This window comes from uncultured Selenomonas sp., assembly GCA_905372355.1.
Classification (GTDB): domain Bacteria; phylum Bacillota; class Negativicutes; order Selenomonadales; family Selenomonadaceae; genus Selenomonas.
On the sequence record CAJPOT010000003.1, the window covers coordinates 1 to 115,343 of the forward strand.

Sequence of the window (115,343 nt, forward strand, 5' to 3'; positions counted from 1 at the left end):
GTTGTCCCCATCCTGTCGGCAGGTTGCCTACGTGTTACTCACCCGTTTGCCACTCAGTCTAAAAATCACCACTCAGGCCTCAGCCCTATGTTGGCACTTTTTAACGCGTGATGGCCACTTCGTGTCCATGACGCTACTCGCCCACTGACTAAGATCTCAGTGGTAATTTTTAGACTCCGTTCGACTTGCATGTGTTAAGCACGCCGCCAGCGTTCGTCCTGAGCCAGGATCAAACTCTCCGAAAAAAACTTGGTCTTTTTGCGCCATACTGCGTCACGGCTTCGCAACGTGTCCTCAGCGTACGCGAGTACGCTTCCGGGACGTTGCTTCGCCGTTCCTTGTCTGGCACAAAAATCCCTGCGTTTTTTCTCTGCATCCAACATGGTTTTATGTTGGACGCGGAGAAACTTGCATTCAGTTTGCAGAGAGCCGTTGATTGGCTCTTTTATCTTTGGATACGATTCTTTCGAACCGCATAAAGAAATTGTCGATTGCTTTTACAAATGTAGTTCACAATCGATGTTTCATCAAGATTCCTCTTGATGGACATCTGGCTTGAATCATATAGATGATTCATTTCTGCATTGTTTAGTTTTCAAGGAACACCGCCGAATTGCTTCGGCTGTTCGCCGCTCGCTCTTCACAGGCGACTCGACTATCTTACTCCATCCACGAGAGATTGTCAAGCACCTTTTTGAATTTTTTCGAGCTTCTTGCTGCCGTTCTGTGCGACAACGAATGCTATATTACATGAACACGCTGAAGATGTCAACATCTTTTTGAAAAATTTTCATTCCTTGTGCGTGCCAATGGATAAACATACGGCACAATCAGTCTTCATCAGTGAATTCGAGATGCTGCAAATGCGCGACATTATTCACATAATCAACCGTGAAGTGATTGCCGCCGTGCGTGAGGCGGCTGATCGCCGTATTCCCCTGTCGGATTCGCCAGACATATCGCAGCGGTATATGAAGGGCATACGCCAGAATCGTGCGCAAAAAGGCTCCGTGCGCTACGAGAACGACGTGCTCACCCGCATGAGCGGCAGTGATTTTCTCCAATTCTCGCGAGGCTCTTTTTTCTACATCCTCAAAGGTCTCCCCTCCAGGCGGCTTAAGCTCATCCGGTGCAAAGAAAATCTGCTTTCCAGCTTCTGGCCACTTAGCGCTGATTTGCTCGAAGGTAAGACCTTCCCACTCGCCAAAGTTCATTTCCCGCAAATTTTCCGTCTTCCTTACCTCGCAGCCAAAGCGTTCGGCAATAAACCCTGCCGTCGAAGCGGCACGCTGCAAGTCACTAGAATAGATGGCATCAATCTTCTCTGCGGGAAAATGCCTGGCGAGGCATTCAGCCTGTTTCACACCTTTTTCTGCCAAGGCAATATCAGAATGCCCTTGAAAACGACCGCCGGAATTCCACTCGGTCAATCCATGTCGAACAAGATAAATCTTTGTCATACTGCATCTCATTCCTTCCAAACTTCATGCATGGCTTCGAGCAATCGTTCATTGTCTGCACGAGAACGTACAGCGGCACGCAAGTACACCCCATCCAACCCCGAATAATTGCTGCAATCGCGCAGCAAGATTCCTCTCTCTCTCAAAACCATAATAAGCTGTTGTAAAAACACCTTTCCCTGCTGCAAATGGAAAAGAATAAAATTCACGGAGGGTGCAAAGACCTCAATCCCTGGCAATTTTGCCAGTTCCGCAGCAAGAAACTTTTTTTCCCTGCGGACAAAAGAGCGTGTCGCTTCATGGTAGACCGTGTCGGAAAGAGCAGCAACACCTGCCGCTTGAGCAAGGAAATTCACATTCCAAACATCTTTGCCGCTTTCCAACTGTCGGCAAAGATTCGGTTCAGCAATGCCGAAGCCCAGTCGTAATCCTGGCAGGGCAAAGAACTTCGTCATGGATTGGACGACGAAGAGATGCGGATATTCGTTCGTCAGATGGCGCGAAGTATATCCCTCTCCATCTTCACGAAAATCCAAGAAGGATTCATCCATCACGACGTATGTGCCTCGCTCCTCTGCTTTTTCCAGCAGCACACACAATTCTTTTCGCTCCCAGAGACGTCCCGTCGGATTGTTCGGACTGCAAAGCAGAATGACGTCTTCCTTCGAAAACTGCTGCACCGCCGCTTCCAAATCAAGAGAAAACCCATGCTTTTTCAACAGCGGAAGATATACGACCTTCACACCTGCGGCACGCGCCGCCCTTTCATATTCGCTGAAGGACGGGACGGGCAGGAGCAGGCGCTTCGGGCGCACGATATAGAAGAAGCAGTAAAAGAGTTCCGCTGCGCCGTTGCCGAGCACGATTTTTTTCTGCGGCACATCATAAAAAGAAGCGATCGCCGTCTTCAAGGCACGCGCCTCAGGATCAGGATAATTGACGATGCCATCAATATGGGAAAAAATGGCTTCCCGCACACGAGGTGACAGGCCGAGAGGATTGATATTTGCACTGAAATCCAGCCACGCTCCGCCAGTCGGGCATTTCTCATAGACATTGCCCCCATGTTCATATTTTTGCAGAACCTCGTCCTCCCTTCTCTCATGTAAGAACCGCGTACAATATCCACAAAGTGGACGTTTGCATGTATAGTTTTTCAAAGACAACAGAAACCCGATGTACTTTTCCTTCTACAACTGGTTCCCTTCTTCCTGCATGGAGCAGAAAGAAAGCCGAACGTCTTTATATTACACTAGCAGCTAACCGAAGAAAACACCAAAAAGCTCAAAAGCACAAGCGTTTCCGTCAATGTCGTAATCGCGCCATAGACATCTCCGGTCAAGCCGCCGAGATGACGCGTCGCATAGCTTGCAAAAAAAATCGTAAAGAGAAGTGCAGCAAATATGACCGCCGTCATGGAAAGAAGCCACGAGGACAGTCCCGCAGCGTCCAAAGGAATGATGCCGAAAAAACATGCTACGATGCCTGGAAAAAACACGAGGATAAGCGTATAAAAAAAAGCTCCGTAAAGGACTGACTTCGTGCCGCCATCTTTGAATGCCTTGCCCATGCCCACAGGACGTGCATAGGGAAAGGCGGAAATGGCGACGACCATCATCAGGCGTGAAACAATGGGCATGGCGAACAGAGCTGGAAAAAGCCATGCGCTTTGCAGCAGGTCAAGCAGGATCGACCAGTCGAGAATCATCAACAGGACGAAGGCAAAAACACCGTTCGCCCCCACGCGACTGTCCTTCATGATTTCCAACATGCGCTCGCGAGAGCGTCCCGAAAACAGTCCGTCCATCGTGTCCATGAAGCCGTCGCAATGAAGCCCGCCCGTCAGGAGAATCGGCAGTATCAGCAAGATTGACGCAACGACATGATGCGGCAAAAGGATGCCGTTTTGCGGCAAAAAACTCAACAGCAGTGCGGCAAAGGCCGCATAAAGGATGCCGAGCACCAAGCCGATCAGCGGAAAATAACGCACGCTGTCGGCAAAATCCTTCTCACACCAATCCTTTTGCTCCACGATCGAAATGCGCGTGAGAAACTGCAGACCGATGAAAAACGCACGCAAAAAAACACCCCCAGTGCTTCACGTCTACACTAAAAAAGCATCCCCCTCTGCTGCCAAAGAAGGAACCCGCCATACGTCAAGAGCAGAAAAAGAATCGTGACCGTATACATGAGGCGCACGGTCTTCTGTATGTCATCGGCTTCAATTTCACGCCGCGCCTCTCCCATATAGGCGCGAAAATGCGGCTCGCCGAAGTAATAGTTGTTGCCGCCCAAGCGTATGCCGAGTGCGCCCGCCGTAGGCGCTTCGGCGCACCCCCCGTTCGGGCTCGGGTGCTTCGCCGCATCGCGATGCAGCATGCGCCAAGCGCCGCGCCCGTCGAAGCCCAGGAAAAAGGCCGCGAGCACGAAAAGAACACCCGCAATGCGCGCGGGAATGTAATTGAGCACATCGTCGAGACGCGCCGCCACCCTGCCAAAGTACAAATACTTCGCGTTCTTGTAGCCGAGCATCGAATCCATAGTATTCGCCGCGCGATAGAGCACAGCGAACGGCAGCCCGCCGATCAGATAGAAAAAGAGCGGTGCAAGAACGCCGTCAACTGTGTTTTCCGCCACGGTCTCGATCGCGGCGCGCGACACTTCCGGCACGCTGAGCTTTTCCGTATCGCGCCCCACGATCCAGCCGACTTTTCTGCGCGCTTCCGGCAGATCGCCCGCCTTCAGGAGGGCGCGTATCTCCATGCCTGCCGCCGCAAGGCTCTTCGGCGAGATCATGAAGGCGAGCAGCAACGCTTCCAGCGCCATGCCCACATGCGGCAAGGGGATAAGCCCCAAAAGCCGCAGAATGCACCATGCAGCCTCGTAACAAACGACGAGCACAATGAGAGCGAGCATGCCGCCGCAGAGCAGTTTCTTCTCATTCGTATCTTCGGGACGATAAAAGCAATGCTCGAGCCAAGCGATAAGATTTCCCATCAATACGACGGGATGGAAGCGCGAACGCGGATCGCCGAGAATGCAGTCGATGAAGAACGCAAGGACAGCCGTCAGCATCCGACCTTCTCCCCCATGATTTCGCGCAGCTTATCCATATCGAGATGCGCACGCACGACGGCAGCAAGGCGATCATAGCTCTCCTCCTTCTCGCGGTAGCGATTGCGCATCACAGCGAGCGCAGGAAGCCCTTTCTTTTCGCGCAAGGCATTGAGAATCGCACGGCGCATTCCATCGTGATCGAAAAATCCATGGATGTATGTACCAAAGATGTTTTCTTCTTCATTTACCGTACCTTCCGCAGCGTCACAAACTTCGCCGCGTCTCTCTTTCACGCAGAGCGGATGACTGTCCCTATCGCACAGGAACTCCGTCGTTCCCATATGAATTTCATAGCCCTTGATATCATCGACAGAAATCCGCTTGCCAAGAAACGAAAAATCCCTAGCCGAAGCTACGACCTGCGAAGTCAACTTGTTTTCATGAAATGTCGTCTGCAGACCAAGAAGCCCCAGCCCATCCGTGCTGTCAAAAGAAGATTCCGTATGGTGCGGATCCAATATGCGCTTGCCAAGCATCTGGTAGCCGCCGCATATACCGATGACGGCCGTTCCCTTTTCGTGCGCCTCGCGAATCTTCGAGGCAAGTCCCGTTTTTTCGAGCCAACGCATGTCCTCCGACGTATTCTTGCTGCCCGGCAACAGAATCAAGTCGGGCGTACCAAGAGCCGCCGCTTCATGCACATAGCGTAGCGCCACGTCCGGCTCGCTTTCCAAACTGTCAAAATCCGTGAAGTTGGAAATCTTCGGCGTACGGATGACAGCAAGGTTGAGTTCCTTCTCTTCCGCCCTTTCTGCCTTATCCTCCAAGGATACGGAATCTTCGTCGTCAATGCCCATTTCCTCGATATGCGGGATGACGCCGAGCACAGGCTTGCCCGTCTTTTTCTCCAAAAATTCGACAGCAGGCGTAAAGAGCGAGATGTCGCCGCGAAACTTGTTGACGACAAGTCCCTTGATGAGCGCTCTTTCATCCTCTTCCAAAAGCTCCAAAGTGCCGACGAGCGAAGCGAGCGCACCGCCGCGATCGACATCGGCAATGAGCAGAACGGGCGCATTCAGATACTTCGCCACGCGCATGTTGACGATGTCGTTCGCCTTGAGATTGACCTCGGCAGGGCTTCCCGCGCCCTCGATGACGACGGTTTCGTACTCCGCATCGAGACGCGCCAACGCTTCTTTGACCGCCGAAAACGCTTTGAGCGAATAGCCTTGGTGGTACTCCTTCGCTGTCATATTGCCGACAGGCTTTCCCATGAGCACGACCTGCGAGCAGGAGTTTCCTGTCGGCTTCAGCAAGACGGGATTCATGTCGACAAACGGTTCAAGTCCCGCGGCTTCCGCCTGGGCGACCTGCGCACGCCCCATCTCCAAGCCATCTTTCGTGACATAGGAATTGAGCGCCATGTTCTGCGCTTTGAAGGGGACGACGCGCCGCCCCTCCTGCCGAAAGATGCGGCAGAGCGCCGTCGTCAGGATGCTCTTTCCAACATGCGAGCTTGTCCCCATCATCATGATGTAGTTCGCCAAAAGCCATTCCTCCTGTCAAGCGATGCAGTATGCTATTCCTGTAGTATATTTTACTAGGAAAGTCCAAGAGGCCAAGCCGAAGGCGCAGGCCGATTGGGCAACTTTCCTTAAGGGCGGCGCACAATGTCCACAAAGTGGACGTTTGTGCGTGTAGCTTACCACGACACTGCCAATTTCTTGAAATCGACGGCAATGCCGCAGGAAACGACGTACACCTCATCTGCGGCACGCGCTGTCAGCTGGTTGGCAATGCCCGTGATGTCGCGATACTCGCGTGCAAGATGATTTTCCGGCACGATGCCCGCGCCGACCTCGTTCGTCACGAAAATCGTCGTACCGTCCTGCTCCTTTGCAGCTTCGAGCAGGAGGCTGATTTTCTCACGTATAAGTTCATAATTTGCCGCAGAGTCGCGGACATTTTCCAAGGCGCACAGCAGATTGCTGATGTAGAGCGTCAGGCAGTCGAAGAGGATCATATCGTGCGCCCTTCCTGCCTCCTCAATGGCAAGATGCGCGTTCTCGGGCGCTTCCCATGTATGCCAGTCCTTGGGGCGCCGCTCACGGTGCAGTTTGACGCGAAATGCCATCTCCTCGTCATAGACGCCCGCCGTCGCAATGTAGGCAACCTTCTTTCCGAAACGCGCCGCGTACTGTTCGGCAAAACGGCTCTTGCCGCTTCGTGCACCGCCCGTGACGAGGACGATCTTACCCATGCATCTTCCTCCTCTCCCTGCTCGCTCGGCAAGCCTCAACGAAAGCCTCAGCCGCCTCAGGGCAGCCTGCAAAGTGCAGGTGCAGATAAGAGCCGAGAACCGCCCCCTTGGCATAGCCTGCCGCATAGTGCGCGCCGTTCCTCATGCGCGTAAAAATAAAGGCCCTCGCCGCATCCGCTTTTTCCCCCGGCAATTCCGTCGAGAAATGAAACTCGTGACCGTGCAGTTTCCTGCCTCGCGGTCCGAGAACCGTATCGCTGCAAAGCTCCGCCTCAACGTAGCCGACCATCTGCAGTTTGCGGTTCATCTGCACGACAGCAGGAACGATTCCCGTCATCGCATGTTCTTTTCCCTCGAAGTCCACGAGTTTTTCCATCAAGTACATATAGCCGCCGCATTCGGCATAAATGGGCACACCTGCTGCCGCCGCCTCAGCGAGAGAACGGCGCATCGACGCATTCGCCGTCAGTTCCTCGGCAAACATCTCAGGAAAGCCCCCGCCTAGGAGAACGCCCGCCGCCTCAGGCAGAGCCGTATCATGCAGCGGGCTGAAAAAGACGAGTTCCGCGCCAAAGGATTCCAACACATCAAGACTCTCGGGATAATAAAAGGAAAAGGCCTCATCGTGCGCGACGGCAAGGCGCACCTTGGACGGCTGTCGCTCTGCATTTTCCCTTGCAGAAAAAAGCAACTCCTCCGTCGAGGCCAATGGCGCGGCTGCTTCTGCAATCCTTCTGAGCGCCGCAAGATCGACCGAATGCGCCGCCGCCTCGCCCATCTTCTTTACAACATCGCGCTCTTCGTTCTCCTCGGCAGGCAGAAGGCCTAAGTGACGCTCCGGCATCTTCAGCGATTCGTCGCGTCGCATAGCCCCTAAGACAGGCATGTCAATCTTCGCCATCGCCTCGCGTATCATCGCCTCATGCGTATCCGAGCCCAGACGGTTCAGGAGAACGCCCGCGAGCTTGACCTCACGATCATAACTGCGGAAACCAAGTGCGATCGCCGCTGCCGATGCGCCCATCGACTTCGCATCGAGAACGAGCAGCACGGGCGCGTCGAGCAATTTGGCGATTTCTGCCGTGGAACTCACGCCCTTCCTGCCGCCGTCATAAAGCCCCATGACGCCTTCGATAACGGCAAGATCCGCACCTTTGGCCGTGCGTGCAAAAATCCCCTTGAGACGTTCAGCCGGCATAAGCCATGTGTCGAGATTGTGCGCGGGCAGCCCACTCGCAAGCGCGTGATAGCCGGGATCGATGTAGTCAGGGCCTACCTTGTACGACTGCACGCGCAGCCCCTGCGCACGCAGTGCGGCGAGGATGCCCGTCACGAGCGTCGTCTTGCCCGAGCCGCTCTGCGTCGCGGCGATGACAATGCGCGGTATCTTCTCTTCCATGGCAAAATCTCCTCAGCGCGTGTTGTCTATGAGATACATGACAGCATTGACGACGGACGCCGCGATCGGGCTGCCGCCCTTCGTGCCTTCCACCGTGATGTACGGCACTTTGTCGTTCTTCGCCAAAAGTTCCTTGGAATCTGCCGCCCCGACGAAGCCGACAGGGATGCCGACGATGGCCGCCGGACGTATGCCTTCCTCCTCGACCATGCGCAATACCTCGAAGAGCGCCGTCGGCGCATTGCCGATGGCAATGATCGCACCATCGAGAGCCTTGCCGAAGGAACGCATGGCAGCCATTGAGCGCGTGATGCCCTGCGCCTTTGCTTCGGCGGCAATCGTCTCATCTGCTACGAGGCAATGCACCTCACCGCCGAAGGATGCGAGTTTCTTCTTATTGATGCCCGTGCGCACCATCTCGACGTCCGTATAGATGTGCGCCCCTTTCTTGAGCGCCTGCTGCATCGCCTCGATTGCCTGCGGATGAACGCGGATCACTTTCGCATAGTCGACATCGCCCGACGCATGAATCATGCGCGAATACACCTTGATTTCCGCTTCGGAAAGTTTATACTCGGCCAGATACGGTGCGATGATCTCCATGCTGCGGTTCTCGATTTCCATCGGCTGTTTGATAAAATCCATGCTGTAACCTCACTTCTCTGCTTTATGAACAAACGCCAAGACCTCTTCAAAGGTCTGCGCCATATTGTCATAGGCGATGCGCGGCCGTTCGACGATGACGAGCGGCAGGCCGAGATTCATTGCCGCCGCAAATTTCGTATCGGCGCCGCCGACCGTGCCGCCGTTCTTCGTGACGACGACATCCGCCTCATACTTCTTGTAAAGCTCCTCGTTGAGCGCTTCGGAAAATGGTCCCTGCAAGGCGACGATATGGCTCGGGCGAAAGCCGAGCGCCGTACATTCCTCGATGACTTCGGGGGCGGGCAGGACGCGTGCCGTCAGCACACATTTTTTCAGTGCGGGCGCTTCTGTAAACGCCTTGAGGTTGTGACTGCCCGTCGTAAGAAAGATGTTCCGTCCCAAATCCGCCGCAACTTCCGCCGCTTCCTCGTAGTCTGCGACGTAATGCGCCTTTTCATAGTCGAGCGGCGCACTCTGTCTCTCATAGCGGATATACGGGATGCCGCACGCGCGGCAGGCGCGCATGGCATTTTCGGATATATTCGCCGCATAAGGATGGCTTGCATCGACGAAGACAGTGACGCCATGCTCGCGGCAATACTCCGCCAGTGCTGCTTCATCGAGCGGACGATCGCTGATGACGATGCCCGGATATCGCGACAAAAGCTCCTCACCGTAGCGGCTCACGACCGACGCCGTGACACTCTGCCCCTTTTCCAGCAGAAAACCCGCAAGCTCCCTGCCGTCCTGTGTGCCTGCTGCCACGAAGATCATACTTCGTAGCCCCGCGGCGTGATCATGTAGCCTTCCTTCACATAGGTGCGGCTATTGCCGATGATGACGAGCGAGAACATGTCGATCGTTTCCTTCGTGAAGTTTTCAAGCGTCGAAATCGTCTTGCTTTCCGCTTCACGCGCCGCATGATTCACAATGCCGACAGGCGTATCTGCCGCGCGGCAGGCAAGGAATATCTCGCGGATCTCCTCGATGTTCTGCACACGCTTCTTGCTCTTGGGATTGTAGAGCGCGACAACGAAATCAGCTTCCGCCGCCGCCTTGGCACGCTTCTTGATGAGTTCCCACGGCGTCAGCAGGTCGCTGAGACTGATGACGGCAAAGTCATGCATGAGCGGTGCGCCCAAGATCGAAGCCGCCGCATTGACCGCCGAGATGCCGGCGATGACACCGCCGAACTCGGGGCGATCGCTCGCTTCGCGCTGCAGGAGAAGTTCCAAGACGAGTCCCGCCATGCCGTAGACGCCGGAATCACCGCTCGAAACGACGACGGTATCTCTTCCCTTCGCCGCCGTTTCCACCGCCATGCGGCAGCGGTCGATCTCCTGCATCATGCCCGTGCCGATGACCTCGCGCTCACCGATGAGGTCTTTGATGAGCTTGATGTACGTCGTATAGCCTGCGACGACTGCCGCTTCCTCAATCGCCCGCTTCGCACGCGGCGTCATATCCTCCAAACTTCCGGGACCGATGCCCACCACTGTTATTTTTCCCATACAAGTGCCACCGTCACTTTCTCAAATTTCGTTTTGGCAAGGGCAAGTCGTCCTGCGGGGACGCTCGCGAGTGCTGCAGCTTCTGCGACGTTGCCGATGCCGATATTTTTCTTGACAAAAGGAGACTCAGAAAGCCCATAGGCGTCGATTGTCTCCTGCATCTTTTCGTTGGAATGGAAGCGAATATCGCGCTTGAGTTCCGCGCTCAAAGCAAGAAGTCCCGCCTCGTCCACCTTCACCTCTGTACTCGCGAGAAGCGATACATCTGCGATGTTGCGCCCGATCTTCGTGAGAGCCGCTTCCAATGCCGCCCGTATCTCCGACATCTCCGTGCCGCGTCTGCAGCCGATGCCGGCAACGAGACGGCGCGGCACGAGGCATATCACATCTTCTCGCCGCACACTTTCATCCGCCGTGATGAAGGCCGTCAAGCCTTCCTTCGGCGGAAGCTCCCGTCCGAACAGCGCCGTCAACCGCATATCGTCAAGCCGCTTCTTGTAAAAGCTCGCACGCGCGAGTTTCTCATCAATTACATAGCGAATCGCCTCACCGTCAAGCACGGCGCTGTTGAACCGCTTGATCTGCTCCTTCGGCGAGGGGCGCAGCGCAAGGCGCGCGGCGGCGACATCGACGGCAAGCTTCTTCTGCACGTCCGTTGCCGTCGTGATGACGGGATCTGCGCCAAGCGATGCCGCAAGCTCGCGCGTCAGCTCGTTCGCGCCGCCAATGTGACCCGAAAGCAGACTGATGACATGCTGTGCCTCCTCGTCGAGCACGAGAACGGCCGGATCTTCCAGCTTGCTCTTCAAAGAACCCGCAATCATGCGCACGGCAATTCCCGTTGCCATGATGAAAACAAGCGCATCATACTGACGAAACGCCGCCTCAACCTGCGGCGCGAGGCGCTTATAAACGCGTACTTCCGCCGGCATTTCCTGCCCTGCCTTGACGAAGATGTCGACGCTCACATCGAGTGATGCGCGAACGCGAAGAGCCGTCTTCGTGCCGCGCGGCGTCGCCGTAAAAACCGCGCATCTCATTTGCTTGCTTCGCGGAACATATGGCTGAACTCCGGCGCGTAGAGGCGCGAAAGCTCATAGTCCGCGCCGAGGCAGCGGCTGACGACGATCATCGCCGTGCGGTCGATGCCCTTGTCGGCAATTTCCGCCACGATGGTTTCCAATGTCGCGCGCACGATCTTCTGCTCGGGCCACGAGGCGCGCTGCACGATGGCGATCGGCGTATCAGGCGCGTAGCCGCCCTCGATAAGCTCCTTCACGACATCCGCGAGCATCGTGATGCTGAGGAAGATGCACATCGTCGCCTGATGTGCGGCAAGCGAGCGCAGCTTCTCCCGCTCGGGCACAGGCGTACGCCCCTCGTTGCGCGTGATGATGACCGTCTGAGAGATTCCGGGAAGCGTATACTCCTGCTTCAAAGCGGCAGCCGTCGCGAGGAAGGAGCTGACGCCCGGCACGACCTCAAAATCAATCCCCTTCTTCTTGAACGCATCCATCTGCTCTTGAATCGCACCGTAGATGCTCGGATCGCCCGTATGAAGGCGCACGACCATGAGATCTTTCGCCACCGCCTTCTCTATCGTCTCAATGACCTCGGGGAGCGTCATAGAGGCGGAATCGTGAATCTCCGCGCCTTCCTTGGCAAAGTCCAAAAGGGCGGGATTGACGAGCGAACCCGCATAGATGATGACGTCGGCCTTTTGCAGCAGCTTCTGCCCCTTGACCGTGATGAGCTCGGGATCGCCTGCGCCCGCGCCGACAATGTATACCTGCATGTTCTTCCTCCTGTTACACGTTTGCCTTATGGCAGGAAATGATGTAGACGGGGTTGATCGCCTCCGCCATATCGTAAGGACCGACCTTCTTCAGGCGATTGACCTGCACCTGGACGGTATCATAGAGATAGCCGCTCTTCTTTCGCATGTAGGCGAGTGAACTCGCGAGCGTCTGCACCGTGATGCAGTTGATGACGATGAAGCCGCCGGGTTTCAATCGTTTGTCGAGAAATTCAAGGATCTCTTCCAGATGGCTTCCCGTGCCACCGATGATCGCCGCATCAAGTCTTTCGGGCAAGCGCTCCAGTCCCGCCGGCGCCTCGCTCTCGATGATCGTGATGTTCTCGATGCCAAATTTCGCCGCATTCTGACGGATGAGTTCGACCGCTTCTTTTTTGCGCTCCACGGCGTAGACATGACCCGCCTTCGCCAAAAGCGCCGCCTCGATGGAAAGCGATCCCGTGCCGGCGCCAATATCACAAACGATATCATTTTTTCCGATCTTCGCCCCCGCCAATGTCAGGATGCGGATCTCCTTCTTCGTCATCGGCACTTTGCCGCGGATGAATTCTTCGTCTTCGATGCCTAAAAAATGTTTCATGCCTTCACCACCAAAACACCATGAGAGATTTCCGCTGCAGACGCCGCCTTAGCAAGTGTCGTATGAATGATTTCCTCATCTTCATAAGACAGCCGTGAGCATATATGAAGCTCTGCAGAAGACGGCCAGCCAAGCTCCATAAGGCGCTGTGCAATCGTGCGCGAATTGTTCGATCGATCCGTCAAAAGCCCGAGCAGGGCGCCCTCCTTGTAAGCAATCTCTTTCGCCTGCGGCACGCGCCCGTGGAAGGACGCAAGTCTCGCCTCATGCCAAGGCAGAGCAAGGCGCGCAAATGCTATCTGCAGGGAACTTACGCCGGGGATGACGACGAGCGCCTGTGGCGGGAACTCACGCCGCAGAGCATCGAGCAGCGAATAATAGCCTGGATCGCCTGAAACCATGACGACGACGTGCGTCTTTTGAATCTTCTCCCGAATGAACGAAAGGACGGCGTCTATATCGCCGCGAATCGTCATCGTCTCCTGCCCTTGCCTGGCGAAATCCGCCAGGGCGCGGCTGCCGCCGACGAGCACCTTCGCGCCCTCGATGGCAGCGCGTGCCGCCGGCAGGACAAAATCGGGATTGCCCGGTCCAATGCCTGCCACTACGATTCTATGCTCCAATGAAAATCCCTGCCTATCTCTCTTGCTGTATCATCCATGCCCAAGAGCTCCCCCTTAAGCGTCGTCATCGCCGTACCCACGCGCAGATCTTGGAATACGTACCGCTCGGCGCGAGCCGAAGCACGCGCGCAAAGAATGCCATAGACCCGCTCCAAACCGTATTCGGCAAAAAGCGGCAAGGCCTCTTCCGTCGTCGTCGCCGCAAGGATGCGGCGCACCGCTTCCTGCGGTAGGCCTTCCGCCGCCGCGTAGGCAGCGAGCGCTTCCAAACGGCCGTCCGCTATGCGGTTGTGTGTATAAAAGACACCTGCCGCAACCTTCGAGAGCTTGCCGATATGACCGAAGAGCAGCACGCGCTTGAGCTTTCTTTCCGCCGCACGCTCCAACATGAAACCGATGAAGTTGCTCGTCTGCACGACAGCCTCGCGCGGCAGGCCGAAGCGCACCGCCGCATTCTCGCCCATCTTGCCCGGCACGAAGATCTGCGTATCGAAGCCTGCTGCAAGAGCCACATCCATCTGCGGCACGAGAGAGTTTTTGAAGCCTTCCTCCGACATAGGACGCAGGACGCCCGTCGTGCCGATGACGGAAATGCCGCCGACGATGCCGAGGATCGGATTCAGCGTGCGTTTTGCAAGTTCCTCGCCTGCGGGAATCGAAATCGTGACGTCCGCACTGCCGTCCTTGCCGAGGATTTCCTCGATGACGTTGCGAATCAGCTGGCGAGGCCCCGGATTGATCGACGGCTCGCCCGGCGGCACGGAAAGCCCTGGCTTCGTGACCGTGCCAATGCCGCGCCCCGCATGGAAATGAACTCCGCTCCCCTCAGGGCGAACGACGACTTCCGTAAAGACGGAAACGCCATTCGTGATGTCTGGATCATCTCCTGAGAACTTCACGACCTCGGCGCGCGCTCCCGACGGCGTGCGGATGACTTCTTGAATCGGAATGTGAAGCGGCGTGCCGTCGAGCGCCATGATCGTCACTTTCTCGCAATACTCTCCGTCAAGAAACAGGAGCGCCGCCTTCGTCCCAGCCGCCGCACAGGCTCCTGTCGTGTAGCCGCTTCGCATCTCCTTCGCCATCGCACTCACTCCTCCACACTACAATGCTTTTATTGTACAAGGAAACTTCGAGAAGTCAAGCCCAAAAGGCACAGACCGTCCCCATAAAATCTAAGCCCCGGCACACAAGAAGTGCAACCGGGGCTTGAGGAAGCACAGATATTTCCCATACTTCTTTGATGCTTTTCCTATTGCAATATCCCCAGCTCGCGCAGCCGCTTGAAATCAATCGTTGTCTTGCGGTGCGGATGACGAGCGAGATACTGCTGCCGCTCAGGTTCCGCTGGATGGAAGCTTACGAGAGGCGCAGCTTTTGCATAGCAGTGACGCGTCAACTTCTTGTTGTGATTCGGGTCGTTGACCGTCACGTTCGCTTCTGTCGCGGCAGGAGGTCTGCCGCGATTCACGATGAAATTCATGTGATATTCGACGAGCGGCGCGTCCTCTGCATCGACGTAGTATACGCCGCTTTGGTACATCGGCCCTTTCGCCGCCCCCTGTCCATCCTTTTCATAGGGATTGACGACGGCGAAGAGGATGTCCAAAAGCTGCGATATATCTGTCTTCTTCGGGTTGTAGGCGATTTCCAGTCCCATGACAGCCTTGATCCAACCGCTTTTCACTGCATCATACGACGGCTCCTCACTCTGTGCATCAATATAGCCGGTACGCGTCGCGACGACGCCGGGCACATGATCGAAAACCGCCTGCAGCTCGTAGAAGCTGCCGCCAGAGACATATAGCCGTTTCGTATACAAGGATCATCCCTCCTCATGGGGATGCAGAAGATCGACATGGCGATCCGAAGCACGATGTATGTCGAAGACATGGATAAGCTCCGCCACACCCTGCGAGGGAGACACCGTCCCCTTGAGCACGGCATCGCGCACTTCCGGCATACGCCCCAGAATCACAGGATCATCAAAGAAGAGGTTGTGCAGGTGCTCGTCGATCATGCTGTTCATCCAGTCGAGCAGTTGACTTTCACGACGCTTCCGGAAAGCGCCATTCTCCTTCGTCGTGCTCTCAAAGATGCGAATGACATCCCAAAGCTCTTTCAATCCCGTCTTTTCCAAGGCAGAAACGAGGTAGGCATGCGTCTGCCAACCCGGCGTCGCGGGACGAATGTACTCGATCATACGCTCGTACTCGCCGCGTGCGACCTGAGCTTTCGTACGATTGTCTCCGTCTGCCTTGTTGATGACGATGGCGTCCGCCAGTTCCATGATGCCCTTCTTGATGCCTTGCAGCTCATCTCCTGCCCCCGTCAGAACGACGAGCAGGAAGAAGTCGACCATCGAGCGAACCGTCGTTTCCGACTGTCCGACGCCGACGGTTTCGATGAGGATGACATCATAACCGGCCGCCTCGCAAAGAAGCATTGTCTCACGACTCTTCCTCGCGACACCGCCCAAAGTGCCTCCGGCAGGCGACGGGCGAATGAATGCCTCTTCCCTGCGCGAAAGCGTGCCCATGCGCGTCTTGTCTCCAAGAATCGAGCCTTTCGTCACCGAGCTTGTCGGATCGACCGTCAGGACTGCGACGCGATGTCCCATGTCGCAGAGCATGTTGCCAAAAGCCTCGATCATCGTGCTCTTTCCCGCTCCCGGGACGCCTGTGATGCCGATGCGCAGAGCCTTCCCCGTATGGGGAAGGAGATCCTGCAGCACCCTCTGCGCCTTCGGGAAATGACGCGGGCTGTTGCTTTCGATGAGCGTGATGGCGCGCGAGAGGATCATGCGATCCCCCGCGGCCACGCCTTTCACATAGTCTTCCACATCAAGAATCATGCGATTCCTTCGGAAACCTGTCTTTCCAAGATCCGGGTTGATGTTGCCGACCGTCAGATCCTTGATGCCGTCAATGCCGCTCATGACGCTCGTGGCAAAATTCTTGTCCGCATTCTCCGGCACCCAGTCCGGCTTCGTGTTCGTGTATTTCGCCATGGTCGTTACCCCGCAGCCATTTCTTCCTTTGCACGTCCAATCAAGAGTTTCAGGAGTTTGACGCCCGCCTCGGGGATGTTCGTTCCCGGAGCGAAGATAGCGACCGCGCCGCTCTTGTAGAGGTGGTCATAGTCCTGCACGGGGATGACGCCGCCGATGCAGACCATGATGTCCTCGCGCCCAAGCTTCTTGAGTTCTTCCACAAGAGCCGGCAGGAGCGTGTTGTGACCGGCAGCCAGCGAGCTGAAGCCAACCATGTGAACATCGTTATCGACGGCATCCTGCGCCGTCTCATCCGGCGTCTGGAACAGAGGTCCGACATCGACGTCCCAGCCCATGTCAGCGAAGGAGGAGGCGATGACCTTCTGTCCGCGATCGTGACCGTCCTGACCCATCTTGGCGACAAAGATACGCGGCCGGCGACCCGTGAGCTTTTCAAAATCATCGGCAAGCGCACGCGCCTTGTCCAGCTCCGTCTTATCCGTAAACTCCGAAGAGTAGACGCCCGAAATCGTATGAATGACGGCCTGATAGCGACCCGAAACCTTTTCCACGGCATCCGAAATCTCGCCGAGCGAGCAGCGCACGCGCGCCGCTTCGACCGCGCATTCCAAGAGATTGCCGTTGTCGCGCGTCTCGGCGGCCTTCGTGATGGCTTCCAAGGCGGCGCGCACGTCGTCCTCGTTGCGGTTTGCACGCAGTTTTTCGAGGCGCTCGACCTGAGCCTGACGCACAGCGGTGTTGTCGATCGCGAGGATTTCCAGCGGATCTTCCTTCTCCAAGCGGTACTTGTTCAAGCCGACAATCGTCTCGTTGCCCGAATCGATTCTCGCCTGACGACGCGCTGCAGCCTCCTCGATGCGCATCTTCGGCAGACCCGTCGGAATCGCCTTCGCCATGCCGCCGAGGGATTCGACTTCCTGAATATGCGCCCAAGCGCGGCGAATGATCTCGTTCGTGAGGGCTTCGACGTAGTAGGAGCCACCCCACGGGTCGATGATCTTGCAGACGCTCGTCTCATCCTGAATGTAGAGCTGCGTATTGCGCGCGATGCGAGCCGAGAAGTCCGTCGGCAGAGCGATGGCCTCGTCGAGAGCGTTCGTGTGCAGCGACTGCGTGTGCCCGAGAGCCGCGCCCATCGCTTCCATCGCCGTGCGCGCGATGTTGTTGAACGGATCCTGCGCCGTAAGCGACCAGCCCGAAGTCTGCGAATGCGTGCGAAGCGCCATGGATTTGGGATTTTCCGCGCCGAACGACTTGACGATCTTCGCCCAGAGGACGCGCGCTGCACGCATCTTGGCGATTTCCATGAAGTAGTTCTTGCCGATTGCCCAGAAGAACGACAGGCGCTTTGCGAAGGCGTCGATCGGAAGTCCCGCCTTGATGCCCGTACGGATGTATTCGAGACCGTCGGCAAGCGTGTAGCCAAGCTCGATGTCTGCCGTCGCGCCAGCCTCCTGCATGTGGTAGCCCGAAATGGAAATGCTGTTGAACTTCGGCATATATTTCGTCGTGTACTCGAAGATATCGCCAATGATGCGCATCGACATATCCGGCGGATAGATGTACGTGTTGCGCACCATGAATTCTTTGAGGATGTCGTTCTGAATCGTACCCGCCATGATCTTCTTGTCAACGCCCTGCTCGACGCCTGACTGAATGAAGAAGGCGAGAATCGGCAGAACGGCGCCGTTCATCGTCATGGAAACCGACATCTGATCGAGCGGAATGCCCGAGAAGAGGATGTTCATGTCGAGCATCGAGCAAACTGAGACGCCCGCCTTGCCGACGTCGCCGATGACGCGCGGATTGTCGGCATCGTAGCCGCGATGCGTCGGCAGGTCGAAGGCGATGGAAAGACCCTTCTGACCGGCCGCAAGGTTTCTGCGGTAGAAAGCGTTCGATTCCTCCGCCGTCGAGAAGCCTGCGTACTGACGCACCGTCCACGGACGGAAAACGTACATCGTCGAGTACGGTCCTCTGAGGCACGGCGGGATGCCGCTCGCAAACTCCAAGTGGTTCATATGATCGTATTCATCGTGATTGTAGAAAGGCTTGATGGGAATTTTCTCCATCGTGCTCTCCATCAGCGAGTCATAGCTCATGCCCGTCGAAGCTTCCAAGCGTTTGCGCCAATCCGCCTCTTTATGAGCAGGCGCACCCTCAAGGTTGATTTTCGTGAAATCAGGGTTCTGTGCCATCACTGAATCATTCCTTTCTTCTTCTGCAGCATCTGCAGTGTCTTGTAGCAGTTGGCACGCACGGAAATGAAGTCATCCACGCCCGCTTCGCGATAAATTGGCTCCAAATCCTTCGGCGCAGCGCCCGCGAGGAAGATCGTAGCCGCAGGCAATGCCGCGCGCAGTTTCGGCGCAAGCTCGGGCACAATTTCCGGATACGTCGGATCTGTCGAGCAGATGACGACAGCATCGGCGCCCGACTCCTTCGCAGCGGCAGCCGCCTCATCCGTCGTCTTGAATCCGTCGTTCAACAGCACTTCAAAAGCGCCGACCTGCAGGAAGCTCGTCGAGAAATCGGCACGCGCCTTGTGCTGCGGAATGGGGCCCATATTCGCGAGGAAGATCTTCACGTTGTCGCCGTCATGACTGTCTCTGTACTCCTCGGTGATGCGGCGCAGCGTCTCGTAACGCTCGCTCCAGCGGTGCGCTTCAATTGCCGTGATCTTCTCAGCTGCCTCGCCCGTCTGCAGAGCCTCGCGAAGCTCCGCAATCGTCGCACCGGCCTTCGCCGCCTTGACAGCCGCTTCCGCTTTCTCGCCCTTGCCCGCATTCTTCAATGCCGTGAGGCACTCCTTTTTGAATGTCTCGTCCACATCGGCGAGATAGGCTTCGACATCCTTCTTGCGCTTTTCCAGAAGTTCCGCCACATCCTCTGTGCGCGGATCGAGCAGTTTCTCCGTCATATTCGGATACATATTGTTGCCGACGATGCGATCTCTGCGCAGTTCGAGCTTCTTGAAGCGATCTTCAAGCGTCTTTGCGACTTCCTCCTGCACATAGCCGACTTCGAGAGCCTTGACGATACCGCCCTTGCCCTCGATCGTCTGGAATTCTGCCCAAATCTTTTCCTGAATTTCTTTCGTCAGCGTCTCGACTGCCCAAGAGCCGCCCGCTGGATCAATCGGCTGCATAAGGCCGAATTCTTCCTGCAGCATGATCTGCACATTGCGCGCGATGCGGCGCGAGAACTCATCACCCTTGCGAATCGGCTCATCGAACGGAGCGTTCTCAAAGGAGTCAAGTCCGCCGACGACACCGGAGAAGATCTCCGTCGTGTTGCGCAGCATGTTGACGTAAGGATCGTAAACCGTCTTGAAAAACAGTGCGGGACGTGCATGTACGTGGATGCGCTGCGCCTCTTCTCCGCCGCCGAACGCCTTGACGATCTGCGCCCAAATCGGGCGAACCGCACGAAGCTTCGCAATCTGCAGGAAGAAGTTCGCGCCCATCGAGAAGCCGAACATCATCTGCCCTGCCGCCTCGTCGACCGTAAGTCCGCGCTCCATGAGGGCACGCAAGTACGCGACGCCGACGGCGAGCGTCGAGGCGACTTCCTGCACATCGTTGGCGCCGCCGCGCGAAACGGCATCGCTACGCACCATGATCGTCTTGAGATTCGGCGCATACTGTTTTGCCCAGAGAGCGGCCTCCGCCATCTCATCGTAGAGCTGGGGCAGCGAAGCGTAGTTCTCACCGCGCTGAATCAACTCGCCCAAGGGATCTGCTCCCACGAAGCCGCTGAGCTTCGCGAGGTCACCGCCGTCAGACTTGACGGACGCAGCGACGAGAGACAGCATCGGCAGGGACGACGCGCCCGCATAGATGTAGAGCGGATGCTGGTCGAGCTTCAAGCCGTTGAGCGTCGTGTGCATATCCTCAACCGTTGTGATATTGCAGCCTTCATCACCGATTTTTTCAGCATCCTTGGCATCCTTGTTGAGGAGCGTTGCCGAATCGAGGCGGATGTTGTAGATCGTCGAACCCTTGTCCACTTCGCGGTGCAAGAGTTCGTTGTTCTCCTCGGGCAGCGTCTCGTCGCACGACTGCGCGATGCCCCAAGGCTGTTCGATATAGCCGTTCGGACGCACACCGCGCAGGAAGTTGTCCATGCCGGGAAAGTCCGTCCTCGGCAGGATCTCGTCCGTCATCTTGTGGGTGTACATCGGCTCGAATGTGATGCCCTCGTACGTTTTCGTGAACATCTTTTTCTCGAAGGGCGCCCCCTTCAAGAGTGCGACGCATGCCTCTTTCCACTCGTCATACGTCGGCGGTTCGAATTCGTCGAGCGGCACATCGGGGAAACTCGTTTGCTGTTCGGCCTTCTTCAAGATGGCCTGCAGGTCAAGATTCTCGTCCTGACCCTTTGTCTCATTGCTCATATTTCCACAGCCTCCCTTGAAATAATACGGAATACAACAAAAAGCCGCCCTGCAGTCGAGGGCGGCTTCATCATTTTCGTGAACAGGCTTGCAGGAAATCTCTTCTGCACATCATGTCCGTGCAAAGTGCATTTTCCAATAAAAAATCCGGTGCAAATCTGCGCCGGAGAGCCTGCCGTGAAACGACAAAATCCCCTACCCATCGCTCGCAGGTACCAGCGCAAATCGCGCTGACGGTGATGTCAAAACAGGCAGTTCTCCTGGCTCAGATTCATCGTCCGATCATGCCTTCCCAGAGATTTCTCCAGTGGCCTTTTATGAAGGACTCCTCTTACAGTGGCGGGACCGCTCCGGCTTCTACCGAATTCCCTATTAAGTCTTGCGACGCCTGTCTCCAACAATATGTTGTTTTCATCTTTATATTAACTCTGTTTATTGGGGATTGTCAATACTCCCGAAGTCTTTTACAATAAAAATATGGTTTGATTCTGCATAGATTTTCTACGATTTTCTACGATTCTTCAAAATTGCACAAGGAGACACAGCATGATCAAAGTTCATGGATCCGTCATCATCGAGCAGGGCGTGACCTTCGCCATCGTCGTCGTCAAGCCCCACGTCACGCAGTACACGGCTCGCGCCGTATCGTTCCGCAATGAGATCGCCCCCTTCTTCCGCAACATGCCCATCGTACTGATGTCGCAGGACAAGGACGGCAATCCGCGCTACTATGGCAGAAAGGACATCGTCGATTTTCTAAAGACGGTCAAGGTCGAGCAGATTCCCTGGAAGACGTACCATATTTATTAAGAAACGCAATTGCCGCCAAAAAGCGCCCGCAAAGGCGCTTTTTGGCGGCAATCCATCAGATCATATTCTTGATATAGGCGTCATAAAGCGCCTTGAGTTCCTCGATCTTGTCATACATCTCCACCTGCAGACCCGACGCCACGGCGTAATCGCCTTCGTGCAAGGCCTTGATGAGAAGCGTGAACAGAGATTTTTCGTCGATGCTGTCCTTCGCGAGATACGAGCGAATGCCGTTGATCTTGTTCCAGTTGTAGGAATCCTGATCCGTCACGAAGGTCGCCTGCACTTCCTTTGCCTTGCGCACGATGTCGCGGTTCTCAGGAATGATGCGGCTGATGAGTTCCGTCTTCCAGCGCAGGAGAGCGCCCGCCTTGAACGCCTCGATGATCTGCGGACGCAGAGCGCCGCCCACCGTGATGGCGGCGACCTTCTCGGGATGATTCTCAAACCCCTGCATATTTTCCCAAACCGTCGCCGGCGGTGCGCCGAAGAGGCGATTTCTTTCCTTTTCGGTGTAATCCTCGAAGACGTCGACCTCGCTACGATAAGCGCGATCCTTTTCAAGATAAAAGCCTTCCTTCCCCGCTTCCTTGGAAAGTTCTGCCAGAAGTTCCTCCGTCGTATGGTGAATCGAGGTCTTCACACCGTCAAGCACTGCAGAATAGACCGCAGCCAAAACAAGGTATATATTGGAATACGGATTGCAGGCGCGCAGTTCGAAGCGCGTCGCATAGGGATTCGCCAAATCGCGAATCAATCCTGCAAGTATCGTGCGGTTGCGCGACGGAATCTCCGGCGTATAGCCGAGCGAAGTGACGATGCAGACGGGCGCTTCAAAGCCGGGCTTCAAGCGGTTGAGCGAATCGTTCGTCGCCGACACGAAGGGATTGATGACCTCATAATTCTTCAAGAGCCCCATGATCGCGCCATAACCGACGGCACTCAGGTAGTCCTTCGTCATATCCTGCGGCGTGAAGAGATTGTGCACCTTGCCGTCTTCCATGACGGCGGCGATGCAGAAATGCGTATGCTCGCCGTTGCCCGCAAGGCCGATCATCGGCTTCGCCTTGAAATTCACCTCAAGGCCGTTCTCACGGAAGACCTCGCGCACCATCGTGCGCACAATCAATTCATTGTCCGCCGCCTGCAGGGCGTCAGAAAAGCGCCAGTCGATCTCGATCTGCTCGCACACATGCGTCATCTTGCCCGACTCGTCAATCTGCGCCTTGAGACCACCGACCTCCTTGTGCCCCATCTCAACCTGCAGTCCGTAGCGATCGAGCAGCATGACCGCCTGCTCCAACGCCGTGCGCACAGCGCCGTGCGTACGCTGCCAATACTGCTCCTGCATGACCTGAGAAGCCGAAAGTTCCTCCACATTCGTCTCTTCGAGAGGCGTCTTGACCCAGAACTCCAACTCGGTAGCCGAAGTGAACTGGAAATCGACAATCTTCGAGCCGTCGATATGCTCAAGGCCCGAAACGTGCGGATGCTCCTTGAACATCTGCAAGAGTTCCTTTTTCAAGTAGACCAGGGTATCCTTCAAGATGGCACGCGAATCGACGCGCTTGCCGTCATGAATGAGGAAGGACGGAATGCGCAGCGTGCCGATGGGCTTGCCCGTTTCCTCATCGAAATGCTCAAGATTATAATCGATGAACCAGTTCGCTTCCGGATCGATCGGCATGTCGACCTTCGCGTTGTTCAAGATGGCAATGCCCGTCAGCACGACCGAAGAACCGTCCGTCTGCACCGCCGTACCATTGTAGAAATCATCCATATCCTTGAGGAAGATGCGCATCGGTATCTTTTCATCGGTATCATTGCCTGCGAGATCGATGCCGACGAGAGAAACAAACTTTATCTCCGGATGCGCCTCCAAGAGACGAACGATTTCTTTCTTCGAGGAATTTGCTGGAATCACATACAACAAGTCTTCCATTTCAACCATCCTTTTCCTTTCGTGGGCAGACATTTCATTCGCTGCAACGACAGCGGCACAAAAAAAACCGCACAGCAAAGCTTTCCCGTACATGCGCGGAAAACAAAGCTATACGGCAACGCTGCCAACATACTTATCCATGCGACTATCATAGCACCTCCTTCTCCTTCTGTCCAGCAAAATTCTGCCAAAAGCAGGAACTTTTTCCGCTGGCGTGGTATAATCGCTGAAAGACACCTCTCAAGGAAAGGCAGCATCCGCATGGCAAAAAAAGTTTTGCAAACCAGTCGATTCAAAATCTTCGGCATCGTGCAGGGCGTCGGATTTCGCCCCTTCGTCAGCCGCACGGCAAATGCGCTCGGCATCACGGGAGACGTCTGCAACAAGGGCTCCTATGTAGAAGTTCGTGCCCAAGGCACGAAGGACGCTCTGCAAGATTTTCGCAAGAAACTGGAAAAAGAGCCGCCCGAACGCGCAGTCATACTGAAAATCCTGCAAGATTCTATGGAAAAAGCCCCTTTGTTTCACGATTTCCAAATTATCGAAAGCGCCCATGAGAGCGGCGACGTATTTGTTTCACCCGACATCGCCGTCTGTCCCAAGTGTCAAACCGAACTTTTCGATAAAAGCGACCGCCGCTACCTCCATCCGTTCATCAACTGCACCTCTTGCGGTCCCAGGCTCACGATCCTCGACGCCATGCCCTACGACCGCGAGCGTACGAGCATGGGAGCGTTCCCCATGTGCCCGGCGTGCCGTTACGAATACACCCATGCCGAGACGCGCCGCTACGACGCGCAGCCCGTATGCTGCAACGACTGCGGACCGCACGTCTATCTCCTTGGCGGCGAAGAGCGCGACCATGCTGCAATCACACGCGCAAGGCATGTGCTGCAGGCGGGCGGCATTGTCGCCGTCAAGGGCATCGGCGGCTTTCACCTCGCTTGTGACGCAAGAAATGAGGCGGCCGTGCAGCGGCTGCGCGAGCACAAAAGCCGCCCGCAGAAGCCCTTCGCCGTCATGCTGCGCGGCCTCGACACCGTGCGGCGCGAGTGCCGCCTCAGCGACGCACAGAAAGCGCACCTCGACAATCACCAAAAACCCATCGTTCTGCTGGAAAAAAGCGGCAACGGAAAAATCGCTGCGAGCGTCGCACCCGCAATGCCCTCCCTCGGCGTCATGCTGCCCTACACGCCGTTGCATCTTCTGCTCTTTTCCTTGCCCGACGAACTCGCTGATTTCACAGATTGCCTCGTCATGACGAGCGGCAACCCTTCGGGAGCGCCGATCTGCCGTACGGACGAGGACGCACTCGACGCGCTTTCTTCCATCGCCGACCTCATCCTCTCGCACGACCGCGAGATTCGTCTGCGCGCCGATGACAGCGTCATGGATTTCTACGAAGGTGCGCCTTATATGATTCGACGCAGCCGCGGCTACGCACCGCTTCCCTTGATGCTCTCTGCCGATTTCCAAGGCTCGGTTCTCGGCATTGGCGGCGAACTCAAGAACACTTTCTGCCTTGCCAAGAATTCACTCTTCTACCCCTCGCCCTATCTCGGCGATATGAGCGATCTGCGCACCCTCCGAGCTCTGCGCCAAGCCCTGCCGCGCATGGAGCGTCTGCTCGCCATCACTCCCGTCGCCGTCGCCGCCGACCTTCATCCGCGCTACGAAACGAGCCGCTTCGCCGAAACCTTGGGACTTCCCATCTTCAAGGTGCAGCACCACCACGCGCATGTGCTCTCCGTCATGGTGGAGAACGATCACCTCTCCCCCGTCATCGGCGTGAGTTTCGACGGCACAGGCTACGGTACGGACGGAACGATCTGGGGCGGCGAAATCATGCTCGCTACAACGCGTGATTTTCAAAGGCTCGCCTCCCTTGCGCCCTTCTTCCATGCAGGCGGCGACCTCGCCGCGCGAGAAGGCTGGCGTCTTGCCGTTTCCTTGCTCCATCTTTACTGCGGCAGGGAGAATGCCCTCCTCCACAGCAAAAAACTCGGCCTTGCGACAGAAAAAGAAGCTGCCTCCGTCATCTTCCAACTGGAGAATGGCTTGCATACGACGATTTCGACGAGCGCGGGGCGGCTCTTCGATGCCGTCAGCGCCTTGCTCGGCATCCGCCGCATCTCCACCTATGAGGGAGAAGCCGCCGTATACCTGCAATTCGCAGCTGAGACCGCCGAAAAGGCTGGAAATTCTGCACAAGCGGACGCGCTGCTCGCACGCTGGAAAGCGGACGGCACGCTCCAAGCGACGCCGACAGAAAGCGCCATTATGATTACGGACGGTCGCTTCCTGCTGACCTCAAACGATTTATTCTGCCATCTGCTGCAATATCGCCTGCAAAATGTGTCAAGCGACCTCCTAGCACTCGCTTTTCATCGCGGACTTGCCGCCGCCATCCGCGACGCTTGCAAAAACGCGCGTGAAATGACAGGCTGCAGCACGGCGGCACTGACAGGCGGCGTATTTCAAAACACCCTGCTGTTGCGCCTGACACAAAACGCATTGGAAAAAGACGGGTTTCATGTCCTGCATCACAGCATCATCCCACCGAATGACGGCGGTATCGCCGTCGGACAGGCGCTCTTCGCCATGCAGTGCCTGAAGGACAAATAGAGCAGTCACGAATAGAAAGGAACTTTTCATGGGACTTAACGACACCCCCTCGGGCGAACGCCTGCACATCGGCTTTTTCGGCCGCCGCAATGCCGGGAAATCCAGCCTCATCAATGCCATCACGGGACAGGAAGTCGCCGTCGTCTCCCCCGAAAAGGGTACGACGACCGACCCTGTAACGAAAGCGATGGAACTTCTTCCGCTCGGCCCCGTCCTCCTCATTGACACGCCGGGCTTTGACGACACGGGCGACCTGGGCGAACTCAGAGTCAAGAGGACGCGCCGCATCTTGAACAAGACGGATATCGCCGTTCTCGTCCTCGATGCCGCTGAAGGCATGACAGCGGTCGACGAAGAACTGATGCAGATTTTTCGCGAGAAGGACATCCCCCATCTCATCGTCTGCAACAAATGCGAGGACGAAAAGCGTCCTTCCTCTGCCGGCAATGAAAGCATACTCCAAGTCAGCGCTATGAAAGACCTCGGCATAAACGAGCTGAAAGAACGCTTGAGCCAGATTGCGCCGCAAGAAAAACCTCGCGCTTTCGTGCGCGACCTGCTTGCCCCGCACGCTCTCGTCTTGCTCATCGCGCCCATGGACAAGGCGGCGCCGAAAGGCCGTCTCATCCTGCCGCAGCAGCAAGCGATTCGGGACATCTTGGAAGCAAGAGCCCTGCCTCTCGTCTGTCAGGAGACGGAGATTTCCGCTGCACTTGACAGCCTGAAGAACGCGCCCGATCTCGTTATCTGCGACAGCCAGATATTCAAAAAAGCTGCTTCTTTCATACCCGAGTCCATCCCTCTGACCTCCTTCTCCATCCTTATGGCGCGTTACAAAGGCTTTCTTTCTGAGGCCGTAAACGGCATCGCCGCTCTCCCTCGCCTCGCGGACGGCGATACCGTACTCATTTCCGAAGGCTGCACGCATCACCGTCAATGCAACGACATCGGCACGGTCAAGATTCCGCATTGGCTCACCGAGCACACAAAGAAGAAGCTGCTTTTTGAAACCTCAAGCGGCCAGACCTTCCCGGAGGATCTGCAGAAGTATCAGCTCATCATCCATTGCGGCGGCTGTATGCTCAATCAGCGCGAGATGCTCTACCGCATGAAATGTGCCAAGGATCAGGGCGTGCCCATGACGAACTACGGCACGCTCATCGCTCATCTGCACGGTATCCTGCAGCGCAGCTTGGGACTTTTCCCGCATCTTGCAAAAAGATTTTAGACTAGGACTTTTCTATTAACTTTTGAAAAAGATATGCTTTTCTTTATTTCCCTTATAATTTACCTAATATTTTTGCAGGGATTTCTCTTTTTATCTAGAAAGAATAGCAGAAAAGCATTTTCAGGAGAAGGCTTATCCGTCCTTTGACCTAAGTACAACTACAAGGGGCAAAACAGAGTACGAAGCCATACCCCAACTTTGAGGAGGAATTTTCATGGCTCTGCCAGAAACCATCAAGACAAATGAAGACATTATCAACGCCTTCAAGGCGGTGCTCCCCTATCTGAATGAAGTGGTGGAAGCTGATATCACCTCTGTTCTCTCGGACGGAACGAAATGTCTTGCCGTTGTACCCGCCAAGAGTTTCTCCCTCCCGCTGAACGTAGGCGACTCCATGCTCGAACATCCGGCAATTCAGGACGCAATGCGTACCAAGCGTCCATCGATCGTCGAGCTGCCCGCCTCCGTTGCCGGCATCGCGCTTCGCACTGCCGGAGCGCCGATCTTCGGCATAAACGGCGAGGTGATCGGCGTCGTCGCTGCCGGCTTCCGTCCGAGCGCCACAGAAACCGTGCTTGAGAACATCGAGCGCATATCATCCGCCGTACAGACGATTCATGCTTCCGTTCAACAGGTCGCGGAAAGTGCCAACGAACTTGCAAAATCCGGGCAGGAATCCGTTTCCCAAGCCGCTATCCTGCAGGAACGCAATGCGGAAACGATCAAAGTCATCGACTTTATCAACGGCATCGCCCAGCAGACGAACCTTCTCGGTCTCAATGCCGCCATCGAAGCGGCGCGTGCAGGCGAGCAGGGAAAAGGCTTCGCCGTCGTTGCTGAAGAGGTGCGGAAGATGGCAGAGCAGTCGCGCACGGCCACGGAGAAGATTCAGGCGACTCTTTCCGAAATGAACAAGGCTGTCATGGAAATCTCCAAATCCATCGAATCGACCGGCGCCATCAGCGAGGAGCAGGCCGCCTCAACCGAAGAAATCACAGCGAGCCTTGCAGGGGCGCGCGACATCATCGAAGATCTCAAGCGCTTCGTCAAAGAACTGAAATAAACTACGCACAAGTATCGCCTCGTGGACATTATGCGCCGCTTTTAATGAAAGTACCCCCGTTTCATAGCAAGAAACGACTGATATGGAGGAGGAACATCCCTATGGCACTGCCGGAAAATATCCAGACAAACGAACAGCTCATCGACGCCTTCAAACTCGTACTGCCCTATCTGAATCCCATCCTGCCGGACGATACGCGGCTCGTCATATCATCGCCCGAGACCATCCTCGACGTCGCACCTGCAAAACACTTGCAGATCAAGAGTTCTCCCGGAGACTCTGTGCGCAACATCGCCGTCGTACAGCAGGCGTTCAACGAACGCCGCACGACATCTTCGGCGCTCGATCCAAGCCTCTACGGCGTACCGATTCATGTCACGGCAGCGCCCGTTACTGGGCCGAACGGCGATGTTCCCATCGTCATTTCTTCAAGCTATGAAATCAGTGATACCTTGAACAAGATTGCCGAAAACATTGATCGCATCGCCAATGCGACAGAAACCGTATATCAGTCCATTGAGCAAGTCGCCAACAGTGCAGGCGAGCTTGCCCGCACGGGGCAGGAATCTGTTTCGCAGGCAGGCACGCTGCAGGAGCGAAACGCAGAGACCATCAAGGTCATCGACTTCATCAACGAAATCGCCCAGCAAACGAATCTCTTGGGCCTCAACGCCGCCATTGAGGCTGCGCGCGCTGGCGAGCAAGGCAGAGGCTTCGCCGTCGTCGCTGAAGAGGTCAGAAAACTTGCTGAGCAGTCCCGTACAGCCACAGAGAAAATTCAAGAAACCCTTTCCGAGATGAATAAATCCGTCGCGGAAATCTCCAAATCTATCGAGTCGACAGGCGCGATCAGCGAAGAACAGGCTGCTTCCACGCAGGAAATCACAGCCAACCTCTCGCGCGTGCGTGACATCATCACAGAACTGCAGAACTTTGTCAACGGGCTGCAGAAATAAGTCAACAATAAAAGAGCCGCACAATGCCAAATACAAGAAGCATTGTGCGGCTCTTTATTTAAGGAGGACAAGTTCAAACAGAAAAACGACAACACAGCAGGCAGCGGAGACTTGAAAAAGGCTCGCACCCACCCAAGCGAGCGAAATGCCGGCCAAAAGAGCTGCCACACCTGCTGCCGGCATCTGTGTAGCGTCGACAATGGCAGGAAAGGTCATGACGGCCAAGGTCACATAAGGCACATAGTAGAGAAAAGAGCGCAGGAAACAGCTCTTGATCGGGCGGCGCAGAAGCGTCAGCGGCACGAGGCGAATGGCGAGTGTCACGGCAGTCATGACGAGGATGTAAAGGAAAACGTCATGCTTCATCCATCATTTCCCCTTCCTCCGTCTCCCGCAAAGGAAAGAGCCATGCCGCCGCACTTGAAAGAAGCACCGTAAGAACGATCGTCCGCGACGATGCGGAAAGCTCCGAAACAAACGGCAGGTTCGCCGCCAAAAAGCTCATGGCGAAGCTGATGAATACAAGCGCCAAGACAATCTTGTTCTCTTTCCCCGACGGAATGATGATGGCAATGAACATACCGTAGAGCGCCACGCTCAATGCGCTGAGCAAGGACGGCGGCAGGATGTCGCCCGCCACAATGCCAAGAGACGTCCCCAAAGCCCAAACGGGTACGGCGAGCGACATCGCTCCATAATTGTAAGCAGGCCGCAGGAAGCCTTGACGTGAAATCGATATACCAAAGATCTCATCCGTAATGCCGAAGCCTACTCCCATACGGTGATAAAAAGGCGTCGCAGGTGAAAACTTCTGACTGAGCACACAGCTCATGAGCATGTAGCGCGCATTCGCCACGAGCGTGATCGCCGCCATTTCCCAATACGGAGCGTCCGCAGCGATGACGGTGAATGCTGCATACTCTCCCGCCGAAGCGAGGTTAAATAAGCTCACAACAAAGCCGTCAACAGCATCAAGACCCGCATTATGCGCCGTTATGCCGAGCGTAAAGCTCACGACGAGATATCCGAGCGCAATCGGAGTGCCGTCGCGCATGCCTTCGCGGAAAAGCTGCCGATTCGTTTTCTCACCGATGGGCGCTCCCGTCATTTCGCCGACACTTTGCTCATGAACTTCTCGCGGTTCACGAGAACGCGTTCATGAAGCCCCTCACCGATCTCCCCCGCCTCGTCAAAAGCCTTGACGGCAAATGTAACCTGACGTCCGTCGAAGCTCTTGACCTCCGCTTCGGCGTGCACACTGCGTCCCAGAGCCGTCGCCGCCTTATGACGAATATTGAGCGAAATGCCCACCGAAGTCCAATCGGACGGCACAAGTTCGTCGACGAGTTCCGCCGCCGCCTGCTCCATCAGAGCCGTCATCGCAGGTGTGGCGAATACGGGCAAAGATCCGCTCTTCATCTCGATGGCGGTGTTCTCCTCCGTCACTTTTGCTGCAGCTTCGCGCTTCATACCTACTTCAATCTTCGTTTCCACCATGGTGAATTCCCCCTATAAAAATTTTCCACAGTATCCTAAGAATTATCTGACCCTCATAACTCATAGAGCATCTTTGCACGCTCGATATAGTTCGGATCGCTGCTGCTGCTCAGCCACTCGATCACACCCTTCTGCCCGCTTTCCCGCAGAGCATCGGCTTCCAACAGGCGACGCTTGAGTTCGCGAGCCGTACCCGCCGCACCGTCAAAAATCTGCACGGCCTGACCCACGACATCTTGAATCGCCTCGCGCACAAAGGGAAAATGCGTGCAGCCAAGGACGACGCAGTCAATAGGCTCTTGCGATACGCTCGAAAATCGCTCTTCCAGATACTCGTGCAGAGCTGCCGAGTGAATCTCGCCACACTCGACGAATTCCACAATCTCAGGGCATGGCAGCTTGACGATATCCCCTGCATCTTTGAATCGCTCCATGAGACGTGCAAACTTCTTCTGTCTAAGCGTCGCATGCGTCGCCATGACGACGACGCGCGGCTTTTCACCGTTCAAGATTGCAGGCTTCAATGCCGGCTCCATGCCGATGATCGGCATCTGCCTGTATCTTCGGCGCAGCGGCGCACAGGCGGCGCTCGTCGCCGTATTGCAGGCAAGCACGACGGCTTTGACACCCTCTGCCGCCATGCGGTCGATCTGCGCCGTCGTCAAGGCGCGAATCTCTCGCTCCGTTCGCTCGCCATAAGGCGCATGGGCGGCATCACCAAAATAAATGAAATCCTCCTTCGGCAAAAGAGAAACAAGCTCGCGCAGCACGCTGATGCCGCCGAGTCCTGAATCAAAAACACCGATGGGCTGCTCTTTTTTCACGTCGTCCAATGCATCCTTCCCATACGCAAGAATCCGCCTCTTACATATTCTAATGAGTTTGTCGCGAAAAATCAACCGCAAGCATTGTTTCCTTTACAAGACGGAAGAAAAAATATATAGTAACCTTTGAGGACAGCAAAGCTGGCGACTTCATTTATCAGCGCTCCCTAAAAAGCACATCACACAAAAATCCCTGCAGGAGGTTTCTCTATGGCAAAACAACATCTCGCCGCCATCGAATATATCCGCGGCATTTCCATGCTCGGCGTCATCGGCATCCATGTCGGCTCACAATACTTGATGAATCCCGCATCCAACGCACATCTGACAGCGCTTTTCGAGATTGCCACACGCTTCAGCGTGCCCATCTTCTTCTTCATTTCCGCTTTCGGCATCTTTTACAATATGGATTTGGACAAGCCTTTCAGCTATCGCCACTTCCTGCAAAAGCGCTCGCGTGCCGTCGTCCTGCCGTATCTCGTCTGGTCTCTCTTCTACCTCCTGCATGACGGCTGGCTTTATGGCGTCGGCTTTCCAGCGCCGCTCTCGCTCGCGTCCCTCATTTTCTTCGGCAATGCCAAGTACCAGCTTTACTTCCTCGTAATCCTCATTTGGTTCTACCTCCTCATGCCGCTTTGGATTTCCATAGTAAAGCATATCAACGGCAAGGGGCTTCTGCTCCTCTTCGCGCTGCAGGTCGCCTTCGACTACTTTTCGAGTTTCAATGTCCCTTTCAATACCATGGTTTACGGCATGGAAAATCCCGTGCTCAAGAGTTTCCTGCTCTATCGCCTCAATTATTGGGTGCTCCACTACGTCTTCATCTTCATCATCGGCGGCTACCTCGCCGTGCATTTCGACGCTTTCAAGGCATTCATGCACAACAAGCGAAAGAGCATCTGTCTCTTCTTCGCGGTGTCCCTCATGGGACTGCTCAGCTATTATTACTTTCTGCTCTCCTTCCGCAATTACACGCAGATGGACGCCATCAACACGGCGCATCAGCTTTGTCCGCTCGGTATCGTCTACACCCTAGCCGCATCCCTCTTCTTCTTCACGATTTTCACCGAGCAGCGGTATCCGCAGATACTCAACTCCCTCTTTTCTCTCCTAGGAAGGCACTCGTACTTCGCCTACCTCGTCCACCCTCTCTTCATCGGCTACATGATGCTTGCGCTCGAAAGGCGCGGCATCATCATGACAGCACCCAAGGCAATCGCCTTTTATCTCGCAACTGTCGTCCTTTCCATAGCAGCGGCTGCAATCACCCGCTCCATCGGAGAACGATTCCCCATGCTGAACATGCTCACCTTAGGCATTGCCGCTTCAAAGAAAAAATAAGGAAACGCTGATAAAATGAAGTTGCCCAGATTTGCACAGATACGCTGTTCCTGTCTAGGAGACAAACCGCAGGCGTAGCAGTGGCTACGTCGAGGATTTGTCGACGACGACAGGACAGTGTAGATGTGTGAAGATGGGTAGCTGAATTTATCAGTGATTCCATAAGCATTTGAGGAAACTCGCCGAGCGTTATTGCTCAGCGAGTTTTTTCAATGTCTGAGAAAGAATTTCTACCAACGGCACTACGGTTGGCAGTTCAAGACTTTCCTTAGGACTGTGAATGTCGTGCGTCGTCACGCCGACGGAAACGAACTTCATCTGCGGATTCTTACGATAGAACCAACCGCACTCCAGCCCCGCATGAATTGTCTCGACTTTCATCGGCTTGCCCATGCGCTGCTCAAAAACCTCCGCGATGAGTTTCGCGAGCGGATTGTCCATGTCTTCGTCCCAACTCGGCGCAATCGTGCCGATATGAAGCGCAAAGCCCGTAAGTTCTGCCAGATCCTTCGCCATGCGGCAAAATTCAAAGAGCTTGCCCTCCACACTGGAACGCGGATAAAAGTCGATGTCGATATCCGCACCCTCCATGCGCACGACGCCGAGATTCGCAGAGGTTTCCACCATGCCTGGCGTGACGGCGGACATCTGGTAGACGCCCGTATGGAAAAGGCGCAGGATGCGCAGCAAGTTTGCTGCATCCTCTGGCGCAAAAGTCTTCTCTGTATGCGGCGCTTCTGCAAGTGACAACTTAAGCGACGGCTCTGTTACGCTGTACGTCCGACGAAACTTCTCTTCTTCCTGCCCCAAGGCTTCGCGCAGGGCTTCCTCCGTCGCCTCTGTCACGACGATTGCCTCCGCCTCCGACGCGATCGCATTCTTCGCCTTGCCGCCCGTAAGCGAGGCAAGTGAGAAATCCACGCCTGCCTCCTGCAGTCCTGCCAGCGCCAAGGACAATAGACGCAGTGCATTGGCGCGTCCTTCACCTATCTCCTCGCCCGAGTGTCCGCCTTTTAGTCCTTCGACGGCAATCTGCCACGCTTTTCCCTTCGCAGCAGCAACAAACTTCATCGTGCGCGAAAATGTCAGATCGACTCCGCCCGCACTGCCGACACAAAGCTCATCGAGATTCTCCGAATCGCAGTTGATCAGATACTGCGCATCCTTCAGATATTTCTCCGCCAAGTGGATGGCGCCCGTCATGCCGCGTTCTTCGTCAACGGTGAAGATCGCACGCACGGGGCCGTTCTCCTTCACGTGGCGCAAGATGTGCAGGATGATGGCGACGCCGATGCCATCATCCGCCCCAAGGCTCGTCCCTTCCGCATGCAGGACATCGCCCTCTTCCACAAGTCGGATGGCATCGTGCAGCGGATCATAAGCGACGCCCGGTGCAGCGACACAAACCATATCCATGTGCCCTTGGAGAATGACGCGCGGGGCATTCTCTCTGCCTGGCGCAGCGGCAAGATCGGCGATGATGTTGTTCCTCTCATCCTGCACGACCTCAAGCCCCATCTCGCGCAAATGTGCGAGGAGATAGTCGCTGACTGCCTCCTCGTGTCCCGATGGGCGCGGAATCGCGGCGAGGGCACGAAACTCTTTCATGACACTTTCTAAAATATCGCTCTTTTTCATAAGTCGCTCCTTCTTTCCATAGAAAAGGCAGGGCAATCAAGCCTGACTGCCCTGCCCAAGGAAGCATCCATTCCCTGCATCCGCAAGGAAAGCCTCCTGACACCTCATATTCAATCTTGCAAGGGAATCGGCTCAGCCTCGTAGACGTTCACGCCATCCGGCGCATAGAGCACCATGGCCGTGGAAACGCGCTTGACTTCACCGTTCATAATGTAGCACACACCATTGATGAAATCGCAGAGACGGCACTGCTCCTCAAGCTCAACGCGCTCATAATTCACGAGCACCGCCCTGCCGGCCTTCAAATCATCGGCGATTTCCTGAACCTGATCGAAACTGCGCGGCACATAGATCTTCACGTTGAGCGAAGGAATCTGCGTCGTATGAACCGTCAGCTTCGGACGCTCCTGCTGAACCGTCACACGCGTGCGCGGCGCATGCACCGCCGTCGTATAGCGCGGGCGGCGCAGCTCCGACGCAGATGGATACATCGGCGGCTCTGCCGACGCATAGGAAATTGATGCACCGTTAGAAACCTTGCGTTCCTCATAAGAGTCAGCGCTCATCATACGTTCCTCTTCTTGCTCCTCTTTCCTTGCCGACTCTGTTTTGACGACTTCTTCTTCCTCCACGGGCATGAGGAAGTCCGTCACCCTTTTCAAAAAATCCACCGCACTCCGCCTCCAGCGTAATAATTCCATGATAGCGACAAAATAAACCGAACAAATGATTGGAAACCTCTTAATGAATCATGCTTATTATGTTCGCTCTTTCTTTCGGAAATCCTCTAAAAAAAGTTAAGCCTCTGGAAAAAGTTTTCCCGATGGGCGCATAAGATAGATATTCCCATCGAAAAGTCCTGCCATTGCTGTTACTTTCGTGCATTTTTATTCGCACGTCCGCGAGCCGTACGATCGAGTATCGCCTTGCGCAAGCGGATATTTTCCGGTGTGACCTCGACAAGTTCATCCTCGTTGATGTACTCAAGCGCCTGCTCAAGACTCAAGATGCGCGGCGGCACAAGGCGGATTGCCTCATCGGAAGAAGACGTGCGCATGTTGGAAACATTCTTCTTCTTGCACGGATTGATGTCGATGTCGAGTTCGCGCGAATTTTCGCCGACGATCATGCCTTCGTAGACCTGCTGACCCGGCGAAATGAACATCGTGCCGCGATCCTGCAGCGTGTAGATGCCATATCCCGTCGTCTCCCCCTGCTCGAAGGCGACGAGCGAGCCTCGCGTGCGCCCAGGGATGTCTCCCTTGAAAGGGACGTAGCCGCAGAACACATGGTTCATGATGCCATTTCCCTTCGTATTCGTCAAAAGTTCCGAGCGGAAGCCGATGAGTCCGCGTGCAGGAATGACGAACTCCATGCGCATGTAGCCCGAAACCTCCGTCATATTGGAAAGCTCCGCCTTGCGCGTGCCCAGAGACTCCATGACCGCCCCCATATACTCCTGGGGAACTTCGATCGTCAAGTTTTCCATCGGCTCGCACTTCTGCCCGTTGATCGTCTTGTAGACGACCTCGGGCTTGCCGACCTGAAGTTCATAGCCTTCGCGGCGCATCGTTTCGATGAGGATGGAAAGATGCAGTTCGCCGCGTCCCGATACCTTGAAGACATCGGCGGAATCTGTCTCCTCCACGCGCAGGCTGACATTCGTCTCCACTTCCTTGAAGAGACGGTCACGCAGATGGCGCGAGGTAACAAACTGCCCTTCCCTGCCGGCAAAGGGACTCGTATTGACGCCGAAGGTCATGGAAAGCGTCGGCTCGTCGATATTGATCGTCGGCAGAGCTTCGGGATTTTCCGCATCCGCCACCGTATAGCCGATGCTGACATCACCAAGACCCGTCAGGGCAACGATATCGCCCATCTGTGCCTCAGGTACCTCGACACGCTTCAAGCCCTGATAGACGAAGATCTTGCCGACGCGCGCCTTCGACTCATGGTCGCCGCTCAAGAGAGCGACGCTCTGGTTCGTTTTCACACCGCCGCGGATGATTCGGCCGACGGCAACCTTGCCGACATACTCATCAGCTTCGAGCGTCGTAACCATCATCTGCAGCGCACCATCTGCATCACCCGAAGGGGCAGGGATGTCCTTAATGATGGTTTCCAGCAAGGGGACGAGGTTGTCACTCTCGTCTTCCATGTTGTACTTCGCAATGCCTTCGCGCGCCGTTGCGTAGATGCAAGGGAAGTCCAGCTGCTCATCGTCCGCATCAAGCTCCATGAAAAGCTCAAGAACTTCATCATAAACATCATCAACACGCTGATCAGGGCGATCGATCTTGTTGATGACGACGATGGGCTTAAGTTTCTGCTCAAGCGCCTTCCTTAAGACATACTTCGTCTGAGGCATCGGACCCTCGAAGGCGTCAACAAGCAGCAGCACGCCATCCACCATGTTGAGCACACGCTGCACCTCGCCGCCGAAATCCGCATGACCCGGCGTGTCGACGATGTTGATCTTCACGTCATTGTAGAGGATCGAGGTATTCTTGGAAAGAATCGTAATACCGCGCTCGCGCTCCAAATCCCCGGAATCCATGACGCGCTCTGCCACCTGCTCGTTCGAGCGGAAAACATGGCTCTGCCGCAGCATGGCGTCAACCAGCGTCGTCTTTCCATGGTCGACGTGGGCGATGATCGCGATATTCCTCAACTTTTCATTTACACTCATTTTTGTCCGATGTCCTCCTAAATATGTTTCACCTATAGCAGTACAATTTTATTATAGTTGTCCTGCAATGTCAAATCATTTTCCATGCCGAAAATACGTTTGCTTTCTGCATCCTGCAGCGATTCATTCCGCATTCAGCCCGAAGAGGGCGCGCGCGAAATCCTTGGCGATGAACGGGCGCAGATCGTCGACTCCCTCGCCGACGCCAATCCATTTCACCGGCATGGAAAGCTCCGATTTCAGGCCGATGATGACACCGCCCTTCGCCGTTCCGTCAAGCTTCGTCAGAACGATGCCCGTGATTGCCGCCGCTTTTTGGAAAAGATCTGCCTGACTGATCGCATTCTGCCCCGTCGTCGCATCGAGGACGAGCAGCGTCTCATGCGGCGCCTCAGCAATCTCACGCTGGATCACGCGATTGATCTTCTTCAGCTCTTCCATCAGGTTCGATTTCGTATGCAGACGCCCCGCCGTATCAATGATCAAGACGTCGATGCTGCGCGCCCTCGCCGCCTTGACCGCATCGAAGGCGACGGCGGCAGGATCGGAGCCTTCCTCGTGGCGAATGACAGGAACACCCGTGCGATCGCCCCAAATCTGCAGCTGATCGATAGCGGCAGCGCGGAAGGTGTCGGCGGCAGCGAGCATGACGGACTTGCCTTGCTCCTTATAGTAGGCGGCGAGCTTGCCGATCGTCGTCGTCTTGCCGACGCCGTTGACGCCGATGACGAGGAGCACCGTAGGCCCTGCGGAAGCAATCCGCGTTTCGTCCGAACCTGTTGAAAGGATTTCGGAAATCTTCTCAGCGAGGAAGGGCTTCAAATCTTCCGGCGTATTGATGTCTTTCTTCTTGATGCCCTTTCGCACATCTGCCATGAGTCTTTCCGTCGTCTTCACGCCGACATCGGACATGATCAGAGTTTCCTCCAACTCATCGAGCAGATCGTCATCGATATCCGCATAGCCGATGATGAGTTTTTCAATCTTGTTCGTAAAGGTCTCGCGCGTCTTGGCAAGCCCCTTTTTCAATCGGTCAAAAAATCCCATAATACCTCCAATTTATCAACGTGCTCCCTCAAATCGCTTCGTCGAGGCGCACGGAAAGAACGCGCGACACGCCTGCATCCTCGATGGTGATGCCGTACATGAAATCAGCTGCTTCCATCGTCCCTTTTCGGTGCGTGACGACGATGAACTGCGTATTTTCAGCAAATTCACCGAGGAACTTGCCGAAACGAGCGACATTCGCCTCATCAAGCGGTGCATCGATCTCATCGAGCACGGAAAATGGCGCGGGACGGTAGCGTAAAAAGGAAAAGAGCAATGCGATGACCGTCAGGGCACGCTCACCGCCCGAAAGTACGGAGAGATTCTGGCGCTTCTTCGTCGGCAGCTGCACCTCAATTTCCACACCAGCATGGAGCACATCCTTCTCATCGGTCAGAAAAAGCTCCGCCTTGCCGCCGCCGAAGAGGCGCACGAATATGTCGGCAAAATAGCCGCGAATCTCTTCGAACGCCGCCTTGAACTGGCGCGTCATCGTCACGTCCATCTCATGAATCATCGCCATGAGATTTTCGCGCGCTGCTTCGAGATCCGCCGCCTGCTTGCCCATGAACTCATGGCGCTCCACAAGCTCTTCATGCTCGCGTATGGCGTTGGGATTGACGGGACCGAGTTCTGCGAGCGCACGGGAGATGTCCTGCATCTTCTTCTTAAGCTCCGTGCCCGTCAGATCGAGCGCCTCTTCCGCTGCCGTTTCCCATGTATGCCCATACTGCTCCAAAAGCTCCGCCTGCACCTGCTCAAGCTTCACATGCACCTCGGCGGCAGCAATTTCCATTTGATGCAGCTTGCCCTGCATCTCTGAGAGTCGTTGCCCTGCTGCCCTCGCCGCCTTGTCATTCTCTTGGTTTTCCGCATGACGTTCGAGTTTTTCCTGATACTGCTTGTCGTAGGCGGCTTTTCCCTCGGCATGCTTTTCCTGCCACGCAGCAACCCGCGCGGCGATTTCCTCGCGCTTCGTGCCGCCGTTGCTCTGTTCTTCATTCAGCGCAATTTCTTCCTCACGCGTTTTTTCCGCCTGCTCCTTCGCTCTCGTCTCTTCCTTCTCTTTTAAGAGCGCCTGCTCACGCGCACGGATTTTCTCCTGCTCAAGGACGGCGCGCTTTAGCTCCCGCTCGTTGATATACTTGCTGAGGTCATCAGCATCCTGCTCAAGATCGTCGAGCTCTTCCTCGCTCTCCTTTGTCTCCCGCTCCATCTTCTCGTACAAGCGGCGCGCGGCCTTCGCCTGCTGCACGGCGTCATTCTTCTTCGCCTGCGCCTTGGAAAAGGTCATTTCAGCCTCTTCTGCAAGCTTTTTAAGCGTCTCTCTCGCCTTTTCCTTCTCTTTTCGCGCCTCGGCGATGCGTTCATCCTTGACGCGCAGTTCCGCTTCATACACATCCTTTTGCTGCAAGGAGCGGGCAACAAATTCCAGCGCCTCGGCCATTTCCTTCGCCGCCTTGTCAAAAAGCGTGCGCTCTTTCAAAAGCGCAGCAAGCTTTTCTTCCGCGTCCCGCACGCTCTTTTCCAAGCGCTCGATCTCACCGCCGCGATTGAGAAAGCTCGTCTCCTGCCCTTGCCTGCCGCCGCCCGAAAGCGAGCCGCCGGGATTCAGCAACTCGCCGTCAAGCGTCACGATGCGCAGCCGCCACCCCATCTTCTTCTCGATGGCAAGACCGTGATCGAGCGTATCGACAACGAGCGTGCGGGCCAGCAGAAAGTCCACGACTTTCCGGTACTTCGCATCCGCACCGACCAGCTCATTGGCAAAGCCTATGGCGCCCGCTTCCCTCTTCGCCGCCTCATCCTGCGAGCGGCGCACGACGAGCGTCGAAAGCGGCAGGAACGTCACGCGTCCCAAACGTGCGCGTTTCAGAAAGGCGATGGCGGCCTTCGCTGTATCCGTATCCTCCGTCACGATGTTCTGCAGACTGCTGCCCAAGGCTACATCGACGGCGCGGATGTACTCATGCGGCACGGAAACAAGCTCGGCGACAGCGCCCGCGACGCCCTTCTGCCAAGGTTCCTTCGCCTGCAGTACAGCCTTCGGTGCGCGCGCGAAACCTTCGTACGACGCCTGCATGTTGCGCAGGAACTTGAGCTTGTTCTCATCGGCGTGCAGCTCTTCTTTCGTACGGTTCTCCGCATGAAGCAGCGTGCGGAGCTTCTCGTCCAAATGCTCCTTCTCTTGCGTCTTCTTCGTGCGTTCTTCTTCGAGTGTCCTGCGCTCTTCTTCGAGCCGGCGTCGCTCTTCGCCGATTGCCTTCGCCTCAGTCGTCAGAGCGTCAACTGCCGCTGTCGCTCTTTCCAGCTCATCGGCACGTTCCGTGCCGCTCGTCGAATACCGTTCCAACTCATGCTCAATGAGCAGAAGCTCATTTTCCCGCGCGAGCATGTCGCGCTGCGCCGCATCCTTCTTGTCCGCGAGCGTGCGATGCTTCTCCTTGACCTCGCGCAGCTTCTCGCCCAGAGCCTTGAGCGAGCCGCGGTCCTTCGCTATGGCGTCATCAATCGCCGCATGCTTCTCAAGAAGTTCCTTCTCGACAGCAAAGAGCCGCTGCTTCTCAGCAGCAGCTTCGCCGGCAGTGCTCTCGAAATCCGCACGCTGTTGGAGGAGACGCGCCTTCAAGGCGTCATGCTGATGTGCTCGCTCCTCCAAGATGACGATTTCGCTGTTTGCCTGCTCGATCTGCGTCCTCAGCGCGTTGTTCTTCTCCGCCTGCTCCTGCAGTTTTTCTTCCAGAACGAGGATCGCCTGATCGAGTTCTTCCTTCTTCACATCCAGCAAGCGCACCTGCGTCTCGGCAGCCAGAGCCTCATCGCGCATCGCCTCAATCTTGCCCGCGCTGTCTGCACGCTCTTTCTTGAGCTGACCCTCACGCTGGAAAAGTTCCGTCAAGGCGCAGCGCCTGTAGACCGTCTGCAGCTCATCGTGGCGGCGCGTCTTCTCTGCGCTCTCGGCAAGCGGTTCGAGCTGCCCTTCGATCTCCTGCATGATGTCGCTGACGCGCACGAGATTCCCCTGCATGTCTTCCAGCTTTCGCATCGACTCGCGCTTGCGGTTGCGGTACTTCGTGATGCCCGCCGTTTCTTCAAAATAAAGGCGACGCTCCTCAGGCTTGCTGTTCAGGATCTCATCGATGCGGTTCTGACCAATGACGCTCATGCCATCGCGCCCGAGTCCCGTATCGGCGAAAAGGTTGCTGATATCCTTCAGGCGACAGCGCGACTTATTGATGAAGAACTCGCTCTCGCCCGAGCGGAAAAGACGGCGCGTCACGACGACTTCGCGGTAATCAACGGGCATATCCCCTTCATTTTCAAAGAAGAGGGAGACTTCTGCAACGCCCATGGCACGCCGCGTCGCACTGCCCGTAAAGATGATGTCCTCGGCCTTCGAACCGCGCAGGGCGCGCACATTCTGCTCGCCGAGCACCCAGCGCACCGCATCTGTGACGTTGCTCTTGCCGCTGCCGTTCGGCCCGACAATCGCCGTAACGCCCGCATGGAACTCGATCTCGATTTTATTGGCAAACGATTTGAAGCCGTAGGCTTCGAGGCGTTTCAACTGCAAAACTTTTTCACCAGCCCATATTTCTTACATCGCCTCACTGGCGAAAACGTTCCCTGAACTCATCCGTCGTCGTGTACTCCTCCATGAAGGAAACGACCTTGCGTCCCGTCTCGCTCAGGCGCTTCTGCGGACTCCAGAAAAGATTGACCTGGATTTCCATCTCCGGCACAAGGGGACGACGTGCAAAGATCGTCTCGCTGCGCGTCACAAAATCCGGCAAAATCGATATGCCGAGGCTGTTCGCGACGAGCTGCTTGATCGTCTTGAGCTGCGACGTACAAAGCAAAATCTCGGGCGTAAAACCGTTTTCCACACAGCTGCGATAGACCGTATCGTATTGATACGTATTCGGCTGCTGCATGATGAACTTCTCACGACGGAGGTCGGCGACGGCCACATGCTCACGCGCCGTCAACGGATGATCGAGCGGCAGACACAGTTCCATCTTATCCTTGAGCACAGCCATCTCATTGCGGTGCGTCTTAACTGCGGGCGCAAGCACGACACCGAAGTCGAGCAGCCCTTCCTCCACCTTCGCCCTGACCTCGACGGAATCAACGTATTCGCAAACATCGAGATTGATGTCGGGATGCGCCGCCGTAAACTTCGTAAAAAAGTCCGGAAAAAGATACGCCTCAAGCATCGGCGGCAGACCGAAGTGAACCGTCCGCCGAGCATCGGGGCGAAAACGCAGCATATCCTGCTCCGCACGTTCGACCGCCTGCATGATCTCCTCCGCATGAAGCAGAAACGCCCTTCCCTCCATCGTCAAAGACACACGCTTCTGCCGACGATCGACGAGCATCAGGCCAATCTCGGACTCCAACGATTTGATCGCCTTCGTGACAGACGGCTGGGAAACGTGGAGAGCCTCCGCCGTGCGCGTGAAGTTTTCGAGATGGGCGAGCGTGCAAAAATATTCCAATTGTCGAATTTCCAAGCTATTCCCTCCTCCAGTTCTCACTAGGTATTATACCATAACTGTGAGGAATCTTATAGAGAAAATTCCATAGGAAACGACATATCGTCATTAAAATCCTGACACGACATTTACCGCACGAGCGAAACAGGCGACAGCACCTGCGCTCCTTGACTATTGGTAAAAATGTCGGCGCGCACGCCGAAGACCTCAGCGAGCATCGCGACGTTCAGCACATCATGCGGCGTTCCCGTGCTGAAAATCTGCCGATCCTTGATGACGGCGATCTCGTCCGCATACTGCAAAGCATGGTTGATGTCATGCAGCACCATGATGACGGTCATCGCATGCTCTCGATTGAGCCGCTTGATGATTTCCATGACTTCAAGCTGATGCGCAATGTCGAGGTATGTCGTCGGCTCATCGAGCAGCAGGTATTCGGGCTGGCGAGCCAGCGCCATGGCGATCCAGGCGCGCTGACGCTCGCCGCCCGAAAGCGACATGACCTGACGGGTGCGCATCGCTTCCAGCCGTGTCTCGGCCAGCGCCTGTGCGACAGCCTCGCGATCTTCCTTCGAGCGGCCGATCGTGCGCCAGCTGCGGTACGGATAGCGGCCATAGTCGACGAGCGCCTCCACCGTGAGATCAGGCGGAGCAGCAAGTCCCTGCGGCAGGATGGCGAGGCGCTTCGCCAACGATTTTCGAGGGATGGCATGGATGTCTGTGCCGTCCAACAGCACCTCGCCCTCGTACTTGGGATTCAAGGCGGCAAGCACGCGCAGAAGCGTCGACTTTCCCGCGCCGTTCGGGCCGATGATCGCCGTGCGCTTGCCGACGGGAAATTCGACGTTCAGATTGTGCAGGATTGTCTTTCCTGCGAGCGCCACCGAAAGATGGCGAACCGTCACAGACATCAAAGTTCCCTCCTCAACAGAAACAAGAAGAACGGCGCACCGAGGACAGCCATGAGGATGCCGACAGGCAGTTCGACAGGCGCAAATGCCGTGCGTGCGAACGTATCGCTCAAAGTCACGACAGCCGCGCCCAAGAGCGCGGACGCGGGCAGAAGGAAGCGATAGTCCGAGCCGACCAGAAGCCGAGCCGCATGAGGCACGATGAGTCCGACAAAGCCCAAGAGTCCAACGACGGCAACGGCGCTCGCTGCCAGAAGAGCCGCGATCGCCGTGAGCAAAAGGCGCGTGACCTCGACGCGAAGGCCGAGACTCCGCGCGATCTCATCGCCCAGGAGCAGGATATTGAGCTTACGCGAGAAGGCGAGGGCGAGCACGAGACCGACAATCGTATACGGGAAGATCATGTCGACCTGCGGCCAGCTGCGCGCCGACAGACCGCCTACCATCCACATCAAGGCGCCGTGCACGCGGTCGCTGTAAAAGATCATCAGGGCGGAGATGCCCGCGCCGAGAAAAGCCGAGACGGCGACGCCCGCCAGGATGATGCGGATCGGCCGGATGCCGTTCTTCCAAGCGAGCAAGTAGATGGCGACAGCGGCCGCCATCGCGCCGAGAAAGGCGGCGGGCGTCACGAAGGCCTCGTGCCCGGGAAAGACGAGCATGACAAAGATGCCCGCAAGTCCCGCCCCCGACGAGATGCCGATGATGTGCGGGTCGGCGAGGGGATTCTTCATGATCGCCTGCAAAATAGCGCCTGAAAGCGATAAATGGACGCCGACGAGCGCCGCCACGATCGTGCGCGGCAGACGGATATTCATGAGGATCTGCGCGTGCACACCCTCAACGCCCTCTGTGAGCGTCTGTCCTATTTCTGCTGCGGGAATTTCGACAGATCCTTTCATGATGCTCAAGACGAAGCCGACGCATGCCAAAGCGGCGAATACCGCCACGATGGATATTCGCCGCCTGAAAGCGCTGAATTTTGTTTCCGCACCTTCCGCACCGCTCATGGAAATACCTCAGGATAGATGAGCTTCGCCATCATCTCGAAGGCTTCAGGATAGTGCAGTCCGGGACTCAGAAGGAAGAGATCCTGCGGCAGGTAATAGAGTTTTCCCTGCTGAATTGCAGGAATGCTCTGCCACGCGGGACTTTCAGCGATCGTCTTTTCCATATTTTTCTTGATCTCATCCATCTTGCCCATGCTCGTGACAAAGATGATGTCCGGATTCTGCTCGACGAGAGTTTCCATGCTGTATGGCGCAGCATCGGGATTCTTCTCCAGCGGCGTCATACCGCTCGCCACGTTCTCCCAGCCGAGCATCTTGACGATGGAGCCTGCGATGCTGCCGTCGAGCTGCACGCTCAAGCCCTGCGACGTGCTGTGCAGGATGGCGACACGCTTCTTCTCCTTTGGCACGCGTGCAAGGACGCCCTGAATCTTCTCGTCCATCTCCTTGACAAGCGTCTCGCCCTTCTCCTTTTCTCCTGTGACCTGCGCAAAAATCCTGACCTCGCGCTTCACGTCCTCGTAGCTTTTCATGTCGATGACGATGGACGGAATCCCATTTGCCTCAAGCGTCGACAGGAGCTTTTCGTTCATGCCCTTATTGACGATGACGAGATCGGGCTGACAAGCGAGCACCTTCTCCACATCGATCTGGTAGACCTCGCCAACGCTTGCCTTGTCCTTGGCATAATCGGGCATCTTCGTCTTGGAATCCGGCCGGCCAACGACATCGCCGCCCACGGCATGAAGCGGCTCAAGGAACGATGCCGACAGCACGACGATGCGCTCCGGCTTCTTTCCAAGTGCGACCTCGCGCCCCATATCGTCCTTGATTACGGCAAAATTTGCGCCCTGTTCCGTCTTCGCCGCTTCCTTCGCACCGCATCCTGCAAGAATTGCAAGCATCACGACCAAAAGGGAAAGAGCAAACGCCCTATAAAAATTTCCGCACATGTTCAAGACCTCCTTCAAGCATTGCGTCGCGTCAGAATCGTCGACAGGTAATTGACCTTCTTATCCTTCTGCGCCTCGATATCATCGATGCGTTCCTCATCGGGCAGGCCGCAGCGGCTCACCATCACGGCATCCTTCGCCAAGCCGCTTTCGCTGAGCATATCAGCGATTTCGGGGAAGTTCTTGTATACTTTCATCAGGACGGCATTGTCCGTCACGGGCAGGATCTTGGCAATCTTCTCGGGCGAAGCCGTCGCCGGAATGATGGAAAGAATATCGTTTCCCTCGACGATCGGATAGCCGAGCTTGCTGCCAATGGCGCAGAACGCCGGAATCCCCGGAATCGTCTCGATCGTCACCGCTTCATGCTCAAGCAGACGATAGACATAGATGTAAGTGCTGTAAAACATCGGATCGCCCAAGGTCAGGAACGCCACATTCTTTCCCACCTCCAAGAGTGCGAGAATCTCCGCCTTGTTCTCCTCCCATGCTTTCGTGGACTCGGCAAAATTCGCAACCATCGGAAAGACCTGATAGACGATCTCGATATCCTTCTTCAAGTAAGGACGCGCGATGGAAAGCGCGACGCTACCGTCCTTCTTCTCCGTCTTGGGCGCGATGAGCACATCTGCCTTCTCCATCGCACGAATTGCCTTGACCGTCAAAAGCTCGGGGTCACCCGGTCCCACGCCAATGCCGAAAAATGTTCCCTTCATACCATACCTCCTATTGCTTCTACAAAAGAACCGCCCGAGCGGGCACAACTGCACCAGCTTCGAGCGGTTCATATTCGCCTCTGGGGGCAATTCCCTCTCGCCATTATATACCATTCCTTCAAGGAATGGCAAGGTCATGTTTAGGAGACTGCAGAGGCATCACAAACATTCATCTCTTGCCTATTTCGGCTCTTCCAAAAGGGCGAGCAATTCGTCGTAATCCTTCTTCAGCTTGTAGTATTCATCGGCAAGCTGCAAAGCGGCGAGCACGCCGATCTTCGTGCCCGAGAAACTGCGGGTCTTTTTGGCGACGTCGCGCATGTTGTCATCCACGAGCTTGGCAAGCTGGCGCACATAGTCGGCAGGTTCATCGCTCTTGAGCGGATACACTTCGCCGAATATCTCAACGACTACCTTCTTCTTTTCCATCGTTTCACCCGCTGTCTTTTCAGGCGCGAAGCTCAGCGCCACATTCTTTTTGGAGCGCCGCCAAGATCTTCGCTACGGCTTCGTCGGCTTCTTCATCCTTCAAGGTCTTGTCCGCCGACTGGAAGTCGACGCTGAATGCCATGCTCTTCTTGCCCTCGGCGACCTGCTCGCCCGTGTAAACGTCGAAGAGGTGCAGATCCTTGAAGAACTTGCCCGCACTCTTTTCGATGGTGCGTGCGAGTCGCGCCGCATCCGTCTGCTCGTCGACGAGCAGTGCGAGGTCGCGCGAGATCGCGGGGAAGCGCGGCAGCGGCTCATAGCGGAAGTTCTTCGCGCGATACTTGAGCAAGGTCTCGACGTCCATCTCGAAGATGTATGCTTTCTTGTGGATGCCGAGCGCTTTCAGGACAGCAGGATGCACCTCGCCGAGCACGGCGATGACCTCCCTGCCCTTCTTGAAGAATGCCGTCTTCCCCGGATGCAGCGCGAAGTGTTCGCCGCTTTCCACCGTATAGTTGGCGATGGAAAGACGCGCGAGGAGTTCTTCCACGACGCCCTTGACATCGTAGAAATCGACGGCTTCATTGTCCTGATTCCAGCCGATCGGATGACGTCTGCCTGCAAGAAACCCTGCGAGCTTCATGATTTCCTCGGGCTGCTCCGTCACGGGCAGCTCCTTCGGCACAAAGATCGGCGCGACCTCGAAGAGGCGCAGATCTTCGTTCTTGCGCGAGAAGTTGCGCTGTGCGTTTTCCAAGAGGTTGGAAAGGAGCGTCGTGCGCACGAGCGGATATTCGTCCGTCAGCGGATTCATGATGGGCACGGCGCGGCGCAGGGAGCTCGCCTGCGGCACCTGCATCTTGTCGAACATGCTCGGATGCGTGAAGCTGAAGGACACGGTTTCCGTCATGCCGAGTCCTGTGAGAATCTCCTTGATGCGGCCGATGAATGCGAGCCTCTCGCTCTGGCGTCCCTGCACGGCTTCGCCGCGCGGGCGCGTCGCGGCAATCTTGTCGTAGCCGTGGATGCGCGCGACTTCTTCAGAGATGTCCTCCATTAAGGTCACATCGCTGCGCCACGAGGGCACACATGCGATGTACGAGCTGCCCTCCTCGCGCACGGCGAAGCCGAGTTTTTCGAGGATGCGCTTCATCTCCGCACCTTCGATCTCCGTGCCGAGACGCGCATTGACCGCCGCCGCGGTGAACGTGACTTCCACTGGCTCTTTCGGCGCGGGATATACGTCGACGACGCCCGAGGCAACCGTGCAGGCGCCCATCTGCTGCAGGAGCTGCGCTGCACGATCGAGCGCACGCACCGTATGCGCGACGTCGACGCCGCGCTCGAAGCGCCCCGACGCCTCGGAGCGAAGGCCAAGAGCGCGGCTCGTGCGGCGAATGCTCGCGCCGTTGAACGCGGCGGCCTCCAGGACGACAGTCTGCGTCGCGTCGGTGACTTCCGATTCCAGACCGCCCATGACACCGGCAAGACCCGCGGCCTTTTCCGCATCGGCAATGACGAGTTCCGTTCCCTTGGCGCGGCGTGAGGAATCGTCGAGCGTATGAAGCTCCTCGCCTTTTGCCGCAAGCCGCGCCGTGAGCTTCTTCCCCGCGATCTGCACCCAATCGTAGGCGTGCATGGGCTGGCCGAATTCCAACATGACGAAGTTCGTGACGTCGACGACATTGTTGATGGCGCGGATGCCTGCATCTTCCAGCCGCTTCGCCATCCATGCGGGCGACGGCGCGATCTTGACGTTCTGCAGGACGCGCGCGGAGAAGCGACTGCAAAGCTCGGGCGCCGCTATGCCGATCTCGATGAGGTCAGAAGCCTTGACGGAGGCGTCTTCTTCGACGCGAATCTCAGGGAACTTCGCCTCGCCTCCCGTGAGCACGGCGGCTTCGCGCACAAGCCCCAAGACACTGAAGCAGTCGCCGCGGTTCGCCGTAAGCTCGAATTCTAGGACGACGCCATCGAGTCCCAATGCCTTGCTCGCCGGAATCCCTACGGGCGTATCGGGCGGCAGGATGTAGATGCCGTCCTTTTGCTCCTCTGTCAGATTCGATTCATCGAGCTTCAGCTCGCCGGCGGAGCAAAGCATGCCGTTCGACACGATGCCGCGCAGTTTGCCCTTCGCAATCTTCAAGCCGTTCGGCAGATGCGCGCCGACGAGCGCGACGGGAACGATGTCACCTTGATGCACGTTGTCCGCGCCCGTCTGAATCGTGACGAGTTCCTTTTGCCCGACATTCATCCGGCAGACGAGAAGATGGTCGGAGTCGGGATTCGGTTCAAGCTTTTCGATGCGTCCCGTGACGACCTTGTCCAGTCCGCTGTCCGCACGCACGACATTCTCCACGGGCACGCCCGCCATCGTGTATTTGTCGGCGAGTTCTTCTGCCGTCTCCTTGAAATCTATATAATCATGAAGCCATTCGATCGATACCTGCATGAAACTTTTCCTCCCCCTCAGAACTGATGCAAGAAGCGCACATCGTTGTCATAGAAGAGCCGCAGATCGTCGATGCCGTAGGAAAGCATGGCGATGCGCTCGACCCCCATGCCGAAGGCGAAGCCCGCGACCTTCTCGGGATCGTAGCCGCTCATCTTGAGGACGTTCGGATGCACCATGCCCGCACCGAGGATCTCTAGCCAGCCCGTGCCCTTGCAGACGCGGCAACCCTCACCGTGACACATGACGCACGAGATGTCAACCTCCGTGCTCGGCTCGGTGAATGGGAAGAAGCTCGGACGAAAGCGCACGCGAGCCTTTTCATCGAAAATCTGACGCAGAAAGTCTTCGAGCGTTCCCTTGAGGTCAGAGAAACGAATGCCCTTGTCGACGACAAGACCCTCAACCTGCGTGAACATAGGCGAATGCGTCGCGTCGTAATCGTCGCGGCGATAGACCCTGCCGGGAGCGATCATCCGGATCGGCGAATTCGGCTCGTGCGCCTGCATCGTGCGCGCCTGCACGGGAGAAGTATGCGTGCGCATGAGAATGTCCTCCGTGATGTAGAAGGAATCCTGCATATCGCGCGCCGGATGATCCTTGGGCAAGTTCAGCGCCTCGAAATTGTAGTGGTCACGTTCGATTTCCGGCCCCTCTTCGACGCTGTAGCCCATCGCCATGAAGATGCTCTTGATGCGCTCCATCGTGACCGTCAGAGGATGCAGATGCCCCAGAGGCTCGCGCCGCCCGGGAAGCGTCACGTCGATCTTCTCACCTGCAAGCTTCGCGGCAAGCGCCTCTTCGGCAAGCGCCGCACGCTTCTTCTCCAACGCGCTTTCAATCGCCGCGCGCGCCTCATTGACGATCTGCCCGAGACGCGGTCTCTCCGCAGGGTCGAGCTTTCCCATGCCGCGTTGGATCGCCGTCAGCTCGCCCTTCTTGCCGAACACCTTGACGCGGATGCCGTCAAGATCTGCGAGCGTCACGCCCGCCGCTTCGATGGCTGCAACGGCGTCCTCGCGAATCTTCGCTATCTTGCCTTCCATAGATGAAATGACCTCCCAAGCTGCAAAACGGCAAAGCAAAAACCTCCGCCCCCGCCAAGGGGCGAAGGTTCGTGTCGCCGCCCCCAAGCACTTCGGGGCATCGCGCCCAGCCGTTCATTATTGTTGCAATACTGATAAAAGTATATTACAGAAGGGAAGAAAAGGCAAATCTTTTACGGAAATTCGCCAGAAAGGCTAGAAATATGGTATACTATACGTTAAACGGAAAAATCATGAGCAAAGGAGCATGAAAAAAATATGCTATTAACCCGTAATTGCGTGGAGCTTCTCGCACCGGCCGGCACCTGGGATGCCCTCGTCGCGGCTGTCGAGGCGGGCGCGGATGCCGTCTATCTGGGCGGCAAGCACTTCAATATGCGCATGCACCACGGCGATACGAATTTCGACAACGAGATGCTGAAAAAAGCCGTCGACTTTACGCACGAACACGGCGTCAAGCTCTATATCACCTTGAACAATCTCATCAGCGAGGAAGAGCTTCCCGCCCTGCGCGAATATCTGCTCTACCTGCAGGAGATCCGCCCCGACGCGATCCTCGTGCAGGACTTCGCCGTGCTTGAGCTGAAAAAGGAACTGGGCATCGACATCCCGCTGCACACCTCGGTCATGATGAATACGCACAACGAGGCGGCGATTGAAAAACTCAAGGAATACGGCATCACGCGCATCGTTGTCGGGCGCGAGATGACGCTCTCTGAACTGAGCCTCTTCAAGGAACGCACGGGGCTAGAAGTCGAATACTTCATGCACGGCGACATGTGCATGTCCGAGAGCGGCCAGTGCATCCATTCGGGCGTGCTCTTCGGTCAGAGCGGCAACCGCGGCCGCTGTCTGAAGCCCTGCCGCTGGGCGTATGAGCTGATCGACGAGGAGACGGGCGAGGTCTTGGATGCCGAGAGCGAAGGCCCGTACAAGCTCGCTTTGAAGGACATGTGCATGTATCGCAACATCCCCGAGCTCATTCAGGCAGGCGTTCACTCCTTCAAGATCGAGGGACGCATGCGCCCGGCGGAGTTCATCCGCCGCATCGTGCGCACCTACCGCAAGGCGATTGACAGCTACATCGCCGATCCTTTCGGCTACCAAGTCGACGAAGCGGGCTGGCGCGACCTCTTCGACAACCGTGCGCGCGACTTCACGACGACGTTCGCCTTAGGGCCGACGACAGCACGCGACATCGGCTTTGACGGCACGCGAGAACCTCGCTTCTTCAGCGAGGCCGTGAAGGAGCCGGGCTTCCAGGACGACATTCTGAAGGCGGAGCGCCCCATCGCACGCGAGAATGCGCCCCATCGCCGTCTCTCGGTGCGCGTCGGCGACATCGAAGGCGCACGCGCCGCCATCGAGAGCGGCGCCGATGCCGTCTACGTCGGCGGCGAGGCATTCCGCCCGAAGAAGCCGTGGCGGCTCACGGACATCGAATCTGTCATCGAAACGGCGAATGAATCGGGCGCAAAGGTCTTTGTCAATACGCCGCGCACAACGATGCGCCGCGAATGCGGCGAGCTCGAGCAGTTCTTCACGGCACTCGAACGCCTGCAGCCCGCAGGTGTCCTTGTCAGCAACCTCGGCTCGCTGCGCCTCGCCCAGACGATCACGAGCCTGCCCGTGCAGGCCGATCTCTCGTTCAACCTCTTCAACCATCTCGCCGCGAAGTTCCTCAAGGAAAACGGTCTTGCCATGGCGGCATCCTCCTTCGAGCTTTCCTTCGAGCAGCTTCGAAGCCTCGTTGAAGCCTCGGAACTTCCCATCGAAACGGTCGTGCATGGCTCTTACGAATCCATGATCCTCGATCACAACCTGCCCGAGATGTCCTTGGGCAACTACGACCCGCTGAAGAATCCCGAATTTCTCGATCGCCGCTATGCACTGCGCGACAGGGCGGGCGAGGTTCATTCCATCCGCATCGACCAGTTCGGGCGCAACCACCTCTACTTCGCGAAGGATCTGTGTCTTTATCCGTACCTTGAGAAGTTCAACGGCATCGCCTCCTACCGCATTGAGGCGCAGGACTACGCGCCTGCGCTTGTCTCTCTCGTCACGAAGACGTACCGCGAGGCGCTCGATGCGCTCTCGCGCGGGGAAAAGGCTTTCGATGAATCCGCGCTCGCCGCACTCGCCGAAAAGAGTCCGCGCGCTTTCGGTCTCGGCATCTACCGTTTCCGCGAGTCAAAGGATTCGATCTAAAAAAGCGCGGATGAATCCAACGCTCATTTCGTTCACGCTCCCCTAAGGAGGTCATTATTTGAAAGAATACATCGGTGCCGAAGCCATCCTCGAAAAGAAGAAGAAGTACATCATGCCCTGTCTCGGCCACTTCTACCGTGAGCCGCGCCAAATCGTGCGCGGCTCCATGCAGTACCTCTTCGACAGCGAGGGCAGGAAGTATCTCGACTGTTTCGCGGGTGTTTCCGTCATCAACTGCGGCCACTGCAATCCCGAGATTACGGAGAAGGTCACAAAGCAGGTCGAAACATTGCAGCATGTCTGCAACATCTACTTGACGGAGAACTTCGTGAACCTCGCCGAAAAACTCGCCGAGATCACGCCCGGCGACCTGCAGAAGAGCTTCTTCTGCTCGACGGGCACGGAAGCGACGGAGGGCGCTGCGCTGCTCGCGACCATTCACACGGGAAGCAGCGAGTTCATCGCACTCCGAAACGGTCTGCACGGGCGCACAAAGCTCACGATGAGCCTTACGGGCATCGGCATGTGGCGCACCGATCCGAACCCCGTCGGCGGCATCCAGTTTGCACCGAACCCCTACTGCTACCGCTGTCCGCTCGGCAAGACGCATCCAGAATGCGGCCTTGCCTGCGCCGATGAGGTCGAGACGATCATCCGGACGGCGACGAGCGGCAGGCCCGCCGCCTTCATCGCCGAAAGCATCCAGGGCAACGCCGGCATCATCGTGCCACCTAAAGGATACTTCCAGCGCGTCAAAGAAATCATCTCGTCCTACGGCGGTCTCTTCATCGCGGACGAGGTACAGACGGGATTTGCTCGCACGGGCAGGATGTTCGCCATCGAGCACGCGGGCGTCGTGCCCGACATCATGTGCGTCGCCAAGGCGCTCGGCAACGGACAGCCCATCTCCGCCTTCATCGCGAGTGCCAAGGTCGCTGACAGCTACACGAAGCCCGGCGCCTCAACCTTGGGAGGCAACCCCGTTTCGAGTACGGCAGGACTCGCCGTCCTCAACTACATCGAGGAGCATCACCTCGCCGAAAATGCCGAAGCGCGCGGCAAACAATTGCGCAAGGGACTCGCCGAAATTCAGAAGCGCCACCCGATCATCGGCGACATCCGCGGCCTCGGCCTTATGACGGGCGCAGAATTCGTCCACAGCGACAAGCGCCCCGCCCCTGAAGAGCTGGACACAGTGCTCGAAGAGCTCAAAGATCGCGGCTTCATCGTCGGCAAGAACGGCGTCGCCAGAAACGTCATGGCGTTCCAGCCGCCGCTCATCATCACGGAAGAGAATATCAACGACGTGCTCAATGCCCTTGAGCACGTGTTGGTGAAGTTCAAGTTGTAGAAACAGCAGTCTTCCACATAAAAAATCCCGCGAGTGCCAAAACTCGCGGGATTTTTTTACAGGAAAATCGCTCTCAAGCGCTGATATTTTCTTCTGTCGCTTTGTCTTCCTTCTCTTCGACAGCTTCTTCCGCATTGAGCGTCGGCTCTTCCATCGACGTCTCCTCGGACTCAGCCGCCATTTCCTCGCCGTCGCCTTCGGGCGGCTCAGGCGCGGGCGGATTCGGATCGACAACCGCAATGTTGCGGTAGCGTCCCATGCCCGTTCCGGCAGGAATCAGCTTGCCGATGATGACATTCTCTTTCAGACCGATCAGAGGATCGACCTTGCCCTTGATGGCAGCGTCCGTGAGAACGCGCGTCGTTTCCTGGAAGGAGGCTGCCGACAGGAAGGAATCCGTCGCGAGCGACGCCTTCGTGATGCCGAGGAGAATCGGCTTCGCGACAGCAGGCTCGCCGTCGGCCTCGATGGCGACGGCATTCGCCGCTTCAAAGGAGTTGATGTCGACGTATTCGCCGGGCAGGAAACTCGTCGTGCCCGCCTCCTCGATCTTCACCTTGTGCAGCATCTGACGCACCATGACTTCGATGTGCTTGTCGTTGATCTCAACACCCTGCGACTTGTAAACCTTCTGCACCTCGTAGACGAGGTAGCGCTGCGTATCGCGCAAACCGCAGACGCGCAGGATATCGTGCGGATTGATCGATCCTTCCGTCAGACGGTCGCCCGGCATGAGATGGTCGCCGTCGTGCAGGGCGAGGCGTGCACCGTAGGGAATCGCGTACTCGCGCGATTCGCCCGATTCGGGAACGATCAGGAGCTTTCTCATGCCCTTGCCCGTATCCGTGATCTCAACCGTTCCTTCGATCTCAGCAATGATCGCATGGTGCTTGGGCTTTCTCGCTTCAAACAGTTCTTCAACGCGCGGCAGACCCTGCGTAATGTCTTCACCCGCGACACCGCCTGTATGGAACGTGCGCATCGTGAGCTGCGTGCCCGGCTCGCCGATCGACTGCGCGGCAATCGTGCCGACAGCCTCACCGACCTCGACCTCCGTCTGGTTCGCGAGATCGCGTCCGTAGCATTTGACGCAGACGCCGAACTGCGATTTGCATGTCAAGACGCTGCGGATGGACACGCGCTCGCGCACCGCCGCAATCTTCTTGGCAAGCGCCTCGTCGATCGCATCGTTGAGCGAAGCGACCTTCTCGCCCGTCTCGGGATTGAAGATGTCCTCTGCCAGCACGCGGCCTGTGATGCGATCCTCCAACGACTCAATGATGCCGTTGCCTTCCTTGATGGCTTCGACCTCGATGCCGCGCACATTGTTGTTGCGCACCTTGAGCTCCTTGGCGTCGCTCGCAAGGATGGCCTCGATCTGCTCTTCCGTCAAATCGACGGCGGCGGGAACGATCTCCGTGCCTTCGCTGTCTGTGACGGCATAGCGCGTTTCCTTGCCGAGCATTTCGTGAATCATAGCGTGCTTGATTTCCGCACGGCGCGCCTCGTCCGGCTCGCCAAGGGCAATCTTCTCCGAGACCATCGTGCTGCTGATGATGGCTTCGGAGGTCAGGGAAGAGCCGCGCAGGACAATCTCATGCACATCTTCCTCGGCAAGAAGTTCCAAATCGCCTTCCGTCAGCACCGTGTCCTTCGGCAGCAGCAGTTCATCCGTCGCAGGACTCATGATGTCCGCTGCCGTCAGGCGGCCGACGAGCTGCTCATCGAGGATCTCGATGGCGTCCGCCGCCGATTCCGCCAACCTCGCCCGCTCGCGCAGCAAGTTGATGCTCTCCACATCGCAGTCGTCCTCGCGCACGATGACGTCCTGTGCGACATCAACGAGACGGCGCGTGAGGTAGCCCGAGTCCGCCGTACGAAGAGCCGTATCGGCAAGACCCTTTCTCGCGCCGTGCGAGGAGATGAAGTAGTCGGAAACCGTAAGACCCTCGCGGAAGTTCGCCGTGATCGGCAGGTCGATGATCTTGCCCGACGGGTCGGCCATGAGGCCGCGCATGCCGGCGAGCTGACGCATCTGCTGCTTGTTGCCGCGCGCGCCCGAATCCGCCATCATGAAGATGGGGTTGAAGGCATCCATGTTGTCCATCATGGCGTCCGTCACATCGTCCGTCGCCTGCGTCCAAAGCGCGATGACCTTGTTGTAGCGCTCTTCGTCCGTGATCAAACCACGGCTGAACTGGCGCTCGATGCCGTTGACCTGTTTCTTCGTCGCCGCGAGGATGTCCTGCTTCTTCTCGGGCACGATGATGTCGGAAATCGCGACCGTCATGCCCGCAAGGCACGCATAGTGATAGCCAAGGTTCTTGACGTCGTCAATGACGACGGCCGTACGTGCTGCTCCGAAGTGGTCGAAGCAGTTTGCCACGAGCTTGCCGAGCTGCTTCTTGTCCATACGGATGCCGAGGCACCACTGCCCCGTCTCTTCATCCTTGTGGTAATAGCGAAGCTCCTGCGGCAGGATCTCGTTGAAGATCATGCGCCCGAGCGAAGTCTTGACAAGGCCGTATCCCTCGATGCGCGCCTGGATCTCCGCCTGCAGCGCAAGCTCCTGATGCTGATACATCAAAAGCGCTTCCTCGATGCCCGTGACGATCTTGCCTTCGCCTAGGGCGCCAGGACGCAGGATTGTCAGATAGTAGGAGCCGAGCACCATGTCCTGCGTCGGCACGATAATCGGTCTGCCGTCCTTCGGCGCAAGGATGTGGTTCGCGGCGAGCATGAGGATGCGCGCCTCTGCCTGTGCCTCTGCCGACAGCGGCAGATGAATCGCCATCTGGTCGCCGTCGAAGTCCGCATTGTACGCCGTGCACGCGAGCGGATGAAGCTTCAGCGCACGGCCTTCCGTCAATACCGGCTCGAATGCCTGGATGCCGAGGCGATGCAACGTCGGAGCACGGTTCAGGAGGACAGGATGCTCCTTGATGACCTCTTCAAGCATATCCCAGACCTCTGGGCGTGCGCGCTCAACCATGTGCTTGGCGCTCTTGATGTTCTGTGCGAGAGCGGAACTCACGAGCCGCTTCATGACGAAAGGCTTGAAGAGTTCGAGCGCCATCTCCTTCGGCAAACCGCACTGGTGGAGCTTTAGCTCAGGGCCGACGACAATAACGGAGCGTCCCGAGTAGTCGACGCGCTTGCCGAGAAGGTTCTGACGGAAGCGTCCCTGCTTGCCCTTGAGCATGTCGGAAAGCGACTTCAGCGGGCGGTTGCCCGGTCCCGTGACGGGGCGGCCGCGGCGGCCATTGTCGATCAAAGCGTCGACGGCTTCCTGCAGCATGCGCTTCTCGTTGCGCACGATGATGTCCGGCGCACCGAGATCGAGGAGACGCTTCAATCGGTTGTTGCGGTTGATGACGCGGCGGTAGAGATCGTTCAAATCACTCGTCGCAAAGCGTCCGCCGTCGAGCTGCACCATGGGGCGAAGCTCAGGTGGAATGACGGGAACGGCGTCGAGCACCATCCATGAGGGCTGATTGCCCGACTTGCGGAATGCCTCGACGACTTCCAGGCGGCGGATCGCGCGAATCTTACGCTGTCCGCTGACCTCGCGCAAGTCTTTCCTGAGCTCCTCGTTCATCTTATCGAGATCGAGCTCCACGAGAAGCTCCTTCACAGCCTCAGCGCCCATGCCGACACGGAAGGCGCTGCCATACTTGGCGCGGTTATCGCGGTATTCGCTCTCCGTCAAGAGCTGCTTCTTGATGAGCGGCGTATCGCCTGGGTCAAGGACGATGTAGGAAGCGAAGTAGAGAACCTTTTCCAACGCGCGCGGGGAAATGTCCAAGATGAGTCCCATGCGGCTCGGTATGCCCTTGAAGTACCAGATATGGGAAACAGGAGCAGCAAGCTCAATGTGGCCCATGCGCTCGCGACGCACTTTGGCGCGCGTCACCTCGACGCCGCAGCGGTCGCAGACGACGCCCTTGAAGCGAATCCTCTTGTACTTGCCGCAGTGGCATTCCCAATCGTGCGTCGGTCCGAAGATGCGCTCGCAGAAGAGCCCGTCGCGCTCGGGTTTCAGCGTGCGGTAGTTGATCGTCTCCGGCTTCTTGACCTCACCATAGGACCACTCACGGATCTTGTCCGGTGATGCCAGACCGATGCGCATCGAGTCAAATTCGTTTACATCCAACAACGAGGGTTCACTCCCTTCTACTTATCCGAGAAATCGTCATCGCTCATCACATCGTCCGCGATGTCATCCATCTCCCCCATAGTCTCGAAACTGCTGAAATCGGCAATGATCTCATCGCCGTTCAACTCCTCGGAGGATTCTTCCTCGGTTTCTTCACCCGCTTCAGCGTCCGCAGGCGGCTGTTCCTTATCTTTCTGCGCAGCGACTCCCGCGACGTCGAGGTCGAGTTCGTGCGCCGTCGCATTGATATCGTCGTCATCGTCGTGGATGACGATCTCCTGTGCGTCTTCCGTGAGTACCTTGATGTCAAGGCCAATGCTCTGCAGTTCCTTGATGAGCACCTTGAACGATTCGGGCACGCCAGGTTCCGGGATATTCTCGCCCTTGACGATGGCCTCGTACGTCTTGACGCGGCCAACGACATCGTCGGATTTCACCGTGAGGATTTCCTGCAGGGTGTACGCCGCGCCGTAGGCCTCAAGCGCCCAGACCTCCATCTCACCGAAGCGCTGGCCGCCGAACTGCGCCTTGCCGCCCAACGGCTGCTGCGTGACGAGCGAGTACGGCCCCGTCGAACGCGCATGAATCTTGTCGTCGACGAGATGATGGAGCTTGAGCATGTAAACGCAGCCAACCGTCACACGATTTTCAAACGGCTCTCCCGTGCGTCCGTCGTAGAGGATTGTCTTGCCATCCTCGGGCAGTCCTGCGGCGCGAATCGTGCCGAACACTTCGGCATCACCCGCGCCGTCGAAGACGGGCGTCGCGATGTGGATGCCCGCGACGTCCGGCTTCGGCACGCCATGCGTCTCGACATCGTAGCCGATCGAGCGCAGGCGCTCGCCCACCGTCGGGTCACCCGCCTTGATCTGCATGCCGAGGGCGCGCACCGCCATGCCCAGATGCGTTTCCAGGATCTGTCCGATGTTCATGCGCGAAGGCACGCCCAACGGGTTGAGCACGATATCGACCGGCGTGCCGTCCGGCAGGAATGGCATGTCCTCCTGACGCATGATGCGCGAGACGACGCCCTTGTTGCCGTGACGGCCGGACATCTTGTCACCGACCGAGATCTTGCGCTTCTGCGCGATGTAGACGCGCACGAGATGATTGACGCCCGGCGGCAGCTCGTCGTTGTTCTCACGGCTGAACGACTTGACGTCGACGATCTTTCCCGCTTCGCCGTGCGGCACGCGAAGCGATGTGTCGCGCACCTCGCGCGCCTTTTCGCCGAATATGGCCCGCAGCAGGCGTTCTTCCGCCGTCAGCTCCGTCTCGCCCTTCGGCGTGACCTTGCCGACGAGGATGTCGCCCGGCAGCACGTCGGCGCCGATGGAAATGACGCCGTTTTCATCGAGATCCTTCAGTGCATCGCCCGAAACGTTCGGGATGTCGCGCGTGATCTCTTCCGAACCGAGCTTCGTATCGCGCGCATCGCATTCGTATTCCTCGATGTGGATGGATGTGTAGAGGTCGCGCTTTACAAGGTTCTCCGAAAGGAGTATGGCATCCTCGTAGTTGTAACCTTCCCACGGCATATAGGCAACGATGATATTGTAACCGAGCGCAAGCTCGCCGTGATCCGTCGCAGGACCGTCGGCGATCGGCTGCTTCTCGAAGACCTCCTCGCCCTTATGGACAATCGGCACCTGGTTGATGCATGTGCCCTGGTTCGAGCGCTGGTACTTCTGAAGTTTGTAAATGTCGAGATCGCCCTCGTGCGTGCGCACCTGAATCTGATCGGCCGTGACCTTCTCGATGACGCCCGCACGCTTCGCGAGAATCATGACGCCCGAGTCGCACGCCGCCTTGTACTCCATGCCCGTGCCGACGAGAGGCGCCTGCGTGCGCAGAAGCGGCACGGCCTGACGCTGCATGTTCGCTCCCATTAGGGCGCGGTTCGCATCGTCGTTTTCGAGGAACGGAATCATCGCCGTGGCGATGGAGACGACCTGCTTCGGTGAAACGTCCATGTAGTCGACGCGATCGCGCGCCACGAGAACCGTCTCCTCATTGTAACGCGCCGTGACGCGCTCGTTGACAAACCAGCCGTTTTCGTCGAGCGGTTCGTTCGCCTGCGCGATGACGATCTTGTTCTCCTCGTCTGCCGTCAGGTAGCGCACATCGTCCGTCACGCGGTGCGCCGCCTTGTCCACCTTGCGGTACGGCGTCTCCATGAAGCCGAACTGGTTGACGCGCGCGTAGTTCGACAGCGAACCAATGAGGCCAATGTTCGGACCTTCCGGCGTCTCGATCGGGCACATGCGTCCATAGTGGGAGTTGTGGACGTCTCGCACCTCGAAGCCTGCGCGCTCGCGCGACAGACCGCCGGGGCCGAGCGCTGAGAGGCGGCGCTTGTGCGTAAGTTCCGACAGCGGATTGTGCTGATCCATGAACTGCGAGAGCTGAGACGAGCCAAAGAACTCCTTGATTGCCGCGACGACAGGACGAATGTTGATGAGCGCCTGCGGCGTGATGACGTCGATATCCTGGATCGTCATGCGTTCCTTGACCACGCGCTCCATGCGCGAAAGGCCAATGCGGAACTGGTTCTGCAAAAGTTCGCCGACGGAGCGCACGCGGCGATTGCCCAGATGATCGATGTCGTCCGTCGTACCGACGCCGTCCATGAGGTTCAGCAGATAGTTGATGGACGCCATGACGTCGTTGCACGTGATCGTGCGATGATTGTAAGGAAGCGTGCGCGAGCACAAAACCTTCATGCTCTTGCCGTCGCCCGTCTGCGTGCGCGCAAAAAAGACGGCGGGCTTATCCTCGCCGAAAAGCGCATCCTCCTGCTCCGCTGTGATGTTTTCAAGCATCGCCTCGTCGACGGCGACGTCAGCCGGCACGACGACCTCGCCCGTATCCTTGTCCACGATGGGCTGCGCGAGCACCCTGCCGAGAATGCGGCGCTTCCAGCCCAGCTTCTTCGTCAGCTTGTAGCGACCGACCATCGCGAGATCGTAGCGCTTGGGATCGAAGAAAAGGCTGTCGAGGAGCTGCTGCGCATTGTCGACCGTAGGCGGCTCGCCGGGGCGCAGACGCTTGTAGATCTCGACGAGAGCCTCCTCCTTGGAGCTTGCGCCGTCGCGCTCCAGCGTTGCCTGGATGCGCTCATCGTAGTTGAACAGCTCGGCGATCGCACTGTTGGAGCTGTAGCCGAGCGCACGCACAAGGATGGTCACGGGCAGTTTCCTCGTGCGGTCGATGCGTACGGAAATGACGTCGTTCGCATCCGTTTCCAGCTCAATCCACGCGCCGCGGTTCGGAATGATCGTCGCGTTATAGAGCTTCTTGCCCGTGGTGTCGATCGTCTCACCGTAGTAAGCGCCCGGCGAACGCACGAGCTGGCTGACGATGACACGCTCCGCGCCGTTGATGATGAAGGTTCCTGTATCAGTCATGAGCGGGAAATCACCCATGAACACTTCCTGTTCCTTGATTTCGCCCGTCTCGCGATTGATCAGGCGCACGTTGACGCGCAGCGGCGCTGCGAGCGTAACGTCCCTCTCCTTGCACTCATCAAGCTCGTACTTCGGCTCGCCGAGCGAGAAGTCTTCAAAGGACAGCACAAGATTTCCAGTAAAATCTTGAATCGGTGAAATATCCTGGAAGATCTCCCGCAGGCCCTCCTTCAAGAACCATTCGTAGGAGTTCCTCTGAATATCCAAAAGATGCGGCATATCCATGACTTCCTTGATCCTTGCATAGGTATACCTGTTTCTCTTGCCCACCGGCACAGGACTAAACATTAAATCCCTCACCCCTTAGCCAAATATCGGTCTATAACCAAAAGCACGCAAAAAAGACAACGAAGGACAGGAAAGCCAAAAAAAGACAAGGCATAAAACTGTCGCTTGATACCTTGTCCGCTCTCTCCCATCTTGCTCGCTATCATTCGGGAAGCGCTGATAAATGCAGCGATTCCTTTACGTTTATTCAGTTCTCATGCGTCCAACAATGCGTTAAACGCGCAAATGCGCATAGTTGGAATAACATACACGCTGTAATAAGTGATTCTAGCATGGGATTATCCAATATTCAATGGGTCTTTTCTCCCTTAAGAAAATTTTTCACAGATTTATTCACGATAGGCGATCGCATTCTCCTCGCACCAATCACGCGCAAGCGCGAGAAGACTCGACGAAAGATGTGCCTGCCAGGCCGCCGCCAAGGAAAGGCTCTGCACCGCACGTCGAAAGCGCAGCCGGGCAGAAGCGCCGCGCAGGGTTTCCTCAAGGGCAACACGCGCCTCCTGAGGCACCTTTTCTGCAAAAGTCTGCATGATGGAGCGAATCTCTGCATCGTAGATGTCGGGCAGCGGCACATAGCGCTGCCAATCCTCCTCAATGGAAAGCAGCCGTTCCATGCGCACTTCCTCCCGAGACGTCGCTTCGGCTCGCGCGTCGGATTCGTCTTCTCCCATCAAGATGATGCGCCCATCACGCGTATCGGCATAGCCCTGCAATACATCTGTCTTTTCCAGTGCAGCGGCCAGCTCCTGCAAAGAGATTTCCAACAATGTCCCTCCCCGTCATACGAGATCGTACATCTTTTCCGTGCGGTCGAGGATAGCGTCACGCCGCTCCTTGCTCGCGGCAAAGTAGCGATGCACGGCTTCACGATCGCCCGCTTCGATGGAAGCGATGACCGTTCCGAGGATCGCCTGCAGATCGCGCAAGTGACCCGTGATTGCCTCTCGGTTCGTCATGCAGATATCCGCCCACATATCGGCGTTCGAAGATGCGATGCGTGTCGTATCCTTGAAGCCGCCACCTGCGAGCTTCAGGCACGATTCCATGTCGCCTTCGCTCTGGTTGAGGAGCGTCACAAGTGCCGCTGCCGTCACATGCGGCACATGGCTGATGATTGAAGCGCAGCGATCATGCTTTTGTATATCGAGGCGCAGGAAGTTCGCCTCCGTATTCGAAAGCACCGACATCAATTTCTCGTGCGCCTCGGGCGGCGCTCCCGTATCCTCGACGATGACGTAAGCCTTGTGCCGGAAGAGGTCGGCGGACGCCGCCTCGACGCCGCTCTTCTCGCGCCCCGTCATCGGATGGCCCGCGATGTAGTGGACGCCCGCGGGCAGAATGCCCTGGATGTGCTGCCAAAGATATGCCTTCGTGCTTCCCGCATCCGTCAAGATCGCGCCTTTCTTGAGATACGGCACGATTCGTTCCAGCATCGGCGTCATCTGCAGCACGGGCGTCGCCAGAAACACGATGTCAGCACCCTCGACGACTTCACGAACGTCGGGCGACGCCATGTCGACAGCGCCGCGCTTTACGGCAAGATCCATGGACTTCTGCGTGCGGCAGAGTCCCGTGATGAAGATGTCCGCTCCGAGCTTCTCCTTTAAGCAAAGTCCCAAAGAGCCGCCGATGAGTCCGACGCCGATGATAGCCAGTTTCATCTTCATGCCTCGCGCCCCATGAAGCGTGCAATGTCACGCACATCTTCCATCGTCTTCTGGAAATTCTCGGGCGTCAGGGACTGGTCGCCGTCCGAAAGCGCGACTTCAGGATGCGGATGAACCTCGATGATGAGACCGTCCGCACCGGCCGCGATTGCCGCACGCGCCATCGCGGGCACCATCTGCCAACGCCCTGTGCCGTGGCTCGGGTCGACGATGATCGGCAGGTGCGAGATCTCCTTGATGGCAGCGACGGCGCTCAGATCGAGCGTATTGCGCGTATACGTCTCGTAAGTGCGTATGCCGCGCTCACAGAATACGACGTTGTCGTTACCGCCGGCCATGATGTACTCCGCCGCGTTGAGCCACTCGCTGATGGTCGCGGAAAGGCCGCGCTTCAAGAGTACAGGCGTATGCACCTTGCCGACTTCTTTGAGCAGCTGGAAGTTCTGCATGTTGCGCGCACCGATCTGGATCATGTCGGCATACTTCGTGATCAGTTCGACGTCGTTGATGTTCACGATCTCCGTCACGACCTTGAGCCCCGTCTTGTCCGCCGCCTCGCGCAGCATCTTCAGCCCCTCTTCCGCCAGTCCTTGGAAATCATAGGGCGAAGTGCGCGGCTTGAAGGCACCGCCGCGCAGGAACTTGGCGCCGTACTTCTTCACGCACTCGGCCGCTTCCATGAGCTGCTCCATGCTCTCGACAGCGCACGGTCCCGCCATGACCGTCAAGTGCCCCGCGCCGATCTTCACGCCTCCGACGTCGATGACGGTGTCTTCGGGCTTGAACTCGCGGCTTACAAGTTTGTACTTCTCCGTGATGCGCACCGTCTTTTCCACCCCGTCGAGAGAATTCATCTGCAGTCCTGCAATGATCTTTTTGTCACCGATCACGCCGACGATCGTGCGTTCATCGCCTTCCGAAAGATGGTACTTGAGACCGGCTCGCGTGATTTTCTGCTCCACTTTCTCAAGGTTTTCCTTTGTCGACGTCGGACTCATTACAATGATCATGACACAACCTCCTGCAAAATCAATGACTGTTCGCGTCCGCAGCCTCCCGCACCATGGCGATCTCGTCACAGTTCGGAAACTTCGGACAGTCGATGCATTCCTTCCAGACCTTCTGCGGCAACTCCTCCTTGGCAACGATATGGAAACCGAGCGTCTTGAAGAAGCCCGGCTTGTACGTCAATGTGAAGAATCGCCGCACGCCGAGTGCACGCCCTTCCTCCATGAGCCGATGCACGATTTCCGATCCGATGCCGCAGCGTGCAAGCGCAGGGTCGACCGCCATCGTGCGAACCTCTGCGAGGCCGTCCCACATCATGTGCAGGCCGCCGACGCCGACGATCTTGCCCTCATCATCTTCGGCAACGATCATATCGCGCAGCGTCTCGTAGAGGGTGTTGCGCGAACGTGCGAGCATCGCGCCGTCCGCCGCATAGTCGTTCACGAGATGAAAGATGCTCTCCACATCAGCGAACACGGCCTTTCTGTACTTCAAAATCTTTCCCCCATTCGCTGCTCACTCACGGCTTGGGCAGACATCCGCGAGCGGACACTCGCCGCAGAGCGGGCGATTCGCCTTGCATATGCGCCTGCCGTGGTAGATGAGCCAGTGGTGCGCCGCACTCCACTTTTCGCGCGGAATCGCCTTCATCAGCCCCTTCTCCACCGCGAGCGGCGTCTCGCCCACAGCGAGCTTCAAGCGGTTCGCTATGCGAAAAACGTGCGTATCGACGGCGATGGCGGGGCGGCCGAAAGCGACGCTCGTCACGACGTTCGCCGTCTTCCTGCCGACGCCCGGCAATTTGAGGAGCGTATCGTAGTCGGACGGCACCTCGCCGCCGAACTCCTCGACGAGCGTGCGGCACGTCGCCATGATATTCTTCGCCTTGTTGCGGAAAAGTCCGCAGTCCTTTATTTCCTCTTCAAGCCCCGAAATCCCCAAGGCGACGATGGCCGCAGGCGTCGCCGCCTTCTTGAAGAGCCGCGCCGTCGTGATGTTCACGCGCTTGTCCGTGCACTGCGCCGACAGGATGACGGCGATCAGCAGCTCGAAAGGATTGCTGAAATGCAGCTCAGGCTTGGCGCCGCGGTACGTCTCTTCGAGGATTTCCAGCTGCTTTTCGCGTATCTTCTTCGTGACTCGCATCGCGCCCTCAGTTCGTCAGACTGCGCACGGGCGCCGGGATTCGTCCGCCGCGCGCGACGAAAGCCTCCGAGCTGAAGGCGTCCTTAACGGGCATGATCGGGCAGCGCCCCAAGAGGCCTCCCCACTCCACCTCGTCGCCAACCTTCTTTCCGGGCACGGGGATGATGCGCACCGCCGTCGTCTTGTTGTTGATCATGCCGATCGCCGCCTCGTCCGCGATGATTCCCGAAATTGTTGCCGCCGACGTATCGCCCGCGACCGCGATCATGTCGAGGCCGACGGAGCAGACGCACGTCATCGCTTCAAGCTTTTCCAGCGAGAGACTGCCGCGTGCCACAGCGTCGATCATGCCCGCATCCTCGCTGACAGGAATGAACGCGCCCGACAGACCGCCTACATGCGAAGATGCCATGAGGCCGCCCTTCTTGACCGCATCGTTTAAGAGCGCGAGCGCTGCTGTCGTGCCGGGAGCACCGCAGCTTTCGAGTCCCATCTCCTCTAAGATGTGCGCGACGCTGTCGCCGACTGCCGACGTCGGTGCAAGCGAGAGGTCGATGATGCCGAAGGGCACGCCGAGCCGCTTCGACGCCTCGCGTGCCACGAGCTGTCCGACGCGCGTGATCTTGAACGCCGTGCGCTTGATCATCTCCGCCACCTCGGAGAAATCAGCGCCCTTGATGTCCTCCAAGGCGCGCTTCACGACGCCCGGCCCGCTGACGCCGACGCTCACGACCTTATCCGCCTCGGAAACGCCGTGGAAAGCGCCCGCCATGAAGGGATTGTCCCCCGGTGCATTGCAGAAAACGACGAGCTTCGCGCAGCCGATGGCCGCCTGATCGCGCGTCAGTTCCGCCGTACGCTTGATGACCTCGCCCATCTCGCGCACGCAGTCCATGTTGATGCCCGCCTTCGTCGAACCGACGTTGACCGAGGAACAGACGAGATCTGTTGAAGAAAGCGCCTGCGGGATGGACGAGATGAGCACCTGATCGCCGTGCGTATATCCCTTTTCCACGAGCGCGGAAAAACCGCCGATGAAGTTGATGCCGATCTCCTTCGCCGCACGATCGAGCGCTTCGGCTACGGGAACGTAGGAATCCGTCTTGCAGGCGTCCGCCGCGATGGCGATCGGCGTGACGGAAACGCGCTTGTTGATGATGGGGATGCCGTACTCCGCCTCGATGTCCTTGCCTGTTTGCACAAGGAATTCCGCCGATTTCGTGACCTTGTCGTAGACGTTGCGGCAGAACTGCTCGATGTTCGGATGCGCGCAGTCGCGGAGCGAAATGCCCATCGTGATCGTGCGCACGTCGAGCTTGTTCTCCGTAATCATGCGGTTTGTTTCTAATATATCGTCAATGGTAATCACAGAAAGACCTCCTGCAGCATGCTAAAAAACCGTCCAAGTCCTCAAACCTTGTGCATCGCGTTGAAAATATCCTCATGCTGCGTCTTGATCTCGACGCCGAGCGCTTCGCCCTTCTCCTGCAAAAGCTGCCGCACAGCAGCGAGCTCGATCTTGCTGCCCGCCATATCAGCGATCATGACCATATTAAAAAAGCCGTCCATGATGTTCTGGTTGATACTCAGAATGTTGACGCCGTTTTCAGCCAAGAGCGTGCTGACTGCCGCGATGATGCCCACACTGTCCTTGCCGACGATCGTAACCACGATTTTCATTTACAACCCCTCATTCTTTCCGACAATGCGATATGCACTGCCGCAGTTTTCTGTTTGAAATGCTATGTTTTTTCATTATATCAGTCAAATGCTGAAAATCCAAGAGGGCGCGTCTCCCAAATTGTTTTTTGCATCCGTTTCCGTTATAATGAGAGGAGCATTTCCTGACACAATGCAAAAATTCATTCTTACATCATCAAGGAGGCCATTCTTTTGAGGGAACTTAGCTTTTTCAACGATCATTTCTATGCACCGGGCGAGGCGCAGGTCGACATCGAGGACCGCGGCTATCAGTTCGGCGACGGCATCTACGAGGTCACGCACGTCTACAACGGCAAGCTCTTCGCCTTCGACCGCCACCTCGCACGCTTCCGCCGCTCCATGCGCGAGATGCACATCCCCATCACCTATATGGACGAAGAACTCACCGCCATTCACAACGACCTCATCGAAAAGAGCGGCATCAAGAGCGGCGCGATCTACTTCCAAGTCACGCGCGGCACGGCAGCGCGCGCCTTCCCCTTCCCCGGTCGTGCCACGCCGAACCTCTCGATGACGATCCGCGAGAGCACGCCGAACCGTGAGCAGCAGGAACGCGGCATCTCTCTCACGCTCGCCGAAGACATCCGCTGGCTGCGCTGCGACATCAAGTCTCTGAACCTTCTCGGCGCCGTCTTTGCCAAGGAAAAGGCGAAAGCGGAAGGATGCGAAGAGGCTCTTCTCTACCGCAAGGACACGGGGCTCGTCACCGAGGGCGCGAGCAGCACCTTCTTCCTCATCAAGGACGGCGTCGTCTGGACGCATCCGCTTGACCATCTCGTACTGCCGGGCGTCACGCGTGCCGTCGTCGTCGAGGAATGCGCCAAGGAGCTCGGTCTGACCGTCATCGAAAAGACCTTCACGCCGGAGTTCGCTCAGAAGGCAGACGAAGCATTTGAAACGAGCACAAGCCTCGAAGTCACACCCGTCATAAAGATTGGCGGCAAGAAGATCGGCGCGGGCGCCCCCGGCGCGATCACAAAAAAGATCATGGAATCCTTCCAAGGATTGATAAAAAAAGAATGCTTCAACTGAAGCGCACGAGACAAAAACGGCTGTACATCAGCCGTTTTTGTCTCGTGTTTACAGAATTTTTCGCGTATTGGAAAAAACCTGCAAAAATCGCAACTTTTCATTGACAATATCCAAAATAGTACCTATACTTGTAGTGAAGCAAATACATCATGTTTATGGTAGTATAACCCGAAGGAGTGTGTTTTTTTATGGCAAAAAAGGTAAAGATCACCGAAACAGTACTTCGCGACGGGCATCAGTCCCTGTGTGCGACGCGCATGCATTACTCCCAGATGGAGCCCATGCTTGCAGCGCTCGACAAGATCGGCTACAACTCGTTGGAAGCTTGGGGCGGTGCGACCTTTGATACGTGCCTCCGCTTCCTCGACGAAGATCCGTGGGAGAGGCTCGACAAGCTCAAGGCTCGTCTCAAGACCCCGATCCAGATGCTGCTTCGCGGTCAGAACCTCCTTGGCTACAACCACTATTCGGACGATGTCGTCAAGAAGTTCGTCGAGAAGGCTTCCGAGCACGGCATGGGCGTATTCCGCATCTTCGATGCGCTGAACGACGTTCGCAACCTCAAGACGGCGATCAACGCTGCTCTCGGCTGCAAGGAAAAGCCGCATGTACAGGGCTGCCTCGTCTACACGCTCAGCCCCTATCATACGAACGAAGTCTTCGTCGACCTTTCCAAGAAACTGCAGGAAATGGGCTGCCATTCCGTCTGCATCAAGGACATGTCCGGCCTTCTGAAGCCGTATGTCGCAGAAGACCTCGTGAAGAAGCTCAAGGCTGCGCTCGACATCCCCATCCAGCTCCACACGCATTATACGTCCGGCTTCGGCAGCATGACGTACCTCAAGGCGATCGAGGCTGGCGTCGACACCGTTGACTGCGCGCTCTCGCCGTTCGCTCTCGATACGTCCCAGCCCTGCACGGAGACGATGGTCGCCGCTCTCGAAGGCACGCCGTATGACACGGGTCTCGACCGTCAGGCCATGACGCCGATCGCCAAGCACTTCCTGCAGGTCAAGCAGGATCTCATCAAGGAGTTCAACCTCAAGGGCTACTTCGACGTCAACCCGAACGTCATCGACTTCCAGATTCCGGGCGGCATGCTCTCGAACCTTGCGAACCAGCTCAAGGAACAGGGCATGGAAGACAAGTTCCAGGATCTCCTCGACGAGATGCCGCGCGTGCGCGCCGATGTCGGCTATCCGCCGCTCGTTACGCCGTCCAGCCAGATCGTCGGCACGATGGCGACGTTCAATGTCATGACGGGCGAGCGCTACAAGATCGTCCCGAAAGAATTCAAAGACCTCGCACGCGGCAAGTTCGGCAAGCCGCCGGTGGAAGTCAGCCACGAGTACCTCACGAAGACGCTCGGCATCCCCGAGAGCGAGATCATCACGGACATCGTTGCCGAGGATGCGAAGGCTCCGAAGCTTGCAGATTTCGAGAAGGAAATGAAGGCAAAGGGCTTCCTCAACCCGACGGAAGAGGATATCCTCTCCTACGCTCTCTTCCCGCAGGTCGCAGAAGAGTTCTTCAAGAAGCACTATGCACCGATGAACGCTTACGATATGTCCCACAAGGCATAAGCCAAAACTGTAAGCAACCCTCCCTTCCTATGGGGAGGCAAACAAAAAGGGGCTGTGGCAGAATGCTCTTACATTCTGTCACAGCCCCTTTTTTGTTTGCCAATTTTGATTTTATTTTAGAAATTCACCTTGGAAATTTACCCCTAAAATTTTTCCTATTTCCTATTGCATTTCTTAAAGCCTCATAGTATAATAGATACTGTTGTCGGGATGTGGCTCAGCTTGGTAGAGCGCATCGTTCGGGACGATGAGGTCGCAGGTTCGAATCCTGTCATCCCGACCATTCTTCAGAAAAGGAAGGAGTCGTGACATAGTGCGAAAGCATTTTGTCACGGCTCCTTTTTCGTACCCTTTTTACCATGAAGCCCCAAGAGGTCAAGCAGAAGGTGCAGACCGATTGGCTAGGCTTCTGTAAGGGCGGCGCACAATGTCCGCGAAGTGGACGTTTGTGCGTGTAGTTTACACTACACGGCATAGGGATGCCTCGTACAATCTTCACATAGATAGACTTCTTCTCGTACATATTTCTCTCCTTTGATATTATAGATAGCAGTAGTAAAAACGAAATATTTCTCGATCAAGTCAAAAAAGCCTCATCCCGTGTAGCATAAGGGATGAGGCTTCTTCTATTTAAATTCCACAAATTCATTGAGTCTGGCGCCGCCCTTAATCATCGGCTCGACGAAGCTCTTCGCAAGTTTCAGCACGATGACACGGGGCTCGTTGGCTTGCATGGCACGGCTGAACGCGCGGATAAACTCCTCCTGCGTCTGCACGGCTTCGGCTTCTATGCCGAAGCTTTTGGCGTAGGCGACAAAATCCATCGGATGTGCCAACTCGCAGGCGATGTAGCGCTCCTTGTACATGACCTTCTGTAGCTGACGGATCATGCCAAGAGCGCAGTTGTCCATGACAAGTGAAATCACGGGAAGCTTGAGCCTCGCGATCGTATACAACTCGTTTCCCGTCATGCGCATGCCACCATCGCCTGCGATGTGGATGACGCGGCGGCTCCTGCCATAGGCGGCCTGCGCCCCCATGGCGGCGGGCAGGCCGAATCCCATCGTACCGAGGCCGCCCGAGGTCAGCCACGATCTCGGCTCTTCGATCCGCAAGTGAAGCGCCGCCCACATCTGATGCTGTCCAACATCGGTCGCAAACGAGTACGGCTTGCCTGCCGTAGCGAGCGCTACATGATGCATTGCCCACGGCACGCTCAGATCTCCCGCGTCGTAGTCGTAGACGTATTTCGTACGCCATTGGCGGATGCTCTTGAGCCATTCCTCGGTACGATGCAGGGATTCCGGCTTCATCAAGAGATGCAAAATCGTCTTCATATCGCCCGCAAGGCCGATGGAGCTTGGAATGTTTTTGTCGATCTCCGCCGGGTCGATGTCGACGTGGATGAACGTCGTGCCCTTCATGTACTTGACGACATTGCCCGTCTGGCGGTCACCGAAGCGGCTGCCGAGCGCAATGACGACATCGGACTCGGCAATCGCATGATTTGCCGCCTTATGTCCGTGCATACCGGCAAAGCCGACACACAGGGGATGCGACTGCGGCAGAGAACCAAGCCCCATCAAGGTCTGCACGACAGGGATACCGTAGTGCTCAGCAAGGGCGGCCAGCTCTTTCGAGGCTCCTGCATAGATGACGCCGCCGCCCGCGATGATGACGGGCTTTCGCGCCTGCCGGATCGCTTCCGCCGCCTCCGCCGCACAAATGAGGAAGTCCGCGTCGGGCTTTCCGGGCGTCTTCTCCTCATAGATGCAGCTTTCATACTTCACATCGGCAAAGAAGAGGTCGCGCGGAATGTCGACGAGCACAGGCCCGGGCCTGCCGCTGCGCGCGATGTCAAACGCTTCGCGCAAAGTCGGTATGAGTTTTGCCGCGTCCTTGACCTTGAAATTGTGCTTCGTCACGGGCATCGTGATGCCGAGGATGTCCGTTTCCTGAAAGGCGTCGCGCCCCAGAAGCCCCGTATCGACCTGCCCCGTGATCGCTACCATGGGGATGGAATCCATGAACGCCGTGGCGATGCCCGTCACGAGATTCGTCGCGCCAGGCCCCGATGTCGCAAGACAGACACCGACCTTGCCCGTCGCACGCGCATAGCCGTCGGCGGCATGCGCTGCGCACTGCTCGTGCGAGGTGACGATCTGACGAATATTTCTTTCATCGTAAAGCGCATCGTAGAGCGGCAAGTTCATGCCGCCCGGATAGCCGAAGATCGTGTCGACGCCCTGCTCCTTCAGACATTCGACAACTGCTTTCGCGCCTCTCATGCAAAGCCTCTCCTTTCCTGCCCGCGCTTATATGTGCGCGAGCACCGCTTCTGCCATCTGCTCGGTGGTTGCCTTCTTGAAACCGTCCTTCCAGAGGTCTGCCGTGCGCCAGCCATCGGCGAGCGCCGCATCGACGGCCGTTTCAATCGCCTGCGCCGCTTCTTCTTCGGCGAGCGCATAGCGCAGCAGCATCGCCGCCGAGAGAATCGTGCCGACGGGATTGGCGATGCCCTTGCCCGCAATATCGGGTGCAGAGCCGTGAATCGGCTCGAAGAGGCTCGTCTTTTCGCCGATGCTCGCCGACGGCATCATGCCGATGGAGCCGCCGACGACCGCCGCCTCGTCCGACAGAATGTCGCCGAAAAGATTGCCCGTGACGATGACGTCGAACTGCGTCGGACGCACGGCAAGCTGCATGGCACAGTTGTCGACATAGAGATTCGTAAGCTCAACATCCGCGTAGTCCTTCGCGACCTCAGCCACCGTGCGCCGCCAGAGGCGCGAGGTCGCGAGCACGTTCGCCTTGTCAACGCTCGTGACATGGCTGCGGCGCAGCTTCGCCGTCTCGAATGCGAGCTTTGCGATGCGCTCGACTTCAGGTACGGAATAGTTTTCGAGATCCCATGCCCTCTCGTGGCCGTCCTTGATTTCCGATTCGCACTTCTCTCCGAAGTAGATGCCGCCGATCAGCTCGCGCACGATGACGAGGTCAGCACCCTTGACAAGCTCGGGCTTCAGCGGTGAATACTCGACGAGTGCATCAGCGACCTTCACGGGACGCAGGTTTGCGTAAAGGCCGAGACCTTTCCGAAGACCCAAGATCGCCTTTTCAGGGCGCAGAGCAGGCTCTACCGCATCCCACTTGTCGCCGCCGACAGCGCCGAAGAGCACGCCATCCGCCGCCTGCGCGGCGGCAAGCGTCGCTTCCGGCAGCGGCGTGCCACACTTGTCGTAAGCCGTGCCGCCCGCATCATGCTCCTCATAGGAAAGTGCCAGATGGAACTTTTCCGCTGTCTTTTTCAGCACGGCGACAGCTGCATCCGTGATTTCCCTGCCGATGCCGTCGCCCGGTATCACCACGATCTTCTTTTCCATCAGAGCGCCCCCTTTTCCTTGATGTAATTGATCAGGCCGCCTGCTTCGGCAATCTCCTGCACGAATCCCGGCAGAGGATGCGCCTGAAAGATGTCGCCCGTCGTGAGATTCTCGATCTTTCCCGTTTCCGTATCGACGCGCAGCTCGTCGCCCGCGCTGATCTTCTCCACATCATCGCCGATTTCCAGGAGCGGCAAGCCGATGTTGATGCCGTTGCGATAGAAGATGCGCGCGAAATCTGCCGCGATGATCACGGGGATCCCTGAGGCCTTGATGGCGACGGGCGCGTGCTCGCGCGACGAACCGCAGCCGAAATTCTTGCCGCCGACCATGATGTCGCCTTCCTGCACGTTTTTCGCGAAACTCTCATCAATGTCAACCATGCAGTGCTCCGCCAGCTCCTTCGGGTCGAAGCTGTTCAGATAGCGCGCGGGAATGATGACGTCCGTATCGATATTGTCGCCGTAGCGCCAGACTTTTCCTTGCAAACTCATCTCACTTTACCTCCTCCGGCGCGGCGATCCTGCCCAAGATGGCACTCGCAGCCGCCACATGCGGGCCTGCCAGATAGACCTCGCTGTCGACATGCCCCATGCGCCCGCGGAAATTGCGGTTCGTCGTAGAAACGCAGCGCTCGCCCGCCGTCAAGATACCCATATAGCCGCCGAGGCAAGGACCGCACGTCGGCGCAGCGACGGCGCAGCCCGCATCGATGAAGACGTCGATGTAGCCGAGGTGCATCGCCTCCTGATAAACCGCCTGACTGCCCGGAATCACGATGCAGCGCACATCGGGATGCACCTCGTGCCCCTTCAATAGCCCTGCGGAAATCTCAAGGTCTTCCAAGCGCCCGTTCGTACAGGAGCCGATGACCACCTGATCGATCTTGATCGGCTCAGCGATGTCCATGACGCGCTTCGTGTTGCCCGGCAGATGCGGGAAAGCAACGACGGGACGCAGAGATGAGAGGTCAATTTCGACGGTGCGGCAATACTTCGCATCAGCGTCCGAGGTCACAGGCTCATACGCGCCTTTGACGCGGCCTTCAACGTACTCCTTCGTCTTTTCATCGAACGGGAAGATGCCGTTTTTCGCACCCGCTTCAATCGCCATGTTGGCAATCGTCAAACGATCCGTCATCGTCAGTGCGGCGACTCCTTCGCCCGTGAATTCCAGTGACTTGTAGAGTGCGCCGTCGACACCAATCATGCCGATGAGCGTTAGGATCACGTCCTTGCCATTGACATCGGCAGGCTTCTCTCCCGTCAGATGCACCTCGATCGTCTCGGGCACTTTGAACCAAGCCCGCCCCGTCGCCATGCCGACGGCGAGATCGGTCGTGCCGACGCCCGTCGAAAAGCCGTTCAATGCGCCATACGTACAGGTATGCGAGTCCGCGCCGATCGTCAGCATGCCCGGTCCCACAAGACCGAACTCAGGCAGGATGACATGCTCAATGCCCACGCGACCGATCTCAAAATAATTCTTGATCTTGTGCTTTTTCGCGAAGTCACGCACGATCTTGCCGAGTCCCGCCGCCTTGATGTCCTTCGCCGGCTGGAAGTGATCGGGCACGAGCGCAATCTTCTCGTTATCGAACACAGGGCGGCCGATGCGTTCGAACTCCTTGATCGACGGCGGCGCCGTGATGTCATTCGCGAGCACCATGTCAAGCTGACAGGTAATCAGCTGTCCTGGCTCGACATGCGAAAGTCCTGCATGACGCGCGAGAATCTTCTCCGTCATATTCATTCCCATGAAATTTCCTCCTGGATAAGTCGAAAGAAAACGGCTTACACCTCATTATACCATAAAGGAGTGTAAGCCGTTCCAAGATTCAACGTTTGTTGTTGCTCAAATCAGAACTTCAGCTCTTTCTTGTCACGAAGCCAAGGCATCATGTTGCGGAGCTCTGCGCCGACCTTCTCGATCGGATGCTCCTGATGAAGACGACGCTGTGCGAGGAAGTTCGCGCGACCAGCGGCACGGTTCTCCAACAGCCAATTGCGGGCAAACGTGCCGTCCTGAATCTCCTTCAGAACCTTCTTCATTTCCTTCTTCGTTTCTTCCGTGATGATGCGCGGTCCGATCATGTAGTCGCCGTACTCAGCCGTGTCGGAGCAGGACTGACGCATCTTCGTCATGCCGCCCTCATAGCAGAGGTCAACGATGAGCTTCATCTCGTGGAAGCACTCAAAATATGCCATCTCGGGCGGATAGCCTGCCTCAACAAGAACCTCAAAGCCCGTCTGCATGAGCTGGCATACGCCGCCCATGAGCACGCACTGCTCACCAAAAAGATCCTCTTCCGTCTCATCGCGGAACGTCGTCTGAAGGACTCCGGAACGCGTTGCACCAAGCCCGCGCGCATAAGCGAGTGCAATGTCAAAGCACTTGCCCGTCTCATCCTTCTCAACAGCAAAGACCGCCGGAACGCCCGACCCTTCCTCGAAGGTGCGGCGAACGAGATGACCGGGGCCCTTCGGTGCAACCATGAAAACGTCAATGCCAGCCGGAGGAACGATCTGCTTGAAGTGGATATTGAAACCATGCGCGAAGGCGAGAGCACTGCCTGGCTTGAGGTTGGGACCAATCTCTTCCTTGTAGACGTCCGCCTGCTTCTCATCCGGGATCAGAACCATCGTGATGTCCGCCTGCTTGACCGCCTCGGCGACCGTCAGAACCTTGAGACCATGGGACTCGGCAGCAGCCTTGGACTTCGATCCCTCGTAAAGGCCGACGACGACGTTGACGCCGCTCTCCTTGAGGTTCAGCGCATGTGCATGTCCCTGGCTACCGTAGCCGATGATGGCAACGGTCTTGCCCTTCATGACCTCCCAGTTCGCGTCCTGATCATAATAAGTTTTTGCCATAATACTCTCTCTCCTCACAATCTTGATAAATGGTATGCTCACCGCGTTCGAGAGCGATGAGACCCGTGCGGATCGTTTCCAGGATGCCGTAGGGCGAAAGAAGCTGCAGGAATGCCGTGACCTTCGCATCATCTCCCGTGATTTCAAAAATCAAGGTTGTCGGCTGCACATCGACGACGCGTGCGCGAAAAATCTCCGCCATCTTGAGCACGTCGAGACGATTCGTGTCGTCTGCCCTGACCTTGATGAGCGTCATGCCGCGGAAAACTGAGGCGGCGGAAAGGAGCGCCTGCACCTCGACGACATCGGGCAGCTTTTCGAGCTGCTTCATCATCTGGTCGATCAGCTCCTCATCGCCATGCACGACGACGGTGATCCTGGAAAACTCCGCGGTCTCCGTCACACCGACAGACAGGCTGTCGATATTGAACTCCCGCCGCGAAAACATGCTTGCAACACGGACAAGTACGCCGGACTGATTCCTCACGAGTATGGAAAGCACATGTCGCATCTGAAATCCTCCCAACGCATAACCCTAGTGTAAACATGTATACATTATGGCAACATCGCTTCGGTTTGTCAACAAGATTTTTTCCTTACTTTTCCTTTCGCTCCCTTGCCGCTTCGATGAGTTGACGCGCCGTCTTCTCCGGCACTTCCTCATAGTGGCAGAAGCGCAGCGTATAGGTGCCGCGTCCCTGCGTCAGGGAGCGCAGTTCCGTCGCGTACTTGTGCAGCGCGGCGAGCGGCACCTGCGCGCGCACCTCGCTCGTATCCTTGCTGATCATCTCCATGCCGAGGATGCGCGCGCGCTTCGCATTGAGCTGCCCCATGACGTCGCCCATATAATATTCGGGCGCCTGGACGCACATCTCGTAAATCGGTTCAAGGAGTACAGGCGCAGCCTCCATAATGCCCTTTCTGAGGGCGATTGCCGTCGCCGTCTTGAAGGCGACTTCCGACGAATCGACCGTATGGTACGAACCGTCGTAGAGGTTTACCCGCACATCGACGACGGGGTAGCCTGCGAGGATGCCGGCAGCAAGCGTCTCCGCTGTCCCCTTCTCCACAGCGGGCACATATTGGCGCGGCACGCTGCCGCCGAAGATGTTCTCCGTGAACTCGTTGCCCGTGCCCGCATCGCGCGGCGAAATCTCCAGCATGACGTGACCGTACTGGCCGTGTCCGCCGCTCTGCTTCTTGTGCTTGCCTTCCGCCTTGACGCTCTTCCTTATCGTCTCGCGATAGGCGATGCGCGGCTCGGCAAATATCGCCTCGATGCCGAACTTGCGCTTCATCCTCTCCTGTAGGACCTCAAGGTGAACCTCGCCGATGCCGCGAATCAAAGTCTCCTTCGTCTCCGCATCCTTTTCGAGCTTGAGGCTCGGATCTTCCTCACACTCCTTGGCAAGCGCCGCAAAAACCTTATCCTCCTCGCCCTTCTTCTTTACATAAACGGCCTGTGCAAGCATCGGCATGGGGAATTCGATGGCATCGTAGGAGAGCGGCGCTTCCTTCGCCACGAGCGTATCCGAGGTGCGCGTATTCTGCAGCTTCGCCGCGACGACGATGTCGCCGCCATGCGCCTTGGCAACAGCGATTTGCTTCTTCCCCTGCATCGTGTAAAGCGTGCTCACGCGCTCCATCTGCTGCGTCGAGATATTCCAATACGAGGCGTCACTCTTCATCTCGCCCGAAAAGATACGGATGAAGCTCAAGCGTCCAACAAACGGATCGACGATTGTCTTAAAAACCTGCGCGGAAAAGGGGTCGCCGGGCGTGCGCTCCGCCAATTCCTCGCCACCGGGCAGCGTTCCCACGACCGTTCGATCCGTCGGCGCCGGCAAATACTCGACCATATCGTTGAGGAGCGCGTGCATGCCGACATTCAAGGAAGCCGAGCCGCAGAGCACGGGAAAAATCTTACCCGTCTCGATGCCCTCGATCAGAGCCTCTGCCACCTCGCGCTCATCGAGTGTCTCGCCCTCGATGTATTTTTCGAGAAGATTATTGTTTATTTCAGCAACACCCTCGATGAGCGTCTGCCGCGCCTCTTCCACTTCGTCCCTCATATATTCGGGAATCTCATCGAGCGCCACGCAGTTGTTCTTGTCGCGCTCCTTGATGCGAACCGTCATGGCGAGGAGATCGACGACGCCCTGAAAAGCCGCTTCCTTGCCGACAGGCAGCTGGATCGGCACGACGCCCGTACCGAAGCGCAGGCGCAGCTCATTGACGACGCTTTGGAAGTCGGCGTGCTCGCGATCGATCTTATTGACGAAGAAGGCGCGCGGCAAATCCAGCGCTTCCGCATAGCGCCAGACTTTCTCCGTCTCCACCTCGATGCCCGAGACGGCCGAGATGACGACGAGAGCGCTGTCCGCCGCCTGCAAGGCGCTTTTCACCTCGCCGACGAAGTCCGGATAGCCCGGCGTATCAAGGATATTGAGCTTATGATCGAGCCATTCACAGGCGAGCAGCGAGGTCTGTATGCTAAGCTCGCGCCGCGTCTCTTCCGGCTCATAGTCCGAAGCCATCGTCCCGTCGGCGATGCTGCCGCGCCTCTTGATCGCCCCCGTATTGAAAAGGCAATCCTCCGCGATGCTCGTCTTCCCCGACTTGCCGTGCCCGACAAGGGCAATATTGCGGATATTCGTGCTTGCGTACTCTTTCATTTGATCAACTCCTCGTTATTTTATGTTTTCTTTATTCTCTGAAAATGAGATATATCCTGCTTTTTACAGCGAGATAATTTTCCAAAAAAATACCGCCATCAAGCGACCCTTGCCTGATGGCGGCATCTCTTCTTCCTTCACGTTCCTCTGCTCAATCTTCCGCTTCCTCCAAGCGCATCAGCATGAAGCAGTAATCGGAGAGGCGGTTGAGAAAGACGCGGTCTTCCTCATGGAGATCGGCCTCTTTCGCCAAGGCGCAGAAGCGTCTCTCAGCGCGGCGCACGGACGTGCGTGCAAGATCGAGCATCGCGCCCGCCTGCGTATCGCCGGGGATGAGGAAGTGCGCGAGCTTCGGCAGCTTCGCATCGATGGCATCGATGTCCTTCTCCATCATTTCCGAATCCTCGCGCGTAATCATCGGCTTTTCACCAAGACTCGCGATATCGGCCATGAGAAGCGGCAGCTTTTTGAGCAGCACGAGAACCTTTTCCCGCACCGCTTCCTTTGTCGCAAAAGCGCGCGCCATGGCGAGCGCCGATCCCGCTTCATCAACCGAACCGTACGTCTCGACGCGCAGCGCATCCTTATCGACGCGCTCGCCCGTATATAGGCTCGTCTGCCCCTTGTCACCTGTCTTCGTATAAACGCCCATCTCTTTCACCTCAATGCTGTCAAACTTTCAGAAATCATGCGGCAGGAAATATCAGTCGAGAACTTCGATCGCGCTGAAGAAAATGGCGATTTCGCGCGCCGCGCTCTCAGGGCTATCGGAAGCGTGGACGGCGTTCTTGCCAACGCTTTCGGCGTAGAGCTTGCGAACCGTTCCTTCGGCGGCCTCCGCCGGATTCGTCTTGCCATTGATTTCGCGCACGCGTGCGATAGCGTCATCACCTGCGAGCACCATGGCAACGAGCGGTGCAGACGTCATGAATTCTTCAAGCTCCGCATAGTAGGGACGTCCGATATGCTCGGCGTAGTGTTTCTGCGCCACGCGCGGCGTCATCTGCATGAGCTTCATCGCGAGAATCTTGAGTCCCGCCTTTTCATAGATGGCGATGATGTCGCCCGTGTGCTGCTTCTCGAAAGCGTCCGGCTTGATGAGTACCAAAGTCTTTTCCTGCATCTTCATATCTCCTTTTACTTCCCTTGATGTTCCCGCGCTTCGCGCTCCTCCCGATAGACTCGGGCCAGCTTGCAGTAGTTCATCGCCGAGGCATGAACCGCCTCGACCTCGTCCTCGCGCAGCGCACGGATGATGCGCGAAGGATTGCCGTAGACCAGGGAATCGTGCGGAATCTTCTTGTGCTGCGTCAGAAGCGTCGCTGCCCCGATGATCGTATTTTCACCGATCTCCGTGTAGCCGAGCAAGGTGGATCCCATGCCGATCAGACAGTTGTTGCCAATCTTGCTGCAGTGGATCAGCGTGTTATGGCCGATCGTCACATAATCGCCGACAATCGTCGGCGCATCGCCCATGACATGGATCGTCGCATTGTCCTGAACGTTCGTGTACCTGCCGATGACGACGGGCTGCAGATCACCGCGGATGACCACATTGAACCAGATGTTCGCCCCTTCCATGATCGTCACATCGCCGACGATCGTAGCGTTCGGTGCAATGAGCGCCGTCGGGTCGATCTTCGGCACTTTGCCTTTGTAAGGCAGGATGACTGCCATGCGAACCCCTCCCTTTTCCTTCTTCCCTTATCGGACAGAACTATTATAAGGAATTTTTTCGCGCTTGTAAAGGAGACGCCCGCATTCATGCCGACTCAGACCTCAGACAAATCCATTTCAAAAGCGCACTTCATAGCAGACCTCATATTGGAAGCAGCTGCGCCAAGCGTCGCACCCTTTCTTCACGCAGCCATTTCCCCACGTCCGCGCCGCGAAGTTCGGGCGGCGCCTCCGTACCGCGCACTTGAAGCATTTTCCGCAACAGCTCTTCCCCATGCACCAGATAGTACGGCAAAGTGCCATGGTCGGCGCAGATGATACGACGAAAATCGGCGAAGGAAAGCCCCGATTTTTCGATCGCAAGCAAAAGATCGGCAATCTTTCCCGTCTTTTTCAAAAGCGGTGCACGCATGTGCTCCTTGATGACGAAGCGCGCCGCCATAAGCCACGCTTTCGGCAAGGTCATGCGCTTGTTCCACGCATCGAGTACAAGGAGTCCGCGCTGCTCGTGCCCGTAATGATGCGGCAGCATTTCCTCGGGAGTCTTCCCTTTGCCGATGTCGTGCACGAGAGCGGCAAAGCGCGCTTCGATCGTCTGCGTCTTTCGCGCTACGACATCGACGATCTGCATCGTATGGCAGTAGGCGTCGCCCTCGGGATGATATTCCGGCGGCTGCGTCTTTCCCTTCAGGGCAAAGATTTCCGGGAACACCGATTCCAAGAGGCTCGCGTGCGCAAGAGCTTCAAAAAAAAGCGAGGGCTGCGGCGCGGCAAGCGCACGCGAAAGCTCGTGCACGATGCGCTCTGTCGGTTCTTCCCCAAGCTCTGCAGCACAATCCGCCATCAGCGTCCGCGTGCCATCGTCGATGACAAATCCCAGTTCCGCCGCTTGACGCGCTGCACGAAGAGCCCGCACGGGGTCTTCGGAAAAATGATGCGACGTCGCGCGAATCAAGCGATGCGCAAGGTCGCCCCGTCCACCGTAGGGATCGATGAGTTCCATCGCGGGCAGGCGATAAGCCATGCTGTTGATGCGCGTATCGCGGCGAAAGAGATCGTCTTCGATCGTGACTTCCGCCCCAAAATCTACGGCAAAGCCGCGATAGCCATGCCCCGACTTCCTCTCACGACGCGCGAAGGAAACTTCCGACCGTACGCCGTCGATTTCCACGAGATAGACAGGAAAGGCGTGACCGATGAGGGAGGCTGCAGGGAAAAGCTTTGCGAAAACCTCCCTCTCCAGCCCTGTGATGACGAAGTCCTTATCCCGCGGCTTCGCGCCTCTAAGATGATCGCGCACCCAGCCGCCGACGAGGTAGACCGTACCGCCCGCCCCTTCCACTGCCTTGACGAACTCCTCCTCACGCATACACGACTCCTTCACCTTCGACGCCTTTTCTGCGTCAGCGATGTTTCAAAATTCTCGCACCATGCGCATCAAGAGAAAGCTGCAGTGCGTGTGCCTCGATTTCATGCTCTTGAAAGGCTTCAACCATCGCCTGTCCCACCGCCTCTTCATTCTCCAGCGTATAGGCGATGAGACACGGCCCCGCGCCGCTGAGGCTTGCACCGAGCGCGCCTGCCCGGCATGCGGCACGAAAGACGTCCTTCATGCCGGGGATGAGCTTTTCTCTGTACGGCTGGTGCAGGGCATCGGCGAAGGCGTTGCGCAAAAAACGCGGCTGCCCCTTCGTCAATGCAGCGACAAGGAGCGCCGCACGGCTGAGGTTGAAGACGGCGTCCTTCATCTTCACCTGCTCGGGCAGAACGCTTCTGGCAAGCCGCGTCGAAAGTGGAAACTCCGGCACGGCGACGACGAGCTTCAGCGGCATGCGAGGCATCAGGGAGAAGCATTCGACTCTGCCGCGTGTGACGACGCTGATCGTGAAACCGCCAAAAATGGCGGGCGCCACATTGTCGGGATGACCTTCGATGTTCGTCGCCATCTGCAGGAGCTCGCGCCTGGAAAAGCGGTTGCCTAAGAGGGCGTTCGCCGCCTTGAGTCCTGCAACGATCGCCGCCGCACTGCTGCCAAGACCTCGCGATAAGGGGATGTGGTTCGTCATGCGGATATGGAAGCCCTTGACCTCATCTTCCCGGTGCGCGCGCTTCAAGATCGTGCGAATGGCGCGAAGGACAATGTTGCGCTCATCAGCGGGGATATTGGCCGCACCCTCTCCCTCGATTTCGATGACGAGCCCCTCTTCCCCTTTCAGCGTAAGCTCCAGATCGTTATAGATCGTACAGGCGACCCCTATGGCGTCGAAGCCAGGCCCGCAGTTCGCACTCGTACCCGGCACGCGAACGCGGATCGTTCGATTCAGCATGCGCCGTCCTCCTGCGGATTTTCCACGCGGATGATGCTGCGGATCTCACTGACGACAGCAAGCTTCTCAAGATCCGCCGCCGCCTCCTGCATCTTTCTATGCTTGACGACATGCGTAACCGCAACGATTTCCGCACGCTCCTTATATCGTCTCGTCTGAATGACGGATTTCAGACTGACCTTGTGGTTGCCGAATGCCATCGCGATGGCAGCGAGAACGCCCGGCTCATCATCGACAAGAAGGCGCACATAGTAGGACGCTTTCGTTTCCTCCACGGGGCAAAGCGATTTGTGCGCATAGCACGTGCAGTGCAGTCGCCCGAACGTATCGAGCTGCATATCGCGCGCGATGTCGATGACATCGGCGACGACGGCTGAAGCCGTCGGCAAAGAGCCTGCACCGCGTCCGTAGAACATCGCCTCGCCGATGGCGTTGCCGCGCACGAAGATCGCGTTGTAGACGTCGTTGACGGAGGCGAGCGGATGCGCCTTCGGCAGGAATACGGGATGCACGCGCACATCGATGCCCGCCTCTCCGCAGTCGCGCCCGATGGCCAAAAGCTTCACGACATAGCCGAGAGCCTTTGCGTACTCAATGTCCTCGGGCGTGACCTTCGTGATTCCCTCGACGGAGACATCCTCGAAGCGGATGCGCGTATTGAATGCGATGGACGCGAGGATTGCAATCTTGCGCGCTGCGTCGAGACCCTCGACGTCAGCCGCAGGATTCGCCTCGGCATAGCCCTTCGCCTGAGCCTCCTTGAGCACGCTGTCGTAGTCTGAGCCGTTCTCCGCCATCTGCGAGAGCATGTAGTTCGTCGTGCCGTTGATGATGCCCATGATTTCTGTGACGCGGTTCGCTGTCAGGCACTGTTTCAGCGGCATGACGATGGGGATGCCGCCGCCGACGCTCGCTTCAAAGTGGAAGTCCACGCCGTATTTTTCCATCGCCTCGAACATGTCCTTGCCGAACTGCGCCACGACGTCCTTATTTGCCGTCACGACGTTCTTGCCCTTCTCCATCGCGACCAACATGTACTCGCGCGCCGGATGGATGCCGCCAAGAAGTTCGATGACGATGTCGATTTCCTCATCGTTTAGGATTTCATCCACATTCTCGGTCAGATGCAGCCCCTCCATATAGGGGCGCTCTTTCTTCGCATCGCGCACGAGCACGGACTTCAGCGTGAGCTTCACGCCCGCCTTCGCCTTGATCTCGCGCTCGTTCTCGCGAAGCACGCGCACGACGCCCGTGCCGACCGTGCCGAAGCCCAGCATGCCGATCTTGATCTCTTTCATCTCTTCACCTTTCATCATGCCTGTCCGAGGACTTCGAGACGCTTCACGCCGTCCACCATGCGCAGCTTGTCGAGAAGCGCTTCAAGATCCACCGAGAGGTTCGCCGTCTCAATGGAAACCGTCGCATTCGCCACACCCTGCAGGGGGATGCCCTGATTGATCGTTAGAACGCTGCCCGAATCCGCCGAGATCGTATTGAGCACGCTCGAAAGGACGCCCTTCTTATGTTCCAAGAGGAGCGTCAGCGAGATGATCTTGTTGCGGCTCGCTTCATAGAAAGGAAAGACATAATCCTTGTACTTGTAATAAGCGCTGCGGCTCAATCCCATACTGTCGACCGCCTCGTTGATCGTGCGTGCGTCGCCGCGCTTGAGCATCTCCTTCACGCGGATTGTCTTCTTGATCGCCTCGGGCAAGATCTGCTCCTGCACGAGGAAGAATCCACTCTGCGCCTTCTGTTCCGTGTTTTCTTTGCGTTCTCTTGGCATAAAAATTCCTCCTGCCGCATAAATTCCACGCTTGGAATTATACCATTGTCCAACACTATTGTACAGTCCCTATAGACATTTTGCGAGAAAAGAATTCTCAAATACTCCCTCTCAACGATGCCCCGCCTTGATCTTGCTCTCCGTGCCATTCAAGAGGCGCGTGATGTTCGTATGGTGACGCACGATGACGAGAACGGCGGCGAGGACGCCGAAGACCGTGTATTCCGTTGGGCAGCCGAAGAAGAATGCGAGCACGGGCACGAGCGCCGCGCCGACGATGGAGCCGAGCGAAACGTAGCGCGTGACGAACACGATGGCAAGCCACGCGAAGAAGACGACGCCCGTCACCGCCGGCATGAGCATCGCTATGACGCCCAGCCCCGTAGCGACGCCCTTGCCTCCCTTGAAGCGCAAAAAGACGGACGCAGAGTGTCCGAGAATAGCGGCGATGCCGCCCAAGACCATGGAAAGCGGCGTGCCGACGAGAAGCATGGCGATATAGACGGCGAGGAATCCCTTGAGGAAATCGAGCGCGAAGACGAGCGCTCCCGGCCCCTTGCCCAGCGTGCGGTAAACATTCGTCGCGCCGATGTTGCGGCTGCCATATTCGCGGATGTCGATATGCCAGATGGCGCGGCAAAGAAGCAGACCGTTCGGCACAGAACCCAGAAGGTAGGCGATGATGCAGGCGAAAAGCGTCATATCTCTTCCTCCTCCCTGCCGCGCACGATGAGGCGCAGCGGCGTCCCCTCGAAGCCGAAGCTCTCGCGCAGCTTGTTCTCAATGTAGCGCAGATACGAGAAGTGCATGAGCTCAGGCTCGTTCACAAAAACGATAAACTTCGGCGGGCGGATGTCCGCCTGCGTCATGTAGCGAATCTTGAGCTGCTTGCCCTTGTGAGCAGGCGGCGGATTCACGGCGATCATGTCACGCACGAGGTCATTCAGGATGCTCGTCTTGACGCGCATCGATGCCTGATCCGCCACATACTTGACGAGATCGGTGACGCGCGCAACGCGTTGGTGCGTGAGTGCCGAAGTATAAAGGACGGGCGCGTACTGCAGGAAGCCGAGTTCTATGCGGAGTTCATCCGTGAAGCGCAGCGTAGACTTTTCATCCTTGTTTTCGTAGATGTCCCACTTGTTCACGATGAGCACGACCGCCTTGCCCGATTCATGGGCATAGCCCGCGATCTTCTTGTCCTGCTCGGTGATGCCCGCCGTGGCGTCGAGCACGACGAGCACGACGTCGGCGCGATCAACGGCGCGAAGCGCTCGCATGACGCTGTAGCGCTCGATCGGCGCATCGATCTTTCCCTTGCGGCGCATGCCCGCCGTGTCGATGAGGATGAACTTCGTGTCCTCCGCCATAAAGTGCGTGTCGATGGCGTCGCGCGTCGTGCCCGCAACGTCGCTGACAATGACGCGCTCCTCACCCAAGAGTGCATTGACGAGCGAGGACTTGCCGACGTTCGGACGGCCGATGACGGCGATGCTGATCTCATCCGACTCTTTCTCTTCCTCTGCTCCTTCGGGAAAGAGCGCCACGAGAGCATCGAGCAGATCGCCGAGGTTCATGGCGTTCGTAGCAGAAATCGGCACGGGATCGCCAAGGCCGAGGTTGTAGAACTCGTAGACGTCCGCCTCCTGCTTGGGCGAATCAATCTTGTTCACGGCCAAGAGCACGGGCTTCTTCGTCGTGCGCAACATCTTGCCGACTTCCTCATCGGCAAGCGTCAGACCCGCACGGCCGTCGACGAGAAAGAGGATGACGTCCGCCTCCTCCATGGCGATCTGCGCCTGCTGACGCATCGAGCGCAGGATGGCATCGCTCGTATCGAGTTCGATGCCTCCCGTATCGATCATCGTAAATTCCTTGCCGAGCCATTCAGCATCAAGGTAGATGCGGTCGCGCGTGACGCCCGGCAGATCATCGACGATGGACACGCGTTTCCTGCCCAATTTATTGAAGAGCGTGGACTTGCCCACGTTCGGACGTCCCACGATCGCTACGATCGGCTTGCTCATTCCATCCTCTCCTTTTCCTCTTTCCTCGGTTTCGTATACGCTGCGTTGCTCTGCCACATATACGAAGCCTCATCATCCGACGCCCCTCGATAATGCTCCCAATCAAGAAGGGCGCGCGCGAGATCGCCGCCGCCCTGCGCCGTCTCAACGCGAAGGTGCGGCACGGCGCTGCGAAATGCATCGAGCGTCATATCGTCGAGCAGAACGTTCTCACCCGTGCGCAAGGCGCATTCAGGCACGATGACGCCGTGCGGCACAACGGGCAAAGTGTCAAGAGCGCGGAGCATATCCTCACCCGTCAGAAGTCCCGAAACATTGACTGTCCTGCCAAAGTAATCGTTTTCCACGCCAAGACAATCGATATGGAGTCCGGGCACGGAAAGCTCCGCCATGAGCTTTTCAAAGAGATGTACAACCGATGTGCCCGAGAGGATCACGAGATGCAGCGGCTCTTCATATCCCTCGGGCGCAGGCAGCTTCTGCAAGGTGTTCTTCCACTCCTCGATGAAGCTTCGCGCAAGCCCAATGCCATTGTCGAGCTGTGGAAAACCGTCGTATTCCTCCACGGGCGGCACGGGAAGCCCTGCGAGAAAGTAGAATTCATCACCGAGGTAGACGAAACTCTTGCCCGTTTCCTCTCGCGCACGCCGCTGCCAAACCTCAATCTGGTGAATGACGGCGGCCGCTCCCTCACGATCGAACATCTGCAGCGGGTAGCATCCCTCGCGAAAGCGCGTGAGCCCGACGGGCACGATGGCGAGCGACAGCGCGTGCGGCCGCCTGGCCATCAATTCCTCCACCGTGCGGTCAAGCTCCCCGCCATCGTTGAGTCCCGGGCAAAGCACAACCTGCGTATGGTACTCGACATCCGCCGCCTCCAAGCGGTCGAGATGGTTCGCGATCTCAGCCGCCCGCCGCGTGTTGAGCATGGCGGCGCGCAGATCGGGATTCATCGTATGGACGGAAACAAAGAGCGGCGACAAGTGATAGCGTTCGATCCGCTGAAAATCCTTCTCGCGCATATTCGTCAGCGTGACGAAATTGCCATAGAGAAAAGACATGCGATAATCGTCATCCTTGACCGACAGGCTCTTTCTCATGCCAGGCGGCACCTGATCGACGAAGCAAAAGTAGCAATGATTGCCGCACGAGCGTATGCCATCGAAAACGGCGGAAGCGAACTCTGCGCCAAGTTCTTCATCATAGTCCTTGTCGAAAGCAAGCAATTCCTGCTCACCGTCTGCATGTTCGACGAGAAGCTCGATCTCCTCTTCGGCGAAAGCAAAGCTCAGATCGATGATGTCGCGCAGTTCCTGCCCGTTGACGGCAAGGATCTTATCTCCCACCGCAAGTTCCAATTCTTCTGCCAGACTCCCCGGCGCTACGCGTATGATTTCCCCTGACAACATGCTGTTCCTCTGACTTTCCCCGGGGACATACCCCGCTCTGATGAATAAGGGAGTGATGAATATTCATCACTCCCCGACTTCTTACTTATTCAGCTATGAGGCTTGATCCTTCAGTCCTCGCCGCCCTCTTCGTGGGTGACAGGCTCATCCTTGTAGTAGGAAACGTCCGAAACCTCGGCATCACGTTGCGCCCTCGTGATGGAGAGCGAAATGCGTTTGCGCTTCATGTCGATGTGCAGGATCTTGACCTTCACGATGTCGCCGAGCTGCACAGCCTCATCGGCACGCGCAATGCGGCGGTCGGCAAGCTCGCCCATCGGAATCAGGCCATCGAAGCCCGGCTCGATCTCCATGAAGGCGCCGAAATCCGTGAGCTTGATGATCTTGCCCTTGATGTGCGTTCCCTCTGCATAACGCTCCGCCTTGTCGAGCCACGGATCGCGCATCGTGTCCTTGACGGAAAGCGAGATACGCTTCGTCTCGGGATCGAAGTTCTTCACATAGACGTCGACCTCATCGCCGACGGAAAGAACGTCGGACGGCTGCTTCACGCGATGCCATGCGAGATCCGAAATATGCGCAAGGCCGTCGACGCCACCGATGTCGATGAAGGCGCCGTACTCGACGAGACGCTTGACCGTACCGCGGATGATCTGCCCGACTTCAAGCTTCGAGAAGACCTCTTCCTGCTTCTTCTCGCGCTCTTCCTCCAGGAGGCTGCGGCGCGAAAGAACGAGACGCTGCTTGCGGATGTCGATCTCGATCGGCAGAGCTTCCACCGTCTGGCCGACATAGATGGAAAGATCCTTGACGAAGTGAAGCTCCATCTGCGACGCGGGAATGAAGCCTCGCAGACCGTTGACGGATGCAACGAGACCACCCTTGACGACCTGCGTGACCTGCGCCTGCACAGTCTTTCCTTCTTCTTTCAGCGCCTCGATCTCCTTCCATGCGACCATGCGGTCAGCACGCACCTTGGAAACCGTAGCGCCATTCTCACCGCCGAGGCTCACGACAAAGACCTCGATCTCGTCGTCGACCTTCACGACATCCTTGGCGGAATCCGGCTCAGGTGAGGCAAGCTCCCTCTTCGAGATGGGAATGTCCGCCTTGAGGCCAGCAATGTTGACATAAGCCTGACCATCGTCGACAGCGACGACCGTAGCCTTTACGACATCATGTTCCCTTACCTCCTGCATGGACTCCTCTTCAGCCTCAAGCAAACTCTTCATGTCCTGTTCTTGCACTTTTGATATACCTCCTTGATAATCCAGTCCGGAGTTGAAGCCCCAGCTGTAATACCAATTTTTTTGATTTTATCAAACCATTCGTCCTGCAGCTCCGCCGCAGTTTCGATATGATAGGTTTGGCATTCCTTGGCGCACAACTGCGCGAGGCGCGTCGTGTTCGCACTGTTCTTGCCGCCGATGACGAGCATCAGATCCACTTGCCGCGCAAGCTTGACCGCCGCCTCCTGACGCTGATCCGTAGCCGTGCAGATCGTGCGGACGATGCGAACGTCGTTCGACTTGTCCAGCAGACTGAACACGATTTCCTTGAACTTCGCACCGGAAAACGTCGTCTGCGCGACGATGCCCAAGCGCGCACATGGTGCGACGGCTTCGGCTCCTTCGACGGAATCCACGATGACGGCATCGCCGCCTGCCCATTCGAAGATGCTCCTGACCTCCGGATGAAGCTTCTCCCCTACGATAACGACAGAATACCCTTCTTGAAAAAGCTCATGCGCCGTGGACTGTGCCTTCTTCACATGCGGACACGTCGCATCGACGAGAGAAAGCCCGCGCTCCTTCGCTTCATCATAGACGAGGGGGCCAACCCCGTGCGAGCGTATGATGACCGTCCCCTTCTCCAACTCGGGCAAGGCATTGACCATGCCGACGCCTTCCTCCGCCAGACGCGAAACCATCTGAGGATTGTGGATGATGGGACCGAGCGTACAGGAAGTCCCGTCGGGTGCGGCTTGTTCACGCGCAAGTTTGATCGCACGCTTCACGCCATAGCAGAAGCCAAGGGATTCTGCCAGAAATACTTCCATATATCTACCACCAAATATCCAATGTATCGCAGAAAGGCAGTTTCTCCCCATTTCTGCAATCTATTTTATATTATAGCATAAAATCAATCGCTTATGCTATCATTTTTTATCATTGCGTAAATTTCATCCATTATTTTTTGCGAAAAATCCTGCAGCGCCTGCTTATCCTGCTTTTCTCCTTGAAAAATCAAGGGTTTTCCATAAATGACGCGAAGCTTCGGCAGGAAGCCGCCATTGGCAAAAACATGATCGGTGCCGATGATAGCGGCCGGCACGACGGGAGCTTTTGCCATGGCCGCGAGCAGCGCGACGCCCGGTTCCGCCTTCTTCCTCTCCCCATGGCGGCTGCGTGTTCCCTGCGGAAAAACACCGAGACAGTGTCCTTTCTTGAGTTCGGCGAGAGCCGCCTTGATCGCGCCCCGGTCTGCTGCACCGCGCTTTACGGGAAACGAATGACAGCTCCTTAAGATATAATCCGCGATGAAATTGAAGAAAAGTTCCTGCTTCGCCATGTAGCTGACGGGGCGCGCAAGAAATGTCGCCAAGAGCGGCGGATCCCAGTTGCTCATGTGATTCGCCGCCAAGATCACAGGCCCTTCTTTCGGCATGTTTTCTCTACCCTCAATCTTGGCACGAAAAACAAGGGAAAAGAACATGGCAAAACTGATTTTCAACAGAGCGTAAATCATTTGCCGCACCTTTCTACGATAGCACGCACGACAGCGGCGATATCCATGCCTGTCGTATCGAGCAGGTCTGCATCCGGCGCCTGCACGAGCGGCGAGATCTCGCGCTCGCTGTCCGCCTTGTCGCGCCGTGCGATGTCCGCTTCAAGCTCTGCGAGCGTCATGTCGTAGCCCTTTTCCTGCATCTCCTTCCAGCGGCGTTTTGCACGCTCCGCCAAGGAGGCCGTGAGGAAAATCTTCACGTCAGCGTTCGGCAGAACATGCGTGGCGATGTCCCTGCCATCCATGAGCACGCCGCCCGCGTCTGCCATGAGCCTTTGCTGCTCGACCATCTTCTCGCGCACGGGACCCAAGCGCGCCACTTGCGATACGACGGCGCTGACCGCAGGCGTGCGGATTTCGCTCGTAACCTCTTCACCGTCGACGAAAACCTGCGTCCGCTTCCCATCATAGCGCAGACTGACCACGATGTCGGCGACAGCTGTGAGAATCTTCTCATCCGTCAGAGGCTCTCCGGCCTTGAGTGCCTTCCACGCAACGGCACGGTACATCGCGCCCGTGTCGATGTAAGTGTAGCCCAGTTCCTTCGCCGCGAGCTGAGCTACCGTGCTCTTGCCCGCACCCGCCGGCCCGTCGATCGCCACCACGAGTTTCTTTGCCATCATCTTTCCCCCTGTTGCACAAGTCCATCCAACGTCTGATAAAAAGACGGATATGAGATATTGACGCAAGATGGCGCATCGAGCGTCACGCCCACTCCTGCGGCGCCTGCCACGGCGAGCGACATCGCCATGCGATGATCGTCGTAGGTGCGGCAGGAAGCGGGCGAAAGCATGCGCCCGCCATGGATGACCATGCCGTCCTCCTTCGCCTCGACAGCACCTGGGGCGAGGCGATTGAGCTCCGTCGTCACCGCTGCAAGCCGGTCGGTCTCCTTGACGCGCAGTTCCGCCGCACCCGAAATCACGGTGTCGCCGTCTGCGAAAAGCGCCGCGACGGCAAGGATTGGGATCTCGTCAATGAGGCGCGGAATGATCTCGCCGCCAAACGATGTACCACGAAGCGACGCCGCCCGCACGCGGATGTCAGCAAGCGCCTCGCCGCCGCTCTCACGCTCGTTGTCGATCGTGATGTTCGCACCCATGTCGGACAATACATCGAGAATGCCCGTGCGTGTCGGATTGACGCCAACATCCTGCAGGATGATGTCGCTGCCCTCAATCAGAGACGCTGCAACGAGCCAGTACGCGGCAGAGCTGATGTCGCCAGGTACACGGATCTCTTCGGGCGCAAATAGTTCGTCGGCCGGCTCGATCGTCACCTTCGTCCCCTCGCGCTCAATCCTTGCACCGAAGGCGCTGAGCATGCGTTCCGTATGGTCGCGCGAAAGCGCCGGCTCCGTCAGACAAGTCTCTCTTTCCGCATAAAGACCCGCAAGAAGCACCGCCGACTTCACCTGCGCACTCGCGACGGGACTCTCGTAGTCCATCGCACGAAGCGATCCCTCATGCGGCAGTACGGCGAGCGGCAGGAAGCGATCCGCACCGCGCCCTCGGATCGTCGCGCCCATGCGCGTGAGCGGCTCGACGACGCGCCCCATGGGACGGCGCGAGAGCGACGCATCGCCCGAGAGCGCCGAGAAGAACGGCTGCCCCGCGAGAATCCCCAACAGAAGACGCAGCGTCGTGCCGGAATTTCCCGCATCGAGGATGCCCTGCGGCTCTTTCAAGCCATGCAGGCCGACGCCCGTGACGAGGAGGGCGCCGTCCGCCTGTCGCTCGACGCCTGCGCCGAGCGCCCTCATGCACGCCGCTGTCGAAAGGCAGTCCGCCGCTTCGAGGAAGTTTCGGACGTGCACCTTTCCTTTCGCTATGGCAGAAAACATCACGCTGCGATGTGAAACGGACTTGTCTCCAGGCACGCGGATCTTCCCCGTCAGTCCTCTCTTTGCCGGACGGATTTCTCTTCCTTCAGCCATATACATCTTCCCCTCAAAATCATGCTTTCAAACTTCTGCCTGTCCCACACGGGCGGCGCTCCAGCGTCCCGCTGCCGCCCCCATGGAAAACGCCGCCTGCAAGTTGTATCCGCCCGTGAAACCGTCGACATCGACGACCTCGCCGGCAAAATAAAGCCCCGGCACAAGCTTTGATTCCATCGTCTTGGGATCGATCTCCTTCGTCGAAACGCCGCCCGCCGTCACGATGGCCTCGGCGAGAGGCCGCGTCTTCTCAATCGTGAGCACGAGATGCTTGATCACCTCGGAGATTCTCATGCGCTCTTCGCGACGCAAGTCGTGCACGGGCTTTTCGGGAGACAAATACGCCGCATCGAGCACGGGCGCGATGAGTTTCCCGGGCAAAAGATCGCGCATGCCATTCTTCAGCGCCTTGTTCCGGTATTTTTCAAAGTCGCGCTGCACTCGCGCCGCAAAGACTTCAGGCGTCAGGGCGGGCTTCAAGTCGAGTACAAGCTCCACGAATTTCCCCGCCGCAAGCGCCTGCGCCGCCATGCGGCTCAAAGACAGAACGATGGGCCCTGTCACGCCGAAGTGCGTGAACATCATCTCGCCGAATTCCTCGCCGATTCTCCTGCCGTCGGCGAGAAGCGTCACGCGCACGTTGCGCAGGGACAGCCCCTGCGCCTCCTTGACCCAGTCCTCCTCCGTGACAAGCGGCACGAGCGACGGCAAGACATCCGTGATCGTATGCCCCAACGCGCGCGCCATTGCATAGCCGTCGCCCGACGATCCTGTGCCCGGGTATGACGCGCCGCCCACCGCCAGAACGACAGCGTCGGCACGCATCTTCGCGCCGCTCGCGAGCACGACGCCCGCCGCATGTCCCTCTTCCACGAGAATCTCAGCGACGCGCGCCTCCGTCTCGATCTTCACGCCAAACTCATGAAGGTGCCGGACGAGTGCCTCGACCGCATCGGCGGCGCGGTCACTGACGGGAAAGACACGCCCGCCGCGCTCCACTTTCGTCTCCACACCAAGTTCTCGGAAAAATTCCCGCACATCCTCATTGTCAAAAGCGTGCAGGGCGCTGTAGAGAAACGAGCCGTTGCCCGGGATATTCTTGACGATCTCTGCGACGGGCGCGACATTCGTGATATTGCAGCGCCCCTTGCCCGTAATCATCATCTTGCGGCCGGGCTGCTTCATTTTCTCCAAAAGGAGCACGGAAGCGCCTGCTTCCGCCGCCTTGGCCGCCGCCATGAAGCCAGCCGGGCCTGCGCCGACAACGAGGACGCGCCGCGCACTCATCGTTCTTCTGCGAGGCGATAGAGCGCCTCGACCTCCGCCTTCGTCAGAGGACGCGAAGCGCCGCGCTTGACGCCGTCCAGCGTGAGCTGCGCAAAACGCGTGCGCTTCAGGGCGCGCACGTCGCACCCCACGGCCTCGAACATGCGACGCACCTGCCGATTCCTGCCCTCGTGCAGCGTGACCTCGACGTCACTGAGCCCCTTTTCCGTCACGCCGTAGACGCGCACCTCCGCCGGCGCCGTCATGCCGTCTGCCAGTTCGATGCCGCCTCGGAGCTTCTTCAGGGCTTCTGGCGTAAGGTCGCCCGCCACCTTCGCACGGTACGTCTTGTGCACGAGAAAGCGCGGATGAAGAAGAGCCTGCGTCAGTGTACCGTCATTCGTAAGGAGGAGCAGCCCTTCCGTATTCTGGTCGAGCCTTCCCACCGGATAGACGCGCACGTCCTTCACGGGCAGAAGGTCGAGCACCGTGCACCTGCCGCGCTCGTCGGAAACGGTCGAGACGCAGCCCTTGGGCTTGTTCAGCAAGAAATAGACGAGACGCTCCTCTGCGGGAAGCGGCTCGCCGTCCACCGCAATACATGCGGTCGCCGCGTCCGCCTTCGTTCCCGGCTCACGCACCACCGCGCCGTCCACTGTCACGCGCCCCGCCGCAATGAGCTCCTCCGCCTTGCGGCGTGACGCCACGCCCGCGCGGCTGATGATTTTTTGCAATCGTTCTTCCATACTTCACCCTTACCCGTAAACTCTTATTAGACGCATCCGACGCACACCGCGCTCAGAGATTCGCCATATTGCAGACGATGTCGCGCGCCTCTTCCACTTCCGAGGCGAGGACGCGTATCTCGAAGTTCGCCTTGCGCTGGCTGCCGACGGATTTCCGATCCGTCAATATGCCTTCCGCCTCCAGCCTTTCGCAGATCTTCTCCGCCTGCCCCTTTGTTGCAGCCACAAAGATCGATGTCCACATGAAAATTTCCTCCTTCGGCGCTATCTCTGCAGCACCGAGTTTTTGCCGAGCAAGGCCTCGATTTCCTGCACGACGGCAGGAGATGCGTCGAGCCAATACTGCGGCTCCAACTTCTGCCAACGTCCCTTCCGATTCAAAAAGACGACATGATCGCCCCTGTGCATCGCGAAAATGCCGTAGAGCGCATCGAGCGCAGCCGCTTCCTCGTGCTCTGCGGTAAGCGTGATGTAATAATCCTGCCGATAATCGTCGAGCGCAGTAATTGTGTCGGCAAGCACCTTGACGCCGTCGTCCGTGAAATTCACGCGCCCCTGCACGACGATGGCCGCATCGGGAACAAGGAGGTTCACATGCGGGTAGAAGACCGCTGGGAAGACGACGACTTCGACGGAATGCGTGTAGTCCTCCAATTCCAAGAAGCACATCGTGTCACCCTTCTTCGTCGCAATCCGCTTCGCCGAGGAGATGAGGCCGCCGATGCGCACGAGTTGGCGCTCCTTTTTCTTGCCGTCTAAGATATCCCCGATGGGCACGAGATTCTTGATCTTCTTCTCATGGCGATCGAGCGGATGTCCTGTAATGAAGAAGCCTGTGTTCTCCTTCTCCCACGCGAGTCGCTGCACCGAGTCTGCCTCATCGATGTCGGGAAGCGCGACGTCCTCGGCCTCCTGCATCGCCGCCTCGCCGAAGAGGCCGATCTGCCCGCTCGCTGCATCCGCGTGCTTCTTTGCCGCGACGTCGATGACGCGCTCCAAGACGGCAAGAAGCTGCGAGCGGTGCGCGCCGAGAGAGTCGAACGCACCGCATTTGATGAGACTTTCAAGCACGCGCTTGTTTGCCGTGCGCATATCGACGCGCGTGCAGAAGTCCAGGAGCGACGTGAAAGCGCCGCCTTCCTCGCGCACGGCGGCGAGACTCTTGATCGCCGCCTCGCCGACATTTCGCACGGCGGCGAGGCCAAAACGAATGGCCGCGCCGTCGACGCTGAAATTCGCCTCACTCGCGTTGACGTCGGGCGGCAGAATCTTGATGCCCATGCGGCGGCAAAGCTCGATGTAGACGCCGACCTTATCGTTCGTGTCCATGATGCTCGTGAGCATCGCCGCCATGAATTCCTGCGGATAATGCGCCTTCAAGTACGCCGTCTGCCACGCCACGAGCGCGTATGCCGCGCTGTGCGACTTGTTGAAGCCGTAGTCGGCGAAATGCGTCAGAAGATCAAAGATCTTTTCCGCCAAAGCGTCATCAATGCCGTTCTCTCGCGTTCCCTTCATGTACGTCTCGCGCTGCGACATCAGGACTTCATGCTTCTTCTTGCCCATGGCGCGGCGCAGGATGTCCGCCTGCCCGAGCGTGAAGTTCGCGAGCACCTGCACGACCTGCATGACCTGCTCCTGATAGAGCACGACGCCGAACGTCTCCTTAAGGATCGGCTCGAGCAAAGGATGCAGGTACGCCACCTTCTTCTTGCCGTGCCTGCCCGCGATGAAGTCCGCCACCATGCCGCTGCCCAGAGGCCCTGGCCGGTAGAGTGCGACCGTCGGAATGAGGTCTTGGAAGCTTTTCGGCTGCAGATCCTTGACGAGATTCGTCATGCCCGCCGATTCCATCTGAAAGACCGCGCCCGTATCGCCGCGGCAGAGCATCTCTGCCGTCTTCTCATCTTCGAGCGGTATCTTGTCGATGTCGATCGTGACGCCGCGGCTCTTCTTGATGTTCTTCAAAGCGTCGGCGATGACCGTGAGCGTGCGCAGGCCGAGGAAATCCATCTTCAAAAGACCGAGCTCTTCCACGTGATCCTTGTCGTACTCCGTCACGAGCGTGCCGTCGGAGACCTGCACGGGCACATAGTCGGTCAAGGGATTTCGCGCGATCACGACGCCCGCCGCATGGGTCGACGAGTGGCGCGGCAGCCCCTCCAGGTCGCGCGCGAAGTCGATGAGCCGCTTCGTCTCGTCGCTCTCCTCATAGATGCTGCGAAAATCCTGCGAATCGGCGAGCGCACGGTCGAGCGTGATGCCGAGCTCTGACGGCACAGCCTTCGCCACGCGATCGACGCTCGCATACGTCATTTCGAGCGCACGCCCGACGTCACGAATCGCGCCCTTCGCCGCCATCGTGCCGAAAGTGATGATCTGCGCGACATGATCGGCGCCGTAGCGGCGCTTCACATAGTCGATAACCTCCTCACGGCGGATGTAGCAGAAGTCGATGTCGATATCAGGCATCGTCACGCGCTCCGGATTCAAAAACCGCTCAAAGAGCAATTCGTACTTCAAAGGATCAAGATTCGTGATGCCCAGGAGATAGGCGACGATGCTGCCCGCCGCCGAGCCGCGCCCCGGACCGACGGTGATTCCCTCGCCGCGCGCATACTTGATGAAATCCCAGACGATGAGAAAGTAGCTGTCATAGCCCATGCGATGGATGATGGAAAGCTCGTAAGCGAGCCTTTCGCGCACAGCGGGCGTGATCTTTTCGTAGCGAAGGGGCAGATTCTCCTCGCAGAGCTGCTTTAGGTAGGCCTCGTCCGACATTCCCTCCGGCAACGGAAAATTCGGCAGATGAAGATGCCCGAACTCAAAGTCGACCTTGCATCGCTCGGCGATCTTCTGCGTATTGGCGAGCGCCTCCGGGTGATCGTGAAAAAGCGCCTGCATCTCCTCGGGCGAGCGCATGTAGAACTCCCCTTCGGCATAGCGCATGCGCGTCGGATCATGGACGCCCTTGCCCGTCTGAATCGCGAGCAGGACATCGTGCGCCTCCGTGTCCTCTTTATGCACATAGTGGATGTCGTTCGTCGCCACGAGTCCGACGCCGAACTTCTCCGCCAGCTCAATGACACCCGCGAATGCTGTCTTTTCATCGGGGATTCCATGGTCTTGAATCTCAAGGAAGAAATTCTCTCGTCCAAAGATGTCGATATACTCCTCGACGAGCTTTTCCGCGCGCTCGCGCTCACCACGCAGGATCGCCTGCGGGATCTCTCCCGCGACGCAGGCGCTGAGGCAGATGAGGCCCTTATGATACTTGCGCAGGATGTCCTTGTCGACGCGCGGCTTGTAGTACATGCCCTCTGTATTGGCGAGCGAGACGAGTTTCACCAGGCTTCGATATCCTTCCTCATTCTCTGCAAGAAGAATCAGATGATAGTAGCGCGTGCCGCGCACCTCGGTGCGGTCAAAGCGCGACTCAGGTGCAAGATACGCCTCACAGCCGATGATCGGACGAATTCCCTGCTTCTTTGCTTCCTTATAAAAGTCAATAACACCGTACATCGCCCCGTGATCGGTGATCGCGACGGAATCCATGCCAAGCTCCTTCGTGCGTGCGATAAGCTCGGGAATGCGGCTCGCGCCGTCGAGAAGGCTGTAGCATGTATGAACGTGCAAATGTGCAAAGGGAATCTTCGTCATGGCAGCCTCCTCTATCACTCTTTTATGTTTCGCTTCTTCCTATTATAAAGGAAAACGAGCGAACCTTCAACGCTTCTTCATATACGCTTCGGCAACAGCGAGAACATATTCCTGCAGCGCGGTACCGACAGCGAGATCCCAATCAACGTCACCCGCAAAGACCGTATTGGAAACGACGCGGATCGTGAGGAACGGCACATCGTACGTCTGGCAAATTTGCGCGACGGCGTCACCCTCCATCTCCTCAACCGCAGTGCCGTAGAAATCATGCAGGAAGAGCACGCGGTCGACTTGGCAGTTCCAGCTGTCCGCCGTACCGATGACGCCCTCCGTCACGCTTCCTTTCTTGTAGGAGTTCTTGAGCGCGAGCGCCGTCCGAAAGAGACCCTCGTCTGCTCTGTGAAAGACCTCCTGCGTGAAGCGACGCGCTTCCTTGTCGTAGGCAAAGACGCCGAGCTGGTCGAGTGCCTCTTCATCGACACCCTCACCGCGTGCGCGAAAGTGAGATTTCCATGCCGATATATTGACCGTCTCTCTGCCTATGACAATATCGAAATTCTTTAGAACCGGATCATGCGCTCCCGCCGTCCCCTGATTGATGACGGCGCAGGGGTGAAAGAACTCCATGGCAAGCGCCGTCGTCGCCGCCGCATTCGCCAAGCCCCACTGCGTGCGCGAAACGGCAAGAGGCACGCCATGATAAGTGCCCGAGGCGAAGTACCACTCGCCGAGCCGGTATTCCTCCAGAGCGTCGAGCTGCTCGACTATATGGCTCGTCTCCACCCTCATCGCACCTTGGATGAGCAAGGGCGGCTCCCCCTTGTATGTCTTGCCCGACCGATCTGACAATCCTCCTACCATCCTCTTCCCTCCGTAAAATTCTCTCAAATTCTGCAAATGCGAAATAGTATACGCCTCTAACTTTACATTGTCAACTAAATCCTCTATAATGGAAATGACTAACTTTTCGACTTTACCGCAAAGGAGCGATTCCCTCTTGAAGATCATCGCACGGCATCTCACGGCCGACTTATACAACTGTAAAGAAAACAAGCTGCTCGACATGGAGATGACCGTCGCCTCCTTGAGGCGTCTCACCGAGGAAGCGGGCCTTCACATTCTGCAGGTCGACACGCAGGTGATTGAAAAGGGTCATTTCGTCGTCCTCCTCGCCCTCAAGGAGGGACATCTCGCACTGCACACCTACACAGAACTCCGCTACGCGGCGGGCGATATCTTCCTCTGTGACGCGAATGCCGAGCCTGAAACGCTCTTCAAAGGGCTTAGGAGTTTCTTCAAACCTGAAAAGATTCGCACGACCTTCCTCAAGCGCGGCGACTTCGGCAAGGCCAAGGATATGAAGCCAAAGATCAAGTCGCGCGTCGCGCCACTTCGGCGCATCCACAACACAGGCGCAAAGGTCATCCGACTTCTCGCGCGTCGCAACCGCAAGAAGAACTTTTGAAAAAAGGCTGCCATCGGCAGCCTTTTCTATTTCACCCTCACTTATAGGCGGGAAGATCCGGCTCAATCGCCGTCGCCGCTTTGTAGTCACTCTCAGACTCCGCCGCCTTACCCGACAAACGATACAGGTAACCGCGGCGATAATAGAATTTGGCATTGCCCGGCTCCAACCGAAGCGCCGCCGTATAGTCGTCGATGGCCTTCGCCTTCTCGCCCATATTCTCCAATACACCCGCGCGATTACCAAAAAACGCGGCATTCTTCGGCTCGAGATCGATTGCTGCATCAAGGTCAGCGAGCGCTCCGTGAACATCATTGAGCTGGATCTTTTCAATCGCACGCAAGTTGAGAAGATCCGCATTCTTCGGCTCGATCGCCAGCGCCCTCTCAATGTCGAGAAGCGCCTCTTCGTTCCGATCCATCAAACGATAGGAAATCGAGCGCTCGATGTAGATGGGAAGTACATCCGACGTATGCTCCAATGCATGCGTATAATCGGCAATGGCTTCATTGAGCTGACCGAGCGCACGATAACTTCCCGCACGATTGAAATAAATGAGCGACGCCTGATCGGCGGGCACGCCTTCCAAAAGATGCGTGAAATCTGCAATTGCCTCTTCGTGCTTGCCCAAACGCTCGAGGCAAACACCACGCCGGCTCAAGGCTGGAACATTTTCCTTTTCGAGCGTCAATGCCGCCGTATAATCGTCCACGGCAGAAGCAAGATCCTGCTTCTGTTCCTTCGCCAAGCCGCGCTCAATATAGGCGCGCAGTTTGAGAACGTCATCGGCTTTTTCGAGCACATGCGTATAGCCATCTATGGCATCATCGAAGCGCCCCAGACGATAGAGCAAGGAAGCGCGATACATCTGCGCCCCCATATCGTCCGGTTGTAAGGCAACGGCTCGATCCATGTGAGCGAACGCCGTGCCACTGTCATTTTGGGCAAGCGCAGTCAATCCCATCTCGAATTCAATAAGCGCATTCCGAGGATCGAAGGACTGCGCCGTAAGAAAATCTTTCTGCGCATCCCCATAGCGCTTCATATCGCGCAAGACGATGCCGCGATTGACGAAAGCCGTCGGATTTTCTCCATTGATTGCAATCGCCCTGCTGAATTCTCTGTAGGCAGCATCGAGATCGCGCTTTTGGTAGCTGTCAATGCCGCTCTGAATTGCAGCGAAGTCCGGCGACTGTCCGGCAACTTCCCCCTGCCTTTTCGGAAGTTCCTGCGCCATCTTGCCCGCATCCGGCTTCGGCAGCATCTGCGCCGGCTTTGCTGCATCGCGCGAAGCAGCAACATTGGACGCAGGCTTTTGCTCACGGCGATCCTCACGCACGGATTCTTGCTTTTGCTCGTGCGTTTTCTTCGGCTGCGTTTCCTGCACCTGCTTCTGCTCTTCCCTCTGCTCCGCTTTCGGCTTCTGCGGTTCGACAGGCGCGGCTGGCGTGAACGTCCCCAGGGTACGCGCGAGCGCATCGTCCACTGCAGAAGCCGCAGCCGGCAAACAGCCGCACCAAGCGGCAGAACCCGCAAGAATAGCAGCCAAAGCTGCCGTCTTCATCCCTTTTTTCACAAAATCACCTCATTATATTCAATGGACAAGCTGCAGCAAAACGAAGATGACAAGCCCCAGACCCGCGCCGACGATGGATCCGTTCATGCGAATCCACAGGAGATCAGGCTCCACCTTGTCGTAGACGAGATGGTTGAGCTGCTCGTCCGTCAGACGCGCGAGCACGTCGCGCACGATGACGGCGACGAGATCCTGCGCGGCGAGCGCCGAACGCGCCGCGAGATCGTAGAGTAGCCGGTCGATCGCACGCTGCATCTTCTCATCCTTGCCGACGAGCGCAAGCGCACGCCGCAGCTCTTCTACGAGGACAGCAGAAAATTTCTCGCGCAAGAGAGGCAATACTGTGTCAAATCTATGCCTGCCCCGCGCCAAGAAGAAATGCTTCTGCACAAACGCCAAACTTCGCTCGATCGCTTCCTCAAGCGGCAGCCCTCTGAGCATGGCGTCGCGCAGCTCCAGCGAAAAGGCACAAAACTCCTCGTCGGCACAAAGCTCCTCCGCCTTCTCATAGCATACTGCAAGAAATTCCTTCTGCAGCGCCGAATCCTTCTCGGCCAATTCCGTCAGTACGGTCAAGGCCTGATGGCGCACGAGATGAGCGAGATCGGCGAAGTTCACGACGTCCGCGATCTGCCCAATGCCGAGCAGGAACTTGTCCCAAGTGCTCCTGGCATTTCCCTTCGCATAGTTGAAGAGCAGATCCTCGACCTTTCGGGAAAACTCCGGGGCAGCAGCCTTCTCAGCGAGAAACTGCGCCGCCCGCGCGACGAGCACATGGTCGCGCTCGTCATCGCGCATCCAGCGTCCGATCAAAGAAAAAATTTCTTCGGGACGCGACCGCTTCAGTTCGCTGCGCATCTCGTCCGCAAAGGCATTCGCCTGCTTCTCGCGATCGATGTGCATGGCGAAACTGCGCACATAGTGCAGGAACTGTGCGACGAGCTTTTCCTGCACATCCTCTCGCCGAAGAAACTCAAGCAAGCGAGCGACGAGGTCGATGTGCTGCAAGGCTTGGAAAATCTTGCGGCGTGAAAAGAACTCCTTCTGCACGAGCGTGACCGACGCTTCGATGAAGGACTCGCGGCGGCGCGGCAAAAGCGCCGTATGCCATGGGAAGCCCAACGGCTTCTTGAAGAGCGCCGTCACGGCGAACCAATCGGCAATGCCGCCGACGAGCGCAGCGTCGGCACAGGCGAGAAAGCCGCGCGCCAGGAGACTCTTCGGATATGCGATGACCAACGCGAGCGCCAAAAAGAATACGACAGCGGCAAAGAGCAGCGTCTTGTCCGCCTTGTTCCAAGAACGCCAAAACATCAGCCCACCGCCTTTTCCACAAAGTATGCGATAAGGAAAAGCGCCATGCCCGCCATCGCCCCAACGACGGAACCATTGATGCGAATCATCTGCAGATCGTCATCGACGCGGCTCTCCACGAAGGCGATGAGCTCGTCATCGGAGAAATCCTCCAGCCGCGCCTTGACCATCTGCGTGATGAAGGCGTGATGATCGTTCAGCTCCGCTTCAAGAAGATTCTTGAACATGGCGTCCGCACGCCTCTGCAGGCTCTTCCTCTTGATGAACTCGTCAATCTTGCCGTCTACAAGAAGAAAGAACGGTTCGCGCCAAAAGGGCGTCTCCCCCTTGGCGTTGCGCTCCAGCCAAAGGGCGAACTGTTCCGAAAGATCGAGCCGTTCGAAGGACGTTTCCTTCCACTTTGCAATCGCCTGTTTCAGCGAATCGTTTTTGCCGAGGGAATGCAGCAGTGAACGGAATTCTGCTGCAAGGCGCTCATACGCCTCGCCCTCGCCCTTGAGCATGGAGCTGATATAGGCGTCCATGTGCCTCACAGCGATTTCCCGCAAGCGCTCATCACTCAAATCCATCGCCTGAATGACCGTCGCTCGAAGCGACGCCTGTCTTTCATACCGCTCGCGCAGCTCACGAATGTTTTCCAGCAGCACCTCCTGCATCTTCGCGTCGTGCAGCGTTCGGCGCACAGCGCGAAGTGCCACATGCAGGATGCGTGCGCTATTCGTCTCTTCGGCAAGCATGTCGAAGAAGCGCAGCAGGAATTTTTCCAAAGGAAAGCTCTTGAAGCTCTCGCGAATCGCCGGCCAGATGCGTTCGGCTACATGCATCGCATCCATCGTCTCAGCCGCACGCAAAAGCACGGCGAAGGAGATGTCCTTGATCCGCTCGCGCCCGCCGCGCTCCTCAAGATAGGCGACGAACATCTGCGCCATGTCGATCTTCCTCGCTACAGCCATGATGTTCGCCGCACTCAGAAGATCGTTGGCAGCATAGTCGACGAGCGCCTGCATGATGCGCGTGCGATTCCGGCGCAGGATGTCCGTGCGGTAGGATATGCCCAAGGGCTTTCGAAAGATCGCCGTGACGGCGAACCAGTCGGCAAGTCCGCCGACTGTCGAGGCGAGGAAAGCCGCCTCCAGAAGATCCCAGAGGAACCCGCTGCCGACCATAGGCAGGACGGCGAGCGTGCCGATGACGCTGACAGAAAGCGCGAGCGTCGCCTTATACTTTTTCTGCAAGACCATATCGCTCACCGAAACCGTCAGCGCCGCTCAGCATCATTCGCTGAAGCAGAGTCGCGATGCGGATTCCGCTCCTTGGCGACGGCCAGCATCAACTTGATGCGGTTGAGCTGATTGACCTCCGAAGAACCGGGATCGCAGTCAATCGCCACGATATTTGCCCCTTTGTAATCACTTCGGAGACTGTGAATGACGCCCTTGCCCGTGATGTGATTCGGCAGACAGCCGAAGGGCTGCAGGCAGACGACATTCGGCACGCCCTCATGGATGAGTTTGACCATCTCACCCGTGAGGAACCAGCCCTCACCCGCCATATTGCCGAGCGACACATGCTTCTTCGCGAGATGTGCCGTTTCGCTGATCTTGTACGGCGGCGTGAAGCGACGACTCTTCTTCAGCGCCTTTCGCATAGGGCGGCGGAAGAACTCGACGAGGCTGATGAACATCTGCGCAAACAGCTTGTCCTTGAGCCTGCCCGCAAAAAGCTCGCGCTCGACGATGGAATCGTACGCCATGTAGAGGAAGAAGTCCGCAAAGTCCGGCATGACGACCTCGGCGCCCTCCTCGATCAAGACCTCCTCGATGTGGTTGTTCGCCACGGGATGATACTTGACGAGAATCTCACCGACAATGCCGACTTTCGGCTTCCAGATCCCCTCGACAAGAGGCAGCGCATCAAACTCCTGCACCATGCGCCTGACCGTGTCCGCATACTTGAAATAACTTCCATCCATAAGCTCGGCAAGGCATTTTTCATGCCACTTTTCATACAGCCGTTCCGCCGCTCCCCGCTCCTTCTCGTACGGCAGTGTCGCATTTCTCAGCTTTTGCAGCAGGTCGCCGTAAAGGAACGCCTTGATCGCATCGACAAAGCAGCTTCGGTCGAGGGAGAACGCATCCGTTTCGAGTCCCCAGCACGCGAATACAGGCACCTGCGGATAGCCCGCATACTTCAGAGCCTGGCGCATCAGTGCCATATAGTTCGTCGCACGGCACGGTCCACACGTCTGAAACAGCAGGATCGACGTGTGATCGGGATCGTACTCGCCCGATTTCAGCGCAGCGAGCAGCTGGCCGATGACGACGATGGCGGGATAGCACATGTCGTTGTTCACATAGCGCAGCCCGAGATCGATCGCTGCCTTGTCCGGCAGAGCCGGCACGACAACCTTATAGCCATGCTTTTCGAGCACGGGACGCACGAGGCTGAAATGAATCGGTGCAAGCTGCGGCGCGAGAATCGTATGCGTGCGGCGGCACTCCTCCGTGAAGCGCGGACGCTCCTCGGCGGCCGCTGGCTGAAACGGCGTCTTCCTGCGGCGTGCGAGAGCCGCGATCAAAGAGCGCAGGCGTATGCGAGCCGCACCGAGGTTGCTGACCTCGTCGAGCTTGATCATCGTGTAGATATGATGATGGCTTTCGAGAATCGACTTGACCTGCCCCGTCGTCACAGCATCGAGTCCGCAGCCGAAGGAACTGAGCTGGATGAGCGTCAAGTTTTCATGCTCGGCGACGAAATGCGCCGCGTGGTAAAGGCGTGCGTGATAGCTCCATTGATTGACGATGTTGAGTCCCGCACCCTTGACCGGCAGATGATAGACGGCATCCTCCGACAGGATGGCAAGACCGTAGGAAGCGATCATGTCGGATATGCCATGATGAATCTCAGGGTCAATGTGGTACGGCCTGCCGACGAGCATGACGGCGGGCTGCTTCGTGCGCTCGATCTCGCGCAGAATGCTCACGCCGTAATCGCGCACGTCCTGCTTGTAGTTCTCAAGTTCCGCGTAGGCAGCGAATGCCGCCTCCTTGATCTCGCCCTTAGAAAGACCTTCGGAAGCGCCGAGTTCCTCAAAAAGGCGCTCAACCATGCGCTTCTTGTCGTCAAGCGGCAAAAAAGGCTGCAGAAACTCGATGTTCTTTTCGCGCAGCACGTCCATATTGGCACGGATATTCTCTGCATAGGACGCAACGACCGGGCAGTTGTAGTGATTGTCGCCCGGATGCTGCTCATCGATGACATTGAAAGGGATGCACGGATAAAAAATCTTTCGGACGCCCTTTTCCACGAGATCCATGATATGCCCGTGCACAAGCTTCGCCGGATAGCATAAGGAATCCGACGGCACCGTCGCCATGCCCTTGTAGTAGAGCGCCGCCGACGACTTGTCCGACAGCACGACCTCGTAGCCAAGCTGCGTGAAGAAGGTGAACCAGAAAGGATAGTCCTCGTACATGTTGAGTCCGCGCGGCAGCCCGATCGCACCGCGCGGCGCGGCGGCGCCCGTCAGCGGCTTGTAGTAGGCGAAGAGGCGCTTATACTTGTAATCGTAGATGTTCGCCGTCTCCCGCTCCTCGCGCTTCGCCTTGCCGATGCCGCGCTCGCAGCGGTTGCCCGTGAAGTACTTGCCGCCGTCGCTGAACTTCTGCATGGTGATCAGGCATTGATTGCCGCAATGCCTGCAGCGGTACGAACTCGTCGATACAGAAAAGTCTTCCAGCGCATCGGCAGCGAGTATCGAAGAGCGCTCAAGCCCCTCCTCCTGTGCGAGAATCGCCGCGCCATACGCGCCCATGAGACCCGAGATATCGGGACGCACGACATCACGCTCGATGAGCTTTTCCATCGAACGCAGGACAGCATCGTTGTAGAATGTGCCGCCCTGCACGACGATATGCTCGCCAAGCTCCTTGACATCCTTGAGCTGCATGACCTTAAAGAGCGCGTTCTTGATGACGGAAAAAGCGATGCCTGCTGATATGTCGCTGACCGCCGCTCCGTCCTTCTGCGCCTGCTTGACCTTGGAATTCATGAAGACCGTGCAGCGCGTGCCGAGATCGACGGGCGCTTTCGACTCCATCGCCATGGCGGCGAACTCCCCCGCCGTCATGTTGAGTCCCTGCGCGAAATTCTCGATGAAGGAGCCGCATCCCGCCGAACAGGCCTCGTTGAGCGTGATGTTGCCGATGCTGCCGTCCTTGACGAAGAAACATTTCATGTCCTGCCCGCCGATGTCCATGACGAACGTGACCTCGGGGCAAAACTCCTGCGCCGCACGCAGATGGGCGAACGTCTCAACCTCGCCCGCATCCGCGTGAATCGCCGCCTTGACGATCGCCTCACCGTAACCCGTCGTAAGTGCGCCCGCGATGTACGTCCTTTCGTTCATCGCAGCGTAAAGCCCCTTCAGTTCACGAATGACCGTATGAAGCGGCGACCCTTGGTTGCTGCCGTACGACGTGTAGAGAAGTTCGCGCTCCGTACCGATCGCCGCGAGCTTCGTCGTCGTCGATCCGGCGTCAATGCCGATGTAGATCGGCCCTTCATACGCGGCAAGATCGCCGCGCCGCACCTTTGCGCGGTCATGGCGCTCCTTGAATGCCGCATAGTCCGCCGCATTGGAAAAGAGCGTGAAGTCCGCCTGCCGCGTCTCCTTCGCCGCCACGTCGCGCGCCTTCTCCATGCTCTCTTCCAGACGCGCCATATCGACGACCTCGGTCTCCTCCGAAAGCGCCGCACCGAGCGCGACGAAAAAATTTCCGTCGGGCGCATCGACGACGTTCTCGGGTGTAAGCTGCAGCGTCTCGATGAAACGTTGCCTGAGCGCAGGAAGGAAGTGAAGCGGCCCGCCAAGAAACGCGACCTTGCCCGCAATCGGGCGACCTTGCGCGAGATTGCTGATCGTCTGATTGACGACAGCCTGAAAAACGGAAAGGGCAATATCCGCCTTTTCCGCACCGTCATTCATCAGAGCCTGGATGTCTGTCTTGGCAAAGACGCCGCAGCGAGAAGCAATCGTATAGATCTGCTTCCCCTTCTCCGCGAGTGCATTGAGTCCTGCCGCATCCGTCGAAAGAAGCGACGCCATGTGATCGATGAAAGAACCCGTGCCGCCCGCACAGACGCCATTCATGCGCTGTTCAGGTGCATCGCCGAAGTACGTCACCTTGGCGTCCTCGCCGCCAAGCTCAACGACGGTATCCGTCTCGGGAATCAGCGACCTTACAGCTGAAGCGCACGCGATGACCTCCTGCACGAAAGGCAGCCCGATGTGCTGTGCGACGCCCATGCCCGCCGAACCGGTCAATGCAAAAGAAAACTTCTCACCGCCGACGATCTTCTTGAGGCTTGCCAGATTCTCGCAGAGGGAAGCGCCGATCTCGGAAAAATGGCGTGCGTAGTTTTTGTACACGATCTTCTTCTCATGATCGAGGACGACGAGCTTGATCGTCGTCGAGCCGATGTCAATCCCCACATCAAATATAGAATTCATGAACTCACCGCCTAAAATCTAGGATAGTATATGCTGAAAATATCTGACAGAAAAACCTGCCGTAACGTATGATTCAGTCTCAAACTTATTCTTGTATTTTAACGCTTTTTCTCTCTGGATTCAAGGATAATTGTTTCCCAAAAACGCCAAAAACGTACTTAAACAGTTGACGAAAGCTCTTCTCTGGAGTAAGCTAAAAGAATAATCGTTGTTCGTATTTGTCTTAAGGAAAGCTGGTGAGGAAATGGACGGAGATCACCCTAGTTGCACGACAAATAAAAAGAAAACGCTCGGAAGCCTCCTTTTTCTCAAAGCATCCTGCATTTGACTTTGGGGAGCTTCCGCGAAAGGAGACTCCCTGTCTATGCTCAAAATCTTCAAGTCCCTTGAAAGCGGTCCCCTGCAGACTCTGACGCTCAAGACGCTCGAAAAGGGCGCATGGATCAACATCATCGACCCCACGCCCTACGAACTCAAGGTTGTCAGTAACCTCACAGAAGTCGAGCCGGACTTTCTGCGTTCCGCGCTCGACGACGAAGAGCGTTCCCATACGGACGTCGAGGACAACTCCGTCATGGTCCTGACCAATGTCCCTGTCATGCGCGGCCAGGACAGCTACGATACGCTGCCGCTCGCCATCATTCTGACGGCGGACTACTTCATCACGGTCTGCTTGGAGGACACGCCGGTTCTTTCAGAGTTCAATGAGAACACGGCGAAGCTCTTCCGCACATTCAAGAAGACGCGCTTCCTTTTTCAAATCCTCTACAAGTCGGCGACCTTCTACTTACGCTATCTCAGGCAGATCAACAAACACTCGGACGAAATCGAGCTGAACCTGCGCCGTTCGATGGAAAACAGCGACATCCTGCGCCTTCTCGAACTACAGAAAGGCTTGACCTATTTCAGCGCGGCGCTGCGCTCCAACGGCGCCGTTCTCGATAAGCTTCTGCGTCTGCGCTCCAACCAAAGTCTGACGCCCATCATCAAAATCTACGAAGAGGACGAGGACCTTTTGGAAGACGTCATCATTGAGAACAAGCAGGCACGCGAGATGGTCGAACTTTATAACAAGATCCTCGCGCGCATGTCGGATACTTTCTCTTCCATCATCTCGAACAATCAGAACCTCGTGATGAAATTCCTCGCTGCCATGACGATCATCCTCGCGATTCCGACGGTCATATCGAGCTTCTTCGGCATGAACGTCCCCGTCCCGCTGGCAGACGACTCGACGGCATTCCTCTCCATCGCCATCCTCGCCGCCGTCATCGCCGGAGCGTCATCGTATGTCCTATGGCGCAAGAATATGTTTTGAAGCTACGAATCGGAGGCAAGTATGGCATCCCTCATTGAATCCGAGCTAAAGAGCGGCCTCATCTTCGGTGATGCAGAAAACGCCGAATACGTCTACATGCCCGCGAGCGAGATCGGCGTCAAAGATCCTGTCTGCGTCTACGAAATGGGTGATATGCGGGACGATGTAGACATCAAAGAAGCACTGCGGCTCATAAGAATCCGCAGCCTGCGCCCGAGCACACATCCAAGGCTCGGAAAAAGCTCGTGCTAGAATCGAATTTTATGGACAAAATTCTTGGCAAACTTCGTACTTTGCGGCATCGCGAGCGGATTTACGGCATGCACAATCCGCTCACTTATGATTTTCTTCATCACAATCTGCACCATCTCCACGTCCTGCTCTTCCATAGTGCCGATCAGCAGGATTTTACACGCGGGGCGATCCCGCGTCAGCTGTTCGTCTTCATGCTGCCGATCCTGCTCTCGCAGCTCCTGCAGCAGTTCTACACGATTGCGGACACCGCCCTCGTCGGACAGGTGCTCGGCGCACAGGCGCTTGCCGCCGTGGGCACGGCGAGCCTCGTCCTCTCCGTCATCGTCAATTTCTTCATCGGCTTCTCGGCGGGTCTCAGCGTCCTCGTCTCCCACCTCTACGGGGAAAAAGATTATGCGCGTCTCAGCGCACTCGTACAGAGCATCTTCATCACCGTCGCATTGTTCGCCGCTCTCTTTACGGCGGCCGGCATTATCCTGATCGAGCAGCTGCTCGCGGCACTCTCCACGCCCGCCGAACTCATCCCGGCAGCGAGCCTCTATCTGCGAACCGTGCTCTACGGTATGCTTGCACAGCTTCTCTACAATACAGCGAGCGCCATCCTAAGAGCGCTCGGCAATACGACGAGCGCTCTTCATTATCTCGCCGCCGCTGTCGTGCTCAACATCGCACTCGACGTCGTGCTGCTCATCGTCATTCCCTGCGGCATCGCAGGCGCAGCAGCCGCGACCGTCCTCGCGCAGTATGCAGCGGCGCTGCTCGCCCTGTGGAAACTGTTCCATCTCCACGGCACATGGAAACTGCGCTTTAGCCACCCCTTCTTCGCTTTGGGGCATCTCCTGCCCATCCTCAACACAAGCATTCCCGCGGGACTTCAAGCCGTCTTCATGAGCCTTTCCTCCCTCGTCATCCAGACGTACATCAACTCCTTCGGCTATGCGGCTATGGCAGGTATGACCGTCTATGCACGCATCGAGGGATTCCTCTATTATCCGCTCTTTGCATTCGGCATCGCACTCACAAGTTTCATCGGGCAGAACGTCGGTGCACATGACCTTGCGCGCGTGCGTACAGGGCTTCGCATAAGCCTTCGTCTCGCGGCGGGTGGGACAATAGGCATGGCGCTCATCGCAGGTCTTGCTGCGCCCGCGCTCGTCGCGCTCTTCACCGACGATCCCGCCGTCGCTGCGAATGCGCTTGACGCCGTTTACTACACGTTCCCCTTCTACTGGCTCTATGGCGTCAATCAGATCTACATCGGCGCAATCCGCGGTTTAGGCGACACCCTCTATCCCATGATGACCGCACTCGCCGCCTACTGCCTCTTTCGCGTCGCATGGTGCTGGGGCTGGGACATGACCGGCATCCACTCCATGCACATCGTCTACAGCGCCTACAGTGTCAGCTTCTTCGTCATGACAGGACTGCTGTGGCTCGGCTGCCGAAGAGCGCTGTGTCGCGTCTCATGAAGAGCACCCGCTGCCTTTCTATCAAAAAGCAAACAGCCCGACGGATTTTCGTCGGGCTGTTTGCTTTTTGCCTCCCAGCTCTTGCTACATTCTCTCTTCCCTACAGCTGCACGACACTGCCGTCCTGCAGCAGGTAGAGGCAGCGCTCCGCCACCTTGCGGCCTAGAATTGCTTCCACGGCTTCCGTATAAATCTCGATCTGCAGGCGGTACTTCTCTCGCACGGCTGCGGGACGCGTGTTCTTGTCCGTCTTGTAGTCCAAGAGCACGAGTGCGCCGGCTTCGTCTTCAAAGAGCACGTCGATGACGCCCTGGACGAAGATCCGCGCCTCGGGTTCGGCCTCGGGGTAAAAGCGGTGCGCTTCGAGGCGGCGGCTGAAGGGAAGCTCGCGCCAGAGACGCCGTGCCTTCTTCATGCGCGTGCCAAGCGGCGACTGCAGGAAGGATGCGACGACGTCGAGGCGGACGGCTTTCGCCTGTTCGGGCAGAAGCAGCTCCTTTTCCACCATATTCGCCAGCTGCTTTTCCAGACCCTCACGGCCAGTGTCTCCCGCGAGGTCGATATGCTGCAATACGGCGTGCATAAGCGTGCCGTATTCCGCCGCAGAAAGTCCCGCCTTTTCCTGCATGAAATCGGGGCGTTTGAATACATTCTTGGAACTGCCATGCACTTCTTTCAACGGCGTATAGGCCTTCTCCTCCGCCGCATCTTCGACGGAGAAGCGACGCTTGAGTTCCGTGACGGAGAGCTTCGCCGGCACGTTATCGACGCCGTGCGGCGCGTACTGCCAAGCGAGCATCTGCTCGACATCGTCCTTTTCCTCGCTCGCTTCCAAAGGCTCTCCTCTGCGCAGTTTCTCGAATAATTCGTCGTCTTCGGCGACGGCGGCGCTGACGCTCGCGACAGCAGAGGCCGGCACGATTTCCACCTGCCAGCGCGATTCGTCCTCGCCTTCGGGCGCGACGCGCGTTTCGAGGAGCGCGGCCTTCTCCCGAAGAGGTGCGCCGTCCGCATGGCGTGCGACGGTCATGCCGAGCCAGTCGAGGAAGGAGTTTGCCGCAAGCGCCGCATGGGCGGGAAGCGCACGCTCCGTCTGCGTGACGAAAGTGCACCAGCCTTCTGCGCATGCAGCAAGCTTCTTCGTCGAGCCGACGAGGATGAGCTTTTCCCTCGCACGCGTCATCGCCACATAGAGGACGCGCAGTTCCTCCGCCTTGCTCTCGCGCTTGATGCGCTCGGCGACCGCCTTCCGCGCAAACGTCGAGTAGCGAAGCGACTTCTCGCGCTCCGTGCGGTAGAGTCCAAGCCCCAGTTCACGGTGCATGAGGAGGTCTTGCGACGCATCTTGCATGTTGAATTTCGAGCCGAGTCCCGCGACGATGACGACGGGAAATTCCAGTCCCTTGCTCTTATGAATCGTCATGATGCGCACGACGTCCTCTCCTTCGCCGAGCGTGCGTGCGGCGGAGAGGTCGGTTTCCATCTGCTGCATCTTCTCAATGAAGCGCAGGAAGCGGAAGAGTCCGCGAAAGTTCGTCTCTTCATAGTCGCGTGCGCGGTCGGCGAGCATACGCAGGTTCGCCTGGCGCAGAAGCCCGCCCGCCATGCCGCCGACGTAGTCGTAGTAGCCCGTGTCGCGGTAGATCTGCCAGATGAGTTCGGGCACGCTGACGCGCCGCACAAGGTCGCGCCAACCTTTGAGAAGCCGCAGGAAAGCGTCGACCTTTTCACGCAAAGATGCAGAGAATTTCGCTGCAGGGTCATTGACGACGAGGAGCGCGCCGAAGATGTCCTCTTCGGGCGCGGCGAGCCGAAGCTCCGCCAGTTCGCTGACCGACAGTCCGACGATCGGCGAGCAGAGCACCGCCGCGAGCGGCACGTCCTGACGCGCATTGTCGATGACGGCGAGCACGGCGAGCACGACGCGCACCTCCGTCGCCTGGAAATAACCGGCATCGAGCGTCGCATACGCGGGGATGTCGGCGTCGCGCAGCGTTTCGAGGAGAATGTCCGCCTTAGTGCGCACGGCACGCAGAAGGATCACGATGTCACGCCAGCGCAGCGCACGATAGCCGTCCTTATCGGCGACGAGAGCACCACTCGCCATCAGTTCCCGCACGCGCCGTGCGATGAACGCCGCCTCCAGAGCGAAGCCCTTGAGTTCTTCTTCCTCTTCTCCCTCCGGCGTCTCTGCACCGCCATCTGCCACAGCCGAAGTTTCCGCCTTTTCCTCGTCCTCTTCCTCAGACTCAACAGACGATTCGGCGTCACTCTCGATGATATGCAGCTCAACCGCACCCGCAAGGCTCTTTGGCGAATCTTCAGGATAGAGCGCCGCAAAGTGCAGCGCCGCGGCATCGTCGTATGTAAGCTCCATCGCCTCGGGCGTCATGAGCTGCGAGAAGATCCAGTTCACAGCCGCAAGCACGCCCGCGCGGCTGCGGTAGTTCTCCGAGAGGTCGATGCGTGCATACTTCTCGCCCAAGGTCGGATACTCTCGCTGCTTCTTGAGGAAGAGCTGCGGGTCGGCAAGACGAAAGCGATAGATGCTCTGCTTGACGTCGCCGACGGCAAAGAGGTTGTCATCACGCGCGACGAGGGAGAGAATCGCCTCCTGCACGCCGTTCGTGTCCTGATACTCGTCAACCATGACTTCCTCATACTTCTCGCGCAGGGCGAGCGCCTGCGCCGAGGGGCGAAGCTCTCCCTCCGATGCATCCTTGTCGCAGAGGACGGTGAGCGCGAAATGCTCCAAGTCGTTGAAATCGACGACGCCGCGCTCCTTCTTCGCCGCCTGAAAAGAGGCGGTGAAATCCTTGACGACATCGACGATGGCATGAGCCATGCCTGAAAGAGCGCGAAGATCGTCGAGAAGCTCCTCTTCCGTCGCATGAAAATACGTGTCCCTGAGCTTTTTGATACGCTGTTTCACGCGATCGCGCGGCTGCGTAAAGAGACGCTTCGCCTCCTCCTTTTCCTCCTCGTCCATGCCTTTGGGGAAGCTCATCCTCGCATGAGCATACGAAGAGAACGCCTGCCGCAGTCCTTCCCAATCCCTTGCCGCCAAGGCGTCGAGCAGGTCTTTAAGGATTTTCTCGTCCCCCTCCAATGCAGCATGGCACGTCTCATAGCCGAGCGCCGCCGCCTTCTCGACGAGCCGCTCGATAGCGGCGAGACCGGCAGCAAGCTCAAAAGAAATCTGCGCGAGCACGGACTGCGCCCACGGCGTATCGAGAAGACGCTGCTGCTCTGCGAGGTCGAAGCTCTCAGCGAGCGAATCGAGCCAGCGCGAGGGAAAGGGCTGACTGCACGAAAAGGCATAGAGGCGCAATACCATGGCATAGAGAGCTTCATCGCCGTGCTCCGTACCGTAAGCGGCGGCAAAGGAAAGGAAATCCTCCTGCGCTTCGTCATACTTTTTTTCAAAGACTTCTTCGAGCGCATCCTGCTGCAACAGACGCCTCTCCTGCTCATTCGCAAGACGAAACTTCGGATCGAGGTCGATGACGGAAAAGTTGCGCCGAATGACGTTCTGGCAGAAGGCGTGAAGCGTCGAAATCGAGGCGTTGGAAAGGAGCGCCAGCTGGCGCTCAAGCTTCGGCGACGCCGTGCCCTTGGCGATTTCCTGCGCGAGAGCCGCTTCGATGCGCTCGCGCATCTCGGCGGCAGCGGCGTTCGTGAAGGTGACGACGAGAAGGCGATCGACGTCCGTCTCCCCTTGCAGGATGCGGCGGATGATGCGCTCGACGAGCACCGAGGTCTTGCCCGATCCGGCGGCCGCCGCGACGAGCAGATTCTTGCCCCTTTCCTCGATC

General features: G+C 57.4%; 92 protein-coding genes, 1 tRNA gene, 1 rRNA gene and 1 riboswitch (1 of these 95 running past the window's edge). Of the genes, 15 read left to right on the top strand and 79 right to left on the bottom strand.

The genetic code is table 11. From position 1 onward, the window contains the following. The 20 genes from QZ177_RS02120 to QZ177_RS02215 form a co-directional block, all read right to left on the bottom strand. A 16S ribosomal RNA gene (locus QZ177_RS02120) occupies nucleotides 1–245 on the bottom strand; the annotation flags it as partial. Nucleotides 246–830: 585 nt separating this feature from the next. Then, a complete protein-coding gene (locus QZ177_RS02125) occupies nucleotides 831–1,460 on the bottom strand; it encodes a histidine phosphatase family protein (RefSeq protein ID WP_265071596.1) in 630 nt (209 codons plus the stop codon). 8 nt (nucleotides 1,461–1,468) lie between these two features. Then, entirely contained in the window at nucleotides 1,469–2,626 is a 1,158-nt protein-coding gene (cobD, locus tag QZ177_RS02130) for a threonine-phosphate decarboxylase CobD (RefSeq protein ID WP_366461536.1), read from the bottom strand. Nucleotides 2,627–2,712: 86 nt separating this feature from the next. Beyond that, nucleotides 2,713–3,540, bottom strand: a complete 828-nt coding sequence (locus tag QZ177_RS02135) for an adenosylcobinamide-GDP ribazoletransferase (RefSeq protein WP_294175375.1) — start codon at nucleotides 3,538–3,540, stop codon at nucleotides 2,713–2,715. Nucleotides 3,541–3,569: 29 nt separating this feature from the next. Further along, nucleotides 3,570–4,535: an adenosylcobinamide-phosphate synthase CbiB gene (cbiB, locus tag QZ177_RS02140; RefSeq protein ID WP_294175376.1), complete on the bottom strand. Its 966-nt coding sequence runs from the start codon at nucleotides 4,533–4,535 to the stop codon at nucleotides 3,570–3,572. Then, the gene (locus QZ177_RS02145; RefSeq protein WP_294175377.1) at nucleotides 4,529–6,064 is read right to left on the bottom strand and encodes a cobyric acid synthase; all 1,536 of its coding nucleotides are present in this window, start codon (nucleotides 6,062–6,064) and stop codon (nucleotides 4,529–4,531) included. The genes cbiB and QZ177_RS02145 overlap by 7 nt, the downstream gene beginning before the upstream one ends. 155 nt (nucleotides 6,065–6,219) lie before the next feature. Then, nucleotides 6,220–6,777, bottom strand: coding sequence for a bifunctional adenosylcobinamide kinase/adenosylcobinamide-phosphate guanylyltransferase (gene cobU, locus QZ177_RS02150; RefSeq protein ID WP_264919114.1), 558 nt, complete (start codon nucleotides 6,775–6,777; stop codon nucleotides 6,220–6,222). Continuing rightward, a complete protein-coding gene (locus QZ177_RS02155; protein WP_294175378.1) occupies nucleotides 6,770–8,176 on the bottom strand; it encodes a cobyrinate a,c-diamide synthase in 1,407 nt (468 codons plus the stop codon). Before QZ177_RS02155 ends, cobU begins: the two co-directional genes overlap by 8 nt. Nucleotides 8,177–8,188: 12 nt before the next feature. Beyond that, the gene (locus tag QZ177_RS02160) at nucleotides 8,189–8,821 is read right to left on the bottom strand and encodes a precorrin-8X methylmutase (RefSeq protein ID WP_294175379.1); all 633 of its coding nucleotides are present in this window, start codon (nucleotides 8,819–8,821) and stop codon (nucleotides 8,189–8,191) included. Nucleotides 8,822–8,830: 9 nt separating this feature from the next. Next, nucleotides 8,831–9,595 carry a precorrin-6A reductase gene (gene cobK, locus QZ177_RS02165; RefSeq protein WP_294175380.1) on the bottom strand — a complete coding sequence of 255 codons (765 nt, stop codon included), beginning with the start codon at nucleotides 9,593–9,595 and terminating at the stop codon, nucleotides 8,831–8,833. Further along, nucleotides 9,592–10,332 carry a precorrin-3B C(17)-methyltransferase gene (gene cobJ, locus QZ177_RS02170; protein WP_006193062.1) on the bottom strand — a complete coding sequence of 247 codons (741 nt, stop codon included), beginning with the start codon at nucleotides 10,330–10,332 and terminating at the stop codon, nucleotides 9,592–9,594. Before cobJ ends, cobK begins: the two co-directional genes overlap by 4 nt. Continuing rightward, complete coding sequence (locus QZ177_RS02175; protein ID WP_294175381.1) at nucleotides 10,320–11,372, bottom strand: cobalt-precorrin 5A hydrolase; 1,053 nt, start codon at nucleotides 11,370–11,372, stop codon at nucleotides 10,320–10,322. Before QZ177_RS02175 ends, cobJ begins: the two co-directional genes overlap by 13 nt. Beyond that, nucleotides 11,369–12,127: a precorrin-4 C(11)-methyltransferase gene (cobM, locus tag QZ177_RS02180; protein WP_294175382.1), complete on the bottom strand. Its 759-nt coding sequence runs from the start codon at nucleotides 12,125–12,127 to the stop codon at nucleotides 11,369–11,371. The genes QZ177_RS02175 and cobM overlap by 4 nt, the downstream gene beginning before the upstream one ends. 13 nt (nucleotides 12,128–12,140) lie before the next feature. Further along, nucleotides 12,141–12,728, bottom strand: coding sequence for a precorrin-6Y C5,15-methyltransferase (decarboxylating) subunit CbiT (cbiT, locus tag QZ177_RS02185; RefSeq protein ID WP_294175383.1), 588 nt, complete (start codon nucleotides 12,726–12,728; stop codon nucleotides 12,141–12,143). Next, nucleotides 12,725–13,333 carry a precorrin-6y C5,15-methyltransferase (decarboxylating) subunit CbiE gene (gene cbiE, locus QZ177_RS02190; protein WP_294175384.1) on the bottom strand — a complete coding sequence of 203 codons (609 nt, stop codon included), beginning with the start codon at nucleotides 13,331–13,333 and terminating at the stop codon, nucleotides 12,725–12,727. The genes cbiT and cbiE overlap by 4 nt, the downstream gene beginning before the upstream one ends. Continuing rightward, entirely contained in the window at nucleotides 13,333–14,436 is a 1,104-nt protein-coding gene (gene cbiD, locus QZ177_RS02195) for a cobalt-precorrin-5B (C(1))-methyltransferase CbiD (RefSeq protein ID WP_294175385.1), read from the bottom strand. Before cbiD ends, cbiE begins: the two co-directional genes overlap by 1 nt. Before the next feature lie 167 nt (nucleotides 14,437–14,603). Next, the gene (locus QZ177_RS02200; protein WP_009646231.1) at nucleotides 14,604–15,173 is read right to left on the bottom strand and encodes a peptide-methionine (S)-S-oxide reductase; all 570 of its coding nucleotides are present in this window, start codon (nucleotides 15,171–15,173) and stop codon (nucleotides 14,604–14,606) included. Between the two features lie 3 nt (nucleotides 15,174–15,176). Then, a complete protein-coding gene (gene meaB, locus QZ177_RS02205) occupies nucleotides 15,177–16,361 on the bottom strand; it encodes a methylmalonyl Co-A mutase-associated GTPase MeaB (RefSeq protein ID WP_006193052.1) in 1,185 nt (394 codons plus the stop codon). 5 nt (nucleotides 16,362–16,366) lie between these two features. Further along, nucleotides 16,367–18,562 (bottom strand): methylmalonyl-CoA mutase, encoded by a 2,196-nt coding sequence (gene scpA, locus QZ177_RS02210; protein WP_009646212.1) that lies wholly within the window; start codon nucleotides 18,560–18,562, stop codon nucleotides 16,367–16,369. Next, nucleotides 18,562–20,760 (bottom strand): methylmalonyl-CoA mutase family protein, encoded by a 2,199-nt coding sequence (locus QZ177_RS02215; RefSeq protein WP_294175386.1) that lies wholly within the window; start codon nucleotides 20,758–20,760, stop codon nucleotides 18,562–18,564. Before QZ177_RS02215 ends, scpA begins: the two co-directional genes overlap by 1 nt. A gap of 232 nt (nucleotides 20,761–20,992) precedes the next feature. Beyond that, a riboswitch (cobalamin riboswitch) is annotated at nucleotides 20,993–21,167 on the bottom strand. A 139-nt stretch (nucleotides 21,168–21,306) separates the two neighbouring features. Between QZ177_RS02215 and QZ177_RS02220 the strand changes: the two genes are divergently transcribed. Further along, on the top strand, nucleotides 21,307–21,570 hold the full coding sequence (locus QZ177_RS02220; protein ID WP_294175387.1) for a hypothetical protein: 264 nt from the start codon (nucleotides 21,307–21,309) through the stop codon (nucleotides 21,568–21,570). A 55-nt stretch (nucleotides 21,571–21,625) separates the two neighbouring features. On the opposite strand, the gene QZ177_RS02225 is transcribed toward QZ177_RS02220, so the two are convergent. Continuing rightward, nucleotides 21,626–23,512, bottom strand: a complete 1,887-nt coding sequence (locus QZ177_RS02225; RefSeq protein ID WP_265071610.1) for a glutamine synthetase — start codon at nucleotides 23,510–23,512, stop codon at nucleotides 21,626–21,628. 261 nt (nucleotides 23,513–23,773) lie between these two features. Here QZ177_RS02225 and hypF point away from each other — a divergent pair, with 261 nt between their 5' ends. The 4 genes from hypF to QZ177_RS02245 all read left to right on the top strand — a co-directional run bounded on the left by hypF (nucleotide 23,774) and on the right by QZ177_RS02245 (nucleotide 29,384). Then, on the top strand, nucleotides 23,774–26,137 hold the full coding sequence (gene hypF / locus QZ177_RS02230; RefSeq protein WP_294175388.1) for a carbamoyltransferase HypF: 2,364 nt from the start codon (nucleotides 23,774–23,776) through the stop codon (nucleotides 26,135–26,137). A gap of 28 nt (nucleotides 26,138–26,165) precedes the next feature. Next, entirely contained in the window at nucleotides 26,166–27,365 is a 1,200-nt protein-coding gene (hydF, locus tag QZ177_RS02235) for a [FeFe] hydrogenase H-cluster maturation GTPase HydF (protein WP_294175389.1), read from the top strand. Nucleotides 27,366–27,579: 214 nt separating this feature from the next. Then, nucleotides 27,580–28,428 carry a methyl-accepting chemotaxis protein gene (locus QZ177_RS02240; RefSeq protein WP_294175390.1) on the top strand — a complete coding sequence of 283 codons (849 nt, stop codon included), beginning with the start codon at nucleotides 27,580–27,582 and terminating at the stop codon, nucleotides 28,426–28,428. Nucleotides 28,429–28,529: 101 nt separating this feature from the next. Continuing rightward, a complete protein-coding gene (locus QZ177_RS02245; protein WP_294175391.1) occupies nucleotides 28,530–29,384 on the top strand; it encodes a methyl-accepting chemotaxis protein in 855 nt (284 codons plus the stop codon). Between the two features lie 54 nt (nucleotides 29,385–29,438). On the opposite strand, the gene QZ177_RS02250 is transcribed toward QZ177_RS02245, so the two are convergent. The 4 genes from QZ177_RS02250 to murI are packed head-to-tail and all read right to left on the bottom strand — an operon-like array spanning nucleotide 29,439 to nucleotide 31,705. Beyond that, nucleotides 29,439–29,750 (bottom strand): AzlD domain-containing protein, encoded by a 312-nt coding sequence (locus tag QZ177_RS02250; RefSeq protein ID WP_294175392.1) that lies wholly within the window; start codon nucleotides 29,748–29,750, stop codon nucleotides 29,439–29,441. Further along, nucleotides 29,740–30,492 (bottom strand): AzlC family ABC transporter permease, encoded by a 753-nt coding sequence (locus tag QZ177_RS02255; RefSeq protein WP_294175393.1) that lies wholly within the window; start codon nucleotides 30,490–30,492, stop codon nucleotides 29,740–29,742. Before QZ177_RS02255 ends, QZ177_RS02250 begins: the two co-directional genes overlap by 11 nt. Then, nucleotides 30,489–30,881 carry a thioesterase family protein gene (locus QZ177_RS02260; protein WP_009646268.1) on the bottom strand — a complete coding sequence of 131 codons (393 nt, stop codon included), beginning with the start codon at nucleotides 30,879–30,881 and terminating at the stop codon, nucleotides 30,489–30,491. The genes QZ177_RS02255 and QZ177_RS02260 overlap by 4 nt, the downstream gene beginning before the upstream one ends. A 53-nt stretch (nucleotides 30,882–30,934) precedes the next feature. Further along, a complete protein-coding gene (murI, locus tag QZ177_RS02265; RefSeq protein WP_294175394.1) occupies nucleotides 30,935–31,705 on the bottom strand; it encodes a glutamate racemase in 771 nt (256 codons plus the stop codon). Between the two features lie 210 nt (nucleotides 31,706–31,915). Here murI and QZ177_RS02270 point away from each other — a divergent pair, with 210 nt between their 5' ends. After that, nucleotides 31,916–33,046 (top strand): acyltransferase, encoded by a 1,131-nt coding sequence (locus QZ177_RS02270; RefSeq protein WP_294175395.1) that lies wholly within the window; start codon nucleotides 31,916–31,918, stop codon nucleotides 33,044–33,046. A gap of 189 nt (nucleotides 33,047–33,235) precedes the next feature. On the opposite strand, the gene pepD is transcribed toward QZ177_RS02270, so the two are convergent. From pepD to pheS, 13 genes are all read right to left on the bottom strand, one after another. Further along, the gene (pepD, locus tag QZ177_RS02275) at nucleotides 33,236–34,684 is read right to left on the bottom strand and encodes a beta-Ala-His dipeptidase (protein ID WP_294175396.1); all 1,449 of its coding nucleotides are present in this window, start codon (nucleotides 34,682–34,684) and stop codon (nucleotides 33,236–33,238) included. 110 nt (nucleotides 34,685–34,794) lie between these two features. Then, entirely contained in the window at nucleotides 34,795–35,355 is a 561-nt protein-coding gene (locus QZ177_RS02280; RefSeq protein WP_265071619.1) for a cell division protein SepF, read from the bottom strand. 200 nt (nucleotides 35,356–35,555) lie between these two features. Beyond that, the gene (gene typA, locus QZ177_RS02285; RefSeq protein WP_006193030.1) at nucleotides 35,556–37,373 is read right to left on the bottom strand and encodes a translational GTPase TypA; all 1,818 of its coding nucleotides are present in this window, start codon (nucleotides 37,371–37,373) and stop codon (nucleotides 35,556–35,558) included. 123 nt (nucleotides 37,374–37,496) lie between these two features. Continuing rightward, a complete protein-coding gene (gene ftsY, locus QZ177_RS02290) occupies nucleotides 37,497–38,420 on the bottom strand; it encodes a signal recognition particle-docking protein FtsY (RefSeq protein WP_006193029.1) in 924 nt (307 codons plus the stop codon). Nucleotides 38,421–38,448: 28 nt separating this feature from the next. Continuing rightward, nucleotides 38,449–41,994, bottom strand: a complete 3,546-nt coding sequence (smc, locus tag QZ177_RS02295; RefSeq protein ID WP_294175397.1) for a chromosome segregation protein SMC — start codon at nucleotides 41,992–41,994, stop codon at nucleotides 38,449–38,451. A gap of 34 nt (nucleotides 41,995–42,028) precedes the next feature. After that, on the bottom strand, nucleotides 42,029–42,934 hold the full coding sequence (locus tag QZ177_RS02300) for a LysR family transcriptional regulator (protein WP_264919106.1): 906 nt from the start codon (nucleotides 42,932–42,934) through the stop codon (nucleotides 42,029–42,031). 110 nt (nucleotides 42,935–43,044) lie between these two features. Next, entirely contained in the window at nucleotides 43,045–43,827 is a 783-nt protein-coding gene (locus QZ177_RS02305; RefSeq protein ID WP_009646216.1) for an ABC transporter ATP-binding protein, read from the bottom strand. Then, nucleotides 43,827–44,837, bottom strand: a complete 1,011-nt coding sequence (locus QZ177_RS02310) for an iron ABC transporter permease (protein ID WP_009646211.1) — start codon at nucleotides 44,835–44,837, stop codon at nucleotides 43,827–43,829. Before QZ177_RS02310 ends, QZ177_RS02305 begins: the two co-directional genes overlap by 1 nt. Then, on the bottom strand, nucleotides 44,834–45,790 hold the full coding sequence (locus QZ177_RS02315; RefSeq protein ID WP_265071623.1) for an ABC transporter substrate-binding protein: 957 nt from the start codon (nucleotides 45,788–45,790) through the stop codon (nucleotides 44,834–44,836). Before QZ177_RS02315 ends, QZ177_RS02310 begins: the two co-directional genes overlap by 4 nt. Nucleotides 45,791–45,804: 14 nt before the next feature. Next, the gene (gene cobI, locus QZ177_RS02320; RefSeq protein WP_294175398.1) at nucleotides 45,805–46,506 is read right to left on the bottom strand and encodes a precorrin-2 C(20)-methyltransferase; all 702 of its coding nucleotides are present in this window, start codon (nucleotides 46,504–46,506) and stop codon (nucleotides 45,805–45,807) included. 180 nt (nucleotides 46,507–46,686) lie between these two features. Continuing rightward, a complete protein-coding gene (locus tag QZ177_RS02325) occupies nucleotides 46,687–46,935 on the bottom strand; it encodes a cell division protein ZapA (protein ID WP_009646223.1) in 249 nt (82 codons plus the stop codon). A gap of 19 nt (nucleotides 46,936–46,954) precedes the next feature. Beyond that, complete coding sequence (gene pheT, locus QZ177_RS02330; protein ID WP_294175399.1) at nucleotides 46,955–49,387, bottom strand: phenylalanine--tRNA ligase subunit beta; 2,433 nt, start codon at nucleotides 49,385–49,387, stop codon at nucleotides 46,955–46,957. 17 nt (nucleotides 49,388–49,404) lie between these two features. Beyond that, nucleotides 49,405–50,433 carry a phenylalanine--tRNA ligase subunit alpha gene (pheS, locus tag QZ177_RS02335; RefSeq protein WP_006192162.1) on the bottom strand — a complete coding sequence of 343 codons (1,029 nt, stop codon included), beginning with the start codon at nucleotides 50,431–50,433 and terminating at the stop codon, nucleotides 49,405–49,407. Nucleotides 50,434–50,691: 258 nt separating this feature from the next. Between pheS and QZ177_RS02340 the strand changes: the two genes are divergently transcribed. Then, a complete protein-coding gene (locus QZ177_RS02340) occupies nucleotides 50,692–52,641 on the top strand; it encodes a U32 family peptidase (protein ID WP_037370147.1) in 1,950 nt (649 codons plus the stop codon). Between the two features lie 112 nt (nucleotides 52,642–52,753). Next, the gene (locus QZ177_RS02345) at nucleotides 52,754–53,992 is read left to right on the top strand and encodes an aspartate aminotransferase family protein (protein WP_294175492.1); all 1,239 of its coding nucleotides are present in this window, start codon (nucleotides 52,754–52,756) and stop codon (nucleotides 53,990–53,992) included. Nucleotides 53,993–54,065: 73 nt separating this feature from the next. Here QZ177_RS02345 and rpoC read toward each other — a convergent pair whose 3' ends face one another. The 9 genes from rpoC to QZ177_RS02390 all read right to left on the bottom strand — a co-directional run bounded on the left by rpoC (nucleotide 54,066) and on the right by QZ177_RS02390 (nucleotide 67,407). Further along, the gene (gene rpoC / locus QZ177_RS02350; RefSeq protein ID WP_294175400.1) at nucleotides 54,066–58,148 is read right to left on the bottom strand and encodes a DNA-directed RNA polymerase subunit beta'; all 4,083 of its coding nucleotides are present in this window, start codon (nucleotides 58,146–58,148) and stop codon (nucleotides 54,066–54,068) included. Nucleotides 58,149–58,165: 17 nt separating this feature from the next. Beyond that, nucleotides 58,166–61,903, bottom strand: a complete 3,738-nt coding sequence (gene rpoB / locus QZ177_RS02355) for a DNA-directed RNA polymerase subunit beta (protein WP_294175401.1) — start codon at nucleotides 61,901–61,903, stop codon at nucleotides 58,166–58,168. 329 nt (nucleotides 61,904–62,232) lie between these two features. Continuing rightward, nucleotides 62,233–62,670, bottom strand: a complete 438-nt coding sequence (locus QZ177_RS02360; RefSeq protein ID WP_265071628.1) for a UPF0158 family protein — start codon at nucleotides 62,668–62,670, stop codon at nucleotides 62,233–62,235. A gap of 15 nt (nucleotides 62,671–62,685) precedes the next feature. Continuing rightward, the gene (locus tag QZ177_RS02365) at nucleotides 62,686–63,573 is read right to left on the bottom strand and encodes a prephenate dehydrogenase/arogenate dehydrogenase family protein (protein WP_294175402.1); all 888 of its coding nucleotides are present in this window, start codon (nucleotides 63,571–63,573) and stop codon (nucleotides 62,686–62,688) included. Further along, the gene (gene aroF, locus QZ177_RS02370) at nucleotides 63,570–64,583 is read right to left on the bottom strand and encodes a 3-deoxy-7-phosphoheptulonate synthase (RefSeq protein ID WP_294175403.1); all 1,014 of its coding nucleotides are present in this window, start codon (nucleotides 64,581–64,583) and stop codon (nucleotides 63,570–63,572) included. Before aroF ends, QZ177_RS02365 begins: the two co-directional genes overlap by 4 nt. A gap of 19 nt (nucleotides 64,584–64,602) precedes the next feature. Then, the gene (locus tag QZ177_RS02375) at nucleotides 64,603–65,076 is read right to left on the bottom strand and encodes an N-acetyltransferase (RefSeq protein WP_006190875.1); all 474 of its coding nucleotides are present in this window, start codon (nucleotides 65,074–65,076) and stop codon (nucleotides 64,603–64,605) included. A 21-nt stretch (nucleotides 65,077–65,097) separates the two neighbouring features. Further along, nucleotides 65,098–65,727: an endonuclease III gene (gene nth, locus QZ177_RS02380; RefSeq protein ID WP_294175404.1), complete on the bottom strand. Its 630-nt coding sequence runs from the start codon at nucleotides 65,725–65,727 to the stop codon at nucleotides 65,098–65,100. A 7-nt stretch (nucleotides 65,728–65,734) separates the two neighbouring features. After that, nucleotides 65,735–67,096 (bottom strand): PFL family protein, encoded by a 1,362-nt coding sequence (locus QZ177_RS02385; RefSeq protein ID WP_265071632.1) that lies wholly within the window; start codon nucleotides 67,094–67,096, stop codon nucleotides 65,735–65,737. A gap of 41 nt (nucleotides 67,097–67,137) precedes the next feature. After that, a complete protein-coding gene (locus tag QZ177_RS02390; protein WP_006190881.1) occupies nucleotides 67,138–67,407 on the bottom strand; it encodes an ACT domain-containing protein in 270 nt (89 codons plus the stop codon). Between the two features lie 213 nt (nucleotides 67,408–67,620). Between QZ177_RS02390 and dat the strand changes: the two genes are divergently transcribed. The 3 genes from dat to QZ177_RS02405 all read left to right on the top strand — a co-directional run bounded on the left by dat (nucleotide 67,621) and on the right by QZ177_RS02405 (nucleotide 70,347). Next, nucleotides 67,621–68,481 (top strand): D-amino-acid transaminase, encoded by an 861-nt coding sequence (gene dat / locus QZ177_RS02395; RefSeq protein WP_294175405.1) that lies wholly within the window; start codon nucleotides 67,621–67,623, stop codon nucleotides 68,479–68,481. A 188-nt stretch (nucleotides 68,482–68,669) separates the two neighbouring features. Next, a complete protein-coding gene (locus QZ177_RS02400; RefSeq protein ID WP_009646254.1) occupies nucleotides 68,670–70,064 on the top strand; it encodes a pyruvate carboxylase subunit B in 1,395 nt (464 codons plus the stop codon). 206 nt (nucleotides 70,065–70,270) lie between these two features. Then, nucleotides 70,271–70,347, top strand: a tRNA-Pro gene (locus tag QZ177_RS02405). A gap of 343 nt (nucleotides 70,348–70,690) precedes the next feature. Here QZ177_RS02405 and ilvB read toward each other — a convergent pair. The 27 genes from ilvB to QZ177_RS02540 all read right to left on the bottom strand — a co-directional run bounded on the left by ilvB (nucleotide 70,691) and on the right by QZ177_RS02540 (nucleotide 99,480). Beyond that, nucleotides 70,691–72,352 (bottom strand): biosynthetic-type acetolactate synthase large subunit, encoded by a 1,662-nt coding sequence (ilvB, locus tag QZ177_RS02410; RefSeq protein ID WP_294175406.1) that lies wholly within the window; start codon nucleotides 72,350–72,352, stop codon nucleotides 70,691–70,693. A gap of 27 nt (nucleotides 72,353–72,379) precedes the next feature. After that, nucleotides 72,380–73,447 carry a 3-isopropylmalate dehydrogenase gene (gene leuB, locus QZ177_RS02415; protein WP_294175407.1) on the bottom strand — a complete coding sequence of 356 codons (1,068 nt, stop codon included), beginning with the start codon at nucleotides 73,445–73,447 and terminating at the stop codon, nucleotides 72,380–72,382. Beyond that, on the bottom strand, nucleotides 73,447–73,941 hold the full coding sequence (locus QZ177_RS02420; RefSeq protein ID WP_294175408.1) for a 3-isopropylmalate dehydratase small subunit: 495 nt from the start codon (nucleotides 73,939–73,941) through the stop codon (nucleotides 73,447–73,449). Before QZ177_RS02420 ends, leuB begins: the two co-directional genes overlap by 1 nt. 1 nt (nucleotide 73,942) lies before the next feature. After that, nucleotides 73,943–75,205, bottom strand: a complete 1,263-nt coding sequence (gene leuC / locus QZ177_RS02425) for a 3-isopropylmalate dehydratase large subunit (protein WP_006192241.1) — start codon at nucleotides 75,203–75,205, stop codon at nucleotides 73,943–73,945. A 101-nt stretch (nucleotides 75,206–75,306) separates the two neighbouring features. Further along, nucleotides 75,307–76,320, bottom strand: coding sequence for a ketol-acid reductoisomerase (ilvC, locus tag QZ177_RS02430; RefSeq protein ID WP_294175409.1), 1,014 nt, complete (start codon nucleotides 76,318–76,320; stop codon nucleotides 75,307–75,309). Then, a complete protein-coding gene (gene ilvN, locus QZ177_RS02435) occupies nucleotides 76,301–76,831 on the bottom strand; it encodes an acetolactate synthase small subunit (RefSeq protein WP_006192239.1) in 531 nt (176 codons plus the stop codon). Before ilvN ends, ilvC begins: the two co-directional genes overlap by 20 nt. Nucleotides 76,832–76,916: 85 nt before the next feature. Next, nucleotides 76,917–78,995: an elongation factor G gene (gene fusA, locus QZ177_RS02440; protein WP_294175410.1), complete on the bottom strand. Its 2,079-nt coding sequence runs from the start codon at nucleotides 78,993–78,995 to the stop codon at nucleotides 76,917–76,919. 151 nt (nucleotides 78,996–79,146) lie between these two features. Next, nucleotides 79,147–79,647: a cob(I)yrinic acid a,c-diamide adenosyltransferase gene (locus tag QZ177_RS02445; RefSeq protein WP_265071793.1), complete on the bottom strand. Its 501-nt coding sequence runs from the start codon at nucleotides 79,645–79,647 to the stop codon at nucleotides 79,147–79,149. A gap of 51 nt (nucleotides 79,648–79,698) precedes the next feature. After that, a complete protein-coding gene (gene ndk / locus QZ177_RS02450; protein ID WP_013740821.1) occupies nucleotides 79,699–80,118 on the bottom strand; it encodes a nucleoside-diphosphate kinase in 420 nt (139 codons plus the stop codon). A gap of 14 nt (nucleotides 80,119–80,132) precedes the next feature. Further along, a complete protein-coding gene (locus QZ177_RS02455; protein ID WP_006192234.1) occupies nucleotides 80,133–80,672 on the bottom strand; it encodes a gamma carbonic anhydrase family protein in 540 nt (179 codons plus the stop codon). Between the two features lie 142 nt (nucleotides 80,673–80,814). Next, nucleotides 80,815–82,041, bottom strand: coding sequence for an HD domain-containing protein (locus QZ177_RS02460; protein ID WP_294175411.1), 1,227 nt, complete (start codon nucleotides 82,039–82,041; stop codon nucleotides 80,815–80,817). 34 nt (nucleotides 82,042–82,075) lie between these two features. After that, nucleotides 82,076–82,999: a homoserine kinase gene (thrB, locus tag QZ177_RS02465; RefSeq protein ID WP_294175412.1), complete on the bottom strand. Its 924-nt coding sequence runs from the start codon at nucleotides 82,997–82,999 to the stop codon at nucleotides 82,076–82,078. Then, nucleotides 82,993–84,297, bottom strand: a complete 1,305-nt coding sequence (locus QZ177_RS02470; RefSeq protein ID WP_294175413.1) for a homoserine dehydrogenase — start codon at nucleotides 84,295–84,297, stop codon at nucleotides 82,993–82,995. Before QZ177_RS02470 ends, thrB begins: the two co-directional genes overlap by 7 nt. 14 nt (nucleotides 84,298–84,311) lie before the next feature. Then, nucleotides 84,312–84,785, bottom strand: coding sequence for an ACT domain-containing protein (locus QZ177_RS02475; protein WP_006192226.1), 474 nt, complete (start codon nucleotides 84,783–84,785; stop codon nucleotides 84,312–84,314). 111 nt (nucleotides 84,786–84,896) lie between these two features. After that, complete coding sequence (gene plsY, locus QZ177_RS02480; RefSeq protein ID WP_294175414.1) at nucleotides 84,897–85,487, bottom strand: glycerol-3-phosphate 1-O-acyltransferase PlsY; 591 nt, start codon at nucleotides 85,485–85,487, stop codon at nucleotides 84,897–84,899. Continuing rightward, on the bottom strand, nucleotides 85,484–86,812 hold the full coding sequence (gene der, locus QZ177_RS02485) for a ribosome biogenesis GTPase Der (protein ID WP_009646260.1): 1,329 nt from the start codon (nucleotides 86,810–86,812) through the stop codon (nucleotides 85,484–85,486). Before der ends, plsY begins: the two co-directional genes overlap by 4 nt. Next, nucleotides 86,809–88,221 (bottom strand): DUF512 domain-containing protein, encoded by a 1,413-nt coding sequence (locus tag QZ177_RS02490; RefSeq protein ID WP_294175415.1) that lies wholly within the window; start codon nucleotides 88,219–88,221, stop codon nucleotides 86,809–86,811. The genes der and QZ177_RS02490 overlap by 4 nt, the downstream gene beginning before the upstream one ends. 110 nt (nucleotides 88,222–88,331) lie before the next feature. After that, complete coding sequence (gene rpsA, locus QZ177_RS02495) at nucleotides 88,332–89,453, bottom strand: 30S ribosomal protein S1 (RefSeq protein ID WP_198003329.1); 1,122 nt, start codon at nucleotides 89,451–89,453, stop codon at nucleotides 88,332–88,334. Further along, nucleotides 89,450–90,280, bottom strand: a complete 831-nt coding sequence (gene ispH, locus QZ177_RS02500; protein ID WP_294175416.1) for a 4-hydroxy-3-methylbut-2-enyl diphosphate reductase — start codon at nucleotides 90,278–90,280, stop codon at nucleotides 89,450–89,452. Before ispH ends, rpsA begins: the two co-directional genes overlap by 4 nt. A gap of 83 nt (nucleotides 90,281–90,363) precedes the next feature. Continuing rightward, nucleotides 90,364–90,969, bottom strand: a complete 606-nt coding sequence (locus tag QZ177_RS02505; protein WP_294175417.1) for a lysophospholipid acyltransferase family protein — start codon at nucleotides 90,967–90,969, stop codon at nucleotides 90,364–90,366. Then, the gene (gene cmk, locus QZ177_RS02510) at nucleotides 90,966–91,631 is read right to left on the bottom strand and encodes a (d)CMP kinase (protein ID WP_294175418.1); all 666 of its coding nucleotides are present in this window, start codon (nucleotides 91,629–91,631) and stop codon (nucleotides 90,966–90,968) included. The genes QZ177_RS02505 and cmk overlap by 4 nt, the downstream gene beginning before the upstream one ends. Further along, on the bottom strand, nucleotides 91,628–92,944 hold the full coding sequence (gene aroA / locus QZ177_RS02515) for a 3-phosphoshikimate 1-carboxyvinyltransferase (RefSeq protein WP_294175419.1): 1,317 nt from the start codon (nucleotides 92,942–92,944) through the stop codon (nucleotides 91,628–91,630). Before aroA ends, cmk begins: the two co-directional genes overlap by 4 nt. A gap of 27 nt (nucleotides 92,945–92,971) precedes the next feature. Beyond that, nucleotides 92,972–94,234 carry an NAD(P)/FAD-dependent oxidoreductase gene (locus QZ177_RS02520; protein ID WP_294175420.1) on the bottom strand — a complete coding sequence of 421 codons (1,263 nt, stop codon included), beginning with the start codon at nucleotides 94,232–94,234 and terminating at the stop codon, nucleotides 92,972–92,974. Beyond that, entirely contained in the window at nucleotides 94,231–94,959 is a 729-nt protein-coding gene (locus tag QZ177_RS02525; protein ID WP_294175421.1) for a pseudouridine synthase, read from the bottom strand. The genes QZ177_RS02520 and QZ177_RS02525 overlap by 4 nt, the downstream gene beginning before the upstream one ends. Nucleotides 94,960–95,011: 52 nt before the next feature. Continuing rightward, nucleotides 95,012–95,203 carry a hypothetical protein gene (locus QZ177_RS02530; protein WP_006192211.1) on the bottom strand — a complete coding sequence of 64 codons (192 nt, stop codon included), beginning with the start codon at nucleotides 95,201–95,203 and terminating at the stop codon, nucleotides 95,012–95,014. 20 nt (nucleotides 95,204–95,223) lie between these two features. After that, nucleotides 95,224–98,619: a DNA polymerase III subunit alpha gene (locus QZ177_RS02535; protein WP_294175422.1), complete on the bottom strand. Its 3,396-nt coding sequence runs from the start codon at nucleotides 98,617–98,619 to the stop codon at nucleotides 95,224–95,226. Nucleotides 98,620–98,685: 66 nt separating this feature from the next. Continuing rightward, nucleotides 98,686–99,480, bottom strand: coding sequence for a 5'-methylthioadenosine/S-adenosylhomocysteine nucleosidase (locus QZ177_RS02540; RefSeq protein WP_294175423.1), 795 nt, complete (start codon nucleotides 99,478–99,480; stop codon nucleotides 98,686–98,688). A 136-nt stretch (nucleotides 99,481–99,616) separates the two neighbouring features. Between QZ177_RS02540 and speD the strand changes: the two genes are divergently transcribed. Beyond that, the gene (gene speD, locus QZ177_RS02545) at nucleotides 99,617–100,084 is read left to right on the top strand and encodes an adenosylmethionine decarboxylase (protein ID WP_009646234.1); all 468 of its coding nucleotides are present in this window, start codon (nucleotides 99,617–99,619) and stop codon (nucleotides 100,082–100,084) included. A 37-nt stretch (nucleotides 100,085–100,121) separates the two neighbouring features. Here speD and QZ177_RS02550 read toward each other — a convergent pair whose 3' ends face one another. Genes QZ177_RS02550 through QZ177_RS02565 form a run of 4 tightly spaced genes read right to left on the bottom strand, consistent with a single transcriptional unit; the run spans nucleotide 100,122 to nucleotide 108,486 of the window. After that, complete coding sequence (locus tag QZ177_RS02550; protein WP_294175424.1) at nucleotides 100,122–101,660, bottom strand: tetratricopeptide repeat protein; 1,539 nt, start codon at nucleotides 101,658–101,660, stop codon at nucleotides 100,122–100,124. Between the two features lie 18 nt (nucleotides 101,661–101,678). Next, nucleotides 101,679–102,974 carry a DUF445 family protein gene (locus QZ177_RS02555; RefSeq protein ID WP_294175425.1) on the bottom strand — a complete coding sequence of 432 codons (1,296 nt, stop codon included), beginning with the start codon at nucleotides 102,972–102,974 and terminating at the stop codon, nucleotides 101,679–101,681. Continuing rightward, nucleotides 102,974–104,215 carry a DUF445 domain-containing protein gene (locus QZ177_RS02560; protein ID WP_294175426.1) on the bottom strand — a complete coding sequence of 414 codons (1,242 nt, stop codon included), beginning with the start codon at nucleotides 104,213–104,215 and terminating at the stop codon, nucleotides 102,974–102,976. Before QZ177_RS02560 ends, QZ177_RS02555 begins: the two co-directional genes overlap by 1 nt. Before the next feature lie 17 nt (nucleotides 104,216–104,232). Further along, nucleotides 104,233–108,486 carry a 2-hydroxyacyl-CoA dehydratase gene (locus QZ177_RS02565; RefSeq protein ID WP_294175427.1) on the bottom strand — a complete coding sequence of 1,418 codons (4,254 nt, stop codon included), beginning with the start codon at nucleotides 108,484–108,486 and terminating at the stop codon, nucleotides 104,233–104,235. 364 nt (nucleotides 108,487–108,850) lie between these two features. Between QZ177_RS02565 and QZ177_RS02570 the strand changes: the two genes are divergently transcribed. From QZ177_RS02570 to QZ177_RS02580, 3 genes are read left to right on the top strand one after another with little or no spacing between them, the layout of a single operon-like run. Next, nucleotides 108,851–109,804 carry a magnesium transporter CorA family protein gene (locus QZ177_RS02570; RefSeq protein ID WP_009646203.1) on the top strand — a complete coding sequence of 318 codons (954 nt, stop codon included), beginning with the start codon at nucleotides 108,851–108,853 and terminating at the stop codon, nucleotides 109,802–109,804. 21 nt (nucleotides 109,805–109,825) lie between these two features. Next, nucleotides 109,826–110,056 (top strand): hypothetical protein, encoded by a 231-nt coding sequence (locus tag QZ177_RS02575; protein ID WP_006190798.1) that lies wholly within the window; start codon nucleotides 109,826–109,828, stop codon nucleotides 110,054–110,056. Nucleotides 110,057–110,067: 11 nt separating this feature from the next. After that, nucleotides 110,068–111,528, top strand: a complete 1,461-nt coding sequence (locus tag QZ177_RS02580) for an MATE family efflux transporter (RefSeq protein WP_294175428.1) — start codon at nucleotides 110,068–110,070, stop codon at nucleotides 111,526–111,528. Nucleotides 111,529–111,628: 100 nt separating this feature from the next. Here the strand turns inward: QZ177_RS02580 and addA are convergent, their stop codons facing one another. Next, a protein-coding gene (gene addA / locus QZ177_RS02585; RefSeq protein WP_294175429.1) for a helicase-exonuclease AddAB subunit AddA crosses the window boundary here: on the bottom strand, nucleotides 111,629–115,343 show its 3' portion. The gene runs 41 nt beyond the window's last position; 3,715 of the gene's 3,756 nt are visible here — the last part of the coding sequence; its start codon lies off the right edge, out of view; the stop codon is at nucleotides 111,629–111,631.

What these genes read in the sequence shown, in the direction of transcription:
- QZ177_RS02575 (WP_006190798.1), top strand. Translation starts at nt 109,826, where the DNA reads ATGGCATCCCTCATTGAATCCGAGCTAAAGAGCGGCCTCATCTTCGGT.
- QZ177_RS02470 (WP_294175413.1), bottom strand. Translation starts at nt 84,297, where the DNA reads ATGAAAGAGATCAAGATCGGCATGCTGGGCTTCGGCACGGTCGGCACG.
- QZ177_RS02445 (WP_265071793.1), bottom strand. Translation starts at nt 79,647, where the DNA reads ATGGGCGTTTATACGAAGACAGGTGACAAGGGGCAGACGAGCCTATAT.
- QZ177_RS02555 (WP_294175425.1), bottom strand. Translation starts at nt 102,974, where the DNA reads ATGTTTTGGCGTTCTTGGAACAAGGCGGACAAGACGCTGCTCTTTGCC.
- hydF (WP_294175389.1), top strand. Translation starts at nt 26,166, where the DNA reads ATGGGACTTAACGACACCCCCTCGGGCGAACGCCTGCACATCGGCTTT.
- cobM (WP_294175382.1), bottom strand. Translation starts at nt 12,127, where the DNA reads ATGCAGGTATACATTGTCGGCGCGGGCGCAGGCGATCCCGAGCTCATC.
- rpoB (WP_294175401.1), bottom strand. Translation starts at nt 61,903, where the DNA reads ATGTTTAGTCCTGTGCCGGTGGGCAAGAGAAACAGGTATACCTATGCA.
- QZ177_RS02270 (WP_294175395.1), top strand. Translation starts at nt 31,916, where the DNA reads ATGGCAAAACAACATCTCGCCGCCATCGAATATATCCGCGGCATTTCC.
- QZ177_RS02260 (WP_009646268.1), bottom strand. Translation starts at nt 30,881, where the DNA reads ATGGTGGAAACGAAGATTGAAGTAGGTATGAAGCGCGAAGCTGCAGCA.
- QZ177_RS02530 (WP_006192211.1), bottom strand. Translation starts at nt 95,203, where the DNA reads ATGTGGACATCGATCTTTGTGGCTGCAACAAAGGGGCAGGCGGAGAAG.
- scpA (WP_009646212.1), bottom strand. Translation starts at nt 18,562, where the DNA reads ATGGCACAGAACCCTGATTTCACGAAAATCAACCTTGAGGGTGCGCCT.
- cbiB (WP_294175376.1), bottom strand. Translation starts at nt 4,535, where the DNA reads ATGCTGACGGCTGTCCTTGCGTTCTTCATCGACTGCATTCTCGGCGAT.
- rpsA (WP_198003329.1), bottom strand. Translation starts at nt 89,453, where the DNA reads ATGAAGAGTTTGCTTGAGGCTGAAGAGGAGTCCATGCAGGAGGTAAGG.
- cobU (WP_264919114.1), bottom strand. Translation starts at nt 6,777, where the DNA reads ATGGGTAAGATCGTCCTCGTCACGGGCGGTGCACGAAGCGGCAAGAGC.
- QZ177_RS02225 (WP_265071610.1), bottom strand. Translation starts at nt 23,512, where the DNA reads ATGGAAGACTTGTTGTATGTGATTCCAGCAAATTCCTCGAAGAAAGAA.
- QZ177_RS02520 (WP_294175420.1), bottom strand. Translation starts at nt 94,234, where the DNA reads ATGAGTGCGCGGCGCGTCCTCGTTGTCGGCGCAGGCCCGGCTGGCTTC.
- ftsY (WP_006193029.1), bottom strand. Translation starts at nt 38,420, where the DNA reads ATGGGATTTTTTGACCGATTGAAAAAGGGGCTTGCCAAGACGCGCGAG.
- der (WP_009646260.1), bottom strand. Translation starts at nt 86,812, where the DNA reads ATGAGCAAGCCGATCGTAGCGATCGTGGGACGTCCGAACGTGGGCAAG.
- QZ177_RS02315 (WP_265071623.1), bottom strand. Translation starts at nt 45,790, where the DNA reads ATGTGCGGAAATTTTTATAGGGCGTTTGCTCTTTCCCTTTTGGTCGTG.
- pepD (WP_294175396.1), bottom strand. Translation starts at nt 34,684, where the DNA reads ATGAAAAAGAGCGATATTTTAGAAAGTGTCATGAAAGAGTTTCGTGCC.
- QZ177_RS02305 (WP_009646216.1), bottom strand. Translation starts at nt 43,827, where the DNA reads ATGTCTGTGACGGTTCGCCATCTTTCGGTGGCGCTCGCAGGAAAGACA.
- aroF (WP_294175403.1), bottom strand. Translation starts at nt 64,583, where the DNA reads ATGATCATTGTAATGAGTCCGACGTCGACAAAGGAAAACCTTGAGAAA.
- QZ177_RS02455 (WP_006192234.1), bottom strand. Translation starts at nt 80,672, where the DNA reads ATGGCAGTCATCCTGCCTTACAAAGGCAAAGTGCCGAAGATCGACCCG.
- QZ177_RS02365 (WP_294175402.1), bottom strand. Translation starts at nt 63,573, where the DNA reads ATGAAGATGAAACTGGCTATCATCGGCGTCGGACTCATCGGCGGCTCT.
- cobK (WP_294175380.1), bottom strand. Translation starts at nt 9,595, where the DNA reads ATGATCTTCGTGGCAGCAGGCACACAGGACGGCAGGGAGCTTGCGGGT.
- QZ177_RS02570 (WP_009646203.1), top strand. Translation starts at nt 108,851, where the DNA reads ATGCTCAAAATCTTCAAGTCCCTTGAAAGCGGTCCCCTGCAGACTCTG.
- plsY (WP_294175414.1), bottom strand. Translation starts at nt 85,487, where the DNA reads ATGACGCTTTTCGCCTGCATCATCGCCTACCTTCTGGGTTCTGTGCCG.
- cobI (WP_294175398.1), bottom strand. Translation starts at nt 46,506, where the DNA reads ATGAAGGGAACATTTTTCGGCATTGGCGTGGGACCGGGTGACCCCGAG.
- ilvN (WP_006192239.1), bottom strand. Translation starts at nt 76,831, where the DNA reads ATGCGACATGTGCTTTCCATACTCGTGAGGAATCAGTCCGGCGTACTT.
- QZ177_RS02340 (WP_037370147.1), top strand. Translation starts at nt 50,692, where the DNA reads ATGCTATTAACCCGTAATTGCGTGGAGCTTCTCGCACCGGCCGGCACC.
- QZ177_RS02505 (WP_294175417.1), bottom strand. Translation starts at nt 90,969, where the DNA reads ATGATTTACGCTCTGTTGAAAATCAGTTTTGCCATGTTCTTTTCCCTT.
- ndk (WP_013740821.1), bottom strand. Translation starts at nt 80,118, where the DNA reads ATGCAGGAAAAGACTTTGGTACTCATCAAGCCGGACGCTTTCGAGAAG.
- leuB (WP_294175407.1), bottom strand. Translation starts at nt 73,447, where the DNA reads ATGGAAAAGAAGATCGTGGTGATACCGGGCGACGGCATCGGCAGGGAA.
- cbiD (WP_294175385.1), bottom strand. Translation starts at nt 14,436, where the DNA reads ATGGCGAAGGAGATGCGAAGCGGCTACACGACAGGAGCCTGTGCGGCG.
- QZ177_RS02535 (WP_294175422.1), bottom strand. Translation starts at nt 98,619, where the DNA reads ATGACGAAGATTCCCTTTGCACATTTGCACGTTCATACATGCTACAGC.
- pheS (WP_006192162.1), bottom strand. Translation starts at nt 50,433, where the DNA reads ATGGAAGGCAAGATAGCGAAGATTCGCGAGGACGCCGTTGCAGCCATC.
- QZ177_RS02310 (WP_009646211.1), bottom strand. Translation starts at nt 44,837, where the DNA reads ATGAGCGGTGCGGAAGGTGCGGAAACAAAATTCAGCGCTTTCAGGCGG.
- aroA (WP_294175419.1), bottom strand. Translation starts at nt 92,944, where the DNA reads ATGGCTGAAGGAAGAGAAATCCGTCCGGCAAAGAGAGGACTGACGGGG.
- QZ177_RS02565 (WP_294175427.1), bottom strand. Translation starts at nt 108,486, where the DNA reads ATGAATTCTATATTTGATGTGGGGATTGACATCGGCTCGACGACGATC.
- QZ177_RS02255 (WP_294175393.1), bottom strand. Translation starts at nt 30,492, where the DNA reads ATGACGGGAGCGCCCATCGGTGAGAAAACGAATCGGCAGCTTTTCCGC.
- QZ177_RS02345 (WP_294175492.1), top strand. Translation starts at nt 52,754, where the DNA reads ATGCCCTGTCTCGGCCACTTCTACCGTGAGCCGCGCCAAATCGTGCGC.
- cbiT (WP_294175383.1), bottom strand. Translation starts at nt 12,728, where the DNA reads ATGAAACATTTTTTAGGCATCGAAGACGAAGAATTCATCCGCGGCAAA.
- QZ177_RS02155 (WP_294175378.1), bottom strand. Translation starts at nt 8,176, where the DNA reads ATGGAAGAGAAGATACCGCGCATTGTCATCGCCGCGACGCAGAGCGGC.
- QZ177_RS02460 (WP_294175411.1), bottom strand. Translation starts at nt 82,041, where the DNA reads ATGCGTGAGGAGGAGTTCGTCAAGGCAGTGGAAGGGGCGGGCGGTACG.
- cmk (WP_294175418.1), bottom strand. Translation starts at nt 91,631, where the DNA reads ATGATGGCAAAGAAACTCGTGGTGGCGATCGACGGGCCGGCGGGTGCG.
- QZ177_RS02400 (WP_009646254.1), top strand. Translation starts at nt 68,670, where the DNA reads ATGGCAAAAAAGGTAAAGATCACCGAAACAGTACTTCGCGACGGGCAT.
- leuC (WP_006192241.1), bottom strand. Translation starts at nt 75,205, where the DNA reads ATGGGAATGAATATGACGGAGAAGATTCTCGCGCGTCATGCAGGACTT.
- ilvB (WP_294175406.1), bottom strand. Translation starts at nt 72,352, where the DNA reads ATGAGAGGCGCGAAAGCAGTTGTCGAATGTCTGAAGGAGCAGGGCGTC.
- QZ177_RS02125 (WP_265071596.1), bottom strand. Translation starts at nt 1,460, where the DNA reads ATGACAAAGATTTATCTTGTTCGACATGGATTGACCGAGTGGAATTCC.
- fusA (WP_294175410.1), bottom strand. Translation starts at nt 78,995, where the DNA reads ATGAAAGAGTACGCAAGCACGAATATCCGCAATATTGCCCTTGTCGGG.
- QZ177_RS02250 (WP_294175392.1), bottom strand. Translation starts at nt 29,750, where the DNA reads ATGAAGCATGACGTTTTCCTTTACATCCTCGTCATGACTGCCGTGACA.
- thrB (WP_294175412.1), bottom strand. Translation starts at nt 82,999, where the DNA reads ATGCTGAATCGAACGATCCGCGTTCGCGTGCCGGGTACGAGTGCGAAC.
- QZ177_RS02560 (WP_294175426.1), bottom strand. Translation starts at nt 104,215, where the DNA reads ATGGTCTTGCAGAAAAAGTATAAGGCGACGCTCGCGCTTTCTGTCAGC.
- cobJ (WP_006193062.1), bottom strand. Translation starts at nt 10,332, where the DNA reads ATGGGAAAAATAACAGTGGTGGGCATCGGTCCCGGAAGTTTGGAGGAT.
- QZ177_RS02390 (WP_006190881.1), bottom strand. Translation starts at nt 67,407, where the DNA reads ATGAAAATCGTGGTTACGATCGTCGGCAAGGACAGTGTGGGCATCATC.
- QZ177_RS02580 (WP_294175428.1), top strand. Translation starts at nt 110,068, where the DNA reads ATGGACAAAATTCTTGGCAAACTTCGTACTTTGCGGCATCGCGAGCGG.
- QZ177_RS02220 (WP_294175387.1), top strand. Translation starts at nt 21,307, where the DNA reads ATGATCAAAGTTCATGGATCCGTCATCATCGAGCAGGGCGTGACCTTC.
- QZ177_RS02540 (WP_294175423.1), bottom strand. Translation starts at nt 99,480, where the DNA reads ATGGTAGGAGGATTGTCAGATCGGTCGGGCAAGACATACAAGGGGGAG.
- hypF (WP_294175388.1), top strand. Translation starts at nt 23,774, where the DNA reads ATGGCAAAAAAAGTTTTGCAAACCAGTCGATTCAAAATCTTCGGCATC.
- QZ177_RS02525 (WP_294175421.1), bottom strand. Translation starts at nt 94,959, where the DNA reads ATGGAAGAACGATTGCAAAAAATCATCAGCCGCGCGGGCGTGGCGTCA.
- QZ177_RS02215 (WP_294175386.1), bottom strand. Translation starts at nt 20,760, where the DNA reads ATGAGCAATGAGACAAAGGGTCAGGACGAGAATCTTGACCTGCAGGCC.
- nth (WP_294175404.1), bottom strand. Translation starts at nt 65,727, where the DNA reads ATGCGAGTCACGAAGAAGATACGCGAAAAGCAGCTGGAAATCCTCGAA.
- QZ177_RS02325 (WP_009646223.1), bottom strand. Translation starts at nt 46,935, where the DNA reads ATGGAAAAGAAGAAGGTAGTCGTTGAGATATTCGGCGAAGTGTATCCG.
- QZ177_RS02175 (WP_294175381.1), bottom strand. Translation starts at nt 11,372, where the DNA reads ATGAGATGCGCGGTTTTTACGGCGACGCCGCGCGGCACGAAGACGGCT.
- typA (WP_006193030.1), bottom strand. Translation starts at nt 37,373, where the DNA reads ATGAGTGTAAATGAAAAGTTGAGGAATATCGCGATCATCGCCCACGTC.
- QZ177_RS02160 (WP_294175379.1), bottom strand. Translation starts at nt 8,821, where the DNA reads ATGGATTTTATCAAACAGCCGATGGAAATCGAGAACCGCAGCATGGAG.
- QZ177_RS02475 (WP_006192226.1), bottom strand. Translation starts at nt 84,785, where the DNA reads ATGCCAAGAGAACGCAAAGAAAACACGGAACAGAAGGCGCAGAGTGGA.
- QZ177_RS02245 (WP_294175391.1), top strand. Translation starts at nt 28,530, where the DNA reads ATGGCACTGCCGGAAAATATCCAGACAAACGAACAGCTCATCGACGCC.
- QZ177_RS02490 (WP_294175415.1), bottom strand. Translation starts at nt 88,221, where the DNA reads ATGTTGTCAGGGGAAATCATACGCGTAGCGCCGGGGAGTCTGGCAGAA.
- QZ177_RS02420 (WP_294175408.1), bottom strand. Translation starts at nt 73,941, where the DNA reads ATGAGTTTGCAAGGAAAAGTCTGGCGCTACGGCGACAATATCGATACG.
- ispH (WP_294175416.1), bottom strand. Translation starts at nt 90,280, where the DNA reads ATGGAAGTATTTCTGGCAGAATCCCTTGGCTTCTGCTATGGCGTGAAG.
- meaB (WP_006193052.1), bottom strand. Translation starts at nt 16,361, where the DNA reads ATGGCGAAATACACGAACACGAAGCCGGACTGGGTGCCGGAGAATGCG.
- ilvC (WP_294175409.1), bottom strand. Translation starts at nt 76,320, where the DNA reads ATGGCAAAAACTTATTATGATCAGGACGCGAACTGGGAGGTCATGAAG.
- pheT (WP_294175399.1), bottom strand. Translation starts at nt 49,387, where the DNA reads ATGCAGGTATCGATCGAATGGCTTCATGATTATATAGATTTCAAGGAG.
- QZ177_RS02240 (WP_294175390.1), top strand. Translation starts at nt 27,580, where the DNA reads ATGGCTCTGCCAGAAACCATCAAGACAAATGAAGACATTATCAACGCC.